The organism is Aliiroseovarius sp. PrR006 (assembly GCF_010500215.1).
In the GTDB taxonomy this organism is placed as follows: Bacteria; Pseudomonadota; Alphaproteobacteria; order Rhodobacterales; family Rhodobacteraceae; genus Aliiroseovarius.
Map to the genome: position 1 here is coordinate 1245222 of NZ_JAAGOY010000004.1, position 114790 is coordinate 1360011.

103 protein-coding genes, 2 tRNA genes and 1 riboswitch are annotated in these 114790 nt (G+C 59.9%); of the genes, 49 read left to right on the forward strand and 56 right to left on the reverse strand.

Annotation, left to right across the window (positions count from 1 at the left end; translation table 11 throughout):
* The first annotated feature begins 150 nt into the window (after positions 1 to 150).
* From G0Q00_RS06140 to arsC, 3 genes are read left to right on the forward strand one after another with little or no spacing between them, the layout of a single operon-like run.
* On the forward strand, positions 151 to 489 hold the full coding sequence (locus G0Q00_RS06140) for a DUF952 domain-containing protein (RefSeq protein WP_163037330.1): 339 nt from the start codon (positions 151 to 153) through the stop codon (positions 487 to 489).
* Positions 486 to 1550 (forward strand): quinone-dependent dihydroorotate dehydrogenase, encoded by a 1065-nt coding sequence (locus G0Q00_RS06145; protein WP_163037332.1) that lies wholly within the window; start codon positions 486 to 488, stop codon positions 1548 to 1550. Before G0Q00_RS06140 ends, G0Q00_RS06145 begins: the two co-directional genes overlap by 4 nt.
* Positions 1547 to 1888: an arsenate reductase (glutaredoxin) gene (arsC, locus tag G0Q00_RS06150; RefSeq protein WP_163038339.1), complete on the forward strand. Its 342-nt coding sequence runs from the start codon at positions 1547 to 1549 to the stop codon at positions 1886 to 1888. Before G0Q00_RS06145 ends, arsC begins: the two co-directional genes overlap by 4 nt.
* A 4-nt stretch (positions 1889 to 1892) precedes the next feature.
* On the opposite strand, the gene G0Q00_RS06155 is transcribed toward arsC, so the two are convergent.
* Genes G0Q00_RS06155 through G0Q00_RS06165 form a run of 3 tightly spaced genes read right to left on the reverse strand, consistent with a single transcriptional unit; the run spans position 1893 to position 4215 of the window.
* Complete coding sequence (locus G0Q00_RS06155; protein WP_370458541.1) at positions 1893 to 3203, reverse strand: MATE family efflux transporter; 1311 nt, start codon at positions 3201 to 3203, stop codon at positions 1893 to 1895.
* Entirely contained in the window at positions 3200 to 3715 is a 516-nt protein-coding gene (locus G0Q00_RS06160) for a PaaI family thioesterase (protein WP_163037335.1), read from the reverse strand. Before G0Q00_RS06160 ends, G0Q00_RS06155 begins: the two co-directional genes overlap by 4 nt.
* Positions 3712 to 4215: a PaaI family thioesterase gene (locus G0Q00_RS06165; protein ID WP_239058333.1), complete on the reverse strand. Its 504-nt coding sequence runs from the start codon at positions 4213 to 4215 to the stop codon at positions 3712 to 3714. Before G0Q00_RS06165 ends, G0Q00_RS06160 begins: the two co-directional genes overlap by 4 nt.
* 103 nt (positions 4216 to 4318) lie before the next feature.
* Here G0Q00_RS06165 and G0Q00_RS06170 point away from each other — a divergent pair, with 103 nt between their 5' ends.
* The 7 genes from G0Q00_RS06170 to G0Q00_RS06200 all read left to right on the forward strand — a co-directional run bounded on the left by G0Q00_RS06170 (position 4319) and on the right by G0Q00_RS06200 (position 12558).
* Entirely contained in the window at positions 4319 to 5443 is a 1125-nt protein-coding gene (locus tag G0Q00_RS06170; protein ID WP_163037337.1) for a putative manganese transporter, read from the forward strand.
* A 130-nt stretch (positions 5444 to 5573) separates the two neighbouring features.
* The gene (locus G0Q00_RS06175; protein ID WP_163037339.1) at positions 5574 to 5942 is read left to right on the forward strand and encodes a MerR family DNA-binding transcriptional regulator; all 369 of its coding nucleotides are present in this window, start codon (positions 5574 to 5576) and stop codon (positions 5940 to 5942) included.
* 271 nt (positions 5943 to 6213) lie between these two features.
* Complete coding sequence (locus G0Q00_RS06180; RefSeq protein ID WP_203564901.1) at positions 6214 to 6603, forward strand: MerR family DNA-binding transcriptional regulator; 390 nt, start codon at positions 6214 to 6216, stop codon at positions 6601 to 6603.
* Positions 6604 to 6621: 18 nt separating this feature from the next.
* Complete coding sequence (locus G0Q00_RS06185; RefSeq protein ID WP_163037343.1) at positions 6622 to 8394, forward strand: acyl-CoA dehydrogenase C-terminal domain-containing protein; 1773 nt, start codon at positions 6622 to 6624, stop codon at positions 8392 to 8394.
* A gap of 88 nt (positions 8395 to 8482) precedes the next feature.
* A complete protein-coding gene (locus tag G0Q00_RS06190) occupies positions 8483 to 9118 on the forward strand; it encodes a glutathione S-transferase family protein (RefSeq protein ID WP_163037345.1) in 636 nt (211 codons plus the stop codon).
* 17 nt (positions 9119 to 9135) lie between these two features.
* Complete coding sequence (locus G0Q00_RS06195; RefSeq protein WP_163037347.1) at positions 9136 to 10341, forward strand: acetyl-CoA C-acetyltransferase; 1206 nt, start codon at positions 9136 to 9138, stop codon at positions 10339 to 10341.
* 12 nt (positions 10342 to 10353) lie between these two features.
* The gene (locus tag G0Q00_RS06200) at positions 10354 to 12558 is read left to right on the forward strand and encodes a 3-hydroxyacyl-CoA dehydrogenase NAD-binding domain-containing protein (protein ID WP_163037349.1); all 2205 of its coding nucleotides are present in this window, start codon (positions 10354 to 10356) and stop codon (positions 12556 to 12558) included.
* Between the two features lie 107 nt (positions 12559 to 12665).
* On the opposite strand, the gene G0Q00_RS06205 is transcribed toward G0Q00_RS06200, so the two are convergent.
* The gene (locus G0Q00_RS06205) at positions 12666 to 13571 is read right to left on the reverse strand and encodes a DMT family transporter (RefSeq protein WP_163037351.1); all 906 of its coding nucleotides are present in this window, start codon (positions 13569 to 13571) and stop codon (positions 12666 to 12668) included.
* A gap of 114 nt (positions 13572 to 13685) precedes the next feature.
* On the opposite strand from G0Q00_RS06205, the gene G0Q00_RS06210 reads away from it, so the two are divergent.
* Both G0Q00_RS06210 and G0Q00_RS06215 read left to right on the forward strand, forming a co-directional pair.
* Entirely contained in the window at positions 13686 to 15326 is a 1641-nt protein-coding gene (locus G0Q00_RS06210; RefSeq protein ID WP_163037353.1) for a long-chain-fatty-acid--CoA ligase, read from the forward strand.
* Between the two features lie 78 nt (positions 15327 to 15404).
* Positions 15405 to 16421, forward strand: a complete 1017-nt coding sequence (locus tag G0Q00_RS06215; protein ID WP_163037355.1) for a hypothetical protein — start codon at positions 15405 to 15407, stop codon at positions 16419 to 16421.
* Positions 16422 to 16476: 55 nt separating this feature from the next.
* Here G0Q00_RS06215 and upp read toward each other — a convergent pair whose 3' ends face one another.
* From upp to G0Q00_RS06235, 4 genes are read right to left on the reverse strand one after another with little or no spacing between them, the layout of a single operon-like run.
* Complete coding sequence (gene upp, locus G0Q00_RS06220) at positions 16477 to 17109, reverse strand: uracil phosphoribosyltransferase (RefSeq protein WP_163037357.1); 633 nt, start codon at positions 17107 to 17109, stop codon at positions 16477 to 16479.
* The gene (locus G0Q00_RS06225) at positions 17102 to 18094 is read right to left on the reverse strand and encodes an adenosine deaminase (RefSeq protein ID WP_163037359.1); all 993 of its coding nucleotides are present in this window, start codon (positions 18092 to 18094) and stop codon (positions 17102 to 17104) included. Before G0Q00_RS06225 ends, upp begins: the two co-directional genes overlap by 8 nt.
* Positions 18091 to 19305 (reverse strand): phosphopentomutase, encoded by a 1215-nt coding sequence (locus tag G0Q00_RS06230; protein ID WP_163037361.1) that lies wholly within the window; start codon positions 19303 to 19305, stop codon positions 18091 to 18093. Before G0Q00_RS06230 ends, G0Q00_RS06225 begins: the two co-directional genes overlap by 4 nt.
* On the reverse strand, positions 19302 to 19694 hold the full coding sequence (locus tag G0Q00_RS06235; protein WP_142853621.1) for a cytidine deaminase: 393 nt from the start codon (positions 19692 to 19694) through the stop codon (positions 19302 to 19304). Before G0Q00_RS06235 ends, G0Q00_RS06230 begins: the two co-directional genes overlap by 4 nt.
* 212 nt (positions 19695 to 19906) lie before the next feature.
* On the opposite strand from G0Q00_RS06235, the gene G0Q00_RS06240 reads away from it, so the two are divergent.
* Positions 19907 to 22180, forward strand: a complete 2274-nt coding sequence (locus G0Q00_RS06240) for an NADP-dependent malic enzyme (protein ID WP_163037363.1) — start codon at positions 19907 to 19909, stop codon at positions 22178 to 22180.
* A gap of 226 nt (positions 22181 to 22406) precedes the next feature.
* Entirely contained in the window at positions 22407 to 24290 is a 1884-nt protein-coding gene (locus tag G0Q00_RS06245; RefSeq protein WP_163037364.1) for a propionyl-CoA synthetase, read from the forward strand.
* Positions 24291 to 24339: 49 nt separating this feature from the next.
* Here G0Q00_RS06245 and G0Q00_RS06250 read toward each other — a convergent pair whose 3' ends face one another.
* Positions 24340 to 25101, reverse strand: coding sequence for an NAD kinase (locus G0Q00_RS06250; protein ID WP_163037366.1), 762 nt, complete (start codon positions 25099 to 25101; stop codon positions 24340 to 24342).
* Between the two features lie 168 nt (positions 25102 to 25269).
* On the opposite strand from G0Q00_RS06250, the gene glyA reads away from it, so the two are divergent.
* Positions 25270 to 26562 carry a serine hydroxymethyltransferase gene (gene glyA / locus G0Q00_RS06255; RefSeq protein ID WP_163037368.1) on the forward strand — a complete coding sequence of 431 codons (1293 nt, stop codon included), beginning with the start codon at positions 25270 to 25272 and terminating at the stop codon, positions 26560 to 26562.
* A gap of 66 nt (positions 26563 to 26628) precedes the next feature.
* Here the strand turns inward: glyA and G0Q00_RS06260 are convergent, their stop codons facing one another.
* Positions 26629 to 26991 carry a hypothetical protein gene (locus G0Q00_RS06260; RefSeq protein WP_163037370.1) on the reverse strand — a complete coding sequence of 121 codons (363 nt, stop codon included), beginning with the start codon at positions 26989 to 26991 and terminating at the stop codon, positions 26629 to 26631.
* 128 nt (positions 26992 to 27119) lie between these two features.
* On the opposite strand from G0Q00_RS06260, the gene G0Q00_RS06265 reads away from it, so the two are divergent.
* Positions 27120 to 27878 (forward strand): alpha/beta fold hydrolase, encoded by a 759-nt coding sequence (locus G0Q00_RS06265; RefSeq protein WP_163037372.1) that lies wholly within the window; start codon positions 27120 to 27122, stop codon positions 27876 to 27878.
* A 57-nt stretch (positions 27879 to 27935) separates the two neighbouring features.
* On the opposite strand, the gene G0Q00_RS06270 is transcribed toward G0Q00_RS06265, so the two are convergent.
* On the reverse strand, positions 27936 to 28247 hold the full coding sequence (locus tag G0Q00_RS06270; protein ID WP_133485975.1) for an ETC complex I subunit: 312 nt from the start codon (positions 28245 to 28247) through the stop codon (positions 27936 to 27938).
* A 564-nt stretch (positions 28248 to 28811) separates the two neighbouring features.
* Here G0Q00_RS06270 and uvrB point away from each other — a divergent pair.
* Positions 28812 to 30998: an excinuclease ABC subunit UvrB gene (gene uvrB, locus G0Q00_RS06275; RefSeq protein ID WP_163037374.1), complete on the forward strand. Its 2187-nt coding sequence runs from the start codon at positions 28812 to 28814 to the stop codon at positions 30996 to 30998.
* Between the two features lie 58 nt (positions 30999 to 31056).
* Here uvrB and G0Q00_RS06280 read toward each other — a convergent pair whose 3' ends face one another.
* Together G0Q00_RS06280 and G0Q00_RS06285 are read right to left on the reverse strand one after the other, a co-directional pair.
* Positions 31057 to 33291 carry a xanthine dehydrogenase family protein molybdopterin-binding subunit gene (locus G0Q00_RS06280; protein ID WP_163037376.1) on the reverse strand — a complete coding sequence of 745 codons (2235 nt, stop codon included), beginning with the start codon at positions 33289 to 33291 and terminating at the stop codon, positions 31057 to 31059.
* Positions 33292 to 33294: 3 nt separating this feature from the next.
* Entirely contained in the window at positions 33295 to 33753 is a 459-nt protein-coding gene (locus G0Q00_RS06285; protein ID WP_163037378.1) for a (2Fe-2S)-binding protein, read from the reverse strand.
* Between the two features lie 307 nt (positions 33754 to 34060).
* Here G0Q00_RS06285 and G0Q00_RS06290 point away from each other — a divergent pair, with 307 nt between their 5' ends.
* Positions 34061 to 34357, forward strand: a complete 297-nt coding sequence (locus tag G0Q00_RS06290) for a hypothetical protein (protein WP_163037380.1) — start codon at positions 34061 to 34063, stop codon at positions 34355 to 34357.
* Positions 34358 to 34814: 457 nt separating this feature from the next.
* Here G0Q00_RS06290 and G0Q00_RS06295 read toward each other — a convergent pair.
* Positions 34815 to 34904: transfer RNA gene (locus G0Q00_RS06295), tRNA-Ser, on the reverse strand.
* A gap of 191 nt (positions 34905 to 35095) precedes the next feature.
* On the opposite strand from G0Q00_RS06295, the gene G0Q00_RS06300 reads away from it, so the two are divergent.
* Together G0Q00_RS06300 and G0Q00_RS06305 are read left to right on the forward strand one after the other, a co-directional pair.
* Positions 35096 to 36985 carry a cation:proton antiporter gene (locus G0Q00_RS06300; protein ID WP_163037382.1) on the forward strand — a complete coding sequence of 630 codons (1890 nt, stop codon included), beginning with the start codon at positions 35096 to 35098 and terminating at the stop codon, positions 36983 to 36985.
* Between the two features lie 202 nt (positions 36986 to 37187).
* Positions 37188 to 39155: a DEAD/DEAH box helicase gene (locus G0Q00_RS06305; RefSeq protein WP_163037383.1), complete on the forward strand. Its 1968-nt coding sequence runs from the start codon at positions 37188 to 37190 to the stop codon at positions 39153 to 39155.
* A 25-nt stretch (positions 39156 to 39180) separates the two neighbouring features.
* On the opposite strand, the gene G0Q00_RS06310 is transcribed toward G0Q00_RS06305, so the two are convergent.
* Positions 39181 to 40065 (reverse strand): PfkB family carbohydrate kinase, encoded by an 885-nt coding sequence (locus tag G0Q00_RS06310; protein ID WP_163037385.1) that lies wholly within the window; start codon positions 40063 to 40065, stop codon positions 39181 to 39183.
* Between the two features lie 394 nt (positions 40066 to 40459).
* On the opposite strand from G0Q00_RS06310, the gene G0Q00_RS06315 reads away from it, so the two are divergent.
* Positions 40460 to 42463 carry a hydantoinase/oxoprolinase family protein gene (locus G0Q00_RS06315; protein WP_163037387.1) on the forward strand — a complete coding sequence of 668 codons (2004 nt, stop codon included), beginning with the start codon at positions 40460 to 40462 and terminating at the stop codon, positions 42461 to 42463.
* Positions 42464 to 42465: 2 nt separating this feature from the next.
* Here G0Q00_RS06315 and G0Q00_RS06320 read toward each other — a convergent pair whose 3' ends face one another.
* From G0Q00_RS06320 to G0Q00_RS06335, 4 genes are all read right to left on the reverse strand, one after another.
* A complete protein-coding gene (locus tag G0Q00_RS06320) occupies positions 42466 to 43689 on the reverse strand; it encodes an efflux RND transporter periplasmic adaptor subunit (RefSeq protein WP_163037389.1) in 1224 nt (407 codons plus the stop codon).
* A gap of 5 nt (positions 43690 to 43694) precedes the next feature.
* The gene (locus G0Q00_RS06325; RefSeq protein WP_370458542.1) at positions 43695 to 46058 is read right to left on the reverse strand and encodes an FtsX-like permease family protein; all 2364 of its coding nucleotides are present in this window, start codon (positions 46056 to 46058) and stop codon (positions 43695 to 43697) included.
* Positions 46055 to 46783, reverse strand: a complete 729-nt coding sequence (locus G0Q00_RS06330) for an ABC transporter ATP-binding protein (RefSeq protein WP_163037391.1) — start codon at positions 46781 to 46783, stop codon at positions 46055 to 46057. Before G0Q00_RS06330 ends, G0Q00_RS06325 begins: the two co-directional genes overlap by 4 nt.
* Positions 46784 to 46894: 111 nt before the next feature.
* A tRNA-Leu gene (locus G0Q00_RS06335) sits at positions 46895 to 46981 on the reverse strand.
* 124 nt (positions 46982 to 47105) lie between these two features.
* Here G0Q00_RS06335 and lipB point away from each other — a divergent pair.
* The 3 genes from lipB to G0Q00_RS06350 all read left to right on the forward strand — a co-directional run bounded on the left by lipB (position 47106) and on the right by G0Q00_RS06350 (position 50247).
* A complete protein-coding gene (gene lipB / locus G0Q00_RS06340) occupies positions 47106 to 47789 on the forward strand; it encodes a lipoyl(octanoyl) transferase LipB (protein WP_163038343.1) in 684 nt (227 codons plus the stop codon).
* A gap of 115 nt (positions 47790 to 47904) precedes the next feature.
* Entirely contained in the window at positions 47905 to 48378 is a 474-nt protein-coding gene (locus tag G0Q00_RS06345; protein WP_163037393.1) for a cytochrome c family protein, read from the forward strand.
* A gap of 195 nt (positions 48379 to 48573) precedes the next feature.
* The gene (locus G0Q00_RS06350) at positions 48574 to 50247 is read left to right on the forward strand and encodes a cytochrome c oxidase subunit 1 (protein ID WP_163037394.1); all 1674 of its coding nucleotides are present in this window, start codon (positions 48574 to 48576) and stop codon (positions 50245 to 50247) included.
* A 60-nt stretch (positions 50248 to 50307) separates the two neighbouring features.
* Here G0Q00_RS06350 and G0Q00_RS06355 read toward each other — a convergent pair whose 3' ends face one another.
* A complete protein-coding gene (locus G0Q00_RS06355) occupies positions 50308 to 50658 on the reverse strand; it encodes a hypothetical protein (RefSeq protein ID WP_163037396.1) in 351 nt (116 codons plus the stop codon).
* A 139-nt stretch (positions 50659 to 50797) separates the two neighbouring features.
* Between G0Q00_RS06355 and G0Q00_RS06360 the strand changes: the two genes are divergently transcribed.
* A complete protein-coding gene (locus G0Q00_RS06360) occupies positions 50798 to 51301 on the forward strand; it encodes a DUF2244 domain-containing protein (protein WP_163037398.1) in 504 nt (167 codons plus the stop codon).
* A gap of 50 nt (positions 51302 to 51351) precedes the next feature.
* Here the strand turns inward: G0Q00_RS06360 and G0Q00_RS06365 are convergent, their stop codons facing one another.
* Positions 51352 to 51810, reverse strand: a complete 459-nt coding sequence (locus tag G0Q00_RS06365; protein ID WP_163038344.1) for a GatB/YqeY domain-containing protein — start codon at positions 51808 to 51810, stop codon at positions 51352 to 51354.
* Positions 51811 to 51998: 188 nt separating this feature from the next.
* On the opposite strand from G0Q00_RS06365, the gene carA reads away from it, so the two are divergent.
* Together carA and G0Q00_RS06375 are read left to right on the forward strand one after the other, a co-directional pair.
* On the forward strand, positions 51999 to 53171 hold the full coding sequence (carA, locus tag G0Q00_RS06370; RefSeq protein ID WP_163037407.1) for a glutamine-hydrolyzing carbamoyl-phosphate synthase small subunit: 1173 nt from the start codon (positions 51999 to 52001) through the stop codon (positions 53169 to 53171).
* Between the two features lie 126 nt (positions 53172 to 53297).
* Positions 53298 to 55298, forward strand: a complete 2001-nt coding sequence (locus tag G0Q00_RS06375; protein WP_163037409.1) for a glycosyltransferase family 2 protein — start codon at positions 53298 to 53300, stop codon at positions 55296 to 55298.
* On the opposite strand, the gene G0Q00_RS06380 is transcribed toward G0Q00_RS06375, so the two are convergent.
* Positions 55270 to 55914 (reverse strand): GntR family transcriptional regulator, encoded by a 645-nt coding sequence (locus G0Q00_RS06380; RefSeq protein WP_370458544.1) that lies wholly within the window; start codon positions 55912 to 55914, stop codon positions 55270 to 55272. The two genes, G0Q00_RS06375 and G0Q00_RS06380, sit on opposite strands and share 29 nt — an antisense overlap.
* Positions 55915 to 56063: 149 nt before the next feature.
* On the opposite strand from G0Q00_RS06380, the gene G0Q00_RS06385 reads away from it, so the two are divergent.
* The 3 genes from G0Q00_RS06385 to G0Q00_RS06395 all read left to right on the forward strand — a co-directional run bounded on the left by G0Q00_RS06385 (position 56064) and on the right by G0Q00_RS06395 (position 58239).
* Positions 56064 to 56711, forward strand: coding sequence for a pyrimidine 5'-nucleotidase (locus G0Q00_RS06385; protein WP_163037413.1), 648 nt, complete (start codon positions 56064 to 56066; stop codon positions 56709 to 56711).
* 14 nt (positions 56712 to 56725) lie between these two features.
* A complete protein-coding gene (locus G0Q00_RS06390; protein ID WP_163037415.1) occupies positions 56726 to 57925 on the forward strand; it encodes an FAD-dependent monooxygenase in 1200 nt (399 codons plus the stop codon).
* Positions 57926 to 58038: 113 nt separating this feature from the next.
* On the forward strand, positions 58039 to 58239 hold the full coding sequence (locus G0Q00_RS06395) for a hypothetical protein (RefSeq protein ID WP_163037417.1): 201 nt from the start codon (positions 58039 to 58041) through the stop codon (positions 58237 to 58239).
* Between the two features lie 58 nt (positions 58240 to 58297).
* On the opposite strand, the gene G0Q00_RS06400 is transcribed toward G0Q00_RS06395, so the two are convergent.
* From G0Q00_RS06400 to G0Q00_RS06410, 3 genes are read right to left on the reverse strand one after another with little or no spacing between them, the layout of a single operon-like run.
* Positions 58298 to 59425, reverse strand: coding sequence for an aminotransferase class V-fold PLP-dependent enzyme (locus G0Q00_RS06400; RefSeq protein ID WP_163037419.1), 1128 nt, complete (start codon positions 59423 to 59425; stop codon positions 58298 to 58300).
* Positions 59426 to 59484: 59 nt separating this feature from the next.
* On the reverse strand, positions 59485 to 59940 hold the full coding sequence (locus tag G0Q00_RS06405) for an Lrp/AsnC family transcriptional regulator (protein ID WP_163037421.1): 456 nt from the start codon (positions 59938 to 59940) through the stop codon (positions 59485 to 59487).
* Positions 59937 to 60392, reverse strand: coding sequence for an Lrp/AsnC family transcriptional regulator (locus G0Q00_RS06410; protein ID WP_163037423.1), 456 nt, complete (start codon positions 60390 to 60392; stop codon positions 59937 to 59939). Before G0Q00_RS06410 ends, G0Q00_RS06405 begins: the two co-directional genes overlap by 4 nt.
* A gap of 139 nt (positions 60393 to 60531) precedes the next feature.
* Here G0Q00_RS06410 and ilvC point away from each other — a divergent pair, with 139 nt between their 5' ends.
* From ilvC to G0Q00_RS06425, 3 genes are all read left to right on the forward strand, one after another.
* The gene (gene ilvC / locus G0Q00_RS06415; protein ID WP_163037425.1) at positions 60532 to 61554 is read left to right on the forward strand and encodes a ketol-acid reductoisomerase; all 1023 of its coding nucleotides are present in this window, start codon (positions 60532 to 60534) and stop codon (positions 61552 to 61554) included.
* A 106-nt stretch (positions 61555 to 61660) separates the two neighbouring features.
* Positions 61661 to 62563 (forward strand): DMT family transporter, encoded by a 903-nt coding sequence (locus G0Q00_RS06420; protein ID WP_163037427.1) that lies wholly within the window; start codon positions 61661 to 61663, stop codon positions 62561 to 62563.
* A gap of 63 nt (positions 62564 to 62626) precedes the next feature.
* Positions 62627 to 63163: a hypothetical protein gene (locus G0Q00_RS06425; protein ID WP_163037429.1), complete on the forward strand. Its 537-nt coding sequence runs from the start codon at positions 62627 to 62629 to the stop codon at positions 63161 to 63163.
* A 9-nt stretch (positions 63164 to 63172) separates the two neighbouring features.
* Here the strand turns inward: G0Q00_RS06425 and glmM are convergent, their stop codons facing one another.
* From glmM to G0Q00_RS06465, 8 genes are all read right to left on the reverse strand, one after another.
* Positions 63173 to 64516: a phosphoglucosamine mutase gene (gene glmM, locus G0Q00_RS06430; RefSeq protein ID WP_163037431.1), complete on the reverse strand. Its 1344-nt coding sequence runs from the start codon at positions 64514 to 64516 to the stop codon at positions 63173 to 63175.
* 15 nt (positions 64517 to 64531) lie between these two features.
* Positions 64532 to 65536 (reverse strand): dihydropteroate synthase, encoded by a 1005-nt coding sequence (gene folP / locus G0Q00_RS06435; RefSeq protein WP_163037433.1) that lies wholly within the window; start codon positions 65534 to 65536, stop codon positions 64532 to 64534.
* Positions 65533 to 66432 (reverse strand): dihydroneopterin aldolase, encoded by a 900-nt coding sequence (locus G0Q00_RS06440; protein ID WP_163037435.1) that lies wholly within the window; start codon positions 66430 to 66432, stop codon positions 65533 to 65535. The genes folP and G0Q00_RS06440 overlap by 4 nt, the downstream gene beginning before the upstream one ends.
* A gap of 90 nt (positions 66433 to 66522) precedes the next feature.
* The gene (locus G0Q00_RS06445) at positions 66523 to 67173 is read right to left on the reverse strand and encodes a cell wall hydrolase (protein WP_163037437.1); all 651 of its coding nucleotides are present in this window, start codon (positions 67171 to 67173) and stop codon (positions 66523 to 66525) included.
* Between the two features lie 73 nt (positions 67174 to 67246).
* Positions 67247 to 69805: a pyruvate, phosphate dikinase gene (ppdK, locus tag G0Q00_RS06450; RefSeq protein ID WP_163037439.1), complete on the reverse strand. Its 2559-nt coding sequence runs from the start codon at positions 69803 to 69805 to the stop codon at positions 67247 to 67249.
* Positions 69806 to 69902: 97 nt separating this feature from the next.
* Positions 69903 to 72128: a glycine--tRNA ligase subunit beta gene (glyS, locus tag G0Q00_RS06455; protein ID WP_163037441.1), complete on the reverse strand. Its 2226-nt coding sequence runs from the start codon at positions 72126 to 72128 to the stop codon at positions 69903 to 69905.
* Between the two features lie 5 nt (positions 72129 to 72133).
* A complete protein-coding gene (locus tag G0Q00_RS06460) occupies positions 72134 to 72601 on the reverse strand; it encodes a DUF6446 family protein (RefSeq protein WP_163037443.1) in 468 nt (155 codons plus the stop codon).
* The gene (locus G0Q00_RS06465) at positions 72598 to 73542 is read right to left on the reverse strand and encodes a glycine--tRNA ligase subunit alpha (RefSeq protein WP_163037445.1); all 945 of its coding nucleotides are present in this window, start codon (positions 73540 to 73542) and stop codon (positions 72598 to 72600) included. The genes G0Q00_RS06460 and G0Q00_RS06465 overlap by 4 nt, the downstream gene beginning before the upstream one ends.
* Before the next feature lie 214 nt (positions 73543 to 73756).
* Here G0Q00_RS06465 and G0Q00_RS06470 point away from each other — a divergent pair, with 214 nt between their 5' ends.
* Positions 73757 to 75589, forward strand: coding sequence for a trypsin-like peptidase domain-containing protein (locus tag G0Q00_RS06470; RefSeq protein WP_163037447.1), 1833 nt, complete (start codon positions 73757 to 73759; stop codon positions 75587 to 75589).
* 70 nt (positions 75590 to 75659) lie between these two features.
* Here the strand turns inward: G0Q00_RS06470 and G0Q00_RS06475 are convergent, their stop codons facing one another.
* The 4 genes from G0Q00_RS06475 to metZ form a co-directional block, all read right to left on the reverse strand.
* Positions 75660 to 77108 (reverse strand): TrkH family potassium uptake protein, encoded by a 1449-nt coding sequence (locus tag G0Q00_RS06475; protein WP_163037449.1) that lies wholly within the window; start codon positions 77106 to 77108, stop codon positions 75660 to 75662.
* Between the two features lie 58 nt (positions 77109 to 77166).
* Positions 77167 to 77394 (reverse strand): DUF1127 domain-containing protein, encoded by a 228-nt coding sequence (locus G0Q00_RS06480; RefSeq protein WP_163037451.1) that lies wholly within the window; start codon positions 77392 to 77394, stop codon positions 77167 to 77169.
* 105 nt (positions 77395 to 77499) lie between these two features.
* On the reverse strand, positions 77500 to 78606 hold the full coding sequence (gene folE2 / locus G0Q00_RS06485; protein WP_163037453.1) for a GTP cyclohydrolase FolE2: 1107 nt from the start codon (positions 78604 to 78606) through the stop codon (positions 77500 to 77502).
* An 86-nt stretch (positions 78607 to 78692) separates the two neighbouring features.
* Positions 78693 to 79871 (reverse strand): O-succinylhomoserine sulfhydrylase, encoded by a 1179-nt coding sequence (gene metZ / locus G0Q00_RS06490; protein ID WP_163037455.1) that lies wholly within the window; start codon positions 79869 to 79871, stop codon positions 78693 to 78695.
* Positions 79872 to 79936: 65 nt separating this feature from the next.
* Positions 79937 to 80015: riboswitch (SAM riboswitch) on the reverse strand.
* Positions 80016 to 80137: 122 nt separating this feature from the next.
* Here metZ and G0Q00_RS06495 point away from each other — a divergent pair.
* Positions 80138 to 80839 carry a glutathione S-transferase N-terminal domain-containing protein gene (locus G0Q00_RS06495; protein ID WP_163037457.1) on the forward strand — a complete coding sequence of 234 codons (702 nt, stop codon included), beginning with the start codon at positions 80138 to 80140 and terminating at the stop codon, positions 80837 to 80839.
* Positions 80840 to 80860: 21 nt separating this feature from the next.
* On the opposite strand, the gene G0Q00_RS06500 is transcribed toward G0Q00_RS06495, so the two are convergent.
* From G0Q00_RS06500 to G0Q00_RS06520, 5 genes are all read right to left on the reverse strand, one after another.
* Positions 80861 to 81463 (reverse strand): inner membrane-spanning protein YciB, encoded by a 603-nt coding sequence (locus G0Q00_RS06500; protein ID WP_163037459.1) that lies wholly within the window; start codon positions 81461 to 81463, stop codon positions 80861 to 80863.
* A 10-nt stretch (positions 81464 to 81473) separates the two neighbouring features.
* Positions 81474 to 82376, reverse strand: a complete 903-nt coding sequence (locus G0Q00_RS06505) for an EamA family transporter (RefSeq protein WP_163037461.1) — start codon at positions 82374 to 82376, stop codon at positions 81474 to 81476.
* 6 nt (positions 82377 to 82382) lie between these two features.
* Positions 82383 to 83582, reverse strand: a complete 1200-nt coding sequence (gene ftsY / locus G0Q00_RS06510; protein WP_163037463.1) for a signal recognition particle-docking protein FtsY — start codon at positions 83580 to 83582, stop codon at positions 82383 to 82385.
* 80 nt (positions 83583 to 83662) lie between these two features.
* On the reverse strand, positions 83663 to 84301 hold the full coding sequence (locus tag G0Q00_RS06515; protein WP_163037465.1) for a lysoplasmalogenase: 639 nt from the start codon (positions 84299 to 84301) through the stop codon (positions 83663 to 83665).
* A gap of 110 nt (positions 84302 to 84411) precedes the next feature.
* Positions 84412 to 86097, reverse strand: coding sequence for an NAD(P)H-dependent oxidoreductase subunit E (locus G0Q00_RS06520; protein ID WP_203564903.1), 1686 nt, complete (start codon positions 86095 to 86097; stop codon positions 84412 to 84414).
* Between the two features lie 450 nt (positions 86098 to 86547).
* Between G0Q00_RS06520 and G0Q00_RS06525 the strand changes: the two genes are divergently transcribed.
* The 7 genes from G0Q00_RS06525 (at position 86548) to dtd (ending at position 93074) form a co-directional block, all read left to right on the forward strand.
* Positions 86548 to 87432, forward strand: coding sequence for a 5-bromo-4-chloroindolyl phosphate hydrolysis family protein (locus tag G0Q00_RS06525; RefSeq protein WP_163037468.1), 885 nt, complete (start codon positions 86548 to 86550; stop codon positions 87430 to 87432).
* Positions 87433 to 87449: 17 nt separating this feature from the next.
* Positions 87450 to 88643 (forward strand): toxic anion resistance protein, encoded by a 1194-nt coding sequence (locus G0Q00_RS06530; RefSeq protein ID WP_163037470.1) that lies wholly within the window; start codon positions 87450 to 87452, stop codon positions 88641 to 88643.
* Between the two features lie 65 nt (positions 88644 to 88708).
* Positions 88709 to 89629 (forward strand): DUF2927 domain-containing protein, encoded by a 921-nt coding sequence (locus tag G0Q00_RS06535; protein ID WP_163037472.1) that lies wholly within the window; start codon positions 88709 to 88711, stop codon positions 89627 to 89629.
* Between the two features lie 28 nt (positions 89630 to 89657).
* A complete protein-coding gene (locus tag G0Q00_RS06540) occupies positions 89658 to 90773 on the forward strand; it encodes an SPFH domain-containing protein (RefSeq protein ID WP_163037474.1) in 1116 nt (371 codons plus the stop codon).
* A 60-nt stretch (positions 90774 to 90833) separates the two neighbouring features.
* Positions 90834 to 91949 carry a TFIIB-type zinc finger domain-containing protein gene (locus tag G0Q00_RS06545; RefSeq protein WP_163037476.1) on the forward strand — a complete coding sequence of 372 codons (1116 nt, stop codon included), beginning with the start codon at positions 90834 to 90836 and terminating at the stop codon, positions 91947 to 91949.
* A 10-nt stretch (positions 91950 to 91959) separates the two neighbouring features.
* The gene (locus G0Q00_RS06550; protein WP_163037478.1) at positions 91960 to 92640 is read left to right on the forward strand and encodes a nitroreductase; all 681 of its coding nucleotides are present in this window, start codon (positions 91960 to 91962) and stop codon (positions 92638 to 92640) included.
* A complete protein-coding gene (gene dtd, locus G0Q00_RS06555) occupies positions 92637 to 93074 on the forward strand; it encodes a D-aminoacyl-tRNA deacylase (protein ID WP_163037480.1) in 438 nt (145 codons plus the stop codon). The genes G0Q00_RS06550 and dtd overlap by 4 nt, the downstream gene beginning before the upstream one ends.
* Before the next feature lie 100 nt (positions 93075 to 93174).
* On the opposite strand, the gene G0Q00_RS06560 is transcribed toward dtd, so the two are convergent.
* The 8 genes from G0Q00_RS06560 to G0Q00_RS06595 form a co-directional block, all read right to left on the reverse strand.
* Positions 93175 to 94107 carry a glyoxylate/hydroxypyruvate reductase A gene (locus G0Q00_RS06560; RefSeq protein WP_163037495.1) on the reverse strand — a complete coding sequence of 311 codons (933 nt, stop codon included), beginning with the start codon at positions 94105 to 94107 and terminating at the stop codon, positions 93175 to 93177.
* Positions 94107 to 95252: a rod shape-determining protein RodA gene (gene rodA / locus G0Q00_RS06565; RefSeq protein WP_163037497.1), complete on the reverse strand. Its 1146-nt coding sequence runs from the start codon at positions 95250 to 95252 to the stop codon at positions 94107 to 94109. The genes G0Q00_RS06560 and rodA overlap by 1 nt, the downstream gene beginning before the upstream one ends.
* Positions 95249 to 97204, reverse strand: coding sequence for a penicillin-binding protein 2 (gene mrdA / locus G0Q00_RS06570; RefSeq protein ID WP_163037499.1), 1956 nt, complete (start codon positions 97202 to 97204; stop codon positions 95249 to 95251). Before mrdA ends, rodA begins: the two co-directional genes overlap by 4 nt.
* Positions 97201 to 97740 (reverse strand): rod shape-determining protein MreD, encoded by a 540-nt coding sequence (locus G0Q00_RS06575; RefSeq protein ID WP_163037501.1) that lies wholly within the window; start codon positions 97738 to 97740, stop codon positions 97201 to 97203. The genes mrdA and G0Q00_RS06575 overlap by 4 nt, the downstream gene beginning before the upstream one ends.
* On the reverse strand, positions 97737 to 98663 hold the full coding sequence (gene mreC / locus G0Q00_RS06580) for a rod shape-determining protein MreC (RefSeq protein ID WP_163037503.1): 927 nt from the start codon (positions 98661 to 98663) through the stop codon (positions 97737 to 97739). Before mreC ends, G0Q00_RS06575 begins: the two co-directional genes overlap by 4 nt.
* A gap of 51 nt (positions 98664 to 98714) precedes the next feature.
* On the reverse strand, positions 98715 to 99752 hold the full coding sequence (locus tag G0Q00_RS06585; RefSeq protein ID WP_163037505.1) for a rod shape-determining protein: 1038 nt from the start codon (positions 99750 to 99752) through the stop codon (positions 98715 to 98717).
* Between the two features lie 247 nt (positions 99753 to 99999).
* The gene (locus tag G0Q00_RS06590; RefSeq protein WP_163037507.1) at positions 100000 to 101538 is read right to left on the reverse strand and encodes a 2-isopropylmalate synthase; all 1539 of its coding nucleotides are present in this window, start codon (positions 101536 to 101538) and stop codon (positions 100000 to 100002) included.
* Positions 101539 to 101799: 261 nt separating this feature from the next.
* Positions 101800 to 103314, reverse strand: coding sequence for an MORN repeat-containing protein (locus tag G0Q00_RS06595; RefSeq protein WP_239058334.1), 1515 nt, complete (start codon positions 103312 to 103314; stop codon positions 101800 to 101802).
* 182 nt (positions 103315 to 103496) lie between these two features.
* Between G0Q00_RS06595 and G0Q00_RS06600 the strand changes: the two genes are divergently transcribed.
* Together G0Q00_RS06600 and G0Q00_RS06605 are read left to right on the forward strand one after the other, a co-directional pair.
* On the forward strand, positions 103497 to 105158 hold the full coding sequence (locus G0Q00_RS06600) for an NAD+ synthase (RefSeq protein WP_163037509.1): 1662 nt from the start codon (positions 103497 to 103499) through the stop codon (positions 105156 to 105158).
* 41 nt (positions 105159 to 105199) lie between these two features.
* Positions 105200 to 105628, forward strand: coding sequence for a DUF1801 domain-containing protein (locus tag G0Q00_RS06605; protein WP_163037511.1), 429 nt, complete (start codon positions 105200 to 105202; stop codon positions 105626 to 105628).
* 5 nt (positions 105629 to 105633) lie between these two features.
* Here the strand turns inward: G0Q00_RS06605 and G0Q00_RS06610 are convergent, their stop codons facing one another.
* Positions 105634 to 106029 (reverse strand): metallopeptidase family protein, encoded by a 396-nt coding sequence (locus G0Q00_RS06610; protein ID WP_163037513.1) that lies wholly within the window; start codon positions 106027 to 106029, stop codon positions 105634 to 105636.
* A gap of 61 nt (positions 106030 to 106090) precedes the next feature.
* Between G0Q00_RS06610 and gltX the strand changes: the two genes are divergently transcribed.
* Together gltX and G0Q00_RS06620 are read left to right on the forward strand one after the other, a co-directional pair.
* The gene (gene gltX / locus G0Q00_RS06615; RefSeq protein ID WP_163037520.1) at positions 106091 to 107416 is read left to right on the forward strand and encodes a glutamate--tRNA ligase; all 1326 of its coding nucleotides are present in this window, start codon (positions 106091 to 106093) and stop codon (positions 107414 to 107416) included.
* A gap of 155 nt (positions 107417 to 107571) precedes the next feature.
* Complete coding sequence (locus G0Q00_RS06620) at positions 107572 to 108972, forward strand: MATE family efflux transporter (RefSeq protein ID WP_163038348.1); 1401 nt, start codon at positions 107572 to 107574, stop codon at positions 108970 to 108972.
* Here the strand turns inward: G0Q00_RS06620 and G0Q00_RS06625 are convergent.
* Complete coding sequence (locus G0Q00_RS06625) at positions 108901 to 109521, reverse strand: gamma-glutamylcyclotransferase family protein (protein WP_203564904.1); 621 nt, start codon at positions 109519 to 109521, stop codon at positions 108901 to 108903. The genes G0Q00_RS06620 and G0Q00_RS06625 overlap by 72 nt on opposite strands.
* A 96-nt stretch (positions 109522 to 109617) precedes the next feature.
* On the opposite strand from G0Q00_RS06625, the gene gcvH reads away from it, so the two are divergent.
* Complete coding sequence (gcvH, locus tag G0Q00_RS06630) at positions 109618 to 109977, forward strand: glycine cleavage system protein GcvH (RefSeq protein ID WP_163037522.1); 360 nt, start codon at positions 109618 to 109620, stop codon at positions 109975 to 109977.
* A 58-nt stretch (positions 109978 to 110035) separates the two neighbouring features.
* Here the strand turns inward: gcvH and G0Q00_RS06635 are convergent, their stop codons facing one another.
* From G0Q00_RS06635 to ctlX, 3 genes are read right to left on the reverse strand one after another with little or no spacing between them, the layout of a single operon-like run.
* On the reverse strand, positions 110036 to 111085 hold the full coding sequence (locus G0Q00_RS06635) for an ornithine cyclodeaminase (protein ID WP_163037524.1): 1050 nt from the start codon (positions 111083 to 111085) through the stop codon (positions 110036 to 110038).
* 11 nt (positions 111086 to 111096) lie between these two features.
* The gene (rocF, locus tag G0Q00_RS06640; protein ID WP_163037526.1) at positions 111097 to 112026 is read right to left on the reverse strand and encodes an arginase; all 930 of its coding nucleotides are present in this window, start codon (positions 112024 to 112026) and stop codon (positions 111097 to 111099) included.
* Entirely contained in the window at positions 112023 to 112979 is a 957-nt protein-coding gene (gene ctlX / locus G0Q00_RS06645) for a citrulline utilization hydrolase CtlX (RefSeq protein ID WP_163037528.1), read from the reverse strand. Before ctlX ends, rocF begins: the two co-directional genes overlap by 4 nt.
* Positions 112980 to 113107: 128 nt before the next feature.
* On the opposite strand from ctlX, the gene G0Q00_RS06650 reads away from it, so the two are divergent.
* A complete protein-coding gene (locus G0Q00_RS06650; protein WP_163037530.1) occupies positions 113108 to 113533 on the forward strand; it encodes an Lrp/AsnC family transcriptional regulator in 426 nt (141 codons plus the stop codon).
* A 60-nt stretch (positions 113534 to 113593) separates the two neighbouring features.
* The gene (trxC, locus tag G0Q00_RS06655) at positions 113594 to 114034 is read left to right on the forward strand and encodes a thioredoxin TrxC (protein ID WP_163037532.1); all 441 of its coding nucleotides are present in this window, start codon (positions 113594 to 113596) and stop codon (positions 114032 to 114034) included.
* Positions 114035 to 114102: 68 nt separating this feature from the next.
* On the opposite strand, the gene G0Q00_RS15845 is transcribed toward trxC, so the two are convergent.
* Positions 114103 to 114252 (reverse strand): DUF5989 family protein, encoded by a 150-nt coding sequence (locus G0Q00_RS15845; protein ID WP_239058335.1) that lies wholly within the window; start codon positions 114250 to 114252, stop codon positions 114103 to 114105.
* Positions 114253 to 114790 lie beyond the last annotated feature (538 nt).

Sequence of the window (114790 nt, forward strand, 5' to 3'; positions counted from 1 at the left end):
TAGCGTGGCGTGAGTCGGCCCGGCTTGTCAAAACTCTCGTGTTTAGGTGGCAAGCTGACGTAACGAGAAGATGACGAAGGCGCCCACGACAAACGCGGCAAATTGCCAACACCGCTTGACGCAAAGACACCAACGCGGCACATGAGAGCCATGCAAATTTACAAGATACTTCGGGCTGCCGAGTGGCAAGCCTTCAAGATGGCCGGAAAGACCACGGGCGCACCGGTTGATGTGCAGGACGGGTTTATCCATTTCTCCACGGCGCAGCAGGTGCGTGAAACCGCCGCCAAACATTTCGCCGAAGAAGAAGGGCTGGTTCTGGTCGCCTTCGAGGCCGACGCCATGGGTACGATGCTAAAATGGGAACCCTCGCGCGGAGGCGCCCTGTTCCCGCATCTCTACCGCGAACTGATGCTGTCCGAAGCCTTGTGGAACCGTGATATTCCGCTTGGCCCGGACGGCCATGACTTTCCAGAGGATCTGGCATGAACGTGATCGAAAAACTTGCCCTGAAAGCGCTGCATAAGGTGGACCCAGAACGTTCGCACACGCTAGCGTTGATGGCGATGAAGGCGGGCGTGGTGCCGATGCCGGGGATTGTGACCTCGGACCGGTTGAAAACCACCTTCTGCGGGATGGAGATGACCAACCCGGTCGGACTGGCCGCTGGCTATGACAAGAACGCCACCGTAGTGGATGCGCTGACTCAAGCGGGTTTTGGTTTTGTGGAAGTCGGCGCCGTCACCCCACGCCCGCAACCGGGCAACCCCAAACCGCGCCTGTTTCGCCTGACCGAAGATCAGGCCGTCATCAACCGCTTTGGCTTCAACAACGAAGGGATGGAGGCCGCCGCCGCCCGCCTGACCCGTCGTTCGCGCAGTCGCCCAGTGCCAGTGGGCCTGAACCTTGGGGCCAACAAGGACAGCGATGATCGCGCGGCTGACTATGTGAAAGTGTTCAACTGCTGCGGGCCATTCGTGGATTTCGTGACAGTCAATGTCAGCTCGCCCAACACCGAAAAGCTGCGTGATCTGCAGGGGGCGGATGCGCTGCGTGGGCTGTTGCAGGGTGTGCTGGATGCGCGCAAGGATCACGACAAATACACCCCCATCTTCCTGAAGATCGCCCCGGATCTGACGGATGAAGAACTGGCCGAGGTGGCCGGTGTCGCGCAGGAAGTCAAAGTGGACGCGGTGATTGCCACCAACACCACCTTGTCGCGCGAAGGTTTGAAAAGTGTGCATAAGGACGAAGCTGGAGGCCTTTCCGGCCCGCCTTTGTTCGAAAAGTCCACGCGCGTGTTGGCGCGTCTGTCGCAACTGACCGATGGGCAGATGCCGTTGATCGGCGTCGGCGGCATCGCCTCTGCCGAGGATGCGTATCAAAAGATCCTCGCGGGCGCGTCGGTGGTGCAGCTCTATTCCTCGCTGGCCTATAAGGGCATCAGCCTTGTGGAAGAGATCGCATGCGGGATTGATAAGCGGTTAGAGCGTGACGGGTTCAGCAGCGTTGCCGACGCCGTCGGCACCGGACACGAGGCATGGCTATGACCGAGATCTGGCACAACCCCCGCTGCTCGAAATCGCGTCAGACGCTGGCGCTGGTTGAAGAGCGCGGCGAAGACGTGACGGTGCGCCGATATCTGGACGATGCACCGAGTGAAGCAGAACTGCAGGCAGTTCTGACCGCGTTGAAGGCGACGCCGATCCAGATCATGCGCAAGGGCGAGAAGGTGTTTAAGGAATTGGGTCTGTCCGCAGACTCGTCCGAGGATGATCTGATTGCCGCCATGTTGGCCCATCCGATCCTGATCGAACGCCCCATCGTCTTGAAAGACGGCAAAGCCCGGATCGGGCGTCCGCCGGAAAGCGTGCTGGAAATCCTCTGACGCGCTACACAGCCGATCGTTCCAGCGCCGGATAGCGCAGGGCCAGTGTCGCCCCGCGTGCAACGAAGGAAATCAACAGCGCGGCCCACAGCCCGTGATTGCCCAGACTTGGCATCAGGGCGTAAACAGCTGCGAAATAGATCGCGGCGGACAGGATCATCATGTTGCGCATGTCTCCTGTCCGGGTGGCCCCGATAAAGATCCCATCCAGCATCCACGCAGGCCAACCCAATAGCGGGGCCAGAATCATATATGGCAGGAAATCCCGCGCGACCTGACGCACATCCGGTGCGGTGGTCATGACGTCGATGCCCCAGCCGCCGACCAACAGAAAGCCCAACGCCAAGGTGCAGGAGATGCCCGCGCCCCACATACTGCTCATCACGGACGCGCGCCTGACGGCAAAGCGGTTTCGAGCGCCTAACGCTTGACCGACGAACGCCTCGGCCCCGAAGGCGAAGCCGTCCATCGCGTAAGCCGTCACGTGCAGGAACTGCATCAGCACCTGATTGGCGGCGAGTTCCATGTCCGACAGGCCCGAGCCATAGAAGGTGAAGCTGGTGAAGATCGCCATGATGAAGAGCGAGCGTAGCAGGATGTCGATGTTCACCACCGCCATGTTCTTCAATGTCGGCCCATCCAACACCCGCGCGCGGTCACGCCACGCAGGATTGCGGAAGATATCGCGGCATAGCCACAGGCCCAGCGCCGCGCCCGAGAATTCAGCCAAGAGGGTGGCAATCGCGACGCCCTCGACCCCCAAGTTCAGGCCGAGCACGAACCACAGGTCCAACCCGATATTCACGCCATTCATGACGACTTGCAGAACCAGCACCGACCGCGCACGTTCCAGCGCGATCAGCCAGCCGGTGAAAGCATAGACCGAGATGGCGAAGGGCGCGCCCCAGATGCGGATGGCGAGGTAATCGCGGGCCAGCGTCTCGACCTCATTCGAGGCCGGGGCCACCTGAAAGGCCGCCCAGAACAGCGGGCCTTGCAGGGTGATTAGCGCCACACCCGCGACGACCGCAATCAGAAGGGCGCGAGTCAACATTGCGGCGACCTCGCCCTGACGTCCAGCACCATGTGCTTGCGCGGTCAGGCCGGTTGTGCCCATGCGTAAAAATCCAAAAACCCAAAAGAATGTCGACAGGATCACCGCTCCGATGCCAACAGCGCCGATGGGAACAGCGTCGCCCAACTGGCCGATCACGCCGGTATCGACCAGCCCCAGAATGGGCACGGTCACGTTGGACAGCACAATAGGTCCGGCGACCGCCAGAACGCGCCGATGGGTCAGCGCGGGGCCGTTCACGAGCCGGGCATCAGGAAGTGGCCTGTCGCCTGCGCATAAAGCTTCTCGCGCCGGTCCTGCCATGCTTCCACATGCACCGACGCATAGCGCCGCCCCTGCCGCACGACACGTGCGCGGGCATAGGCATCGCGCGGCAGGCCCGAGCGCAGATAGTCAATTGATAAATCAATCGTTTTCGGCAGATACGGCATGTGACCTGGCCCCAGCGTCGAGGGATCCAAACTACCGCTTTCCATATCCTCCCACAGGGTTGACCAACTAAGCTGGATCACCGCAGCCGTTTCCAGAAACGCGGCGGTCACACCGCCATGGATCGCCGGCAACATCGGGTTGCCGATCAGCTTGTCATCAAAGGGCAAGATGGCGGTCAACTCGTCCCCATGGCGTTCCACCTGAATACCAAGGAACTGCACATAGGGCACGCCATCCACCAACCCGGACAGGGCCGCGTCGCGGCGTTGCTTTACAACTTCGACCGGCTCGGGACGCTTGTGGTTTGGGGGCAATGTCATGCGGCACCTCCTTCGCTGACATCATCGGTGATGTCATTGGAAATCTCGGTCGAGCGGCGTTTGGGGTCGCCGTCAGCGGTAAACGCGCCCGAGGCCGTGGCAACAGGGCGCCCCTCGTCCTCGTCCAGCGCCACAGCGCGCACAAACGCGACTGAGCGCGTGACGTGGTAACAAGTCGCCTTCGCGGTGATCTTCTGCCCCGGCGTCGCGGGGCGCATATAGTCAATGCGCAGATCAATCGTCGCGGTGATCGCAGGCGCTTTCGGATGGCTCATCACAGCCGAGCCGCAACACGTATCCAGCAGAGCCGACACCGCCCCGCCATGGATTACGCCGGTGCGCGGGTCCCCGATCAGCTTCTCGTCATAAGGCATGGACATGATCGCTTCGCCGTCTTCCAGCTTTTCCAGAACCATCCCCAGTGCCTTGCAATGCGGAATCGCCTCGGTGAATTTCCGCGCCAGTTCGGCCTTCTGTTCGGCCGTCATGCCTTTCATCATTGGCAATATCCTTATGCTTTCACGTCTTTTATTGGCGCTTGCAATTCACGCGTCCAGCCCCTAGTTTCGCAATTAAGAATTATTCTCAATTAAAAGTGCTGATATGACCGACGCCACAACCATAGCCACACCCTTCGGCGTGAGACGCCCCAAACGCCTACTGGTGTTGGCCATCATGCTTGCACTGGCCATTGCGCCTGGCCAACTGGGCGAACTAACCCGCGGACTGATGACCGACGCCTATGTGCAGGTCTCGGTTTTTGTTGCCGCAACGTTACTTCTGTTCTACGGCGCCGAGCGTCTGTTTAACTTCGACATTGGGGAAGTTCTGTCCAACGCCAAGGGTGCACAGGTACCGCTGGCGGCGTTGCTGGGCGCAACCCCAGGCTGCGGTGGCGCTGTGGTCGTGGTTGCAGCATACAGTTCAGGTCATGTGGGATTCGGTGCAGTCGTTGCCACGCTGACAGCGACCATGGGCGACGCGGCATTCCTACTTCTGGCCACACGCCCAGACGCAGCCGCTGTTGTTTTGCCCCTGTCCTTTGCAATCGGCATCCTGTCGGGCTGGATCGTGGACCGCTTCCACACCGTAGAATATCGCGCTTCGACCTTGGCCAGCTGCGAGCTTGCCCCCCTGATCGGCAAGACCCGCCCTCAGGACGTGGCTTACCTGCTTCTGGCAATTCCGGGCCTCTATGTTGGCGCCCTGCAGCTGGCACAGATCGAAGTCAGTCACATATTTGGCCTGCCCATCCTGTGGATCGCCCTTGCTGGCACCTTCCTTGGTCTCAGCATCTGGGCGACGTCCAAAGTGTCGGCCATGACGAATTCCAAAGACAGCCCACTGACCCGCATGGCAGAAGAAACCAGCTTTATCTCGGTCTGGGTGATCGGTGCCTATCTGGCCTATGACTATGTGGCCGAGTTTGGCGGACTGGACCTTGAATTGCTGTTCCAGTCGATCGCACCGCTTCTGCCTTTGATGGGCGTGTTGATTGGTTTGATCCCCGGCTGTGGACCTCAGGTTCTGGTCACCACGCTGTATCTGAACGGCATCATTCCGTTTGCAGCGCTTATGGGCAACGCAGTGTCAAATGATGGCGACGCGCTGTTCCCGGCGATCGCCTTGAACCCGAAGGCAGCAATCGTTGCGACGCTGTATTCGACGATCCCAGCCATGATCATCGCCTATGCATTCTACATAATCGCACCCGGCTTTATGAATTAAGACCTGTTGGGGCCGTGTTTCGGCCCCAACCACAATTCGTAAAATCGCCCGTCAACCGCGTGGTTCTACTGAATTGCACCAATCCGCTCAGTCCTTTACGGTGGACCGAAGTGAAGCCGAGGGGAGCGCTATGTCTGACGACCGCCTGACATTCAAAGAAATGTGCGCAAAGTTCGATGTTACCCCGCGCACTCTGCGCTACTACGAGTATATCGAGCTTCTGAACCCCGAAAAGGAAGGCCGGTCGCGCTTCTACACCCCGCGCGAAGTGGCCCGGATGACGCTGATTCTGCGTGGTCGCCGCTTTGGGTTTTCACTGGAAGAACTGCGCCAGTGGCTTTTGATCTATGATGAAAAAGGCACTGATGCGCAAAACCAGGCTTGGGTCGAGCTGGCGGACCGTCAACTCTCGGCCCTTCGCACCCAGTATGAAGAGCTGTCTGAAAGCATCACCGACCTGCAGAAACTGCGCGATGACGTTGCTGACGGGCTCGGCTGATCACAGCCCAAGAAGCGATTCGGCGCGAAGAGTTGGGCTGTTTACTGCCCTAAGGTAACCTCGCGCTCCAAAACCCGAAAAAAATTACCTGCCCTTAGGGAAACTGATTTTTGGTTGAAAATCAGCCCCTTGTCGATCCCCAGTAAAATCAGGCTTTACGCCACGACAAGAAAAGACGCGACGTCACGTTACATTTACGTAAACGTAAACATATAATGTAGACGGAACTGGTCAGATCCGTGGCCAGTGTCGGAAATGTATGGAGTATCAAATGACCGACGATCTTATGACCATTCGCCAGATGTGCGATGCGTTCGACGTCACCGCGCGGACGCTGCGCTTCTACGAAGCCAAAGAACTGCTTTCCCCGATCCGGGAAGGCCAGAAGCGCCTGTTCACCAAACGTGACCGTGCGCGGCTGAAACTCATCCTGCGCGGCAAGCGCTTTGGCTTTGCACTGGAAGAGATCCGCCAACTTTTGGACCTCTATGACATGGGCGACCAGCAGCAGACGCAGCTGATCCGCACTGTCGACGTGGCCAAAGGGCATCTTGATGACCTCAAGCGTCAGCGCGAGGAACTGGATGAAGCCATTGACGATCTGACCGAACAACTGGAATGGGGCCAAGCGAAAATCGCCTCGTTCGAAGAAAACAGCTGACCGGAAAGGACGCCCGACATGCCCAGCTATATCGCGCCCACCCAAGACATGGCCTTTCTTCTGCACGATGTGCTGAAGGCCGAGCAATCTGACATTCCCGGATATGGGGATCTGGAACGTGACTTCACCAGCGCGGTTCTGGAAGAAGCCGGCAAGGTGGCAAGCGAGGTTCTGACCCCGCTGAATGTAGTGGGCGATCAGGAAGGCTGCCGGCTGGAGAACGGCGTCGTCTACACACCCACCGGCTTCAAGGCTGCGTTTGAGCAGATGAAAGAAGGCGGCTGGACCGGGCTGGACATGCCAGAGGAATTCGGCGGCCAGAACATGCCAGTGCTTCTTGGCACTGCGGTGGGCGAGATGTTCTCGGCTGCCAATCAGGCCTTCACCATGTATCAGGGTCTGACCCACGGCGCGGCCTCGGCCATTCTGGCCCACGGTACAGACGAACAGAAAGCGACCTATCTACCTAAGATGGTCAGCTGCGAGTGGACCGGCACCATGAACCTGACGGAACCGCATTGTGGCACCGACCTGGGCCTGATGCGCACCAAGGCTGAGCCGCAGGACGATGGGTCGTACATGGTTTCGGGCCAGAAGATCTTCATCTCGGCCGGCGACCACGACATGTCGGACAACGTCATTCACCTTGTACTGGCGAAGATCCCGGGTGGCCCCGAGGGCATCAAAGGCGTGTCGCTATTCATCGTGCCGAAATTCAATGTGAACGACGACGGCTCGGTCGGATCGCGCAACGGTGTCTCGGTGGGCAACATCGAGAAAAAGATGGGCATCCACGGCAACTCGACCTGCGTTATGAACTATGACGAGGCAACGGGGTACCTGCTGGGCGATATGCACAAGGGCATGCGCGCCATGTTCACCATGATGAACGAGGCTCGTTTGGGCGTGGCGATGCAGGGTCTGGCGCAGGCCGAGGCCGCGTATCAGAACGCCGTCATCTATGCCAAGGACCGCCTGCAAGGCCGCGACGTAACGGGCGTAAAGAACCCCGATGGCCCCGCCGATCCGCTGATCGTGCATCCGGACATTCGCCGTTCGCTGATGGATCAGAAAAGTTTCGTCGAAGGCGCGCGTGCGTTCCTTCTGTGGGGGGCACAATTGATCGACCAGGCGCATCGTGCAGATGACAAGGATGCCGATGGCCTCATCAGCCTGATGACCCCGGTTCTGAAAGGGTTCCTGACCGATCAGGGCTATGACATGACCGTGCTGGCGCAACAGATCTATGGTGGCCACGGCTATATCGAAGAACACGGCATGAGCCAGTTCACGCGCGATGCCCGTATCACCCAGATCTATGAAGGTGCCAACGGTGTTCAGGCGTTGGACCTTGTCGGCCGTAAGCTGGCCGCAGATGGTGGCAAGCCAATCATGGCGTTCTTTGAGATGGTTAAATCCTATTGCAAAGAACAGGACAGCGACGAGATGAAAGACTTCATCGAACCGCTGAAAACCGCCTCTAAACACCTGCAAGCCTCGGCCATGTATTTCATGCAATCGGCCGCGAAGAACCCCAACAACGCTTTGGCTGGGTCGTATGATTTCATGCACCTCTTCGGACATGTCTGCCTTGGTTTCATGTGGGCCCGTCAGGCCCGCGCAGCCCTTGACGCGCTGGAAAGCGGCGAAGGCGACGCGACGTTCTATGAGACCAAGCTGACCACTGCGCGCTACTATATGGCACGCCGCCTGCCCGCCACGTTGATGCATCTTTCACGGATCGAAAGCGGTGCGGACACGGTGATGGCGCTGGAGGCAGATCAGTTCTGACCCTAGCCCCCTGACACATTTCTGTGCGCCCTTGCAGCATCTCGCGCGGGGCGCACAGTTCACACCGATAACGCGCCGGGAGGACGCCATGACCATCAAACTTTACTGCTTCGGAGAAAGCGGAAACGCCTACAAGGCCGCTTTGGCACTGGAACTGTCCGGGCTGGAGTGGGAACCGGTCTTTGTCGACTTCTTCAAGGGCGAAACCCGCAGCCCGGAATACCGCGAGATCAACCCGATGGGCGAAGTGCCTGTGATGGTGGACGGAAATGTGACTCTATCGCAATCCGGCGCCATTCAGGATTATGTGACGTCAAAATCCGGAAAGTTGGGTGGACGCAGCGCCGAAGAGCGCCGCGAGATCCTGCGCTGGCAGTTCTGGGACAATCACAAGATGTCCTCGATGGCTGGCACGACCCGCTTCCTGATGAACTTCCTGCCCGAAGACAAACGCCCGGCCGAGGTGATTGCCTTCAACCAAGCTCGCCTCAAATCCGCGTACAAGACGCTGGAGGCCGAACTGTCGCGCCGCGACTGGCTGGTCGGAGATCAGATCACGATCGCCGACATCTCGTGCTGCGGCTACCTGTTTTATCCCGAACCCTTCGGCTTCGACCGCGCCGAATGGCCCGCAATTGACGCCTGGCTGACCCGGATTTCGGAAACGCCCGGCTGGAAACACCCCTATGACCTGATGCCCGGATCGCCTGCCGACCGCGCATGATTTCGAAAGGATCAACGATGAACGACGCCTATATTTATGACGCCGTGCGCACCCCGCGCGGCAAGGGCAAGAAAGACGGCACCCTGCACGAAGTGACTTCGGTACGCCTGTCGTCTGTTGCGCTTAACGCGCTGAAAGAGCGCAACAATCTGGACGGTCACGCCGTCGAGGATGTGATCTGGGGCAACGTGACCCAGGTGGGCGAACAAGGTGCCTGTCTGGCCCGTTCCGCCGTGCTCTATTCCGATCTGGACGAGCGCATTCCCGGTGTCTCGATCAACCGTTTCTGTGCATCCGGTCTTGAGGCCGTAAACATGGCCGCCAACCAAGTGCGTGGCGGAGCGGGTGACGCCTATATCGCCGGTGGCGTAGAAAGCATGAGCCGTGTGCCGATGGGCATGGACGGGGGTGCGATTGCCGCCGACCCGCATCTGGCGATGAAAGCTTATTTCGTGCCACAAGGTATTTCGGCAGACATCATCGCGACTGAATACGGTTTCAGCCGCGATGACTGCGACGCCTATGCGGTCGAAAGCCAGAAACGCGCCGCCGCCGCCCGTGCGGAAGGCCGCTTCAAGTCGATCATCCCCGTTATTGATCAGAACGGCCTGACCGTGATGGCCGAAGACGAGATGATCCGCGAAACCACCATGCAGACGCTGGGCGGCCTGAACCCCTCGTTCAAGGCGATGGGCGAGGCAATGCCGGGCTTTGATGCCGTGGCCTTGCTGAAATATCCGCATCTGGAAAAGATCAACCACGTCCACCACGCTGGCAACTCGTCCGGCATCGCGGATGGTTCGGCTGCGATCCTGATCGGCAACAAAGAGTTCGGCGAGCGTCACGGGTTGAAGCCCCGCGCGCGCATCAAGGCGACCTCGAAAGTGGGCACTGATCCGACCATCATGCTGACGGGCCCGGTCCCCGCGACCGAACGCGTTCTGGCCGCGGCCGGCATGTCGATCAGCGACATCGACCTGTTTGAGGTGAACGAAGCCTTCGCATCCGTCGTTCTGCGCTTCATCCAAGCCTTTGACGCCGACACCAACAAGGTGAACGTCAACGGCGGCGCGATTGCCATGGGTCACCCGTTGGGCGGCACCGGCGCGATGATCCTTGGCGCCCTGCTGGATGAAATGGAGCGCGCCGACAAGGAAACCGGTCTGGCCACGCTTTGCATTGGCTCGGGCATGGGTGCCGCCACCATTCTGGAACGCGTGTAAGGAGACGTAATCATGGCTGATTTTCACTATTCCGTGGACGCCGACGGCGTCGCCACCATCGCTTGGGATGTTCCCGGCAAATCGATGAACGTGCTGTCCTATGCCGCGCTTGAAGAGCTGAACGCACATGTCGACACCGTTCTGTCCGATGACAATGTGAAGGGTGCGATCATCACCTCGGCGAAGAAAGACTTCGCGGGGGGAATGGACCTGAATGTGATCGCTCAGATGAAATCCGACGCGGGCGACAACCCGGCGCAGGGTCTGTTCGACGGCATCATGTCGATGCACGGTGCCCTGCGTAAGATCGAGCGCGCAGGCATGGACCCCAAGACCAACAAAGGTGGCAAACCGATTGTCGCCGCCCTGCCCGGCATCGCGCTTGGCATCGGTCTGGAAATCCCGCTGGCCTGTCACCGCATCATCGCGGCGGACAACCCCAAGGCCAAGATCGGCCTGCCGGAAATCATGGTCGGCATCTTCCCGGGCGCAGGCGGCACCACCCGTCTGGTGCGCAAGATGGGCGCGATGGCGGCAGCGCCGTTCCTGCTGGAAGGCAAGACCGTAGCCCCCGCCAAAGCCAAGGCCGCTGGCCTGATTGACGAGGTTGTTCCGGCAGACGAGTTGCAAGCCCGCGCGAAAGAGTGGGTTATGAACGCCACCGACGCCGACATCGTGAAGCCGTGGGATGCCAAGGGTTATAAGATGCCCGGTGGCGCACCCTATCACCCCGCTGGCTTCCAGACCTTCGTTGGGGCCGCCGCGATGATCCACGGCAAGACCAATGGCGTTTATCCCGCCGCAAAGGCTCTTCTGGCAGCTGTCTATGAAGGCGCGATGGTGCCCTTCGACGATGCGCTGCGCGTGGAATGCCGCTGGTTCGTGAACGTGCTGATGAACCCGTCATCGTCCGCCATGATCCGCTCGCTATTCATCAACAAGCAGGCGCTGGAAAAAGGTGCCGTGCGTCCGAAAGATGTCGACGACCAGTCGGTCAAGAAGGTCGGCGTGTTGGGTGCGGGCATGATGGGCGCCGGCATCGCGCTGGTATCCGCCATGGCAGGAATGGAAGTCGTTTTGATCGACCAAACGCAGGAAGCCGCAGATCGCGGCAAGGCCTATTCCGAGGGCTATCTGGACAAGGGCATCGCCCGCAAGAAAGCCACGCCCGAGAAGAAAGAGGCCGTTCTGTCGGCCATCACCGCGACGACCGATCTTGAGGCGCTGAAGGGCGCCGATCTGATCATCGAAGCTGTGTTCGAAGACGTGGGTGTGAAAGCCGAGATGACCAAGAAGGTCGAGGCCGTCGTTGGCCCCGATTGCATCTATGCCACCAACACCTCGACCCTGCCGATCACCGAGCTGGCGAAGGCCTCGGAACGCCCGGATCAGTTCATCGGCATCCACTTCTTCAGCCCCGTTGAGCGCATGATGCTGGTCGAGATCATCAAAGGCAAAGAAACTGGCCCGCGTGCGGTGGCCAAGGCGCTCGACTATGTGCGCCAGATCCGCAAGACGCCAATCGTGGTGAACGACGCACGTTTCTTCTACTGCAACCGCTGCATCATCCCTTACATCAACGAAGGCATGCGCATGGTTGGCGAGGGTGTCTCGCCCGCGCTGGTCGAAGGTGCTGCACGCCTGCTGGGTTTTCCTGTTGGGCCGCTTCAGCTGGTCGACGAGACCTCGATCGAGCTGGGTGTAAAAATCGCCAAGGCCACCAAGGCCGCGATGGGTGCTGACTATCCGGATGACGCGGTTGACGAGATCATCTTCTGGATGGCCGACGAAGGCCGCATGGGCCGCAAGGCAAATGCGGGCTTCTATGACTATGACGAGAAAGGCAAGCGCAGCGGTCTGTGGGAAGGTCTTGGCGACAAGTTCCCGCTGGCAGACGATCAGCCTGATCTGACCGAAGTCAAACATCGCCTGATGATGAGCCAGGTTCTGGAAGCCGTCCGCGCGCTGGAAGAAGGTGTGCTGGAAGACATCCGCGAAGGCGATGTCGGCGCAATCCTGGCTTGGGGCTTCGCCCCGTGGTCGGGCGGTCCCTTCAGCTGGCTGGACATGATCGGCGCGGGCAAAGCGGTCGAGATCTGCGATGGCCTGACCGAAGCGCACGGCACGCGCTTCACAACGCCAGCTCTGCTGCGTGATCTGGCTGACAAGGGCGAGACCTTCTATGGCCGCTTCGACAGCGCCCAAGACGCAGCCTGATCCAAACAAAAAACGGCCCGGATACACTCCGGGCCGTTTTCTTATTTTCTTGCCTGAAATATCCTGGGGTGAATGCGCGCAGCGCAGAGGGGCAAAGCCCCTATCAGTTAACTGTCACGCGACCGCAGCGTGATGACGACGCCCGACACCACGATCAACACCATACCCAACACCGCGCTCGACCCCAATCGGTCGCCATACAAGACAAAGCTCCACGCTGCTGCGAAGCCCAAAAGCGAATACTCATAGATCGCCACCTGCGCCGGATCGCCCAGTTGATAGCCGCGGAACAACAGCCCAACCCCGAGGATCGACCCGAAGGCCTGCAAGAAGGTGATGAACAGCGCCCAGCCACTGGGCCAGACGAAGCCGCGCAGGATGAAGCCATCCGCGCCCAAAGGCACCTCATGTGGCCAGACCGTCATGATGACGGTTCCAATCGCACCAAACACGCCCAAGCACAGGAAGAAGGCCGCCAACATGGACAGCGCCGTTTCCCCTTCGCACCATTGCCGCGTCGCGATGGCCCCCAGTGCATAGAAAAATCCCGCCGCCATCGGCACAACGACCGCCGGGCGAATGCCTTCGCTAAACGGGTCCAGCACGATGACCACGCCGACGAAGCCCACAAGGGCCGCCCCCATCCGTGTGAACCCAATGGGTTTTCCAAAGAACATAGCCGAGATCAGCATTACCCAGATCGGCGCAGTGAACAGGCCCGAGGCCACCTGCCCCACCGGCAAAAAGCCCAGCCCGCCGAAGTAAAACAGCATCGCAAGGGCGGCCAAACCTCCGCGCACCATCACCGCCCAGGTCCGAATAGGGCGCAACCGGACACGATCGGACAGGGACATCAGCGCAAACAGGCCAAAGGCCATCACGGTCCGCATCAGGTGGAACTGCCACAATCCAAGCTCGGGCGCGATCTGGCGCACAAGGTTGTCGAAGAACCCAAGAAAGAACATCGCAGCAAAGATAAATCCCGCCGCTGCCAATGGTCTGTCTGCCGCCATGTCGTTTTCCTTGTTCGAAAAGCCTCTTGAAGCCATTGACCACGGGGCAACACTGGGGTCCACTCGGAAAACGACACAGGTTAAGAAAACACATCGCTTTTGGGAGGAGTGAGAATGGGTTGGATGGCAGACGAACGCGGGTTGGATAAATGTGCGGCAAACTTTGTGCCGTTGACCCCGCTTTCACATCTTCAACGTGCCGCGAAGGTGTTTCCCAACCGCGAGGCCGTCATCGACGGTAATCGCCGCCTGACCTATCGTGAATACCACGGGCGTGTCAGCCGCTTGGCCTCGGCGTTGGCGGCGCGCGGGATCCAGCCCGGTGACGTGGTGGGGACGCTTCTACACAACACGCTGGCCCATGTGGAAGCCAGCTTTGGCATCCCGGCCTGCGGCGCCATTCTGAACACGATCAACACGCGGCTGGATGTGGACACGGTCGCCTACATTTTTGGTCACGGCGCAGCAAAAGCCATTCTGGTCGATAGCGAACTGATCCCCTTGGCCGAAGCTGCTTGCAAGCTGATGTCAGAAGACGGATCAGCGCAGCCCGAGATCATCGAGGTCGCCGCCCCCGACGCGGGCTTCCCGGCTTCGGGCCGCTATCAGGAATACGAAGACCTGCTTGCCAGCGGCGATCCGGATTTCGACTGGATCATGCCGCAGGACGAATGGGAAAGCCTTGCGCTGAACTATACCTCTGGCACCACCGGACGGCCCAAAGGTGTGGTCTATCACCATCGCGGCGCGTACCTGATGACGATGGGCACGCCGATCAGCTGGAACATGCAGCTTTATCCGCGCTACCTGACCATCGTCCCGCTGTTTCACTGCAACAACTGGAACCACACGTGGATGATGCCGGTTCTGGGCGGCACCGTTGTGTGCTGCCGCGCGATCACCGCGAAGGCCGTCTACGATGCCATCGCGGACGAGGGCGTAACCCATTTCGGCGGCGCACCGATCGTCTTGAACATGATCGTAAACGCGCCCGAGGAACACCACCGCAGCTTCGATCACGTGGTCGAGGTGTTCACAGCCGGTGCGCCCCCCGCCGCAGCGACACTCGCCGCCATCGAACCCTTGGGCTTCAACGTCACACAGGTTTACGGCCTAACCGAAACCTATGGTCACGTGACCGAATGCCTGTGGAACGGCCCCGAATGGGACGATCTTCCGCAAGAGGAACGCGCCGCGATCAAAGCCCGCACGGGCGTCGCCTTCCCGCAAATGGAAGACATCACCGTATTGGACGAGACCATGGCGCAGGTGCCGCTGGACGGCGAAACCACCGGCGAGATCATGATCCGCGGAAACTCGGTCATGAAAGGCTATCTGAAGAACCCCGAGGCCACCGCCGAGGCGTTTCAGGGTGGCTATTTCCACTCGGGCGACGTCGCCTATCAAACGCCGGACGGGTACATTAAGATCACCGACCGTTCGAAAGACATCATCATCTCGGGCGGCGAAAATGTCAGCTCGGTCGAGGTCGAGGGCGTGTTGATGCACCATCCCGCCGTCAGCCTGTGTGCCGTTGTCGCAAAGCCGGATGACAAATGGGGCGAAATCCCCTGCGCTTATGTCGAACTGAAGGACGGCAGCGATGTCAGCGAGGCGGACCTGATCGCCTTCGCCCGTGAACGCCTGGCCGGGTTCAAGACGCCAAAGCGGATTGAGTTCTGCGAGCTTCCCAAAACCTCGACGGGAAAAATCCAGAAGTTCCAGCTGCGTGACTGGGCGCGTTCAGGCGACTAAGGCGGTTCCGATTGCCGGGCGGGCGGGGAAGCGCTATTCTGTGCGCAATTAAGAACGAGCAGAAAGCACCGTCCGAACATGACGGCCCTGACCAAATACGAGCGGCTTGAGGCCACGGCCCTTTGGCGTCCTGAAGAAGGCGCGCAGAGGATGGATGTCCTATTGTCCCTTGGGGATGCAACGCTAACGATCTCGGACATGCGCGAGAACGTGTTGAACCATTGGTCCCTGCCCGCGATCCAGCGCGTCAATCCCGGCGAACGTCCCGCCATTTTCCGCCCCGGCGATGATGCCACGGAAGAGCTGGAAACCGAGGATGACGACATGATCCGCGCGCTGGAAAAGGTGCGTAAGCTGATCGAGCGTCGTCGCCCCCATCCCGGTCGACTACGTCACTTGGTGACGGCGGGTGTGCTGGTGTCCTTGCTGCTGCTCGCGGTCTTCTGGTTGCCGGGTGCGCTGCGCAATTACACGGTCTCGGTCGTGCCCGAGCCCACACGTGCCGCCATTGGGCAGCAAATCCTGACGCGGATCGGGCGGATCACCGGACAGGAATGCCGTGGGCGCGAGGGGCGTTCGGTGTTGACCCGGCTGGCCCGGAACACGACCGGAAATCCAAACCTGCGGGTGGTCGTACTGTCGTCCGGCGTGCAAAGCTCCAAGCATTTGCCCGGAAATATCACCCTTCTGAACCGCGCCTTAATTGAAGATTTCGAACATCCCGAGGTGCTGGCAGGCTTCCTTTTGGCCGAAGAGCTGCGTCGCGATAGCACAGATCCGATAATCCCACTTCTGAACCATGTTGGCCTGCGCGGCACAGTGCAGTTGCTGACAACCGGCTATCTGCCCGAGGCTGCAATTGATGAGTATGCAGAAGATCTTCTGACCACGCCGCAAACCGAGGTCCAAACAACAGCGCTTCTGGAACGGTTCAAGACACATGGCGTCAGCGCGACACCCTATGCCTATGCGCTGGACCTGACGGGCGAGACCACGCTGGACCTGATCGAGGCCGACCCGGTGCCCGAAGACATCGCGAAACCCCTTCTGTCTGATGGCGATTGGATCAGGCTGCAGGGCGTTTGCGGCGAATAAAAACGCCCGTCTGACATGCAGACGGGCGCTCGTCACACAGCGATTGCCGTGTATTTTACTTGGTGCCGAACATCCGGTCGCCCGCGTCACCCAGACCCGGAACGATATAGCCTTTTTCGTTCAGTCTCTCATCCAGCGAGGCCGTGATGATCGGAACATCAGGATGGGCCTCTTTCATGCGCGCGACACCTTCCGGGGCCGCCAGCAAGCACAAGAAGCGGATGTTCTTCGCGCCCGATTTTTTCAGCATATCAATCGCCGCAACCGAGCTGTTGCCGGTGGCCAGCATCGGGTCCACCGCGATTACCAGACGTTCGTCCATATGCTCGGGAACCTTGAAGTAATACTCGACCGGCTCCAGCGTTTCTTCGTCACGGTAAAGACCGACAAAACCCACACGCGCCGAGGGGATCAGCTCTAGCACGCCATCCAGCAAGCCATTGCCTGCGCGCAGGATCGACACCAGTGCCAATTTACGTCCCGCTAGGGTCGGTGCCTCCATGTCCTCCATCGGCGTGGTGACGGTTTTCGTGGTCATCGGCAATTCGCGGGTGATCTCATAGGCCAGAAGCTGGCTGATTTCGCGCAGAAGCTGGCGGAACAGGCTGGTGGGCGTGGCTTCGTCCCGCATCAAGGTCAGCTTGTGCTGGATCAGGGGGTGATCAACAACGGTCAGGTGATCATACATCTTGCGTCTCCAATTCTTTGCGGATGCGGGTGCGGGTGGCGTCGTCGCAGAAAGCCGCGTCAATGGCAACCACGTTCAGATCGCGAAAATCTTCGGCTGTCCAGCCGAACTGGCGCGATAGGTCTTCATATTCCTTGTTCATATCCGTCCGGAAGAACGGGGGATCATCCGTCGAAACGGTCACATTCACCCCACGCTCGCGCAGCTTTGCGATCGGGTGCGAGGCGAGGTTGGGATACACGCCAAGAAACACATTCGAGCCGGGGCAGACTTCCAACGTCACACCGTCTTCAGCCAGCCGATCCACCAGCGCCAAGTCCTCGATCGCACGTACGCCGTGGCCGATGCGTTCAACCTTCAAATCGTCCAGCGCAGCGCGGACCTCATCGGGTCCGTTCCATTCGCCTGCATGGGTGGTCAGGCGAAGCCCTGCCTCGCGCGCCATGTCATAGGCATAGGCGAAATCGCCCTGGCTGCCGGACTTTTCGTCCCCGCCCATGCCGAAGCCGGTCAGAAAACCACCGGCCGTTTCCTGCGCACAAAGCGCGGTTTCGCGGGCCATCTCCGGGCCGAAATGGCGGATGCAGGTGGCAATCCCGCGCAGAGTGATGCCCATGTCGCGCTCGGCCTCGTCGGCAGCGTCTTGAATGGCCGCCAGATAGTCCTTCCACGCGGCAACATCACGCCCACCGCAGAAATCCGGCGACAAAAAGGTTTCGGCATAGACCACGCCCTTTTCGGCGCAGGCCTCCAAGACAGCTTTGGTCAGGCGGCGAAATTCCTCGGGGCCCGTGAGGACCGAGGTCGCGGCCTCATACACTTCAAGGAAATGCCAGAAATCGCGATAGGCATAACCGCCATCTTCGGTAAAAATCCCCGACAGATCGACGGATTTTTCCTTGGCCACAGATCGGATGAACGCGGGCGGTGCAGCCCCTTCAATATGCAGGTGTAGTTCGACCTTTTTTAGCTCACTGAAACTCATAAAAACGACCCTCCTGCGCCACGCGTGTCCAGCCTCAGATGGGCCGCGACCGAGGCGCCAATATCAGAAAACCCAACCAAACCGATCTCGCGGCAGCCCATTCCAGCAGCAACGACAGGCACGCGTTCACGGGTGTGATCAGTGCCGACCCAGCTGGGATCGTTGCCATGATCGGCAGTAAACAACACCAAGTCGCCCGCACGCATTTTACCGAGGATGCGCGGCATCTGACTGTCAAACCATTCCAACGCACGGGCATAGCCCGAGATGTCGCGGCGGTGGCCATAGATTGCGTCAAACTCGACAAAATTCGCGAAGACCAGATCGCCATCCCGCGCATCATCGAACGAGGTCACCAGATACTCCATCAGGTCCGAATCCGCCCCTTTCTGGACAGAGGTGATCCCGCGGTGTGCAAAGATATCGCCGATCTTACCAATAGCATGCACCTTGCCGCCCGCATCCGTCACCCAGTCACACAGGGTCGGTTCCGGCGGGGTCATCGCATAGTCGCGGCGGTTGGTGGTGCGGGTGAACCCCTCGGCTTCCGAGCCCACAAAGGGGCGCGCGATGACGCGGCCGACGCGCATGTCATGCACCATCGGCGCAACCGCTTCGCACAGCGCATAGAGGCGCTCTAGACCGAAATGCTCTTCATGTGCGGCGATCTGAACGACACTATCGGCCGAGGTATAGACGATCGGACGCCCGGTGCGGATGTGCTCGGCCCCAAGTTCATCCAGCACCGCCGTGCCCGACGCATGTTTATCACCCAGAATGCCGTCCACATCTGCCGCCGCGCAAATGGCAGCGGTCAGGTCTTCGGGAAAAGTCGGCGTGGCGTCCGGGAAATAGCCCCAGTCCCACGGCAGCGGGACGCCGGCGATCTCCCAATGCCCGGTGGGCGTGTCCTTGCCCGGAGAGACCTCCTGCGCTGCGCCCCACAGCCCGGCGGGCGTGGCATCTAAACCTGGAGTGTCGTCCCCCGAGGCCAAACGGATCGCCGCCCCCAACCCCAGAGCATCCAGATTTGGCAGGGAAAGCGGCCCCGAGCGCCCCTCTACCGCGTGACCTTCCGCACAGGCTTGCGCGATATGGGCCAGCGTGTTGGCACCGGTGTCCGGCACGGTTTTGTCGTTGAAGAACTTATGTGCATCAGGGGCGCCGCCGCAGCCGACGCTGTCCAGCACGATTAGGAAGGCGCGGGTCATGTGTTCTCCATATGCGCGGCCCCAAATGCGCCGGGTAGAAGCTCCGCCATAGTCATGGTCAGGCTTTCGCCCCCCATCGTCATCATAGTGATCTTGACATCCGGCCCCGAGAACTCGGCCAGTTTCTGACGGCACCCGCCACACGGCGTCACCGGCAAAGGCGCGTCCGCGATCACCAGTGCTTCGGCGATCTCGCGTTCGCCCGCCGCGCACATGGCGGCAATTGCGCCGGCTTCGGCACAGGTCCCTTCGGGATAGGCGATGTTTTCGACATTGCACCCGACATGCACAACGCCCGCGCTTGTGCGCAGCGCGGCACCGACCTTGAAATTCGAATACGGGGCATGCGCATTTTCGCGCACGGCTTTGGCAGCTTCCAACAGCGACATGGTCCGCTCCTGCAAAAATTCTATCCAGCAACCCTGAACCTCTGCATACGCGGATGCAAGCGCAATCGGTGCATCAAAGGGCTGGCCGCAAGGTAATGCCATGCTAATGTACACACTGCAGACTTGATTGCCCTTGCATAGCTGGTGTATCGGGGTGATGGAGGATGATGGTTTAAAGTTAAACTATCTGAAAAACACCTTGGGAGGCCTCGATGTCCGAAGACAGCTATTTGCGCAAACGCGCATTGGATTATCACGAATTTCCACAGCCCGGAAAGCTTGAAATCCGCGCGACAAAGCCGATGGCGAACGGGCGTGACCTAAGCCTTGCTTACTCTCCCGGAGTGGCTGAAGCCTGCGTTGAGATCTCAAAAGATCCTTCTGTTGCAAGCCGTTATACTGCGCGCGGCAATCTGGTCGCCGTGGTCTCGAACGGATCTGCGGTACTAGGGCTAGGTAATATCGGAGCACTGGCCTCGAAGCCTGTAATGGAAGGCAAGGCGGTACTCTTTAAGAAGTTCGCCAATATCGACTGCTTCGACATCGAACTGAACGAATCTGATCCCGAAAAGCTGGCCGAGATCGTCTGCGCGATGGAGCCGAGCTTTGGCGCGATCAACCTAGAAGACATCAAGGCACCCGATTGTTTCATCGTTGAACAAATTTGCCGCGAACGGATGAACATCCCCGTTTTTCACGATGATCAGCACGGAACCGCTATCGTGGTCGGGGCCGCAGCCACCAATGCATTGAAAGTGGCGGGCAAGTCCTTCGAAGACATCAAGGTCGTCTCGACCGGCGGCGGGGCTGCCGGCATTGCCTGCCTGAATATGCTTCTGAAGCTGGGCGTGAAGCGCGAGAATGTCTGGCTCTGCGACATCGAAGGCCTGGTTTATGAGGGCCGCGAAAAAGACATGACGCCTCAGAAAGCGAATTACGCACAAGGCGACAGCCCGGCCAGTCTGGATGACGTGATTGAAGGCGCAGACCTGTTCCTTGGCTTGTCGGGCCCCGGCGTTTTGAAGCCCGAGATGGTGGCCAAGATGGCCGATCGTCCGATCGTGTTTGCCCTTGCCAACCCGACACCGGAAATCATGCCTGACGAGGTGCGCAAGGTTGCTCCGAATGCGATCATCGCCACCGGGCGTTCGGATTTTCCAAATCAGGTAAACAACGTTCTGTGCTTCCCTTTCATCTTCCGGGGCGCTCTGGATGTCGGCGCAACCGAGATCAACGACGCCATGCAGCTGGGCTGCATCGAAGGCATCGCAGCATTGGCCCGCGCCACAACGTCTGCTGAGGCCGCCGCCGCCTATAAGGGCGAGCAGCTGACCTTTGGTGAAGACTACCTGATCCCCAAACCGTTCGATCCGCGCCTGATGGGCGTGGTCGCCAGCGCCGTTGCCAAGGCAGCGATGGACAGCGGTGTGGCCACGCGCCCCGTTGACGATCTGGACGCCTACAAGGCGAAACTGGACGGGTCGGTCTTCAAATCTGCGCTGATCATGCGCCCTGTCTTCGAAGCTGCCGGCACCGCCGAACGCCGCATTGTCTTTGCCGAGGGCGAAGACGAACGCGTATTGCGCGCCGCCAACGCGATGATCGAAGAAACCACGGACGCACCGATCCTGATTGGCCGCCCGGACGTGATCGCGCGCCGTGCCGAACGGGCTGGTCTGTCAATTATTCCCGGTCGTGATTTCGAGGTCGTTAATCCCGAACGCGACGACCGCTACCGCGAGTACTGGGGCGCCTATCACGAGCTGATGGCCCGCAAGGGCGTGACGCCTGATCTGGCCAAGGCTATCTTGCGCACAAACACCACAGCCATCGGTGGCATCATGGTGCATTTGGGCCATGCGGACAGTTTGATCGCTGGTACGTTCGGGCAGTATCTGTGGCACCTGAACTATATTCAACAGATTCTGGGCAACACCGAATTGCACCCGGTTGGCGCACTCAGCCTGATGATCCTACAGGATGGCCCTCTGTTCATCGCCGACACCCATGTGCACAACACGCCCAGTGCCGAGCAGATCGCCGAAACCGTTTGCGCCGCCGCGCGCCATGTGCGTCGTTTCGGTGTAGAACCAAAGATCGCAGTCTGCTCGTATTCGCAATTCGGCAACCACGGCGGAGACAGCGGTGCGCGTGCGCGTGGAGCACTTGAAATTCTGGACGCCACCCCGCGTGACTTTGCCTACGAGGGCGAAATGCACGTGGACGCAGCCCTTGATCCCGAGGTGCGTCGCCGCCTGTTCCCCGCCGCGCGTTTTGACGGCCCCGCCAACGTTCTGGTTTTTGCCAACACGGATGCGGCCAGCGCCGTGCGCAATACGCTGAAGGTGAAAGGTGGCGGGCTTGAGGTCGGACCGATCCTGATGGGCATGGGCAACCGTGCGCATATCGTTACGCCCTCTATCACCGCACGCGGGCTTCTGAACATGTCGGCCATCGCCGGGACACCGGTCGCGCATTACGGCTAAACGATTCCCTGCGAAACTTTGCAAGGCAAGGTTTGCAATTTTGCAAATCTCGCCTTTTTCAAACTCAGCCCCCTCAAAACACAGGGGTTTGCAAAAATTTGCAGGTGATTTTCCGCCACCCTGCAAATTTTCCGCGATAATGTGACGCTACGTCCAACACGGTTCTTGCCCGGATAGGTCGTAGGGGCGTAACACATTCTTCAAGGGAAATTGGAGGATGTGCACCATGGCATACAAAGACGTTTACGCAGCGTGGCAGGCGAACCCGGAAGCATTCTGGATGGACGCGGCCCAAGCGATCAGCTGGGACAAGGCCCCCACCAAGGCGCTCTTTGACGGCAACGCCCCGATCTACGAATGGTTCTCGGACGGGATGGTCAACACCTGCTACAACGCAGTGGACCGCCACGTAGAAAACGGACGCGCCGATCAGGTCGCCATCATCTATGACAGCCCCATCACAGGCCGTCAGTCGAAAACCACCTATGCCGAACTGAAATCGCGGGTCGAGAAAGTCGCGGGCGCTCTGGTCGAAAAGGGCGTCACCAAGGGCGACCGCGTCATCATCTATATGCCGATGGTCACCGAAGCCCTGATCGCCATGTTGGCTGTCACCCGTATTGGTGCAGTGCACTCGGTCGTATTTGGCGGCTTTGCCTCGAACGAACTGGCCGTACGTATCGACGACGCCAAACCCAAGGCGATCATCGCCGCCTCTTGCGGGTTGGAGCCGGGCCGCGTCGTGGCTTACAAGCCGCTTCTGGATGGCGCCATTGACCTGTCCGAACACAAACCCGACTTTACCCTGATCCTGCAGCGTGAAGAGCATCCCGCCGAGCTGATCGACGGACGCGACTATGACTGGGCCGAGATGGAAGCGAACGCTACCCCTGCTGCCTGTGTGCCTGTCGAAGGCAACCACCCAGCCTATATCCTCTACACCTCGGGTACCACGGGTCAGCCGAAGGGCGTTATCCGCCACACTGGCGGCCATCTGGTTGCACTGAACTGGACCATGAAGAACCTGTACAACGTCGATCCGGGCGATGTGTTCTGGGCCGCGTCTGACGTGGGTTGGGTCGTTGGTCACTCTTACATCACCTATGGTCCGCTGGTGCACGGCAACACGACCATTGTATTTGAAGGCAAACCCGTTGGCACACCGGACGCAGGCACCTTCTGGCGCGTGATTTCCGAGCACAACGTGAAGTCGTTCTTCACTGCCCCGACCGCCTTCCGCGCCGTGAAGCGCGAGGACCCGAAGGGTGAGTTCGTGAAGAAATACGACCTGTCCTGCCTGAAACAGGTCTATCTGGCTGGTGAGCGTGCCGACCCCGACACCATCGTCTGGGCGCAGGAGCAGCTGAACGTGCCCGTGGTGGACCACTGGTGGCAGACCGAAACCGGCTTCGCCATCGCCGCCAACCCAATTGGCATCGAAGAACTGCCGATCAAACTGGGTTCGCCCTCGGTCCCAATGCCGGGCTTCGATGTGCAGATCCTCGACGAAGGCGGACACCCGATGCCAGCTGGCGAGCTGGGCGCGATCGCCATCAAACTTCCCCTGCCTCCGGGTACGTTGCCGACCCTGTGGAACGCGGAAGAGCGTTACAAGTCGAGCTATCTGAACACCTTCCCTGGCTACTATGAGACCGGTGATGCGGGGTACATTGATGAAGATGGATACGTCTACATCATGGCGCGCACCGATGACGTGATCAACGTGGCCGGTCACCGTCTGTCGACCGGCGGCATGGAAGAGGTTCTGGCCTCGCACCCCGACGTGGCCGAATGTGCCGTGATTGGTGTGACCGACCAACTGAAAGGCCAACTGCCGCTGGGCATGGTCTGTCTGAACGCGGGCACCGACCGCCCGGATGAAGAGATCACCGCCGAATGCGTCAAGCTGGTCCGCGAGAAGATCGGCCCGGTTGCCGCCTTCAAACTTTGCGTGGTGGTGGATCGCCTACCCAAAACGCGCTCGGGCAAGATCCTACGTGCGACCATGGTGTCGATCGCGGACGGCAAGGAATACAAGATGCCTGCAACCATCGACGATCCAGCCATTCTGGACGAAATCAAAGAGGCGCTGGCCTCGCTCGGCTACTAAGCCAGACCAAAGAAACAGAAACGCCCCCAAATGTCGGGGGCGTTTTCTATTAGACGAACTGTTCGCGGATCAACCGTTCTTCAAGCCCGTGACCGGGATCAAAGAGAATGCGGTGCTTAATGTTACTGCACGATCGGATCTCGACCGATACGACATCAGACACCGACCGACTGTCCGCATCTGCCATCACTGGGCGCTTTTCGTGCTGCAACACGTCAAAGCGCACAACCGCGTTCTTTGGCAGAAGCGCGCCGCGCCAGCGACGGGGCCGGAATGCAGCCATCGCGGTCAGCGCTAAAACATCAGACCCGATCGGCAAAATCGGTCCGTGAGCCGAATAGTTATAGGCGGTCGAGCCTGCAGGCGTACACAGAAGCGCGCCATCGCAGACCAGTTCATCCAGACGGACCCGCCCATCGACACTGATCTGAAGCTTCGCGGCCTGTGGACCTGCGCGCAGCAAGCTGACCTCGTTGATTGCCAACGCCTCGTAGACGGCGCCCTTGGCTGTTTCCGCGCGCATGGACAGCGGGTTAATGACCTCTTCTTCCGCGACAATCAGTCGGTCGATCAGCCCCTCGGCCGCGTATTCGTTCATCAGGAAGCCGACCGTGCCACAGTTCATGCCATAAACCGGGGCAGGAAGATGCTGCGTATTGTGGAGCGTGTGCAGCATGAACCCGTCGCCGCCCAAAGCGACAATAATATCGGCCTGGTCCTCGGCGACATTCCCATAGCGCGACACCAACTCGTCAAGTGCTGCCTGCGCGATGGTCGTGTCACTGGCAAGAAACGCGATTTTTCGACTCATGCTAAATGTCCCGATTGACGGCCTTCGTTTCCGAAACAACCACATGTTTCCACAAATCACCAGATAATGCCGCGTCTTTCCGTCGCCGCGTCGCTTTCTGGTCTTTGCGACATGGAATGTTTCCGATAGGAAATCGAGAAATCGGACCTTAATTGAAGGAATACGCGCATGACTGCCACCCGTGACCAAGGTTTCTTTACCGAATCCCTCGCGACCCGCGACCCCGAGCTTTGGGGCTCGATCACCAATGAGCTGGGCCGTCAGCGCGACGAGATCGAGCTGATCGCATCGGAAAATATCGTTTCCGCCGCAGTGATGGAAGCTCAGGGCTCGGTCCTGACCAACAAATATGCCGAAGGCTATCCCGGACGTCGTTACTATGGCGGTTGCCAGTATGTCGACGTGGCCGAGAACCTGGCCATCGACCGCGCCAAGGAACTGTTTGGCTGTGAATTTGCCAACGTTCAGCCGAACTCGGGTTCGCAAGCCAACCAAGGTGTGTTCCAGGCGCTGATCAAACCCGGCGACACCATTCTGGGCATGGACCTGTCGGCTGGTGGTCACCTGACCCACGGCGCACGTCCGAACCAGTCGGGCAAGTGGTTCAACGCCGTGCACTATGGTGTGCGTCGCGAAGACAGCCTGATCGACTATGACCAGATCCAAGAACTGGCCAACGAACACAAGCCCCAGATGATCATCGCCGGTGGTTCCGCCATTCCGCGTCAGATCGATTTCGCCAAGTTCCGCGAAATTGCAGATTCGGTTGGCGCCTATTTGCTGGTCGACATGGCTCACATCGCGGGTCTGATCGCCGCTGGCGAACACCCCTCGCCCTTCCCGCACGCCCACGTGGCCACCACGACCACCCACAAAACCCTGCGCGGTCCGCGCGGTGGTATGATCGTGACCAATGACGCGGATATCGCGAAGAAGGTGAACTCGGCAATTTTCCCCGGCATTCAGGGTGGCCCCTTGATGCACGTGATTGCTGGTAAAGCGGCTGCTTTTGGTGAAGCACTGCGCCCTGAATTCAAAGAGTACCAGAAACAAGTACGCGCGAACGCTGTAGCCTTGGCTGATCAGCTGATCAAAGGTGGTCTGGACATCGTGTCCGGCGGCACCGACACTCACCTGATGCTGGTAGACCTGCGCCCGAAAGGCGTAACCGGCAACATTGTGGACGCAGCCCTTGGTCGTGCGCATATCACTTGCAACAAGAACGGCATCCCGTTTGACCCGGAAAAGCCCATGGTCACATCGGGCATCCGTCTGGGCACACCCGCTGGTACCACCCGCGGCTTCGGTGAAGCCGAGTTCCGCGAAATCGCTGACCTGATCATCGAAGTCGTTGACGGTCTGGCCGCCAACGGTCCGGAGGGTAACGCCGACGCCGAAGCTTCGGTCCGCGAAAAAGTGGCCGCCCTCTGCGCCCGCTTCCCGCTGTACCCGAACCTGTAATCCCACTGGGAACAGAGTTGAGCTGACTAACGCCCCCGGAAACGGGGGCGTTTTTTTATTGCGAGGTCACAACAGACCGCGCCACACCAGGAACCCAAAAACCAGAAGCGCCAAGAGCAGAAGGTTGAACAGCAGCCCCGCGCTGAGGTTCACCGCTATCCCCTTGCGGCGCTCCCACGGGTCGATGCTTAGCAGATAACGTTCCAGATCCGCCGCCGCCAAATCCAGCGCGGCTTCGTCCAGCTGGCGCAGAAGTCGGGGATGATCGGCACGCGCGGTCGCATCAACAAGCATCTGCCCCTTCATGCGCAAATGGCGTGGCAGAAGCCGCCCTGCCCGACGCAGCTTCGTGTCAAACCCTTTGCCACGCACGTCCAGCCGCTCTTCCAGCAACTGTGCAAGCCGATCTGTACGCGCCGCGATGTCCAACTCAATCCCCGATATTTCCGGTCGCTAATATCACAACCATAGCTTCAAGAACGGGGGTTTCGAAAGCCCAAACCGGCCCATCGACAATTCCGGGTTCAATCCAAGCGCCCGTCACGCTATCAGGGCATATGCTTACGATGCAGACATTCGGGGACGATACATCCCGCCCGCCAATCCTGATCGTGCACGGGCTGTTTGGCTCGGGGCGCAACTGGAACGTTATTGCCAAACGCCTGTCGGATGACCGGCGTGTGGTGTCTGTCGACATGCGCAATCACGGCGAAAGCCCGTGGTTTGACACGCAAAATTATCACGACATGGCGGGCGATCTTGCGCGAGTGATCCGAGAGATCGGCGGAGAGGCGGATGTGATCGGGCATTCCATGGGCGGGAAAGCGTCGATGATCCTGGCGCTGCAGGATGCGGCTTTGGTGAACAAGCTTCTGGTCGCTGACATCGCCCCCATCGCCTATCGACACAGCCAGCAATCTATGATCGAGGCCATGCGCACGATTGATCTGGATCTTGTGAACACGCGCGGGGACGCTGACCGCCAACTGGCGGAAGTACTGGACGAAGCCTCGGTCCGGGCGTTTTTGCTGCAATCCCTGAATGTGAAAGAGCGGACGTGGCGGCTTAATCTAGATGTCCTGCAATCCGAGATGGCCAAAATCGTCGGCTTCCCCGAGGTATCGGGATCCTTCGACGGTCCGACCCTGTTTTTGGCAGGCGCGAACTCGGACTATGTCCTGCCGGAGCATCGCCCCACGATCAAAGCGCTGTTCCCGGCAGCCAAACAGGCCAAGATTCCTGGTGCGGGCCACTGGCTTCACGCGGAAAAACCGCGCGAGTTCGAGGCCGCAACGCGAAGCTTCCTGAACCTCTAACCCTAGAAAACCAAAACCCCGCAACGAAGCGGGGTTTTCAGGATTGTCCGGAATGGCTCAGTGCGTCCAGGGGCCGCGGCGGTTGGTGGCGAAGTTTTCGCCGTATCCGCCCGACCGAATATTCGGCTTACGCTTGTGCGGATCGGTCACCGTGGCTTCGATGCCGTGCTCTTTGGCATAGTCCAGCGCGGCCTCTTTGCTTTGGAATTTCAGGCGTACCTGACTTTGCGTGTCCGACGATCCGGTCCAGCCCATCAGAGGGTCAAGTTCACGCGCCGCATCGGCTGCATATTCCAGAACCCAGACCTTGGTTTTTCCCATGCCCGACGACATTGCATTGCGGGCGGGCTGATAGATACGAGCACGCATTCGGTATCTCCTTCCAAAACTAGGACGGTTATCCGTCATGCGGCCCGGCAATTCAAGGCGGAATCAGGGATGTACAGCAGCCGAACGTACACTCTGCAAGGATCTCATTCCGTTAGATGTCCGTGAGTGTGGCAGTGGAGGAGGAGCAGGGAGACTGCCGGTAATCGACGAGGGAGCGAGGGGTGGGGTGGGTGTTTCGTCGACACCGGCAGTCCGTTCTGCTGCTTGCCCATTTACGCTATCGCAGAGAAAGGGGTGCAGCAAGAAAAAAATACACTTTCAATTGCATTATTTTAGAAAAAATCACATCGATTCATTATTTATTTACAAAAACTTAGCGGACTTATGGGTTTTTTTCATATGCTGAAATACAATCAAGAGATACTCTCTCTGATTGTAAATTCGAAATGTGTTTTCGGGCACATTTCGGGTATATGACGAACCTCTCAAAAAGTGCTTAACACTACAACTCACCAATTCTGGGGAGATTCTTGTTCTTCAAGCGTTAAGCCCCCCTTGAAGAAGAACAAAAAGTGACCATTCTTGGGGAACGGAGAGATTCGCATGCCCCATGACCAAACCCCGCACAGCCCGCTGACCAACCCGACGATGGCCCCTGTGGCCCGCCCCAAGCTGGAAGGCGGCAAGCGGTTCGTAATGCATACGCCGTTTCAGCCGGCGGGCGATCAGCCCACGGCGATTGCCGAACTGAAAAGCGGCATTGAAAATGGCGAGCGGGATCAGGTGCTGCTGGGCGCGACTGGCACCGGCAAAACCTTCACGATGGCCAAGATCATCGAGGAAACCCAGCGCCCTGCGATCATCCTTGCCCCGAACAAAACCCTCGCCGCGCAGCTTTACGGCGAGATGAAGGGATTCTTCCCGGAAAACTCGGTCGAGTATTTCGTCAGCTACTACGACTACTACCAGCCCGAAGCCTATGTCGCGCGGTCTGACACCTTCATCGAGAAGGAAAGCCAGATCAACGAACAGATTGACCGAATGCGCCACTCGGCCACGCGCGCGCTTCTGGAACGCGATGACGTGATCATCGTGGCGTCCGTGTCCTGTATCTATGGTATCGGCTCGCCTGAAACCTACACCGCCATGACACAGGACATCACGGTCGGCGAGGAATACGATCAGCGCTCGGTCATGCGCGATCTGGTGGCGCAGCAATACAAGCGCAATGACAACGCGTTCCAGCGCGGCTCGTTCCGGGTGCGTGGCGACAGTCTGGAAATCTGGCCCAGCCACCTTGAAGATCGCGGTTGGCGGCTGTCCTTCTTTGGCGAAGAACTGGAAAGTATCACCGAATTTGACACCCTGACCGGGGCCAAGACCGACACTCTGGAAAAGGTCCGCGTCTATGCGAACTCACACTATGTGACGCCCACGCCGACGCTGAAACAGGCCATTCAAAGCATCAAGCAAGAGCTCGCCGTCCGCCTGAAACAGTTCGAGGATGAAGGAAAGCTTCTGGAGGCCCAGCGACTTGAGCAACGCACCAAGTTCGACCTTGAGATGCTTGAGGCCGCCGGGTTCTGCAGCGGGATCGAAAACTACTCGCGCTATCTGACGGGCCGCGCGCCCGGCGAACCGCCCCCCACGCTGTTCGAATACATCCCAGACAACGCGATTGTCTTTGCCGATGAAAGCCACGTCTCGGTGCCGCAGATCGGCGGCATGTACCGGGGCGACTATCGTCGTAAATTCACGCTGGCCGAACACGGGTTCCGCCTGCCCAGCTGCATGGACAACCGCCCCCTGAAGTTCGAGGAATGGGACGCGATGCGTCCGCAATCGGTCTTTGTGTCCGCGACACCGTCCAACTGGGAACTGGAGCAGACCGGCGGTGTCTTCGCTGAACAGGTCATCCGTCCTACGGGCCTTCTGGACCCCGAGGTCGAAATCCGCCCGGTCGAGATGCAGGTGGACGACCTGCTGGACGAGGTGCGCAAAGTCTCTGCCAATGACATGCGCACGCTGGTCACGACGCTGACCAAACGCATGGCCGAGGACCTGACCGAATACCTGCACGAACAGGGCATCCGCGTGCGGTACATGCACTCGGACATCGACACGATCGAACGGATCGAGATCCTTCGCGACCTGCGTCTGGGCGCGTTCGACGTGTTGGTCGGCATCAACCTTTTGCGTGAAGGCTTGGACATCCCGGAATGCGGGCTGGTCGCCATTCTGGACGCGGATAAAGAGGGCTTCCTGCGCTCGGAAACCTCGCTGATCCAGACCATCGGCCGCGCCGCGCGGAATGCCGAGGGTCGCGTCATCATGTATGCCGACCGCATCACCGGCTCGATGGAGCGGGCACTGAAAGAAACCGAACGGCGGCGCGAGAAACAACATGCCTACAACGTCGAACACGGGATCACACCCGAGACGGTGAAAAAGAATGTCGAGGACGTTCTGGCCGGGCTCTACGACGGCGACACCGACATGTCCCGCGTCACCGCCACCATCGACAAACCCATGGTCGGCGACAACCTTCTGGCGCATCTGGAGGGCCTCAAGGCCGAAATGCGCAAAGCTGCCGAGAACCTCGAGTTCGAAGAAGCCGCCCGCCTGCGGGACGAGGTGCACCGATTGGAAGCCGTGGAACTGGCCGTGGCGGATGATCCGTTGGCACGGCAATCCGCGATTGAGGCGGCTGGCGAGGCTGCACAGAAGGCCAAGGGGCGGTCCACGGCAGGGAAGCCGGGGCAGCGGGCTGGACGAAGAGGTCGGAAATAAGAAATGCACGCGCCACAAGGCGCGTGCATGTGTCTAACATCCGTGTGTGGTAGTATGGTTAGACGAATGTAAAAGCATTCCCAAACGGCATCTCAACCGGCCTTTCCCCCGTCGCCCGGAAAATCGCCTCAGCCAAGGCTGGCGCAGCTGGCGGGACGGGCGGTTCGCCGACGCCGGTGACGTAGTCTCGGTTCTCCATCCCGCGCACGATGATCTCGGGCGTTTGATAGTTCCGCAGCCCTTCGAAATCCCAGAAGTTCTCTTGCTCGGCCATGCCGTCGGCATAGGTGATCTGGCTGTTGATCGCGTGGCCAAGGCCCCAGATCACGCCGCCTGCGACGAGGTTTTCGAAATTCACCGGGTCGACCACTTTGCCCACTTCGGCAGCGACCCAGACCTTGTCCAGTTTGATGCCATCCTCACCATTGGTGATCTCGATGATCTGTGCACATGGGGTGCCGAAGGACAGGCAGAAGGCCACGCCGCGGGCTTTGTTTGCGGCCAGTTCTCCGCCCCAGCCCGACATCTCGGCCACGGCTTCCAGCACCTTGCGGGACGAGTCATCGGTCATCAGGCGCAAGCGTTCCTCGACCGGATCGGCCCCGGCCTCGTGGATCAGCGCATTCAGGAAGTTCTCATGGAAGAACCCGTTTTGCGACGATCCGACTGAACGCCACGAGCTGACCGGGCCGAGCTTCGGCGCGCGATAGCCCGTCACGCGGTAGTTCGGGATCGCATAGGGCTGGTCCCACAGACTTTGGGTGATGGTCGTATCGGGTCCGGGCACAGGGAAGCCCTGACGCTCGGCCATCTGACTATCCATGATCGAAGGCGCGGCGACTTGGATGTCCATCGCGGTCACTTTGCCATCGGCAACAGCCCCACGCCCGCGCATCAGCGCCAACGGACGGGTGAAATCCTGAAGCGTGTCTTCCTCGCGCTTATAGGTCAGTTTGACGGGCGTGCCTTTCATGGCCATCGCCAGTTCGGTCGTGCGTTTGACCGCCTCGTCTTCCAGACGGTGCCCGAAGCTGCCGCCCATCATCAAGATGTGGACGTGTACGTCGTCCAAATCCATGCCGGTCATCTTGGCGACACTGGCTTGCGTCATGCGCGGGATCTGGTTGCCGGTCCAGACGTCGACGCGGTTGTCGGTGACCAGCACGGTGGCATTCATCGGCTCCAACGGCGCGTGGGCCAGATAGGGCGCGCGGAACTCGGCTTCGACTGTGGCGGCAATCCCGTCCACGTCTCCATCATCACGGGGCGTGGCGTCGGCGTCACCGGCCTCAATCGTGTCGACCAACGCCTGCCAATGTTCGGATTGCTCGGCCGGATACGGGGCAGCGCCCCATTCGACGTCGATCGCATCCACAGCCTGAAACGCGCGCCAAGTGTTGTCGGCAATCACGCCCACGCCACCAGTGACCGGGATCACCTTCTGCACGCCACGCATGCCTTCAGCCTCGGAAGCATCAAAGGACAGCATCTCGCCACCCTTGCGCGGGTTCACACGGACCGCAGCATGCACCATGCCTTCCATCCGCAAGTCGATGCCATAGGCCTGCGTCCCGGTAGACTTCGCCACCATGTCGACACGCTGCATGGGCTTGCCAACCAGACGCCACTGGGTCGAGGGGCGCAGAGTTACGTCGGTCACGGGGTCGATCTCGGCGGCTTTCGCGGCGAGTGCCTCGTAAGGAATGCGCTTTCCGTCCGGCAACACAACCGCGCCGCGTTCCGTCTTCAGCTGCGTGACCGAGAGGCCAGATACCTCTGCCGCTGCGGCCTTCAAGGTCTCACGCGCGACAGCACCAGCCACGCGCAGTTTTTCAAACCCGTCCGGCACTGTGGTCGAGCCGCCGGTAATCTGCATCCCCATCAGCTTGATCACCGCGCCCATGAAGCCGCGCATGGTCTCGGCTGCCATGCCCCGGTCGGTCGAGGGGAAGGGCACCCCCTCATCAGCAATCGCGGTGTTCCAATAGGCTGCCGACGGTGGGCCGGGATCGACCTTGATCTGGTCCAGCTCCACGTCCAGTTCCTCGGCAATCAACGCCGCCTGAACCGAGTACGCCCCCTGCCCCTTATCTGCACGCGGAGTAATCAGCGTGACACCATCCGCGTTGATCAAAACATATGGCGTCAGGGCTGCTTCGCCCTGTGCCAGATCGTCGTCCAGCGGATTGTCCACGGGCTGTTTGTATTTGTAGTACCCAAAGGCCACGCCACCCAGAAGGGCCGCCGAGCCGACAAGAAAAGTGCGTCGCGCAATTGTTCCGATACGTCCCATGTCTTAGCTCACCTTCAGGGTTTCAGCGGCAGTTTTCACGGCGTCGCGAATACGGGGATAGGTGCCACAACGGCACAGGTTGCCGGACATCGCATCGTCAATGTCTGCGTCAGTGGGGTTGGGATTGTTCGCCAGCAAATCCGCGGCCTGCATCATCTGCCCGCCCTGGCAGTAACCGCATTGCGCCACCTGATGCTTCAACCAAGCCGCCTGCACCGCGTGCATTTCATCGGGATTGCCTAGACCCTCGATCGTGGTCACCGGTCCATCCACGTCGCCCACCATCGTTTGACACGATCGCACGGCCACGCCGTCCACATGCACCGTACACGCCCCGCAGGCTGCGACCCCGCAACCATATTTCGGGCCGTCCAGTTTCAACTCGTCCCTCAGAACCCACAGAAGCGGCATGTCCTCTTCGACATCCACATCATGGGCAACACCGTTCACAGTAAGCTTCATCGCGTAGGTCCTTTGACTGGTGGCAACTCACGTTACGTCAACCCGACGCGCCTTAATGACCGTCGGTCAGTTATGTAGGCCACAGAAAAATTGCCGGTACAACCCCAAAAACCGCGGCTTTTTTGATCAAGCCTGCCTATGGGCTGAAAATTGGATCCAGAAATGCGCGACAATCGCCTCAGCGGTGCGGTTAAGCTTGAAATGTTCACGTTTCGATAGGCTACGATCCTGATTGAAGTGGTCGAAGGCGACCGATATCATCGAAACGAGATATCCTGACCCTGCCCGCTAGGAAGAGGAGCGTGGGATGGCGGAAGCTGCAGCCATCTTTGAAGGTAAGCCGACAGACGCTGACGATGACGGACAAGAAGCGTCAGAAGGTGCCCCGAATACGCTTCTGCAAATGGTGAAGAAATTTATCAACGTGCGCGAGATCGACGTCGATCTGATTGACAGTGTGAATGCCTTCCAGGAGCGATTCCAAGTCGCTTTATGCGCAGTTGCTGCAGCACGTCCAGTCAGCCAATTGTGCACTCATCAGCTAGCGAACCAATCGAACAATTGGGGCAAAACCTCGTTCTGTCTATATCGCGGAACGTGCTGAAGAGATCGGGATTGGAGGCGAAGAAGTCAGTCGGCGTCTACGATCGCACGCGATACCCGTGGAGGAATTGTCATCTGGTAACTACAGCGAGTTCTTGGACGCGAGGGCGGGGATGATTGAGGGGATCATGCTGAAACTTTGTAATGGTGAAATCGTTAGCATGCATGATGCGTAGGCGATATTTTGAGCCCACTTTCCCAGGTGCATCGTGATTTGGGCATCTTCGCCTCGTTGATCTGAGCGACTTTACTCATGGAGACTATGAACAAACTCCCTCAAATCAACGAGGCGAGAAATCTCAGATCACGAAACGATTGGGAGGGTCGGGTCAAAACACCGCTTACTTTGAGTTTCTCCGTCAGGAGTTTACGGCAGCGCACTGCACTTCATTTTTGTGGGGTATTATGTGGGGCATGCCGCCCAGATTGAATATTAATCCAACAATATCAAAGCCTAGTGGCGGAGACGAAGGGATTCGAACCCTCGAGACGGTTTCCCGCCTACTCCCTTAGCAGGGGAGCGCCTTCGACCACTCGGCCACGTCTCCGTTGACCCGTTTAGCTTTGTCATCCAGCAGGGGCAAGGGTCAAAAGTGCTTTTTCGGTCGGTTTTCCATGCGACCGCCACCTCTGCCGAAACGGCCCTTGCTTGACCTGCCACCCTTGGAACGCTTTTCTAGTGACATCGCCCAACGCGAACAGGGCATATTTTTACGAAGTTACCGATTGCGAGGGCACCATGACCGCTGAATTCATGCTGATTACATTCACTTTGTTTCTGGCCGGGGTGATTGCGGTTCCCATCGCGTCGCGCTTCGGGTTGGGATCTGTGTTGGGCTATCTTGTGGCCGGCATCTCGATCAGTCCAATTTTACATTGGGCCGGGGCAGACGTCATTGCGCTTCAGCATTTTGCTGAGTTCGGTGTGGTGATGATGCTGTTCATTGTCGGGCTCGAAATGAACCCGAAATCCCTGTGGGAGATGCGCAGCCGCATTTTTGTTCTGGGGGGGCTTCAGATTGCCATCACGACCGGTGCCGTGCTGGCCGTATCGCTTGCGTTCGGGCAGCCCATGACGGTCGGGCTGGGGATTGGGCTGGTACTGGCCCTTTCCTCGACCGCGATTGTGAACCAGACTCTGCGGGAAAAAGGACTTTTGCGCTCGGACGGAGGTCAGGCGAGTTTCTCGGTTCTGTTGATGCAGGACATCGCAGTGATTCCCATGCTGGCGCTGATCCCACTGCTGGCAATGCCGGAACTGGTCGACGCTCTGTCACACGGCGGCGGACACGGCGGGGGTCCTGATGACGGGCATGGCGGCGGGCTGAACCTGAGCCTGGTCGATGGGTTGAATGGTTGGCAAACGGGGCTGGTCACGCTGGCAGCGATTGCGGGCGTGATCTTCATTGGCACCTATCTGACCACTCCGATCTTCCGTTTCGTTGCCAAAGCGCGACTGCGTGAGCTGTTCGTCACCACCGCCTTGATGATGGTTCTGGGAATTGCTCTTCTGATGACCATGGTGGGCCTTTCACCTGCGCTGGGGACTTTCCTAGCAGGCGTCGTCATGGCGGGCAGCGAATACCGGCACGAGCTGGAAAGCGACATCGATCCGTTCAAAGGCATCTTCCTTGGTGTCTTTTTCATCACCGTGGGGGCCGGGATCAACTTTGGCCTGCTGGGCAGCAATCTCGGCCTGATCATCGGGCTGACCCTTGGTCTGATCCTGTTGAAAGCAACCATCCTGATGGTGCTGGGACGCGCCTTCAAACTGCAAGGTGGCGACAAATGGTTGTTCGCCCTTGGGCTGGCGCAAGCGGGCGAGTTTGGTTTCGTGCTTCTGTCGTTCACCGTCGCCAACGCGGTGATCCCGCAGGACATCGCAGACCTTCTGCTTCTGGTCGTCGCCCTGTCGATGCTTCTAACCCCTGCCCTGTTCATCCTCTACGACCGTGTGATTGCTCCGAAATACAGCGCGCAGGAAGAACGCGAGGCGGACGAGATCGAGGGCGAAGCCCCCATCATCATCGCAGGCCACGGTCGGTTCGGTGGCATCGTAAACCGTGCGCTGCGAGGGGCTGGGTATGATACGACGGTACTGGACTACTCGTCCGAGCAGCTGGAAATGCTGCGTCGCTTCCACATTAGCGTCCATTTCGGAGACGCCACCCGTCCCGACCTACTTCATGCGGCGGGCATTGATGAAGCCAAGGTGCTGGTCATCGCCATTGATGACAAAGAGGCCATCACGGAACTGGTCCGCTATATGGTCGAACATCACCCGAACGTGCATCTGGTCGCCCGCGCCATCGACCGTAACCATGTCTATGACCTGTGGTCCGTCGGCTGCCGCGACATCATACGCGAGACCTATGACAGCTCGATCCGGGCAAGCCGCTCGGTTTTCGAAGCGCTGGGTCACACACGCACTCAAGCGGAAAAGCTGTTGGGAGAGTTCGAAGCTGCCGACCGTGAGGTGATGCTGGATCTGGCGGGACTATACGACATCAACATCCCTCCATTCGAGAATGAACCCTATATGGACCGCGTCGACGAGATGATGGAGGAATGGCAGGAACAACTGCGTGGACGGATGCAGGACGCCAAGTCCGACCAACCTGCCGAGTAGAGCGGTGGGGTCTTCTTTCAGAACTGTATCTGGGGTATGGTGCCAAGGGTGCCCAAATACCCCTGTCGTCGCGCCCAGAACTGAAACTTCGGCGCGCTACACCTATACAAACCCCTCGTCACCCGATAGAGGGCACCCTTAACCTAGGACAAGGCACAGGCATCCGGCTTGCGCCAGCCAGGACATACAAAGAACCTTACTCGTGAAAAAAACCATCGCAGATGCGCTTGCCCGCAAGGGCTATGACACTTTGACCCCCGTTCAGCAGGCGGTCACCAATCCGGATCTTGAAGGCCGTGACCTGTTGGTGTCGGCCCAAACTGGATCGGGCAAGACGATTGGGTTCGGACTGGCCATTGCTCCGACGGTTCTTGGGGACGAAGACACATTCGGTACATCCGGTGCGCCGCTTGCATTGGTCATCGCTCCGACACGTGAACTGGCCATGCAGGTGAAGCGTGAACTGAGCTGGCTTTATGCTGACGCAGGTGCCTTTCTGGCGTCCTGTGTGGGCGGTATGGATATGCGCGACGAACGCCGCGCCCTGGCGCGTGGAGCACATGTGGTTGTCGCCACACCGGGACGCCTGCGCGACCATATCATGCGCGGCTCGATCGACCTGACCCAGATCCGCGCCGTTGTTCTGGACGAAGCGGACGAGATGCTGGATCTGGGCTTCCGCGAAGACCTCGAGTTCATTCTGGAAGAAACACCGTCTGAACGTCAGACACTGCTGTTCTCGGCCACTGTTCCCAACGCCATTACCAAGCTTGCCAAAAGCTATCAGCGCGACGCCGAACGCGTGTCGACTGTTGGGGAAAAGAAACAGCACAGCGATATTGAATACCGCGCCATGACGGTCGCTGGCCGTGACGGCGAAAACGCGATCATCAACGTGCTGCGCTATTACGAAGCGCCGAACTCGATCGTGTTCTGCAACACCCGCGCAATGGTGTCGCGCCTGACCGCGCGCCTGTCGAACCGGGGCTTCTCGGTTGTGGCCCTGTCGGGCGAACTGACCCAAAGCGAACGCTCCAACGCGCTTCAGGCGATGCGTGACGGACGCGCGCGGGTCTGCGTGGCGACTGATGTGGCCGCACGCGGCATTGACCTGCCCAACCTTGATCTTGTCGTGCATGCCGAACTGCCCAGCAGCCACGAAACACTTTTGCACCGCTCGGGCCGGACAGGCCGGGCTGGACGCAAGGGTGTGAGTGCGCTGGTTGTGGTGCCTGCGTCGCGCAAAAAGGCCGAACGCATTTTGAAGTTCGCCAAACTGAATGCGGAATGGGGCCCTGCCCCTTCGGCCGAGGCTGTGAATGGCCGCGACGAAGAGCGGATGCTGGCCTCGGATGACTGGGCAGTCGAGATCGCTGAAAGCGAGCAGTCCGCCATCACGCAGTTGGTCGAGAACTTCTCGCCCGAGCAACTGGCCGCTGCCTATCTGCGCCAATACAAAACGCGCCACGCGCCCGCTGAAGAATTGCAGGAAGTCACGGATCAGAAGCGGACGCCCAAGGCGCCGTTCGGTCCCAGCGTCTGGTTCTCGGTTTCGGAAGGTCGCAACCAGAACGCTTCGCCGCGTTTCCTGCTGCCGATGATCTGCAAGGCAGGTGATATCACCAAGGACGATATCGGCGCCATTCGCATCGCGGACGAACAGTCGTATATCGAAATTCGCGAACAAGCTGTCGACGGGTTCGTAGCTGCCATCGGTCCAAACATGCGGATCGAGAAAACGAAAGAAATTGTGCGGCTTGAGGGCGCACCTGATGTGCCAGAATTCAAGCGACCAAAGCGTGATCGTGATTTTTCGGGAAAGCCGCGTCACCGCAAGGGCAACACGCCCCCGGTTGATTGGAATGACGATCCCGCGCCCAAGCGTCGCAAGCCCAAGCCCGAAGATCGCAAGCCGTACAACAAGGGCCCCAAGAAACGGGACACCGACGACGGCGCCCATACGGCCGCTGCCCCCCGGCGTTCGTCCGAGAGCACGTATAAGGGTAAACCAAAGAAGGCGTCTGGCGCGCCCGAACGTGGAAAGCCAAAATCCCGCACGGACGGCCCCAAAGGCCCCCCGCCGCCCAAGGGCAAGCCGAGCAGCAAGAAAAACCGCGCCCGCGCCGCGGCGGCGCGCAGTGGCAATGAAGCTCCGAAACGTCGGAAGTAATCACGGCTGAACGGGCTGGGCAGTTCTAGTAACTTTCTAGCCGGCAGCGCTCTAACAGGGCTTCGGCCGCGGCAAGATCACACAGCGCAGTTCCCTCGGTGCTGACGGTCGCAGCAGCGGCCGCCACGCCCCATTGCAACGCTTTCTCGGGCGGATCGCCACGGGAAAGCGACAGCGTGAATGCGCCGACCAACGCATCACCGGCGCCGATCTTGCTGAGTTCTGGAACTTTGGGTGCGTGGCAAAAGAACTTCTTGCCATTGGCCACCATGCAGGACCCTGTCGCGCCATGCCCCGCCACAACAGTTTTTGCGACGCCACGGCGGACAAGCTCTTCGGCGAAAAACAGATTGTCGGCGATTGACTGCAACGATGTGCCGAATGCCGTCTCGATTTCGCTCCGGTCCAGCCGCAATACATCCACCGGTGCGTGCGGGTTGTCGATCATGCGTTGCAGCGGTGCTTTAGAGGTATCGACGATCAGACGCGAGTCGTGGCGTTGAACAACCTTCTGCACCTCTTGCCCGAATTCATCCGCAAGTCCCGCCGCCATTCCACCGCTGAGGACGACAAGACCGTTCGCGGGTGCCACGCGCGCGATCTGGTCGAGCAGCATCTGGCCTTCACCCGCATTCATCAGCGCGCCCGGCAGCGAAAACCGATACTGCTTTTGCGTTTCCTCATCGGTGACGGCCAAGCTGTATCCCGTTTCCCCGGACACGCGGCATTCAAGAACTGGTACGTTCTCTTCCGCAAGCAACTCCAGCAAAAGATCCCCCATGGATCCTCCAGCGGCCACAAACGCCGTCGCGCGCCCCCCCAGCTTGAGGATCGCCCGCGCGACATTTACGCCGCCTCCACCGGGATCAAGTCTCGGCGCCTGACAGTAAAGTTTTGGCCCAGCAATCACGCGCTCGGTCGAGGTTGCGTAGTCGACTGCAGGTTTAAGGGTGATGGTCAGGATTTCGGAGGGAATGGTCTTTCTCCATTTTCGTCGTCATCAAGCGGAAGATGATTAAAGTTATACCAGATGGACCAAAAGTGTATGCGGGTATTACAAACGCGCTCGAAACTTGCCTTCTAACAAGCAGTGTGCGCTGTTTCATGGCACCGTCAAGCAGGCAAAAAAGTCCGAGCCCCCAAAGAAGATTAAACGCGTGATGTTTGCAGAAAGTGGAAGCCATATTCTGAAAACGTCAAAAACGTGCCGCTCTTTCGCTTGAAACCGACGTGGAATAAAGTTCTGTAAGTCCGGCGATGTCCCCGAAGTAGAACGTCGGGGCTTTTTGAGTGAGGGCGCAGAAATGGTATTGTCTTTGGGGGTCGACACGGGCGGAACCTATACCGATGCGGTATTGATCCGGGACGAGGCAAAGGTCATCGCCAGCGCGAAATCGCTGACCACCCGCACGGACCTGGCCATTGGCGTTGGAAAAGCCATTCAGGCGGTTCTTGAAAAGGCCGCTGTCGCGCCAGCAGATGTTGCAATGGCATCGCTATCCACAACCCTCGCGACGAATGCTTTGGTTGAAGGGCAAGGCGGGCGTGTCGCGCTGATTTATATTGGCTTTCGCGAAAGCGACCTTGGCAAGCATGGTTTGCATGACGCGCTGAAGGGCGATCCTGCGCTTGTGATCTCAGGCGGACACAACCATGCGGGCGGTCCAGCGGCGGAACTGGATCTTGATGCGCTTCGCGAGTTTCTGGCAACCCATGAAGGTATCTCGGGCTTTGCAGTCGCTGCACAATTTGCCACCCGCAATCCCGCACATGAGCTTGAAGTCGCGCGGATCATCACCGAGGTCACCGGCGCGCCTGTGACTTGCTCTCACCAGCTATCGTCCAAGCTAAATGGCCCCAAACGCGCCGTGACCGCAGTTCTGAACGCACGGCTGATCGGGATGATCGACAGGTTGATTGGTCGCGCACAGGACGCCTTATGTGACATCGGGATTGATGCGCCCATGATGGTCGTCCGAGGCGACGGCGCATTGATGAGCGCCGAGCAAGCCCGCGAGCGTCCGATTGAAACCATCCTCAGCGGTCCTGCTGCCTCGATCGTCGGAGCGCGCTGGTTGACCAATGTGGACAATGCGCTGGTCTCGGACATTGGGGGGACGACCACGGATATAGCGCTGATCCGCGACGGCAAACCGATGATCGACCCCGCCGGCGCACAGGTCGGGGGCTTCCGCACCATGGTCGAGGCCGTTGCCATGCGCACCCATGGGTTGGGCGGAGACAGTCAGGTTCATCCCGTCAGCGAGGGCCTGACGGGTGGTGTCACCTTGGGTCCGCGCCGCGTTCTACCTGTGTCGTTGATTGCAGCGGAAGCGCCCGAGGCCGTCCACGCTGCGCTGGACGAGCAATTGCGCATGACGGCTCCGGGCGAACATGATGCCCGCTTCGCGCGCCGCGTGCCAAACGTGCCAACCGACGGCATCGACGCGCGGGCGGAAACTTTGCTTGGTCGCCTAGGTGACGCTGTCCTGCCCCTGAACAAACTTCTGCAGTCCCGTCTGGAAAGCAGCGCGCTGACCCGGTTGATTGATCGCGGGATCGTTCAGGTTTCGGGCGTGACGCCATCGGATGCGAGCCACGTACTGGGCCGTTTGGACGCGTGGGACAGCGGGGCCGCGCTGAAAGGGCTCGAGCTATTCTCGCGCAAGCGTAGCGGCAGCGGCGCGCGGTTGGCCACCACGCCGGATGACATGGCGCAGAAGATCATTAATCAAATGACCGAGCAGACCGCGCTGACCCTGCTGGAGACCGCCTTCGCCGAGGAAGCCGAGGATTTCGGACTGCCCCCCCAAACCCTCGCACGCCACGTATTGACCCAGCGCGGGTTGGCCAATCACCGTGGTCTGCTGGCGCTGGACGCGGCGTTGAACGTCGAAGTCGTGGGTCTGGGGGCATCCGCGCCAAGCTATTACCCTGCTGTTGGCGAGCGGTTGCACTGCAAGATGCGGCTGCCCGAACATGCGGGCGTCGCCAATGCCGTGGGGGCCGTTGTTGGCCGCGTGACCTTCCGTCGCTCGGGCACCGTGACCTCGCCCGCCGAGGGGAAATTCCGCGTGCATCTGGAAACTGGACCCGAGGATTATCAGGACGCCGAACTGGCCATGACGGCATTGGAAAAGCATCTACGCGAAGTTTCGCAGGATGCGGCAAGAACTGCGGGCGCAACGGATATCCACTTTGTCACCGAACGCGACGTCCGCTCCGCCCAGATCGAGGGGCAGAACGTGTTTGTCGAAGGCACCATTATGGTCGAGGCGAGCGGTCGACCGCGGGTTGCGGTGGGATAGACCTATTGCCTGCTTTCGACCTTACTGCCGTCTTCCACAAGTGCGGACGGGTACAAGATCACGGTGTCGCCTTCAGCCAACCCTTGGCGCAGTTCCGTGAACACCCCATTGCTGTTGGCGATCTCGACACGGGTCAGCGCGGCCACGCCGTCAGTCACTTTGAACACCGACCAATCCCCATTGGTGCGGAACAGTGCGCTGGTCGGCACCGACAAAACATCCTCGGCCTGCCACACGACAATGGCAGCCTCTAGCCGATAGCCATGCCCCAGCCCCGCGCGATCTTTCGGTGGGCTTTGGATTTCGATCTCGACCCGCACGCGCTGTTCCTCGATCCCCAAGGCCGAGGCTTTGGTGACGCCAAACGGATCCACCCGCGTGACGGCGCCAAACAACTCATTGTCCTGCCCCCAATCGCGCAGGATTACCGTATCGCCGACCGAAACTCGAACCGCGTCTGACGATATCAGGTTCACGATGACCTCAAGATCGGATGCGATGTCGCCAATCTCCATGATCGGTGCACCTGCGGGCAAGACGGTTTCGCTTTCCTGGAACACCTGCAAGATGCGGCCGTCGATGGGGGACAGAAGCGGGATTTCCGGCAGGTTGCTGTTCGCCCCCGTGGATCCAAGATCGTCCTGCCCCACAAGAATGGCCTGCGCATTTGCCAGCTCTGCTTCGCGCATTGCGATCGAGGCCTCTGCCGTCGCGCGGCTTGCCCGGCTGGCCCGCCACGCGCTTTCTGCGCGGTCCAGCGTGGCTTTGCTTGCGATGCCACTATCAAACAGCGCACGCGAGCGTTCGACTTCAGAGTTCGCCAATTCTTCGTTTGCGAGCGCCGCCTCCAGACTGGCACGGGCCAGTTGAACGGCAGCGGACGCGGCTTCGACTGCGGCAACGGCTTGTTCACGCGTGCGACTATCAAGGACGGCCGGGTTGGTGGGTAGCATCCGCGCCACCACCGTTTCACCACTTGCCACCACGTCCCCGGGATGCACGCGCACACGCAACAGCCTGCCTGCAACCGGCGTCGACACGATATAGGTTTCCCGAACGCTAGTGCGCCCTTCTTCGACAATCGTGACCTCCATCGGTCCTTGCTGCACGGTGCCGAAATCCACCGGGATCGGCTTTGGCATGAGCAGCGCAATGATTGCAGCGCCGATAAAGCCGACAACCGCAAAGATCAGGACGCTCCGAGAGAGTTTCGCTTTTTTTTGCATTCCCATTACTCCCTTGTTTTAAGGGCTAGAGTGATATCTGTAGACCGAATTTTGCGCTGCACAAGCCAACCGGACACCCCGGCGGCGCAGACAACGACCGAGATCGAGCTGCCATAGGCTTTCGGCGCGAAGACAACCGGCACTTGGTAAAGATCCGTCGAAAAGCCCTGCGCGATCAGATGGGACAATCCTGTCCCCATCCACAAGCCAAGCGGCAGGGCCACAAGGACGACGACGGCCAGTTCGCCCAGCAGCACAAACGCGGCCTCCGAATGCCTGAAGCCCAACACCCGCAGGCTGGCCAGATCGCGCGCACTTTCGTCCTGCGCGACACGGGCTACGTTGTAGACAATCCCGAATGTGATGGCGAAGGCCATAACCCCCATGATGAAGCGGGCCGAGCCCGCGCCTTCGTCCATGACCCGCTGAAAGGCTTCTTCGGCTTCGCTGCGCAAGCTGATCCCGGCCACTGCGGGCATATCTTTGAGGTCTGCGTAGACCTCAGACTGCGACCCATCCCGCATTGAAATATATGCCGCCGAGAACCGGTTTGGTTCGCCGATTTGACGCCCCAGCGCGTCCAGATCCATATAGGCGGGCGCACCCAACAGACTTTCAGCGATCCCTGCCACTTGTGTCACAACTGTTTGTTGACGCCCCTCGCGGATTTCCAACATCAGGGTATCGCCAACCCCGACGTCTAGAACGTCCGCCAGCGGCGTGGACAGAACGATGCCTCGCTCGGGCAGCGCAATCGGTCGCAGGTCTTTATCCAAGGCGCGGTGAAGTACGGGATCTGGGGTCAATCCTGTGATACTGCCCTTGTAGCTTCGCAAGCCATTGCGGAACACCACGGGCACAAAGCGGACGGGTTCGGCTTGCGATATCCCTTCCATCCCGCTCAGATCATAGATCGTCCGGCTGGGCACATTCTGAACAAAACTGACCGTTGCATCGGAGCGATCCACGACATTGAACGTCCGGTCGATGGCGACGTCAAACCCGTCATAGATGATCAACATCGCGAGGCTTAACGCCATGCCCGAGGCGATCCCAATCACAGCGCCCAGCATCCGCCACGGTTGGCGCATCAGACGCCTAAGAACCATGCGGGTGGGTTGGTCCAGCCGCGCGAATACGCCCTTCTTGAAGGAAATCGAATGCGAGAAGTCCGGCGGTGTCGGTGGGCGCATGGCTTGGGCAGGTGTTAGCCGGAAAATCCCGCGCAAGGCCCAAACCCCGCCCAAGGTGGCAACGGCAATGCTGAGCAGCAGGCCCGATGCGAAGGACGCGAATTCCAGCCGGAACAGCAGGAACGGCAGTTTGTAATAGGTCGTGTAGACCGGCACCATTGCGCGCCCCAAAAGCACGCCAAGAAGGCAGCCCAACGCGGCGCCAGTGACGGCGATGAACAGGGCGAGCTCCAGATAATGCGCCGCGACTTCCCGTTTCGAGTAGCCGAAGGCCCGGACCAGCCCGATCTCTTCCCGTTCGGCGGTGATCATGCGGCTAGTGACGATGTACAGAAGGAACGCTGCGACCATCATGAAAACGGGCGGCACGGTACTGGACGTGACCTCGAGCCCCGAGATTTCCTCGCTTAGGAAACGATCTGAGGCAAAATCCTCGAGCCCATAGGATCCCGGTGCGCCAAACGGATCCAGAACTTGGTCGATCTGGTCCAGCACCGCGTCTTTGTTGGCCCCGCGCAGAAGCGACACCAAGGCCTCGTTGAAGGCGCCTTCAAGGTCGAGCGCCGCAGCAAGGGCAGGCCGCCCCATCCAGATCACGCCAAACCGCGCGTCGTCTGGGATGAATTCGCCGGGGGCAGCAAAATAGATGAACTCGGGCGATTGCGCGGTGCCCACGACGCTGTACCAGCGGCGCACGCCGTGCAGCGTGACCTCAAGTTGCGCGCCCGGCAGAATGCCGTGGGCTGTCGCAAAGCTTTCCAACAGCAGGATTTCATCGGGTCGCTGCGCATCGGGCATCCGCCCCTGCGTCAGGCGCACCTCGTTCAGATGCCGCCGCCCATGCAGCGGCAAAGACAGCACTTGCATGGAAATCGAGAACTCGCGGGTGTCCACCTTGGCGGACGCCATACTGTTCAACCGCGTCTCGACCGTCCGGATGCCGGGAATGTCGGCCAGTCGGCTTTCCACGTAGTTGGGCGCACGCACGACCGGCGCGAAGATATCGGCCAATTGGTGACGTTCGTAATAGGCGTCCCGGGTCAGGGTCAGCGAGGACACGAAACCCGACATCATAATCTGCAAGCCAACGCCGATCGCGATCACCACCATAATCGCAGCAGCCTGCGCTTTGATCCGCCACAGATCGCGCATGAGCTTGGCGTGAAGCGGAGTCACCAGTGGATCTCCTCGGCCGAAACGCGGTTTTTGTTCAGCTCGACCTTCTGGATTTGACCGTCCGCGAAGTGAATCACCCGATCGGCCATCGCCGCCGTCGCCGCGGCATGGGTGATCAGCAGAACGGTCGTGCCCAGCGCCTCGTTCACATCTTGGATAACCCGCAAAACAGCGCGGCCTGTTGCACTATCCAGCGCGCCCGTAGGTTCGTCGCAAAACAACACATCCGGTTGCTTCGCCACGGCGCGCGCGATGGCGACTCGTTGCTGCTCGCCCCCGGACAGTTGCGCCGGAAAGTGGTCAATGCGCTTGGTCAGCCCAACAAGTTCAAGCGCGTGTTCGGCGGTGATGGGATTCTCGGAGATCTCGGTCACCAGCTCGACATTTTCGCGCGCGGTCAAGCTTGGCATCAAGTTATAAAACTGAAAGACAAACCCCACATGGCGCCGCCGATAATTAGTCAGCCCACGGTCATCCAGATCCGTCAGAATCTGGTCGCGAAACTGGACCGTTCCGGACGAGGCGCGATCCAGCCCGCCCAAGATGTTCAAAAGCGTGGACTTTCCGCTGCCGGACGGCCCAAGCAGCACGACAATCTCACCATCGCCAATTTCAAGATCAGCCCCCCGCAGCGCATGCACCGCCGAGTGGCCCTCGCCATATGTCTTGGTCAGGTCCTGAACCTTGAAGGCGTGGTTTATGTCTGTGTCATGCGCCGATGTCATGACTTACAGTAACATGAGCCGCGCGATTGGAATATTGATCAATGTCAACAACTCGGCCCATCTGCAGACCACATGCCAACAGCTTACGCGTCATGAATTTTCGGGGGTAAATGGTGCGGTCGGCGGGACTCGAACCCGCACGAGTGTTACCTCACAGCGACCTCAACGCTGCGCGTCTACCAATTCCGCCACGACCGCATGTCAGGCTAGGTGACGCGCTTCATAGCGAAGGGGCTGGATATTGTGAAGACCAAAACCGACGCGTGAAAAGAATTTCCGCGTGCTTTTTGACAAGCGACCATTCAGGTGCCACATGACGGTCATGGACAACGCTTTGGATATGCCCCCCGTCACATGGGAAGTCGCCTCGGATCTTGTAGAGTACGAGACTGCCGTCGCCCGAATGGAAGCCCATGCCGACGCCATGGCGCGTGGCGAAGCAGGCGAGCTGATCTGGCTTTTGGAACATCCGCCCCTTTATACGGCGGGCACCTCGGCCAATCCGCGCGATCTGGTCGCACCGGATCGCTTCCCTGTCTATGAAAGCAAGCGCGGCGGGCAGTATACCTATCACGGCCCCGGCCAGCGCGTGGCTTATGTCATGCTGGATGTAGGTAAACGCGGGCGGGATGTGCGGGCGTTCGTCGCCGCGCTGGAAGAATGGGTCATCAAAACCCTTGCCGAGTTCAACGTGACCGGCGAACGGCGCGAAGGGCGCGTGGGTGTCTGGGTCGTGCGCGATGACAAGCCACTGACCGCGTTGGGGCAGCCGCCCGAGGACAAGATCGCCGCCATCGGCGTGCGCCTACGCAAGTGGATCAGCTTCCACGGCATCTCGATCAATGTCGAACCGGACCTTGAACATTTCTCGGGTATTGTGCCTTGCGGGATCTCCGAACACGGCGTGACCAGCCTGGTAGATCTGGGTCTTCCGGTCACGATGGATGATCTGGATGTGGCCCTGCGTCGTGTCTTTGACGAGGTATTTGGCCCAGACCAGCGTTAATTTGCAGCTTTTCACACCTGCGACATAGGTACCCCTTCCCTTTGGGGCGAAATTAAAGCAGGTTCCCCCCTGAATTCGCGTCATCTGGCGCATGTGATCAAGCAAGAGGACTACTATGAAAACGATTCTCTCATCCGCAGCCATGATCATCGCACTGTCCGGCACTGCGTTTGCCGAAGGCGATGCCGCAAAAGGCGAAAAAGACTTCAAGAAGTGCAAATCGTGCCACACCATCGTTGATGACGCAGGCGAAGTGATCTTCAAAGGCGGCAAAACCGGCCCGAACCTGTACGGTGTTGTTGGCCGTCAGGCTGGTACCGTGGAAGGCTTCAAATACGGTAACTCGATCGTAGATGCCGGTGCTGCTGGTCTGGTTTGGGACGCAGATTCGCTGGCTTCCTATATCAAAGACCCCAAAGGCTTCATGAAAGAAGTCACCGGCGACAGTTCCGCCAAGTCGAAGATGACTTTCAAATGGGGCAAGCCGGAAAACATCATCGCCTATCTGGCCACCTTCACACCTGAAATGCCGGCAGAAGAAGCCGCTGAAGGCGAGGCAGCCGAAGCCGAATCGACGACCACCAACTAAGAAACTCGACCAACAGGTCGTGTTATTGCGCTAACGGTGCGTCCCGCATGGAATTTATGTCCGCGGGACGCATTTTTTTTGGCAATTCGTTGCAATGCAGCGTTGCCCCTGACCCTTCCTGCATATTAAACACGTTAAAAAGCCGGGCAGGGTGACTCCCTGCCCTGTCCTCGTTAACCCCAAAGGGAGGGATACATGGCGGACGCAGCCATCCACGACCACGACCACCACGACGATCGTGGTTTCTTTACACGGTGGTTCATGTCGACCAACCACAAGGACATCGGTATCCTGTACCTGTTCCTTGCTGGTCTGACCGGCCTCATCTCGGTTACTTTCACTGTCTACATGCGCATGGAGCTTATGGATCCGGGCGTTCAGTACATGTGCCTTGAAGGCGCACGACTGATTGCCGATTCTGCGGCTGAATGTACGCCCAACGGCCACCTCTGGAACGTGATGATCACCTATCACGGCGTCCTGATGATGTTCTTCGTCGTCATTCCCGCCCTGTTTGGTGGTTTCGGCAACTACTTCATGCCGCTGCAGATCGGTGCGCCGGACATGGCGTTCCCACGCATGAACAACCTGTCGTTCTGGCTGTATGCCACGGGTGTTGCACTTGGCGTTGCCTCGCTGCTGGCACCGGGTGGTAACGACCAGCTGGGTTCGGGCGTTGGTTGGGTTCTATACCCGCCGCTGTCCACGACCGAGGGCGGATACTCGATGGATCTGGCGATCTTCGCCGTTCACGTCTCGGGTGCGTCGTCGATCCTGGGTGCGATCAACATCATCACCACCTTCCTGAACATGCGTGCCCCGGGCATGACCCTGTTCAAGGTGCCTCTGTTCGCTTGGTCGATCTTCGTGACTGCATGGCTGATCCTTCTGTCGCTGCCGGTTCTGGCAGGCGCCATCACCATGCTGCTGATCGACCGTAACTTCGGCGGGACCTTCTTTGACCCCGCTGGCGGTGGCGACCCGATCCTGTACCAGCACATCCTGTGGTTCTTCGGCCACCCGGAAGTGTACATCGTGATCCTGCCTGGCTTCGGCCTGATCAGCCACGTCATCGGCACCTTCGCCCGCAAACCGATCTTCGGCTATCTGCCGATGGTCTGGGCGCTGATCGCCATCGGCGTTATCGGCTTCGTCGTGTGGGCACACCACATGTACACCGTTGGCATGTCGCTGCAGCAGCAGTCCTACTTCATGCTGGCCACGATGGTCATCGCGGTTCCGACCGGCGTTAAGATCTTCTCGTGGATCGCAACGATGTGGGGAGGCTCGATCGAGTTCAAAACCCCGATGCTGTTCGCTTTCGGCTTCCTGTTCCTGTTCACCATCGGTGGTGTAACCGGAGTTGTGCTGTCGCAGGCTGGTGTCGACCGTCTGTACCACGACACCTACTATGTTGTGGCGCACTTCCACTACACCATGTCCATGGGCGCGGCCTTCTGTATCTTCGCAGGCATCTATTTCTGGTTTGCCAAGATGTCAGGCCGTCAGTACCCGGAATGGGCGGGTAAGCTTCACTTCTGGATGTTCTTCATCGGTGTGAACGTGACCTTCTTCCCGCAGCACTTCCTGGGCCGTCAGGGCATGCCGCGTCGTTACATCGACTATCCGGAAGCTTTCGCCTACTGGAACAAGATCAGCTCGATCGGCGCTATGATCTCGTTCGCTTCGTTCCTGCTGTTCATCGGCATCGTGTTCTACACTCTGCTGGCTGGTCGCCGTGAAAACCGCGCCAACTACTGGAACGAATATGCGGATACGCTGGAATGGACCCTGCCCAGCCCGCCGCCGGAGCACACCTTTGAAATCCTGCCGAAGCAGGAAGAGTGGGACAAAGGCCACTCGCACTAAGGTGAGACTGAATAAAGAAAAGGCCCGGATCTTCCGGGCCTTTTTTGTTGCGGATGAGGTTCAGGGCAAATCCAACTGGAACCGTTCCTGCCCCCAGCCATCCACACTTGTCCTCGCCCGGATCCAGACAGTGCTTACACCCTCCGGTACATCAACGTCCGACAAGCTGCGGGTAAAGGGCTGTTCGTTCACGTGAGGATGCGCCAGAACGCGGGTGCCCAATACCATGCCCGCCTCGGTCTCGACCCGCCAGCCATCGGCATAGTCATCCCATCCCACTTCGGCATGGGTCAGTGTCACGCTAAAGGACCAGCCAGAACCGTCGCTTCGCGCGGTCGCTCCATCGATCACCGCGTCATGAGCCCACACAGGCCCGGCCATCAGAAGCAGCCCCACTATATATGTGCGCATCGCGCCCTCCTATCGCTGAGACAAGACTGCGCCCATCGCGACAGAAACGCCAATCACATGGCAGCGAGCACGCCCTGCGCCTCTTGCCAAGCCCGCCCGTGATTTGCGAAAATTTCCCTGTTCAGAAAGAGGTTCCCCGATGCCCTATGAATGGGTCCGACCCGATGGGCCAGACGCCCCCAAAGCCGAGCTGCACCTGTGGCCCTACCGGTCCCTGCCCCGGCGTGGCTTTGTCTGGATCATGGGGATGGGATTCGGACTGATGCTGCTGCCCCTGTTGGGCGTGATCGGGACGATTGCCCTGTGGGGCTTGCTTCCCTTCGGGCTCGCCGCCTTGGGCGCGCTGTGGTTCTTCATCGAGAAGAGCTACAAGGACGGTGAAATCCTGGAAGAACTGCGCATCTGGTCCGACCACATGACCCTGACCCGCCACGGCCCACGCGGTGATCTGCAGGAATGGGAGGCCAACCCCCATTGGGTGTCGATCCAGCTTCACAAAACCAGCGGCCCGGTGCCGGATTATGTGACCCTGAAAGGCAATGGGCGCGAGGTCGAGTTGGGCGCCTTCCTGTCCGAGGACGAACGCCCTCTGCTACATGAAGAGTTGTCGCAAAAACTGATGCAGCTAAAGTCGCACCAATAAAAAATGCGAGGCCAAGGCCCCGCATTTCTTCTAATCGGTTTTTGAAGTGTTCAGCCCAGCTTGGCTTTCACCATCGGGCCGACCTTGCCAAAGTCCATCTGGCCGGTGAACTTGGCTTTTAGCTCGCCCATCACCTTACCCATGTCACGGATGCTTTCCGCGCCCACGGCGGCGATGGCCGCAGCAACAGCGGCCTCGGCCTCGTCTTCCGACAGCTGCTTGGGCAGGAAATCCTCGATCACTTTGATCTCGGCCAGTTCCTTCTCGGCCAGTTCCAGACGTCCGCCCTCTTCATAAGCGCGTGCGCTTTCCTGACGCTGTTTGACCATCTTACCAAGAATGGCCAGCACGTCGGCGTCCGACACCTGAGCGTCTTCGCCTTTTCCCCGCAGGGCGATGTCCTGATCCTTGATCGCGGCATTGATCAGCCGCAGCGTCGTCAACCGCTCGGCGTCCTTGTTTTTCATTGCCGTCTTCAGGGCGTCATTCACCCGGCTGCGCATGTCCATGGGTCCATCCATATTCTGTGGCATTCACAAAGACGGGGTTTTACCCAAAAGCCGCAGGGCAATCAACCAATCTGTCAGGCGCTAACAGAGTAAAAATTAACACCCGTGCTTTTTCGGCACATTGCGGCCTTGACCCGCCCCGACCGCGACACTAGGTTCGCGCCAATTTGTCGATCGGGAGTCGCCCAATGTCCGCTGCCACCGCCCCTTCTCAGGAAAATGCCAAACCCACCGCCTGTCTTGTCCTTGCTGACGGCACGATCTTCTACGGTCAGGGGTTCGGAGCCACCGGTATCACCACCGCCGAGCTGTGCTTCAACACCGCCATGACCGGGTATCAAGAGATCATGACCGATCCGTCCTATGCCGGACAGGTTGTCACCTTCACCTTCCCCCATGTTGGGAATGTGGGTGTGAACCCAGAAGATGACGAGACCACAAACCCAGTTGCTGCCGGGATGGTCGTCAAGTGGGATCCAACCGAGCCGTCGAACTGGCGCTCGACCGAACGTCTGGTAGATTGGCTTGCCAAAACCGGCCGCATCGGTATCGGCGGTATTGATACCCGCCGTCTGACCCGCGCGATCCGCCAGCAAGGCGCACCGCATGTGGCGATCGCCCATGATCCGGACGGAAACTTCGATATCGAGCTTCTGATTGCTGAAGCCCGTGGGTTCTCGGGCCTTGAGGGGCTGGATCTGGCGAAGGAAGTCACCTGCGCCCAAAGCTATAAATGGGACGAGATGCGTTGGGCGTGGCCGGATGGCTACCCCAAGCAGGACAAACCGCGCCACAAAGTCGTCGCGCTGGACTTCGGTGCCAAGCGCAACATCCTGCGCTGCCTTGCCTCGGCTGGCTGTGACGTCACCGTCCTTCCCGCCACCGCAACTGCGGAAGAGGTTCTGGCCCACAATCCTGACGGCGTCTTCCTGTCGAACGGCCCCGGCGACCCGGCAGCCACCGGCGAATACGCCGTGCCGATGATCAAGACCATTCTGGACACCACGGATCTGCCCGTCTTCGGGATCTGCCTTGGCCACCAGATGCTGGCTCTGGCCCTTGGTGCACGTACGATCAAGATGAACCACGGCCACCATGGTGCAAACCACCCGGTCAAAGACAACGACACCGGCAAGGTCGAAATCACCTCGATGAACCACGGTTTCGCCGTGGACGCAGCCAGCCTGCCCGAAGGCGTTCTGGAAACCCACGTGTCGCTGTTTGACGGATCGAACTGCGGGATCCGCATGGAAACCCGCCCGGTCTTCTCGGTGCAGTACCACCCCGAAGCCAGCCCGGGCCCGATGGACAGCTACTATCTGTTCGAACGGTTCTCGGACGCGATGGACGCACGCGCCTGATCCACGGCGCTACGCCCCTGAGGCGTGGTTAAATTGCACTTAAGAAACGGAATGGCGGGTTGGTTAACCCGCCATTAACCATTCTGCACCCAAGCTCGTCTGGTCTGACAGTTAAACGAGCATAAAATGCCATCTCCAGATTTACGTATCATCCACACGAATGATGCGGCTTCGGTTCAGGCAGGGATCGAAGAACACCGCGCATTCGGATCGCACACGGCCCGACCGGTCGCCCCGATTCGCCCAACCGCCGCGCCCGCGCGCCGCAAGCCTTTGGGCCAAGTGCTGGTGGAAATGGGCGCGCTGTCCCCCGAAAACTTGTCATTGGCCGTGGCCCTGATGGCCCGCGAAGATGCGCGCTTTGGTGACATCCTTCTGGCCAATGGTTGGGTCAGCCGATCCGACCTCTATTCCGCCTTGGCGCTTCAATATAGATGCGAGATCGCGGACCTGACCGCGCAACGCCCTGATGTGCGCCTGATCGACCAGATAGGGGCCGAGTTCTGCATTCGAAACGGCATCGTCCCGTGGAAACGGGCAGGCGGAGCCACCATCATCATCTGCGCGCGCCCCGACCAGTTCGAAAGTCTCTCTAAAAGTTTTCCGGCCTCGTGGGGCAAATGCTATCTGGCCATCGCCCCCGAGGAAGACATCCACTCGGCCCTCGTAGACCTGCGCCACCGCAGCCTCGCCCAGCGCGCGGAAAGCCGTGTAGCGGCAGAAGACAGCTGCCGGACATGGAGCCAAACCGCCGTGATGCGGTTCGGATTATCCTTGGTACTAGCCGTCAGTGCGGTTTTCGTCGTCTCAAGATTCGCCGGTTTTGCGGTGCTTGTCGGTTGGGCGGTCCTGACACTGATCCTGAATTCGTCCCTCAAAGCCATCGCCGCGTGGCAATTCTGGCGCGCGAAACGAGACGACAGCGGGGCGTTCATTTCATCACGTTCTCCGCAGGGTTTTCTGAAGCTGCCGACCGTATCCATCCTCGTCCCGCTCTACAAAGAACGCGAGATCGCCGGGCGGCTGGTGAAGCGGCTGGAGCGTCTCTCCTATCCGCGCGAGCTGTTGGATATTTGTCTGGTGGTCGAAGAGGACGATACGCTGACCCAGCAAACGCTCGCACGCTCTGACTTGCCCCGCTGGATGCGCCAAATCGTGGTGCCGCGCGGGGTCGTGAAAACCAAACCCCGCGCGATGAATTTCGCGCTGGATTTCTGCAAGGGCGCGATCATCGGCGTCTACGATGCCGAGGACGCCCCCGCCCCCGATCAGATCCACAAGGTCGTACGCCGTTTTTCCGAGCGCGGACCCGAGGTCGCCTGCCTGCAAGGCAAGCTGGATTTCTACAACGCCCGCACCAACTGGCTGAGCCGCTGTTTCACTGTGGAATACGCAACTTGGTGGGGGCTGGTCCTGCCGGGGGTCGAGCGTATGGGCTTTGCCATTCCACTGGGCGGAACCACGCTGTTCTTCCGTCGCAATGCGCTTGAAGCACTCGGTGGCTGGGACGCCCATAACGTGACCGAGGACGCGGATCTTGGCATCCGCCTGGCCCGACGCGGCTATCGCACCGAACTGATCGACACGGTGACCGAGGAAGAAGCCAATTGTCGCGTCTGGCCGTGGATCAAGCAGCGTTCACGCTGGATCAAGGGCTATGCGATGACTTATGGCGTCCACATGCGCAACCCGCGCCAGCTGCGCCGCGAACTTGGCTGGTGGAAATTTACTGGCTTCCAGATTCTATTTCTGGGGGCACTGTCGCAATTCCTGCTCGCCCCGATCCTGTGGACCTTCTGGGCCTTCCCGCTGGGCCTGCCCCACCCCCTGCGAGGTGTTGCACCGCATAATCTTTTGGTCGTGCTTGGCACAGTGTTCATGGCAGCCGAGCTGTTGACGATCACGGTCGGCGTGCAAGCGGTCAGCACCCCAAAACATCGCTGGCTCAGATACTGGGTGCCGACCCTGCATTTCTATTATCCGTTGGCATCACTGGCCGCGATGAAAGGGTTCTTCGAGATCATGACCAAACCGTTTTACTGGGACAAAACCCAGCACGGGAAATTTGATCAGCCGACAGCAAGCGATGACGCGCCGATCAATCCGACAGCGTCGAATCCAGTTTGATCCGAGTCTCGAACGCCAGCGAAATGTGCTTTCTCAGGGCTGTGCGGGCTGCTTCCTGATCGCGAGCCTCGATGGCAGTAACGATCGCGTCATGCTCTGAAATCGCATCCTCGCTACGCCCTTCTGCGGCAAGTGACGTCGTCGCCAAAAGCGCCATTGACCGGTGGACCAAATCCAGTTGCTGCACCAGATAGCGGTTGTGCGACGCCAGATGAAGCTGCTTGTGGAAACGGCGATTGGCGCGGGCCAAAGCAGACGGATTGTCCAACAACTGTCGATCTTCCTCGACCATCTCACGCAGCACGCGGATTTCTTCGGGGGCGGCGTGTTGGGCCGCCAGCGACGCGGCCAGACCTTCCAGTTCCGCGCGCACAACATAAAGCTCGGCCAATTGGCTGTGGTCCAGCGACGCCACGATCAGGCTGCGACCGTCGCGGGTCAGAAGCGACTGCGTCTCGAGCCTCTGAAGTGCCTCGCGGATCGGGGTGCGGGACACGCCAAATCGCTCGGCCAGCTCGTTTTCAACCAGCCGGTCGCCGGGCTTATACGTGCCCGTATCAATCGCATCGAGGATCATCTCATACGCGTCGCGTTGTCCCTGTTTACCCTCAGCCACCATTCTGTCCTTCCGGCCTTTATTGATCCGCTCAGATAAGCATGCTGCCATGAACATGGCAAACAACAACCACGCGTCGCGACGTCGCAGAGTCCGTTTTCGTCGATTAAGACCTTTAACCTGCCCAGTCGGCGGTCTACTTTCCCCCCATGGTCGCCGATCTGTTCTCTCACGTCAGTCACTGGGTTTTTGACTTGGACAACACGCTTTACCCGCCGCGGGTACGGCTGTTTGACCAGATCGAAGTGCGCATGACCAACTGGGTGATGGAAGAGCTTGGCGTTGAGCGGGCCGAGGCGGATCGCCTACGCAACAAGTACTGGCGCGAGCACGGCACCACGCTTGCCGGATTGATGCGCGAGCACGGTGTGGATCCCGACCCCTATCTGCACGACGTACACGACATTTCCTTCGATGCGCTGGAACCAGATCACGATCTGGCCAGCCACATCACCAACCTGCCAGGGCGCAAGATCGTCTACACCAACGGCTCGGCCCCCTATGCCGAACAGGTGCTTGCCGCGCGGGGTTTGTCTGGGCTGTTTGATGCGGTTTATGGCGTGGAACACGCAGATTTCCATCCCAAGCCTGACCGCGCCGCCTTTGACGCCGTGTTTGCCCGCGACGGCGTGAAGCCTGATGTCGCTGCGATGTTCGAAGACGACCCGCGCAATCTGGCCGTGCCGCACGCGTTGGGCATGAAAACCGTCCATGTCGCGCCAACGCCCGAACCCGCCGATCACATTCACCACCACACCGACGACCTGACCGCGTTTCTGGAGCGGCTGGTGAAGTAACCAAAGGACACACCATGACCGAACATCGTGCTGACATTTTCATCTCGGGCGGCGGGATCGCCGGTCAGGTGTCGGCAGCCGCCTTTGCCGCTGCCGGATTCAGCGTGGTCATGGCCGACCCCTTCGTCCCCGTGACCACAGCGAACGAGGAAAAATCCGACCTGCGGTCGACCGCCTTCTTGCGCCCCGCCCGACAGCTGTTTGACCGTATCGGGTTGTGGCCACATCTGAAAGATCATGCCAAACCGCTAGACCAACTGGCGGTGATCGACACAACCGGCTGGCCGCCCGAAGTGCGTGACCGGCGCGTGTTCCGTTCGGACGATATGGGCGACGAGCCTTTTGGCTGGAACCTGATGAACTGGGTCGTTCGGCGTGAAATTTGGGCCTATCTGCAGAATCAACCGCTGATCACGCCGCTTTACGGCACGGGCTTTCGCTCGATGGTCCAACGCACCGGCGAAATCATCGTCACCCTGACCAACGGAGACCGCGTCCGCGCCCGGATGGGCATCGCGGCGGATGGCAAATTCTCGCCCCTGCGCGAAGCCGCGGGGATCACTGTTTCGACCACACGCTATGGACAGAAATCGCTGGCCTTCACGGTCACGCACGACCTGCCGCACGGCAATATCTCGACAGAGATCTATAACGAGGGCGGCCCCTTCACCATCGTACCGCTGCCTGACATGGACGGTAAACATGCCTCTGCCATCGTGTGGATGAACCAAGGCCCGCGTGCAGTTGAGCTGATGAATATGGACGTGACCGAGTTCGAGGATGTGATGTTTCAGCGCTCGACCGGACTGTTGGGTCGGATGCATCTGGAAGGCAACCGCTCGGTCTGGCCGATCATCACACAGACGGCGGATCAGCTGGTCTCGGGCCGTGTGGCCGTGGTGGCTGAAGCCGCCCACGCCCTGCCCCCGATTGGCGCGCAGGGGCTGAACACCTCGCTGAATGACGTGATCGCCCTGCTGGAACTGGCCGAGGCCGATCCAAGCGCCCTTGGCAATCCTGCTATGATGAAGGCCTATGACGCCGCTCGCATGACCGACATCGCACGTCGCGCCCGTGCCATCGACTTGTTCAACCGCGTCACGCGGTCTGGGGATGGCGTGATGCAAACCGTGCGTCTTCTGGGGTTGAAAGCGGTGCATGATGTGGCCCCGATGCGCAAGCGCGTGATGCGTGCTGGGCTCGGACCAAACTGACCCGACGCCTGAATGCTGCACTGCGGCATGGCGCCACATGACAGGATTGTCGCATTCCGCGTCCTGAACACATGCAGGATACCCATCCCGCAACGTGAACAGGAGACCTCATCATGGCAACCGAACTGACCCCGGAACAGAAAGCCAAAGACGCACGCGCCGAAAAAATCGCCTTTATGATCATTGGCGCAGTCATCGCGACCCTTGCCGCCGGCTTTCTTCTAAATGGCATCGTGGGCGTAGGGCTTGTGGCCCTGTCGACCGTCCCGGTGATCTACCTGCTGCTGGTCACTATGGCAGGCGGCAAAGGGTAGTCACACCAGCCTTCGGAATAAAAAATACGGCGCGCAGATTCTGCGCGCCGTTTTGATTTTAAAGAACCTTCTTCAGCACGTCCTCAAGCCGGGCCACGCTGGCATCGACATCATAGAGCTTGTCGAGGCCAAAGAGCCCAAGACGGAAGGACGAATACTCGTCGCCCTCATCCACCATCAACGGCACACCCGCCGCGATCTGAACACCCTCAGCCGCAAAGGCTTTCCCCGCCTTGATGTCGGGATTTGCGGTATAGGACACGACTACACCCGGCGCTTCGAACCCCTCGGCAGCCACGGATTTGATGCCGTTCTCGGCAAGCAATGCACGCACGCGGCGACCTTGTTCCCATTGGGCATCGCGTAGTTTTTCGAACCCGTATTCCTTGGTTTCCAACATGGTATCGCGGAAGGCGCGCAGTGCGTCAGTCGGCATCGTCGCGTGATAGGCATGCCCGCCGCCCTCATAGGCCTCCATGATCGACAGCCACTTGCCCAAATCCACCGCGAACGAGGTCGAGGTCGCGGCTTTCGCCATGTCCCGTGCGGTGTCGTTCATCATCACGATCCCTGCGGACGGCTGGGCCGACCAGCCTTTCTGCGGGGCCGAGATCAGGACATCCACGCCGGTCGCCTTCATGTCGACCCACACACAGCCCGAGGCGATGCAATCCAGAACGAAGATCCCGCCCACGCCATGCACGGCTTCGGCCACGGCAGCGATATAATCATCGGGTAAGATCATACCCGACGCGGTTTCCACATGCGGGGCGAACACGACGTCTGGCTTCTCTTCCCGAATTTTCGCCACAACCTCGTCGATCGGGGCAGGCGCAAACGGCGCATCCGGGGCGTTGCCCACACGGCGCGCTTTCATCACGGTTTCAGCCGATGGGATCGATCCCATCTCGAAAATCTGGCTCCAGCGGAAGGAAAAGAACCCGTTTCGGATCACCATCACCCGCTTACCGGTCGCGAACTGGCGCGCGACGGCCTCCATCCCATAGGTGCCGCCGCCAGGAACAAGGGCCACGGCATCCGCATTATAGACTTCTTTCAATGTGGCCGAGATATCGGTCATCACACTCTGAAAGGCTTTGGACATGTGGTTCAGGGATCGGTCGGTAAACACGACCGAAAACTCGAGCATTCCATCGGGGTCGATATCGGGCAGAAGTGCGGACATTGGGATCTCCTTCGCTGTGCCGGATCAGCCTGACCCAGATTGCACCAACAGGGAAGAGGTCAAATTGGCCCGGGGCGCCGTTCTTCCGACAAAAGCACGTTGGCCTCGACATCCCCGACGCCCGGCATGGTCATAATTCGGCGACGTAGAACACGTTCGAAATCCGAGATATCGCGGGCCACAACGCGCAAGCGGTAGTCGTAGAGGCCAAGCACGTGCTCGACCGTTTGCACCTCTGGGATCGCCGACACCGCGCGCTCGAAATCGTCCAGACTGACACGCCCTTTGGTGGCGAGTTTCACGCCCAGAAACACAGTTACGCCGAACCCCAACGCCTCGCGGTCCAGATCCAGTCGCCGTCCTGCAATCACGCCGTGATCGGTCAACCGCTTGATGCGACGCCACGCGGCAGGTTGGCTTAGCCCGACCTCGCGCCCCAAAGCACCGGCAGATTGGGTGGCGTCGTCGGCCAGCAAGCGCAGCAGAGCCAGATCAATCTCGTCAAATTCGGTCATAGCGGCAAGCTTTCATCCGATTTGATCCGCGCCACGTGCATCAAGGCTTCAATGTCGGCGATATGCGGCAACGCAAGGATTTGGTCGCGGTAGATGCCCTGATAATGCGGCATGTCGCGGGCGATGACGGACAGGCGCACATCGACGCGGCCGACGAAGGTCTGGATCTCGATCACTTCCCGGATGTCGCGGGCGGCGTCAATGAAATCATCAAAGGCACGAGGCTGGGTTTTGTCGAGCGTCACACGCAGGCTGACTTCAACCTCGTATCCTAAGGCACGCCAGTTGATCACCGCACGCGGGCCGCGCAGGATTTTCTGATCGCGTAGCCGTTCGACCCGCCGCGAAAGGCGTGCCGCTGACAAACCCACCCGGTCTGCCAGTTCTGACCCGCCAAGAGTCGGATCCGCCTGCATTTGGCGCAGAATGCGTCTGTCGAGATCATCTAGCATGATTTCCTCGTTATCATATCAATTGACGAATAGTTAACCCCAATTGCCCGCAATAAACACCCAATATACATCTCGAACACCGCAAATTCATGCCTATGATGCGACCTGAAAGAACAACTCATGCAACGGAGCACCCGATATGCGCGTTTACTACGATCGCGATTGCGACATTAACCTGATCAAAGACAAAAAAGTTGCCATTCTGGGCTACGGCTCGCAGGGCCACGCTCACGCGCTGAACCTGCGCGACTCGGGTGCCAAGAACCTTGTTGTTGCCCTGCGCGAAGGCTCGGCCTCGGCCAAGAAAGCCGAAGCTGAAGGTCTGGAAGTCATGGGCATCGCCGAAGCAGCTGCTTGGTGCGACGTCATCATGTTCACCATGCCCGACGAGCTGCAGGCGGAAACCTACAAGAAATACGTTCACGACAACATCAAGCCGGGCGCAGCAATTGCATTCGCTCACGGCCTGAACGTTCACTTCGGCCTGATCGAGCCGAAAGAAGGCGTTGACGTGATCATGATGGCCCCCAAAGGCCCCGGTCACACCGTTCGCGGCGAATACGTCAAAGGCGGCGGCGTTCCCTGCTTGGTGGCTGTTGACACCGACGCAACCGGCAAAGCGCTGGAAATCGGTCTGTCGTACTGCTCGGCCATCGGTGGCGGCCGCTCGGGCATCATCGAAACCAACTTCCGTGAAGAGTGCGAGACCGACCTGTTCGGTGAGCAGGCTGTTCTGTGCGGCGGTATCGTGGAACTGATCCGCTGCGGCTTTGAGACTCTGGTTGAAGCTGGCTACGCGCCGGAAATGGCTTACTTCGAGTGTCTGCACGAAACCAAGCTGATCGTTGACCTGATCTATGAAGGCGGCATCGCGAACATGGACTACTCGATCTCGAACACTGCAGAATACGGCCAGTACGTCACCGGCCCGCGCATCCTGCCTTACGAAGCCACCAAGAAAGCCATGAAAGAATCGCTGGAAGACATCCAGACCGGTAAATTCGTGCGTGACTTCATGCTGGAGAACGCTGTTGGTCAGCCGACCATCAAAGCGTCGCGTCGCCACAATGACGAGCACCAGATCGAGGTTGTCGGCAAGAAACTGCGCGACATGATGCCTTGGATCTCGGCTGGCAAGCTGGTTGACCAGGAAAAGAACTAAGGCCTGAACACGGTCACGCGGTGGGTTGATTTCCATCGCAACAAAAGATCAAGTGGGGCGTCCGACACCGGGCGCCCCTTTTCATTGCGCATCACCGCGAGGTTCCATGACCGACAATCCAACACCCCGTGACTGGGCGGGCGTCATTGCCCTTGGTCTGATCTGGGGCGGCACGTTCATGGTCGTGTCGATTGCGCTGGAAGGCTATGGGCCGGTGACGGTTGCCACGGCACGCACCACGCTTGGGGCAGTGGCCTTGCTGGGGCTTGTGATGGCGACCGGACGCCGCCTGCCGGGGTGGGATCCGCTGCTGTGGCGCTCGATTGTGGTAGGCGGCGCCTTGTCGACCGCGTTTCCCTTCATGCTGCTCAGCTGGGGGCAACAATATGTACCGTCGGCCTTCGCGGGCCTGTCCATGGCGTCGATGCCTCTGGTCATTCTGCCACTCGCGCATTTCTTCTCGGACGAGCCACTGAACCTGCGCAAGTTCACTGGGGTCACGATCGGCTTCATGGGGGCGCTTTTGTTGATTGGACCGGGACTTGCACAGTTGGGACAAGGCACTGAACCGTTGGCCCAACTGGCCTGTATGGCTGCCGTGCTGTGTTATGCGGTGTCCTCGATCGTGACACGTCGCTGCCCTCCGGTCGATCCGGTGGTCCTGTCCGCTCTGATGCTGGTCGTAGGTTCGGCGATCCTACTTCCGATCATGCTCCTCGTCGAAGGCATGCCCGGTTGGCAGGGCACTCGTCCTAGCCTTGCGATCATCACCTTGGGCCTGCTGCCTACGGCCTTTGCGACCCTTCTGCGTGTTGCAATCATCCGCAGCGCAGGCTCGGTTTTCATGACGCTGGTGAATTATCAGGTGCCTGCGTGGGCGATGGTATTCGGTGCTTGGATCCTGTCCGAGGCCTTGCCCCTGCGTTTCTTCGCGGCGCTTGCCCTAATTCTGACGGGTCTGGCGGTTAGCCAGTGGTACAGTCTGCGGAAGATGCTGACCGGGCACTGATTGCCCTCGCAAATTTCGTAGAAATCGCCAATCGTGATACCCTGACGAATGGGGAGGGGTATCATGAAACGTAGATTTCTTATGACACACGCAACCGCAGCGGCAGTTTTCGCGCCCAACTTGGTGCTAGGGTCTGAACGCGAGCGCCGCATTTCCGAGGCCCGCATTCACTTTATTCGCAACGGTTTACGCATCCTGCCAATCGCCTTGCTGGCCTTGACAGCGGCAGGCCCATACGGATGGAACCTGAGAAGAAACTTCCCACAGTTTCCAGTCGCATCCGCCTTGCTTGGGGCGCTTGCGTTGAACAGCTTACGGGCAACACTGCCAGCCCGACTGGTCGGCGCTGTGCCGTGGGGCGATGTCTTTCTGTATGAAAACTTGCTGGCGCTGCGGCCACTCTCAAAAACGCCACTTCCAAGACGGTGCACAGTCACCCATGGCGACATAGAGTGGCAGATCAAGCAACGCGCCAGAAAGCTGGCGATAAAGAACATTCCCGGCCTTGACGCCTTGTTCAGAACGCGGATCGGTCGCGCCTATGCCACACAGTCCGAGCTGATCGTCTTCCTGCGTCCAACGCTTATCAAAGAGCCATAGGGAACGGCCTTAGATGACGGCCTCGACCTCGGTGACGATGCCGTCGACGACTTGCGACAGAAGGGCGTCATCTTCGCACTCTGCCATCACGCGGATCAGCGGCTCTGTGCCGGATTTGCGGATCAAAAGCCGCCCTTTGCCGTTCAGCTTCACCTCAGCATCGGCGATCGCGGCCTTCACGCTGCCTGCCTCAAGCGGGGTTTGCCCCAAGGTGTAGCGCACGTTTTTCAGCATCTGTGGGACGGTGTCAAAGACTTGGCACAGCTCGGAGGCAGGTTTTCCGGTTTCGACCATGCAGGCCAAGAACTGAAGCCCCGCCAGCAGCCCATCACCCGTGGTCGCATAGTCCGTCATCACGATGTGGCCTGACTGTTCGCCGCCCAGATTGTAACCACCCGCACGCATCGCTTCGACCACGTGGCGGTCGCCCACCTTGGTGCGCAGAAGCTCTAGCCCTTGCGCGGCCATGTGACGTTCCAGTCCGAGGTTGGACATCACTGTCGCCACCAGCTTACCGCCGCTCAAGCGACCTTCAGACGCCCAGTGTGTCGCGAAAAGCGCCATGAGCTGATCACCGTCAGCCACCTGACCTTTCTCATCGATGATCATGATGCGATCCGCGTCGCCATCCAGACAGATGCCCAGATCCGCGCCGTGTTCCACCACGGTACGCGCCGCTAACGCCGTGTCGGTCGACCCGCAACCCTTGTTGATGTTGGTGCCGTCGGGCGAAACCCCCACGGGGATGATCTCGGCCCCCAGCTCCCACAATGTGTCGGGTGCTGCGCGATAGGCCGCCCCATTGGCGCAGTCGATAACGACCTTGATCCCGTTCAGACGCTTGTCTTTCGGGAATGTGGTTTTCAGATATTCGGTATAGCGCTGGCGGGCTTCCTCGATCCGTTTGGCGCGCCCGATATTCTGAGGCTGCACCGGGTCGACGCCATCGTGCACCATGCGCTCGATCTCGGCCTCGGCCTCATCTGACAGTTTGAAGCCATCGGGGCCGAAAAACTTGATGCCATTGTCGTGGAACGGGTTGTGCGAAGCCGAGATCATGATGCCCAGATCCGCCCGCATCGAATGGGTCGCCCGCCCCACAGCAGGTGTCGGCACCGGCCCCAGCAGAAGCACATTCATGCCCGTAGAGGTCAGCCCCGCCGTCAGCGCGTTTTCCAGCATGTATCCCGACAGGCGCGTGTCCTTGCCGATCACCACCCGATGTCCGTTGGAGTGATCGCGGCGGAAGTGACGGCCCGCAGCGGCCCCCAGTTTCAACGCCATCTCTGCTGTCATGGGCCAGGAATTTGCTAGTCCACGCACTCCGTCGGTTCCGAAGAGTTTTTCGACCATACTGCCGCCTTGTTCTTACTTTTTCTCGGTCATGGCTGCGTGAAGGCGCAACGCCTGCCGTGTTTCAAATGTATCATGGACCCGCAAAATCTGCATGCCCTGCGCAATGCCGTGCATCGCAACGGCCACGGATCCGGCGACCCTGTCGCGGGCCACTTCTGCCTGCCCGATGGTGCCGATGAAGCGCTTGCGCGACACACCCAGCAGCACTGGAAGACCCAGATCATGTAGCAGCGACAGGTTACGCAGCAAAGTCACATTGTGTTCCAGAGTCTTACCGAATCCGATGCCCGGATCGGTGATAATCCGCTCACGCTTGATGCCTTTACCCTCGGCAAAGCTGATACGCTCTTCCAGATAGTCCATCACGTCGAACAGCACGTCATCATAGCGCGGATCGTTCTGCATGTCCTCGGGGCGGCCTTGCGAATGCATCAGGCAGACCGGCACGTCGCGTTCGGCCACAAGGTCGGCCAGTTCCGGATCGAAGGTAAAGGCAGACACGTCGTTCACAATATCCGCGCCCGCATCCAACGCGGCCTCGGCCACGCGGGCCTTGCGCGTATCGATCGAGATCGGCGTGGTCACACCCGCCGCGCGGATCGCTTCGATCACCGGCGCGGTGCGTTGGATTTCTTCCTGAATATCCACCTCTTCCGCTCCCGGACGAGTGCTTTCCCCGCCAATGTCCAGAATGTCGGTATCCCCGGCCATCTGGCGGGCGCGGGTGACGGCGGCCTCGATCGTGTCCAGCTCGCCGCCGTCCGAGAAACTGTCGGGCGTCACGTTCAGAATGCCCATCAGGCGCGGTTGATCCAGCGTCAGACCACAGAGCGTCGGGCGCGAGGCGCTGAGGCGTTGAATCGTTACGTTATCCAAGTCGGCTAGATCGACCGTCCGCACCTCGTCCCCACGCTGGCGCTCCAAGACCTGATCGAACCACAGGCTGTCGCTGCCGCACAGAGACTGACCTGAGAAGGGACGGCCGGTGCGGGCGATAGGCTGAATGCGTTGGCTCATGACAGATCCTCCAACATGACAGAGTGCGAGTCGATACCCGGCGTGTCAGGCGCGTCACAGCCCACCCAAAGGATCTGGCAGGCCTGCACCTGATCGGCGAACCACAGGGTCAGGTCGGGAAGGTTGATCGCAACCGGTGCATCCACTGCGTCCAGTACCATCTTGGACGGGGCCCAGACGCTGAGCTGTCCGTTTTTCAGCCCCCAATCCAGCTCGGTCCGTGTTCCGACCGGCACCGCGCGGGGGTCAACGGATGCCAGCTGCCACGCGGCCTGATCCGCCTGAAGCAGCACGATGTTCCGGGCAGCCCAACTGTCCTGCATCTGCGGCAGGTCAGCATCGACGATTAGGATGGTCGGCGCACCGTCTTCCTCGAATTGGTCAAGGAAAGTCGGCAGGGCTTCGGTGTTCAGAGCGTCAGAGGACAAGAAGGCCAGAATGGGCGCAGGGGCGTCCTGCGCTTCGATCTCTGCATCACCGCTAGAGCGATCGCGCACGATCTCGACACCCAGCTTGCCGGGGCCGCGGTCCAGCTTTTCAATCCGCACGAAAACGCGTTGGGGCTGCGGGGCCAGCAACAGGCGTTGTGCGATGCGTTCAGCCAGAGTTTCCAGCAGGTTCAGACGCTCGGCGTCCAGCTCGGCCATAATCGCTTCGGTGATCGTATCATAGGACAGGATGTCATCCACATCGTCCGTGTCAGCGCCACCGTGATCCGACACCTCGACCACCACGCTGAAACTGAGCCGCTGGGTCACACCACGCTCGGCCTGAAAGGCGCCGATTTCCACGTCGACCACATGGTCGCGCACGGAAATACGATCGGCAGGCGTGTCCCCTGCCATGGCGCGCGCGCGCGCTTCCAAATCAGAAAATGCCAAGCTTGCCTCGGTCATTGCATGTCCCCTTTAAACTTGGCAGGACCATGCCCCGAACCTACCCCGAAACGCCAGCCCAAAGCGACGGATCAGCGCAACCTGACGCCTTTAGCCGGGCATCTTGTAGAAGCGATGCACGCCGATAGACGCGGTTTTCTGGAACGTGCGCGACCAGCGCGGCGCCACGGCGCTGGTGTGGTAATGTGTGGCGTCCAAAGTCAGGTCTCGCGGCGCACCATCCATCATCGCGCGCGCAATACGCCCCATTCGGTCATAGGCTGCGGGTTCGTGAATGACCTCGGCCCGTCCATCACAGGTATAGGTGAATTGGCAGGCAAATTTCCGGCCAGTGCCTTGATTGACCACTCCGCAGATCGTGTTCGGAAAGCGATGGTGATCAACGCGGTTCAGGATTACCTCGGCCACGGCGAACTGGCCGTAAATGCTTTCACCGCGCGCTTCAAAATACAGCGCTTCCGTCAGGCAGGTCCATTCAGCGTCCTGTTTCGGAACAGGCTGTGCAGACAGCCAAGCGACCGAGCGTTCAAAGCTATCGGGCGCGGATTTGCGCATCTTCGGCAGCACCGAAATCGCGCTCAGCTTCTCGCTTCCCATGGCACCAAGACCCGAATGCTCTTGCAGCAAGGCTGCGCCGAAAGGCGAAGCCGACGGGTCAGAATCCGATGCCAAAGCGGGCACAAGCGCGCCCGCCGCCACCGCGACAACAGCCAAAAGCTGAGATTTCCAAGTGATACGCATAGAACAACACGTCCCTGACAATTTCGCCGGGTCACATAGGGGTTTGTTGTCGTTACGTCTAGTCCCGCGCGATTTACGTTACATTAGATTTCGGAGATGTGATCGCCAAATGCGCCGCGGCCAGACGCGCCACTGGCACCCGGAAAGGCGAACACGAGACATAGTCAAACCCCGCATCGCGACAGAAGCGGATGCTTTCGGGGTTGCCACCATGTTCACCACAGATCGACAGGGTTAGATCAGCGTTTTCTTCCCGACCACGTTCTGCACCCATCTCCAGCAATTCCCCCACACCATCAGCATCCAGCATGTGGAACGGATCTTCTTCGTACACACCCTGAGACACATATTCGCCCATGAAACGCCCCGCATCGTCTCGTGACAGGCCATAAGTCATCTGGGTCAAGTCATTGGTACCAAAGGACATAAACGCTGCGTGCTGCGCAATTTCGCCAGCGCGCAGCGCAGCCCGCGGCGTTTCCACCATCACGCCCAGGCGATAGGTGAAGTCGGCCCCTTGCTCGATCCGCACGGCGGCCGCGACGGCGTCAACACGGGCCTTCACAATCTCGACCTCGCGCTTGGCGGACACCAGCGGGATCATCACCTCGGGCACCACGGGCGCCCCGGATTTCGAGGCCTCGACGGTCGCTTCAAAAATCGCACGCGCCTGCATGTCATAGATTTCGGGCACCGTGACACCAAGCCGCACCCCACGCATACCCAACATCGGGTTGAATTCACGCAATCCGCCCACGCGGCGTTCCACATCCTTCAAAGGTAGGTCCAACGCCTCGGCCAATTCACGCAAGCCTTCCCGGCCATGGGGCAGGAATTCGTGCAGGGGCGGGTCGAACAGACGGATGCAGACTGGCTGACCCTGCATGATCTCGAACAGCTCGGTAAAGTCGGCACGCTGCATGGGCAGCAGACGATCCAGCGCGGCGCGGCGATCCTCGGTGTGATCGGCAAAGATCATCTCGCGCATGGCCAGAAGGCGGTCATCGTCGATGAACATATGCTCGGTCCGGCACAACCCGATCCCTTCCGCCGCAAACATCCGCGCGTTACGCGCATCCGGCGGTGTGTCGGCATTGGCGCGGACGCCGATGTCGCGCAGCTCGTCCGCCCAGGTCATCAAGGTCTGGAAGCTTTCGCCCAGTTCCGGCGGCAGCATGTCGACGGCACCAACCAGCGCCTCGCCTGCACTGCCATCAATTGTGATCACGTCGCCCTCGCGCAGCACCCGGCCATCCGCCGCGCGCAGCTTACCTTTACGCTTGTCCAATGTCAGATCCTGAGCCCCGACAACGCAGGGCAAACCAAGACCACGCGCAATCACCGCAGCGTGGCTGGTGATGCCACCGCGAATGGTCAGGATGCCCTTGGCCGCATGCATCCCGCGAATGTCTTCGGGGCTGGTTTCGCGGCGCACCAGAATGCAGTTCTCACCTTGCGACGCCAGCGTCTGTGCCGCACGCGCATTGAACACAATCTTGCCAGTCGCTGCACCCGGACTCGCCGCGATACCGCTGGCAAAGTGATCACGAGTTCCTTCTGGGTCGATTTGACTGTGGAGAAGCTCGGCCAAGGCACGGGGCGGAATGCGCAAAACGGCCTCGGAGCGGGTGATGATTTCGTCCTTGGCCAACCCCACGGCGATGCGCACGTTGGCCCGTTCGGACCGCGGCACACGCACGGCATCCAGAATAAACAGCGCTTCATTTTCGATGGTGAACTCGATCTCCATCTCTTCGCGCAGACGGGCGCGGCAGAAATCCCCGTAGCGCACGAGGTCCGCAAAGTTCTGCGGCAGCACCTCCTCGATGGACCGTCCACGCGGGTCTTTGGTCAGGTACATGACATCGCGGTCTTCCGCATCCGCCAGCGCATCGCGCCCCTGACTTTTGCACAGGTAACGACCCCGAATTTCGCGGTGCCCGGTGGTACCATTCACAAACTGAATTACGCCAGACCCGCAAATCCCCTGGCCAACACCCAGCACCATCTGCTGCACGACAAGCCCAAGCCCGGCATCCGCAGGCGCACCTTTGGCCTGACGCAGCAGACGCGCCGTCGTGCCTTCCCAGGCACGCGCCATCGAACGCAGGATTTCCGTCAGTTGGACCTTAGGATCTTGCGGGAAGTATTCGTCGGTCTCTTCCTCATAAAGCTCCAAGGCTTCGCGCAGCGTATCCGCAGTCGGAGTCGTCAGCGCGTCAAACTCATCCGGGTCCAGACGCCCGACATGCACCGCATAGGACTGAATAAACCGCAGATACAACGCGTTGGCGGCTGTTTCACCGTGGGTTTCGATGAGATGCGCATGCACTTTGTCGTTCATACCGATGTTTAGAATGGCCCCCGGCCCGCCCCAGTCCGGGTCTTCGGATGACGGTCGAACAGAAACCAAAGGATCGGACCCAAACAGCGACAGCATCGCGCCCAGATCAGGTAGATCCCCGGCCGACACGCCATGCACTGCATCGAAATCAAGCGCCACCGTGCGCGGCACCGGCATATCCAGCCGGATCAGCCGCTGCAGACACTTCGCCCGCCCGCCGTGCCGAGACGTTTCAATCTCGGCCGTTGGGGTGATTTCCGTGAAACCCAAGTCTTGATCTTTCTGCACCGCAGCACCGCCTTTCACCCGTCACCATAGCGCGGATGTTCTGTCACACAAGGGGGACATGCGTGATCGTATGGCGGAAGGGGCATTGCCCCGACACTTAGCCTTCGATGCGGGACAAATCGGCCACGCCACCGCAGATCATGCGAATGCGCGACAACAGGTTCAGGCGATTGCGCCGGATCACCTGATTGTCCGCGTTAATCTGCACGGCCTCAAAGAACGCATCAATCGGCGCGCGCAGGGCAGCCATCGCGGTCATGGCAGCAGCGAAGTCTTCGCCTTCCATCGCCGGGGTGATCGCAGCTTCGGCAGCGTCAAGCGCAGTGAACAGAGCCTTTTCGCTGTCATCCTCGGCGAATTTCACATCCGCACCATAGGAGTATTCGACACCGTCTTTGTCCTCGGCCTGCGCCAAAATGTTCGACGCGCGTTTCACACCTTGGATCAGGTTCTCGCCGTCTTCGGTCGACAGGAACGTGGCCAAGGCCTCGGCCCGTTTAACCAGAAGCGTCAGGTCGTCATTACCTGGCATCGCAAGGCAGGCGTCGATCACGTCATGGCGAATGCCTTTGTCGCGCAAATAAACCTTCAGGCGGTCGTGGAAGAAGGACAGAAGATCGCTTGAGACATCCGGCAGGCTGTCCTTGACCTCGGCCAAGTGCTTGGAGAGGTCGCCATCAAAGTGATCCAGAACGGTGCGGATGGCTGCGCCGAACACGCCGTGATCCGCGATCTCATTGTCCAGATCACGCAGCAGGGCCGCGCGCGATTCTCCGTCTTCGTTCAGGGCGATCTCGTGACGCAGAAGTTGCGCGTCAAAGAGCTTGTCCAACTCAACCCGCAGGTTGTTGTCCAGCACAAGGCGAATAACACCCAGTGCGGCGCGGCGCAGTGCAAACGGGTCTTTCGAGCCAGTGGGTTTTTCGTCAATGGCCCAGAATCCGGTCAGCGTATCCAGCTTATCGGCCATGGCCACGGCAACCGAAACGGGGGCCGAGGGCACATCATCAGACGGACCAAGCGGCGAGTAGTGTTCAAGTGCTGCATCAGCAACTTCAGCCGAATAACCCGCGGGGGCAGCATAGTATTTGCCCATCAGGCCCTGCAATTCGGGGAACTCATAGACCATTTCCGACGATAGATCGGCCTTGGCCCAACGGGCGGCCTTTTCAGTCAGCTTGGCGTCAGCGTTCACCGACGGGGCCAGCGCGCGCGCCATGGCAGCGATCCGGTCGATCCGGTCGGCCTGCGTGCCCAGTTTGTTGTGGAAGGTCACGTTGCCAAGGCTATCCAGCCACGGCTGACCACCAGCTTCGGCCACGCGAATGTCGTTTTCCCAGAAGAACTTGGCATCTGCCAGACGGGCGAACAGCACTTTCTGGTTGCCTGCCAGAATGGTCGCGCCGTGATCCGCGGTTTCGCGGTTGGCGACGGTGATGAATTTCTCGATCCGGTCCGTTTTCGGGTTCTTCACGGAAAAGAACTTCTGGTGCTCTTTCATCGAGGTTTGCAGCACCTCGGGCGGCAGGTGGATGAAGTCCTCTGCGATGTCGCCCATCAGCACGACGGGCCATTCGACCAGACCGGCGACCTCGGCCAGCAGTCCTTTATCTTCGACGATCTCAAGCCCTTGGGCGAAAGCCGCGCTTTGCGCGTCGGCCCAGATGTGATCGGCACGCTCGGCAGGCGATAGGATGACCTTGGCGGCTTTCAGTTTGGCTTCGTAGTCGGCAAAGCCCGTCACGGCGATACGGCCCGGTGCCATGAAGCGGTGACCTTCGGTGGTATCGCCCGAGGCGATGCCGTCCACGTCCAGCGGCACAACGGTGGCGCCCGCCTCGTCCGACAGAATGCAGAGGATCGAGTGCAGCGGACGCACCCAGCGCAGGCTGCCTGAGCCCCAGCGCATGGACTTCGGCCACGGGAAGTTGCGAATGGCGTTTTCCAGAACCTCGGCGATGATCTCGGCCGCGGGGCGACCTTTCTTTTCGATCGCGGCGTAATAGACGGCACCCTTGGGGGTCTCACGCTCTTCCAACTGATCGCGGGTTACGCCTGCACCGCGCAGGAAGCCCTCGATCGCTTTGTCCGGCGCACCCACCTTGGGGCCCTTACGCTCTTCGCACGTATCCGGCGACTGGGCCAGCAGACCTTCGACAGCCAGCGTCAGGCGGCGCGGTGTCGACAGCGCGGCAGCACCGGCATAGGTCAGGCCAGCCTCGACCAGACCGTCCGTCACCAGCTTTTTCAGATCCTCTGCCGCGCGCGTTTGCATACGGGCCGGGATTTCTTCGGAAAAGAGTTCAATCAGCAGGTCAGGCATATCGCTTACTCGCTATATTTTTCGTTCAGCTGATGCCAGGCAAAGCCCCGGCCGTCAGGATAGATGGCGACGACGCGGTCGACCCCATCTTTGATGTTACGTTCGCCCAGAAAGGCCAGGGCGGTGCCCTGTTCGATGTCCGCGCCGATCTGCACCGCATCAAAGCAGTCGAACCAACCGGGTGCGGTCAGGGGCGTGGCCTCTTCATAGGGCTCGAAAGTCTCGGTCAGCATCGCAAGGCTCATCGTGGTGCTGAAGCAGCCACGATAGCGCAGGGGCGAGCTGTCGGCGTCGATGCCTTGGAAGCTGTCATAAAGCACGATTTCAGGCTGGCCGGTGACCAGATTGGTCATGCGGATCCCATCCTCGGCCGAAACCTCGTCATAAAAGGCATACAGCTGGATCCAGTAGATCAAGCCGCCAGAGATCAGGGCCGTAATCACGATGAAGCTCCCAAGCAGGCGACCACTCACGCCGCATCCCCTTCCGGTGTCCAACCAGCAGCAGCGGTCTGCACGAAGGCATCCGCACACAGCTTGGCCAGCGCACGCACACGCCCGATATAGGCCTGGCGTTCCGTGACCGAAATCACGCCACGCGCGTCCAGAAGGTTGAACAGGTGCGAGGCCTTGATGCACTGGTCGTAGGCCGGGTGCGCCATGATGATACGCTTGCCGGTCTTGGGATCGTCATAGGCCTGATCAAGGATCATCCGGCACTCTTCCTCGGCTTCCTCGAAATGGCGCAAAAGCACGTCTGTGTTGGCCGTGTCGAAGTTCCAGCGCGCGTATTCTTCTTCGGTCTGTTTGAACACGTCGCCATAGGTCAGCGCGATCGGCGCGTCCGGCGCGTTGAACGGCATGTCCATCACGTGATCGACGCCCAGCACATACATGGCCAGACGCTCCAGACCATAAGTCAGTTCGCCCGAGACCGGTTTGCAGTCATGGCCGCCAACCTGCTGGAAATAGGTGAACTGGCTGACTTCCATCCCGTCGCACCAGACCTCCCAGCCCAGCCCCCATGCGCCCAGCGTGGGGCTTTCCCAGTCGTCTTCCACAAAGCGGATGTCGTGCAAATCCATGTCGATGCCAATGGCTTCGAGCGAGCCCAGATACAGATCTTGCAGGTTGGGCGGGCTGGGTTTGATCAGCACCTGATACTGATAGTAGTGCTGCAACCGGTTCGGGTTCTCGCCATAGCGGCCATCAGTCGGACGGCGCGATGGCTGCACGTATGCTGCGGCCCAAGGCTGCGAACCCAGCGAGCGCAACGTGGTGGCCGGGTGGAACGTACCAGCGCCCACCTCCATGTCATAAGGCTGCATGACAGCACAGCCCTTTTCAGCCCAATAGTTCTGAAGCCGCAGGATGATTTCCTGAAAGCATTGCGGTTTGGTCTTGGTCTCGGCCATGGCGCTGCCCTGAACTGGTTTGTACAAAGTCTGCCACTCAATAGGCGTTGGTCTGGGTCGGGTCAACGCGGGAAACGGGCACAAGGGTTGGGTTTTCCTGCCCTAGCGCGGCAGAAATTTCCGAAAGGCGGCGCGGCGATATTGACCTTCGCAGGTGCCGATGTGTTACTTGCGCGGAATTCAGCCTAATTTGCCCTTAGGGCGACGAGGATCCATGACCAATAAATTTGCCTTTGCCTTGGCCACCGGCCTTCTTCCTATCGTGACCTCGGTGTCTGCTACCAGCGCCGTTGCACTGCTGTCGGCGGTACCGGCTGCAGCACAGCAAGCCACAAGCGGCCAGACAGTGCGATGGATCCAAGTGGAAGCCCAGCCGACGCTTGGCGAAGCCGAGGCCCGCGCGCGCGCCTATGCAGGTCGTCTGGACGGCGTAAGCGGATTTCGTGTCGGTGGTAATTGGTATGCCATCGTTCTAGGACCGTACACCGAGCGCGCCGCTGAAGTGCAGCTACTCAACCTGAAGAATGCAGGCCTGATCCCGCAGGACAGCTTCATCGCGCTGCCCAACAAGTTCCGTCAGCAATACTGGCCTGTGGGAGCCAGCACGCTGGGCGCCGCGCCGATCGAAGCCCCTGCCGTCGAAACGCCCCCCGCGCCGCAAACCGAAACCGTCGCCGTGGTTCCTACAGCCCCAAGCGAACCGGTGGTCGTCATTCAAGACGAAACCAAACGCGAAGCACAGGCAAGCGAGCGTGCTCTGGATCGCGATGCGCGCAAGGCGTTGCAGGTCGCGCTGCAGTGGGAAGGCTATTACACCTCGGCCATTGACGGCGCGTTTGGCGCAGGCACCCGCCGCTCGATGGCGGCATGGCAGACGGATAAGGGCTATGATCCGACTGGCGTGCTGACCACTCGCCAACGCGCGGTGCTTCTGGACAGCTACCAGTCTGTTCTGGATGCCCTGGGCATGGCCCCGTTCGAGGATCAGAACGCAGGCATTGCGATGGCGATCCCAGCTAGCATGGTTACATTCGACCGCTACGAAGCCCCCTTCCTGCATTTCAAATCCAAAGAGGGTAGTGATGTCCAGTTGGTGATGATCAGCCAGACCGGAGATCAGAATACGCTGTTTGGCCTCTATGACATCCTGCAAACGCTGGAAATCGTCCCCACTGATGGCCCGCGCGCGCGTGGCAAGAGCGGGTTCACCATTGAAGGTGCCGACGACAAGATTTCCTCCTTCACGCAGGCCAAACTGACGGACGGCACCGTGAAGGGCTTCACGCTGGTCTGGCCCAAGGGCGATGAAAAGCGCCGCGATCTGGCCCTGCGTGACATGAAGGCGAGCTTTGCGTCGCTGGGCGCGCAAGCACTGGCCGATGACGCCGGGCTGGATGACGCCACGCAAAGTCTGGACCTGTTGTCCGGGTTGGAAATCCGCACGCCGGAATACTCGCGCTCGGGCTTCTATGTAGATGGCGCCGGTCGCATCCTGACCACGACCGAGGCCGTGCAGTCCTGCACCCGTATCTCGATCAACAACGAATTTGACGCCAATGTGGTCGCCACGGACGACACGATGGGTCTGGCGCTGCTGGAACCCGCCACCGCGCAGGCGCCGATCTCGTTTGCGTCCTTCCTGACCGCCGAGCCGCGCCTGAAATCGGACGTGGCTGTGGCGGGCTTTTCCTACGAGGGTCGCCTGAGCGCGCCCAGCCTGACCTTTGGCACCCTGTCTGAACTGACCGGCCTGAATGGCGAGGCCGAGCTGTCCCGCCTGACCCTTGCCGCCCTGCCCGGCGATGCCGGCGGCCCGGTCCTGGACGCGGGCGGTTCCGTGATGGGGATGTTGCTGCCCGCCGGTGGCTCCACCGGTCGCACCCTGCCCGCCGACACCAGCTTTGCATTGGACGCGGGCACCGTGGCCGCGTTCCTGGCCGCGAACGGCGTGACAACCAGCGCCACGGACAGCGTCACCTCGGTCGATCCGGTCGAGCTGAACACCAAGGCTGCTGATATGACAGTTCTGGTTAGCTGCTGGAACTGATCCTCAGCGCACAGAAAGCAAGAAGGCCCGGGCAGATCGCCTCGGGCCTTTTTTGTTGGCGCGGAGTGCCTTAGCCCCGCCAGAAGGTCACCGTGAACAGGACGAACACGGCCAGAAGCTCCAACCGACCGACCAGCATGGCGGCGATCAGGATCCATTTGGCGGTGTCATTTAGTCCGGCAAAGTTGCCTGAAGGTCCGATCTGATCCCCCAAACCGGGACCAATATTGGCCAAAGCCGCCGCAGCGCCCGACATGGAGGTGGTGAAGTCCAACCCAGTCAGGCCCAGCGCAACCGCCGTCACGCCCAAGGTGACGACGAAGAACACAAAGAACCCCATAACCGAGGACAGGACCTCTTCGTCCACGCGGCGTCCGCCGAACCGCGGCGTGAAGATCCCATGGGGCGAGTGGATCGACTGGATCTGCGCCTTGATCGACGAGAGCAGTAGTTGATAGCGGAAGATCTTGATCGAACACGCGGTCGAGCCAGCGCAGCCGCCGATCAAACCCACGAAAAAGAACACGACCACCGGGAAGCCGCCCCACAGCATATAATCCTGCGAGGCATAGCCCGTGCCCGTCAGGATCGAGGTCAGGTTGAATAGTGTTTTGCGCAACGATTGCTCACTTAGCTGCCCATCCGCCAACCAGCGCCACAGCACCATGATGGCGACGATGACGACCAGCGTCATGAAGAACCCACGTACCTGCGGGTCATGCAGCAGCGGGCGCGCGGTGCCTTGAAGGATCTGCACGTAGCGCACGAAGGGCAGCGCGGCCAGCAGCATAAACACCACGGCGGCGTATTCTGGACCCGCTCCAAACGCCCCGAATGAGGCGTCATAATTCGCATATCCCCCCGTCGCGATGGTGGTCATCGCATGGGTCACCGCGTCGAAAAAGTTCATGCCCAGCGCAAAATAGGCCACCGCACATAGCGCGGTCAGCGTAAAATAGATGACCGAGATACGCGACGAGATCTCAGTCGCGCGGGGCAGGATCTTGCCGAAGGTATCGAACCCCTCGGACCGGAAGATCTGCATGCCGCCGACGCGCAATTCGGGCAGGAACACCATCGCCACAACAATGATGCCGATGCCGCCAAACCACTGCAAAAGCCCGCGCCAGAACAAAAGCCCCTTTGGCAGATCATCGAGCCCCGACAACACGGTTGAGCCGGTGGTGGTCAGACCGGACATAGCCTCGAAAAACGCATCCACGGGGCGGGCGTCAAGCTCGCCCAAGGCAAAAGGCAATGCGCCGAAGATCGGCAGCGCCACCCAAACCCCGGTGGTCAGAAGGAAGGTTTGTTGGATCGTCAGGCCTTTGCCCACGCCATTTGCGGTGGACAGGGCCATTGATCCGCCGATCAGCATCGTCACGACGGCGCTTTGCAAAAACACCTGCCAATCAGGGTTGTTGTCCGCCAAGTCGATCACGACCGGGATCAGCATCGTTGCGCCCAGAACGGCGACAAGAAGCCCGATAACATAGATGACAGGTCGCAGATCCAACATGAGCGCAGGGTTGGCCCCCTACGCCCATAGTGTCAAGCACCGTCAGTGACGTCTTTGCTTAGACGTACATCAAATCCTTAAAAACGTGGCGCACAATCTCGTCGCGTTTCAGGCCGCGTTCCGCCAGTTGTTCGTCCGTCATCGCATTCAGAGCTTCAATCCGCTTCATGCGCGACGAGTTTTCAGCAGCGACGACCAAGCCACGGCCGATTGCCGCAAAAAAAGCGCGGATAGGTGCGAACAGCGAAAATGCTGGTGTGTGGAGATTTGTTGTTTGCGTAGCCATTGGAAACCTCTTGTCAAAGCCGTTGGTTTCCTCCCTGACACCAAGTTAGGTCAGCAATAGTGACGCAACCACTGCCAAATCTGCAATCCTGCTATGCGCTAACAGTTAGCCGACGTGGAACAGGGTCGAGAACAGCTTGGGATCCAGGCTTTCAGCCTCAAACGTGTCGCCTTCGATCAGGATCGACACGGCATCGTGGCTGTGCAGGCTTTCCTGGTGGCTGGCAACGATGCGGAAATCTCCGATCCGGTCGTCTTGCTGCAATTGCTCGCAGAACAGGCGCGCGGCGTCTTCAACGAAGATCGGGTTCGCGGCGTTCAGTTCTGCAAAGGCCTGTTCGTCTTCGCGTTTCACCATCACCTGCGTTTCGGTCGGCACCGCCACGCGGCACAGATCAATCAGATCCTCGAACCACAACGTGCCCGAGGGCTGGTGGATCTTCTCAACCGAAATCCGCGCGACCGAACGCTGCGAATGCGGCGTCGCCAGCTGCCCGCGCATCTGGCGGGCGTGCTCGGACAGTTCCAGCGAACACGGGCAGGTCGAGCTGTAGACATAGTCCAGATGCAGGAACTTGCGCCGCTTGCCGCGATGTTCCACCAGCTCCAGCGCGATGTCGTAGTACTGATAGCCGGACAGGCCCGAGCGCAGGCTTTCCACCCGCGCCGGATAGGAAAAGCGCATCTCAATCCGCGCGTCCAAGCTTTCCAGATCGGTTTTGTAGTCGTCCAGCGCCGCTTCGATCACGTCAAAGCTGAAGGTCTTCTCGGCATGACCATAGAAGCTGCGCATGATGCGCGACATGTTGATGCCCTTCTTGCCAGCCTCAAGGCTGACCGACCCGGTGACCGAGGTTTCCAACGTCACGTCCGAGCCATCGCGGGTGTGATAGCGGATCGGCAGGCGGAAATTGGAAATCCCCACGTGCTGAATATGCCGCTTCGCCCCTTGGATCAGGCTGGCGGGACCGTTTTGCAGATCGGGCATCGACGCCTTGTAATCTGCGTCCGGCGCGAAATCGCTGGGATAGGTACGGCTCAGCTCGGGGTAATTCGGCAACTCGGCCGACGGCAGAAGCCGCGCAATGGCCGGATCAAGCGCAGCGACTTCGACCGGGTCCGCTGAGGCCGCCCAGTTACGCAGAACTTCGAGGGCATCCTGTGCCTGCGCGGTATCCACCGCATCACCGCCCTTGCGCTTCATCTGGTTCATATCGAACCCCCAATCCTGCTATCGCACGCCTTTATCATATTCATTTGGCACATAAACGCCAAACGTGAAGGACGAAATGCGACAGATCAGGCTGCGTCCAAGCCGTTCAGCAGATCCGCGATCAGATCATCGACATCTTCCAATCCGATCGACAAGCGCACCAAACCATCCGAGATGCCCAGCATGTCTTTCTGTTCCTGAGGAAGACGCTGGTGCGTGGTCGTCGCCGGGTGGGTCGCGATGGATTTAGCATCGGCGAAGTTGTTCGAAATCGTAAAGATCTGAAGCGCGTTCAGGAAACGGAAGCACGCCTCTTTGCCACCGTCCACCTCGATTGCTAACACGGTGCCGCCCGAAGGTGCCTGTTGGATCGCAATGTCATACTGCGGGTGCGACGGGTGAGTCGGAAAGCTGATCCGCGACAGCTTCGGATGGCCCTGCAGCGCATCCGCGACTTTCAGCGCAGCATCTGCCTGCGCCCGCACACGCAAATCCAGCGTTTCCAGAGCTTTCAGATGCGTCCATGCGGCGAACGGATTGATCGCCCCGCCCGTGTGCTTGACATAGGTCTCGATCGGACCACGGATCAGCTCGCGCGAGCCGCAGATCGCGCCGCCCAGCATCCGGCCTTGACCATCAACGTGCTTGGTCGTCGAGTAGACCACAAGGTCGGCGCCCAGCTCGGTCGCGTAGGAAAAGATCGGTGTCGGCATCGCGTTGTCCACCACGACCAAAGCACCGTTCGCATGGGCCAGCTTCACCACATGGGCCAAGTCGATCACTTCCAGCGTCGGATTCGAGATCGCTTCGAGGAACACAAGTTTGGTATCCGGACGGATCGCGTCTTCCCACGCTTGGTTATCTGTGCCGTCGACCAGAGTGATTTCCACGCCAAACCGGCCCAGAATATCCTCGAGCACGTAAAGGCAGGACCCAAACAAAGCGCGCGAGGACACAACGTGGTCGCCCGCCTGCGTCAGGGCCATCAACGCGCCGTTCACTGCAGCCATGCCCGAGGCACAGGCGAAGGCGTCTTCCGTGCCCTCCATCGCCGCAATGCGGTCTTCGAACATGCGGTTGGTGGGATTGCCGTACCGCGCATAGATGAACTCGTCCTGGCCACTTTCGATAAAGCGCTGCTCGGCGGCTTCCGCGGTCGGATAGACGAATGCCTGCGTCATGAACATGGCCTCGGACAGCTCGTTATACTGGCTGCGGCGCACGCCACCATGCACGGCTTCAGTCCGTTTACCCCATTTTGTCATCGCGCGTTCCTTTCGCACAAAAAAACCCCCACCGCAGCGAGCGTCGGGGGATTGCAACACGGGATGCCCCGCCTACCCTGACCTCTTTAGCGGAATATTTTACGAGGCCCGCAATCCGGTGGACAAATCGCCTCGAACATCGCCATATCGCCTGTAAACTAAGGCGTCAAGAGCAACGAAAGACTGGCTCGCCATATCGTGAAAGCTGCATACTTGTCATTTCGTGACGGACACCCAAGTTCAATGGGACGCAAAAAGGAAACACGATGCCCAATCCCATTGAACTTTACTATTGGCCTACACCGAACGGCTGGAAAATCTCGATCGCTCTGGAAGAGATGGGCCTGCCTTACGAGGTGAAGCTGATCAATATCGGTGCAGGTGATCAATTCGCGCCCGAGTTTCTTGAGATCGCGCCGAATAACAGGATGCCCGCAATTATTGACCCAGACGGGCCGGATGGCGCACCCATTTCCGTGTTTGAAAGCGGGGCAATCCTGCAATACCTCGCCCGCAAGACCGGGAAGTTCTATGGCGAAACCGAGCGGGATCGGATTGCCGTCGACGAGTGGCTGATGTGGCAAATGGGCGGACTGGGTCCGATGGCCGGGCAGGCACATCACTTCCTGAAATACGCCCCGGCGATGGATCCGCCGCAGGATCTGCCCTATGCCAAGGATCGCTACCGGGCCGAGGTTGCCCGACTTTATGGCGTCATGGATCGGCGTCTGGCCGAGAACCGCTATCTGGCGGGCGACTTCTTCTCTATCGCGGATATGGCCTGCTGGGGCTGGGCGTCGCTTTGGGAAGGTCAGCAGCAGGATCTGGACGACAAACCGCACTTGGCGCGGTGGCTCGAAGAGGTCGGCGCACGCCCCGCCGTTCAGCGCGGGCGCGCAGTGGCCGCGGAACTGCGCAGCAATCTGCAAACAGACCGCAAAGCGCAGGATCTTCTGTTCAGACGATAATTCCCTGCCGTCGGGGCGGACTTAGGACGCTTCTTCGTCCGTCCCGAACCGCTTGAATAAACCCGCCTGAGACATGAAGAACCCGAATGTCGCCGCAGGCAGCCCGAAGGTTTTAAAGTTCACCCAGGCATCGGTGGACATCATGCGCCAGATCGCCTCGTTCGCGACGGCTAGAAGCAGGAAGAAGATGGCAAGCCGCTTGGTCAAAAGCATCCAGCCCTGACGCTCCAGCGGCAGCGCCTTGTCCATCACCGCCTCAAGATAGCTTTCACCGCGCATCAGGCCAAAGCCCAGAAGCCCCGCGAATAGCAGATAGATCATCGTAGGCTTCATCTTGAAGAAGCGTTCGTCGTTGAACCAGATCGACAACCCGCCGAACCCGATCACCAAGACCAGCGTCACAATCTGCATTTTCGACAGGTGCCCAGTCAGCTTCCACATGGCAAGCGTGGCCGCGACCAGCACCGGGATGAACATTGCGGTGACAGCGACAAAGCCGGAATACTCGGTCCCCGCGACCATGAAGCTCTGGTCTTTCAGGAACGTATAGGCGGCGAAAAACAGGATGATCGGTCCATATTCCAGCGCGCCACGCAGGGCGGGATTTACCTGTTTCTCGGTCATGGGAACTCCTTCATCCGCCCATTTCGACTAGCACGGCACCTGCCGCGATCAAAGCCATCATCACCAGCCGTCGCGGTCCGACCTTCTCGCCCAGCACGATCCAGCCGATCAGGGCCGCAAACACGGTCGAGGTTTCACGCAGCACCGCCGCCTCACCCACGCCGCCCAGCCGTGTGGCCAACATGATCGAGCCGAAGCTGAAATACGCCACGAACGCGCCCAAAACACCGCGCCCCATCAAGGGAGCAAGCGCAGGACGCTCGGCCATGTTTTTCCATCTAAGGGCTGCAATCACCGGCATGAAGAACCCGTCGATAAAAAAGAACCACGCAAGAAAGGTAAACGGGTCCGCCGTCGCGCGAATGCCATAGGCGTCATAGGTGGTATAGGCGGCCACGAAACCGCCGGTCAGAACCGCCATGGCAAGTGCCGGTTTCAATTGTGCGCGCCCCAGCGGCCAATGGCGCAGGTTGTACGCGGCCAAGGCAAAGATCCCGGCCACAAGGGTCAGAACGCCCACCCATTGGGCCCCGGTGAAGGTCTCGCCGAACAGGAAGCCAGCGCCGATGACCGTGAACAAAGGCCCGGTCCCGCGCACCACGGGATAAACCACCGTGTACGACCCCAGCACATAGGTATAGCTCTGCGCGAGCTTGTAGCCCACGTGGATCAAGAACACGATGGCGAAGATCGGCCACATATGCGGCTCGGGCCACGGGACCACGAACAGTGCAAAGGGGGCCGCGATTACACCATAGCTGAAATCAATCGCACCGCGCGATAACCACGGATCATGGCGCCCTTTCTGAAGCGCGCCGAACAGCGCATGCAGGAACGCGGCAAACAACGCCAGCGCCAGTGCAAGGTCATGCCCGGCGGGCGTTCCTTCAAGCGAGGTGAGCCAGTCGCTCATCCCGGATCAATCCGTGATGCCGATCAAGGCACGGGCAAATTCTTCGGGGTCGAACGGGGCCAGATCGTCGATCTGCTCGCCCACGCCAATCGCGTGAATGGGCAGGGCGAACTTATCGGCCAGCGCGACCAGTACGCCGCCTTTCGCGGTGCCGTCCAGCTTGGTCATGACAAGGCCCGACACATCGGCCAGATCTTGGAATGTGCCGACCTGAGACAGCGCGTTCTGCCCGGTAGTCGCATCCAGCACCAACAGCGTGTTGTGCGGCGCGGTCTCGTCTTTTTTCTTGATGACCCGAACAATCTTGGCCAGCTCTTCCATCAGGTCGGAACGGTTCTGCAGACGCCCCGCCGTGTCGATCATCAGAAGGTCTGCGCCATCGGCCTCGGCTTGCGTCATGGCGTCAAAAGCCAGCGATGCGGGATCGGATCCTTCGGGCGCGGTCAGGACCGGCACACCAGCGCGATCTCCCCAGACCTGAAGCTGCTCGACCGCTGCTGCGCGGAACGTATCCCCTGCGGCGATCACAACCTTCTTGCCTGCGGCGGTGAACTGGCTGGCCAGCTTACCGATGGTTGTGGTCTTGCCCGCACCGTTGACGCCAACGATCAGCACGACCTGCGGGCGCTTGGGGTAAATCGGCAGCGGAACGGCCACGGGTTCCATAATCCGTGTGACTTCATTGGCCAGCACGGCCTTGATTTCATTCACCGAGAGCTTTTTACCGTAGTGGCTTTCCGAGATGTTGGCCGTCACGCGCATCGCGGTATCGACGCCCATATCAGACGTAATCATCAGGTCTTCAAGGCTTTCCAGCATGTCATCATCAACCGTGCGGCGCACAACTTTCTGCGCTTCGCGACGACCAAACATGCGGCCAAGAAGACCGGGTTTGGCGGCTTCTTCGGGTACGGATTCAACAAGGGCTTCAACGGGTTGCGCAATGGGTTCCGGTTCCGGTTCCGGTTCCGGTGAAGCGTCGGCAGGAGTTTCGGCAACGGCAACAGGCTCGGGCTCGGGCTCGGGCTCGGGCGTTGCTTCCTCGACTGGCGCTTGTACGTCAACGGGTGCAGGTTCCGGTGCCTCAGCCTCAGTGGCCTCGACCAGCTCTTCCTCGCCGCCATCCTCGACGATCGCCTCAAGCCCTTCTTCAAGCTTCGACGACGATTTGAACAACCGGTCCTTCAGTTTCGAGAAGAATGCCATCTAAGCGCCCTCATAGTCCCTTTCCTTTCCAAGTAAGCCACAATCGGGTCGGATGGAAGGGGGGCTTCAAGCCTTACTAACTACAGCGCAGCCAGCCCGCCCAGAAGGATCAGCACCTGCCCGGCAATATAGAAGCCCCAGATCGCATAACCCGCTTTCAGCCGGTGGTGATAGGTATCGGACATCCGAAACAGGCTGATCGCCAAAATGACGTCCGAGATGATGAACAAGCCCGCACCGATGACCGTTAAACCAAAGGGCAGCGCCAGAGCCGTCAGGCCCATCACGCCGATGATGATCACATAGATCCGCACCGGCCATTGCAAGTGTCCTGTGTGTGTCGCCAACCAAACCTCGGTCGAGACCATCAGGCCCACTAGCACAAGCGCAGGGATGGGCGCGGTAGTGAATACTTCATAGATGGGGGCACCCGACAGACCCAGAAAATGCAGAATGTAGAGCAGATGCGCCAAGGCGAAAGCGGACAGACCATAGAGGAACGGGCCATCCCCGTCGCGCGATAGACCGAAATCGCCCAGCGCAGACAGGAACAATCCGGCGACCAAATAGGCAGAGCCTCCGCCAAGATAGGCCGCCAGCGAGAACACCGAAAGCGGGATCGTCTTGATGAGCGAGCGCGGCCACGAGGCCGGGCGCGATGTCAGCGGGAAATAGGCCAGTGAGATCAGAAGGCCTAGGATAAGGGGCAGTTGAGCCATGTCTTTGCGTAATCCAAATGGGTTAACGGCGCATTGACCACCGCCAACACGCGCCCAGCCAACCCGCGCATGACGCGCGGGTCAAGCATGACGTTACCGTACTTGGAAGATCAGACTTCGTCGGGGAAGTGCTTCATGGTCAGACGGATCGGGTTCGGCGCCGCCTGCCCCAGACCACAGATTGATGCGTCAACCATCGTCTGGCTCAGCTCTTCCAGCAGATCCTGATCCCACTTGTCCGCCTGCATCAGCTTCACAGCTTTCTCGCAACCGACACGGCAAGGGGTGCACTGACCGCAGCTTTCATCCTCGAAGAACCGCAGCATGTTCAAAGCGGCTTCCTTGGCGCTGTCTTTGTCGGACAGAACCACGACGGCGGCCGAGCCGATGAAGGTGCCATGCGGCTGCAGCGTGTCGAAGTCCAGCGGGATATCCGCCATCGACGCGGGCAACAGACCCGAGGACGGGCCACCCGGTTGATAGGCTTTGAAGCTGTGACCCTCGGCCATGCCACCGGCAGCCTCGATGATGTCGGTGATGGTCGAGCCCGCGGGCAGCAGATGCACACCCGGTTTGGCAACGCGACCCGAAACGGAATACGAACGCAGCCCCTTGCGGCCATTCTTCTCGACCGAGGTCAGGATCTCTGGGCCTTCGCGCATGATGCGGGCGACCCACAGCAGGGTCTCGACGTTGTGGACCAAGGTCGGGCGGTTAAAGATGCCGACTTGAGCCACGAAGGGCGGGCGGTGACGTGGTTCGCCACGTTTGCCCTCGATCGACTCGATCATCGCGCTTTCTTCACCGCAGATATACGCACCTGCACCGCGGCGCAGGTCGATAAAGCCGGGGGCGACGATGCCCGCGACTTCCAGCGCTGCAATCTCACGTCGCAGGATGTCCAGCACTGCGGGGTATTCATCGCGCATGTAGATAAAGCAGGTCTCAGCCTCGACCGCCCAAGCGGCGATCAGCATGCCTTCCAGCATAAGATGTGGGGTGCGTTCCAGATAATAGCGGTCTTTGAACGTGCCAGGCTCGCCCTCGTCGCCATTCACGGCCAGATAGCGCGGACCTTCGTTGGCGCGCACGAAGCCCCATTTGGTGCCCGAGGGGAAGCCCGCGCCACCAAGGCCGCGCAGGCCGGCGTTCAGAACGGTTTCCTGAACGTCCTTCCAGTCACCACCGTCGCGTAGCTCGGCCAGCTTGGCATAGCCACCCTCGGCCTGATACGCGGCCAGATCTTGATAGTCGGGGATGTGGGCGTGGGTGTCATCGGCCTGCAGCGCTGCCAGCGTTTTGTCAAACGTGGCGTGGTCAATGTGGTTGTGGCCCAGCTCCAGCACCGGCGCGGTATCGCAACGACCCATGCACGGCGCACGCACGACGCGCACTTCCGAGGCATCCAACCCGTCTTCAAGCGCCTTTTGCAGCGCTTCGGCGCCAGCCAGTTCGCAGGACAGGGAATCACAAACGCGGATGGTCAAAGCGGGCGGAGGCGTCTCACCTTCTTTCACCACGTCGAAATGGGCATAGAAGCTGGCGACCTCGTAAATCTCGGCCTGTCCGGTGCCCATTTCCTGCGCCAGCGCGCGGATGTGGTCAGCCGACAAATGGCCGTATTCGTCCTGAATCAGGTGCAAAAACTCGATCAGCAGATCGCGGCGACGCGGACGGTCGCCAAGCAAAGCCTGCACACGCTCCAGCGCATCCATATTCAGCTGACGGCCCTTCGGCGTCCGACGCCCTTTGCCTTTGCCCGATTTCCAGATGCCTTTTTTGTCGTCCAGCGCCATGATGATCCCCTTGAAGCACCCATATATCATAACGGTCCCGCAGCACCGCACGCCATTCAAAAACGACATACGCATGGCGGATTGCGTAGAACGACACATTCACGTTGACGCGTGCGCCCAGACATTCGCCATATTAATCCCAAAGCAGCATGTCTTGGCCGAACAGATTGCGCCGCCCATTGCGGTGCGTAATTTCCCGCCAAGGGGGAGCCTGTAAAACCATTCCCCCTTGTTTATCACCCCACCGGGCTTATTCTTCTTCCTGATACAAAACACATGGAACGTGTTGATCTGAAAGGCCGCACGCGCGTGTTCGCGTCCCGGCCTTATAGGCTTTAGACGCGCCGTTTTTGGAAGGGACCTGAACGTGTCGGAAAATGGATTGCAGAAAACTGCATTCTTTATGCTTCTCGCGCTGATCCTCTATGTTTCGATCATGGGAGGCGCGTAATGGCACAGCGATATGGGGGCGACTTCAGCCCCGGTGGACAGCCCAAAACGCCGCCGCCCACTCGCCGTCCGTTCGACGGACAAGAACCGGCCCGCAGTGCCGGGCGGGTGAACTTTCTGTTTCTTGCCCCCCTGCCCCTTGCGATCCGTGCGTTTTTTCAACCACCGACCGAGATGGCCCTGACCCTTATGGCGTTCGGCATTCTGATCGCGTCAGCGTGGCTGACCCGCGATGGCGTGATGGCCCATCAGGCCTATGACGCCCGTAAAATTGCGCGCCGCCCCGCGATCCCGCGCAAACTGTTCGGTGCGGCCCTGATGGGGGCTGGTCTGGCGCTGGTGGGTTTTGCGGGGGGCTCGGTCCTGAATGCCGCGATCTTTGGTGTGCTCGGGTCGGGTCTGCATCTGGCCGCGTTTGGCCCCGACCCCCTGCGCAACAAAGGCGCCGAGGGCGTGGACGAGTTCCAAACTGACCGCGTTGCTCGTGCCGTGGGTGAGGCTGAAAAGCATCTGAACGCTATGCGCGAGGCCATTTCTCGCATCCGCGACCGCCGCGTCGAAGCGCGCCTTGATCAGTTCATCGCCACCGCCCGCGACATGTTCCGCACGGTCGAAGACGACCCCCGCGACCTGACATCGGCCCGGAAATATCTGGGCGTCTACCTGCTGGGCGCGCGTGACGCGACGACCAAATTTGTCGACATCCACCTGCGCGACCCGCATGGCGGCGCGTTGGCCGACTACGAAATCCTGCTGGATGATTTGGAAGCAAATTTCGCAGCCAAAACGAAGCAATTCCTAAAAGATGATCGCAGCGATCTTGATGTCGAAATCGAGGTGCTGCGGGAGAGATTGGCACGCGAAGGCGTGCGCAGCGAAGATTAAGTGACGAGGATAATGTGATGACCCAGACGACCCGCGAACAGGCGCAAGCCGCCCTGAAAGAGATTGAGGACACCACCGCTGTGATCCTGCCCGAACCCTCGACCGCTCTGGTCCCTCTGGCGGAGGCAGATGAGCCCACCAGCGCCGAAATCCAGAAGCGCATGGACGAAATCGACATGACGAACACGCAGTCGATCATCGAATTCGGCTCGGCCGCGCAGTCGGAATTGCAGGTGATCAGCCAAGACATGCTGCAGGGCGTGCGCAACAAGGATGTTGGCCCGGCGGGCGACAGCCTACGCAATATCGTGACCACGATCCGCGGCTTCTCGATCAGCGAATTGGACATGCGCCGCAAGCGCAGCTGGTGGGAAAAACTGCTGGGCCGCATGGCGCCTGCAGCCAAGTTCATGGCGCGTTACGAGGATGTTCAGGGTCAGATCGACAAGATCACCGACAACCTGCTGAACCACGAACATGTGCTTCTGAAAGACATCAAATCGCTCGACAAGCTCTATGAGAAAACACTCGATTTCTATGATGAGCTGGCTCTGTACATCGCCGCCGGTGAAGCCAAACTGGCCGAGCTGGACGACACCGTAGTCCCCGCAAAAGAGGCCGAGGTCGCCGCCGCCCCCGAAGAGGATGGCGTGATCAAGGCACAGGAACTGCGCGACCTGCGCGCCGCGCGTGACGATCTGGAACGCCGGGTGCATGACCTGAAGCTGACCCGTCAGGTGACGATGCAGTCGCTGCCCTCGATCCGTCTTGTTCAGGAAAACGACAAGTCACTGGTGACCAAGATCAACTCGACCTTGGTGAACACAGTACCGCTTTGGGAAACCCAGCTGGCGCAAGCCGTGACCATCCAGCGCTCGTCCGAGGCTGCTGCCGCCGTGAAAGACGCCACTGACCTGACCAACGAGCTTTTGACCGCCAATGCCGAAAACCTGCAAGAGGCCAACCGCATGGTCCGTCAGGAAATGGAGCGCGGTGTCTTCGACATCGAAGCGGTGAAATCGGCCAACGCCACCCTGATCGCCACGATCGAGGAAAGCCTGGCCATCGCAGACGAGGGCAAAGCCAAACGCGCCGCTGCCGAAGAAGAACTGGTGAAAATGGAAGCCGAGCTGAAAGAGACTTTGGCAGCCGCGAAGGCACGCGGCACCGCATCAGGTCACAATCTGGCCGAAAGCGTGTCGGACAGCTAAGAAGGGCGAGAGGCAAGCAGGTGAGCAGAACCGCGTTTCACAAAATCACAGGGGCCGTTATTGCGATGACAGCCCTGACTGCTATGGCGGGCTGCACGTTGCAGACGCCTGCCTCGGCGCCGCCTCAGCCTGTCGAAACCCTTCCGCATCTGACGATTAACCCCGCGAAAGACAACAGTGCCTATCTTCGGAACTACTACGCCAAGATACAGGCCAGCCGTCTGGTGCATGATCAGTTGCGTAGGGATGGCGGTGGTCCCGACACGCCCTTCACCGACGCAATGCTGGCGCGGAATTTTGAACGCATCGCCTTCAACAGCGAATACACTCGTGTGGGCAATCGCCGGATCACACAGGAACACGCCGTCAAGTTGACCCGGTGGACCCGGCCTGTGCGTTTCGGGCTGAACTTCGGGGACGCGGTACCCGAGGAACAGCGCGAGGTCGACCGGCAGGTCTTTGCGCCCTATGTCGCCCGACTGGCCCGCTTGACGGGCCACCAGATCAGCGCCGCCTCGGGTGCCGTTCCGATTGGTGTGAACTTCACCGTCTTCATCCTGACCGAGAGCGAGCGCCGCGCGAGTGCGACGGCACTCCGTCGTGCGGTGCCAGGCATAAGTGACGCCGATCTCTATCAAATCGCTAATCTGAATCGCGACACACAATGCGTTGTCTTCGCCGGAGACCGCGATGACGATAACCGTATCGAGCGCGCCGTCGCCGTGATCCGCGCCGAGCTGCCCGACCTGATGCGCACGGCCTGCATCCACGAGGAACTGGCGCAAGGCCTTGGCCTACCCAATGACAGCCCCTTGGCGCGTCCCTCGATCTTTAACGATTCCGACGAATTCGGGCTTCTTACCTCGCATGACGAGCTGTTGTTGCAGATGCTCTATGACAAGCGTCTGCAGCCCGGTATGACCGCCGACGAGGCGCGCCCGATCTTTACCAAAATTGCAGCCGAACTTATGGGCGGCTCTGCGTGACCCCATTGCCCCCTAGGAGGATTTAACCATGGGTATTCTTGATTTTCTGACCGGAGAATTCATCGACGTCATTCATTGGGTGGATGACACGCGCGACACGATGGTCTGGCGCTTTGAGCGCGAAGATCACGAGATCAAGTACGGCGCGAAGCTGACCGTGCGCGAAGGTCAGGCCGCCGTGTTCGTGCATGAAGGCCAGCTGGCGGATGTGTTCACGCCCGGCCTTTACATGCTTGAAACCAACAACATGCCGATCCTGACGACGCTGAACCACTGGGATCACGGCTTCAAGTCGCCTTTCAAGTCCGAGGTTTATTACGTCAACACGACCCGTTTCAACGATCTGAAATGGGGCACCAAGAACCCGATCATGCTGCGCGATCCGGAATTCGGCCCGACCCGCATCCGCGCCTATGGCACTTACTCGGTCCGCGTGACGGACCCAGCGAAGTTTCTTGTGGAAATCGTCGGCACTGATGGCGAATTCACGATGGACGAGATCAGCTTCCAGATCCGCAACATCATCGTGCAGGCCTTCAGCCGCGTGATCGCAGGCGCGGGCATTCCGGTTCTGGACATGGCCGCCAACACTGCTGATCTGGGCAAAATTGTCGCCGCCGAGATCACCGGCATTGTCGCCGATTACGGCCTGTCGATCCCTGAATTCTATATCGAAAACATCTCGCTTCCCCCCGCGGTCGAGGCGGTGATGGACAAGCGCACCTCGATGGGCATCGCTGGCAATCTAGACAACTACATGAAGTTCAACGCGGCCGAGGCGATGGGGGCCGAGAACTCGGCCATGGCATCGTCGATGGGCGCTGGTATGGGTGCTGCGATGGGTATGGGCATGGCCGGTCAGATGCAGTCCGGCCCGTGGGGCGCCGCCCCTGCTGCCCCGGCGGCACCGCGCGCACAAACACCGCCTCCTCCGCCGCTGGAACGCGTCTGGCACGTGGCCGAGAACGGCAATACCAAAGGTCCGTTTTCCAAGGCCGCAATCGGGCGCATGGCCGCTGCAGGCAGTCTGACCCGCGACAGCCACGTCTGGACCCCCGGCCAAGACGGCTGGATGCGCGCCGAGGATGTGGCCGAGCTGGCACAGCTCTTCACCATCTTGCCGCCGCCCCCGCCCGGTGCCTAAGTCGTCGGGCGATCCGACCGGGTCGCCCTTCCCCTTTCCTCGAGACAAGGTTTCCTCCGGATGACCTATCCGCGCGAAGACACCCAATCGCCCGTCGAAGAACATCGCTTTCCCTGCGACCAATGCGGGGCAGATCTGCGGTTCGATCCCGAGCACAACCAGCTGACCTGTGACCATTGTGGCTTCAAGGCTCCGATCGAGGATCGCCAACCGCCACAGGCCGTCATCCGCGAGCTGGACCTGAAACGCGCCCTGTCCGCTGATCTGCCGGATCACGAACTGGAAGAAACCCGTGTGGTCGCCTGCCCGAACTGCGCCGCTCAGTTCGAATTTGACGCGGCCACCCATGCTGCAGAATGCCCCTTCTGCGCCACACCAGTTGTGACTGACACCGGCACGCATCGGCATATCAAGCCCAAAGGGCTCGCCCCGTTTGAATTAGAGGAACGCGAGGCTCACAAAGCCATGAGCGACTGGCTGGGTCGACTCTGGTTTGCGCCGAACGGGTTGCAGGAGTACGCCCGCAAGGGGCGCAAGATGACGGGCATTTATGTGCCCTATTGGACCTTCGATGCGGACACCAAAACGCGATATACCGGCCAGCGCGGGACCGAGCACCAACGCACACGCACCGTCATGGTAAATGGCAAACGCGAAACGCGCACGACGACACATGTCCGCTGGACCTCGGTCTCGGGCCGGGTGGCGCGGTTCTTTGATGACGTGCTGGTGCTGGCCTCTCGTGGTCTTCCCAAGAAATACACCGACGCGCTGGAGCCGTGGGATCTGTCGCGATTGGAGCCCTATCGCCCCGAGTTTCTGGCAGGCTTCCGCGCCGAGGGCTACACCGTCGATCTGGACGAGGGCTTTGACGAAGCGCGCGAGTATATGAACCGCGTCATCCTGCGCGATGTGAAATTTGACATTGGCGGGGACCGTCAGCGCGTCAGTTCGATGGACACGGAAATGTCCGATCTGACCTTCAAGCACATCCTGCTGCCGGTTTGGCTGGCCGCCTACAAGTATCGCGGCAAGACCTATCGGTTTGTGGTGAACGGGCAGAATGGTCGTGTACAAGGGGAACGCCCCTACTCGGTCTGGAAAATCGCCTTTGCTGTGATTTTGGGACTGATCGTGGCCGGTGTGATCGGCTATCTGTCGGCGCAAAGCCAATAGAGGGCAGCCGATGACTCCCGACCAATTCGACACGCTTCTGAGCGCCCGCCATTCCTGCCGTGCCTTCCGCCCGGATCCGATCCCCACGCCGGTGATCGAACAAATCTTGCGCTCGGCCCAAAAGGTGCCAAGCTGGTGTAACGCGCAGCCGTGGCAGGTTGAAGTGACCACCGCGTCCGAAACCGACCGCCTGCGCGATGCCTTCTATGCCCACGCGATGCAATCCGCGCAGACGCCGGATATAGACTGGCCCAGCGCCTATACCGGGCTGCATCAACGCCGCCGCAAGACCTGTGGCTTGCAACTTTACAAAAGCGTGGGTGTAGCGCCGGGGGATCGCGCCGCATCCGGTCAGCAGATGCTGGAAAACTTCCGCTTCTTCGGCGCCCCGCATATCGCCCTGATCACCGCTCCCGCCGAGCTTGGCCCCTATGCCTATCTGGATTGCGGGGGCTTCGTGACCGGGTTCTGTCTGGCTGCCACCGCCCAAGGTGTCGCAACAATCCCACAAGCCGCCGTGGCCGCGTTCGCGCCCTTCCTGCGCGACTGGTTTAATCTGCCAGACGATCGCGTGATCCTGTGTGGCATTGCCTTTGGTTTGAGCGACGAGGAGCACCCCGCCAACAGGTTCCGCACCGAACGGGCGGATTTGGACGAGTGGGTGCATTGGCACGGAAAGGACAGTAAATGAGAGCTTTGATCCAACGCGTTAGCGAGGCTGCGGTTCGTGTCGACGGCGAGGTTATTGGCGAGATCGGCCCCGGCCTTCTGGTTCTGGTCTGCGCGATGGAAGGCGACGCCGAGGCGAATGCCGACACGCTGGCGGCCAAAATCTCGAAACTGCGGATCTTCAAGGATGACGCGGACAAGATGAACCGGTCCTTGCTGGATACGGGCGGGACGGCGCTTGTGGTCAGCCAGTTCACGCTGGCCGCCGACACCTCGCGCGGGAACCGTCCGGGGTTTTCTACAGCAGCCCGCCCGGACGAGGGCGAGCGGCTTTATGAATACTTCGCAGACCAGCTACGCGGTCACGGGATTGAAGTGGCGCAGGGGCGTTTCGGCGCGGACATGAAAGTGTCGCTGGTGAATGACGGTCCAGTCACGATCTGGATGGAGTTCTAAGGCCAAGGGGGCTCACTTCGTGAGCCTGTAGGGGCTTTGCCCCAGAGGGAAAGCAAGCTTACCCTCTTCCCCAGGATATTTTCAGCAAGAAAATGAGGGGTTAGTAGCCCGCTTTTTTATCGACCAGATGCAGGAAGGGTTCCTTGGCCTCGCCGCGACGGATGTTTTCGGCAATGACCTTTGCCGCCGTGTCGGGGCGCGTATCTGACGCGATATGCGGCGTGACCGTCACTTTCGAGTGGGCCCAAAAGGGATCGTCAGCGGGCAGAGGTTCGACGCGGAACACGTCCAGCGTCGCGTGACCGATATGGCCGCGATCCAGCGCGCCCAGCAGGGCGGAATCGTCAATCAGCGGGCCACGGCCCGGATTGATGATCACAGCGCCTTCGGGCATCATTGCGATCCGTTCGGCGTCCAGCACGTTTTCGGTCGCTTTGGTAGCGGGCAGCAGCAGGACCAGAATGTCAGAATTGCGCAGCACCTGTTCCAACCCTTCATCGCCGTGCAGACAGGTGACGCCGTCGATCGACTTGGCACCGCGGCTCCAGCCAGACACGGGGAAGTTCAGATCGGTCAGCGCCTTAGCACAGACGCGGCCCAGCTCTCCTAGCCCCAGAATGCCAACGCGGCGGTCGCGGGCCAAGGGCGGGGCGAGACGGCCCCACGCGGGGCTGGTGTTGTGAATGTCCTGATCCATTTCCAGATGGTGGCGTAGCACGTGGCCCACGACCCATTCGGTCATGCCTTCGCTTAGCCCCTGATCCACCATACGCGCATAGGGCTGGGTCAGCGTGGGGTTATAGACGATCCGTTCGACCCCGGCCCACAGGCCCAGCACCGCCTTGGCACGTGTAAAGGGGGTGAAATCCTGAAGCGCGCTGTTTGGGTCGTAGACGATGTAATCCACCTGATCGGCGGGCAGGTCGCAGGATAGCGCCGCCTCGATCTCGATCTCGTCAAGCGCCTTGCTGATCTCGCGTTGATAGACATCCCAGCGTTTGGGGTTGCCGGCATAAAGGACGTTGATGGGCATCACTTTTGTCTCGCTCTGTGCACATGTGCGCTTTGGACCAAACCGAATCCGACCAGCAATATCAACATGGCTGATCCGCCATAACTGACCATCGGCAACGGCACCCCGACCACCGGGGCAAGGCCCATCACCATGGACATGTTCACAGCAAAGAACAAGAAGAAGGTGACGGAAATCCCAAGGATCAGAAGCGAGCTGAAACGGTCCTTGTTTTGGAAGGCTGACACGGCGCAGAAGATCAGGATCAGCACATAGAGCGTCAAAAGCGAGGCGCCCCCAAGAAAGCCGAACTCTTCTGCCAATGTGGTGAAAATGAAATCAGTGTGCTTTTCCGGCAGAAAGTTCAGGCGTGACTGCGTGCCCTGCATAAAGCCCCGCCCGGTCCAGCCCCCGGACCCTAGCGCGATCTTGGATTGGGTGATGTGATAGCCCGCCCCCAGCGGGTCCGAAGATGGGTCTAGAAACGTATCGATCCGACGGTACTGATAGTTTTTCAGTAGCTGCCATTCCGTCCCGCGCGACATGAATACAGACGCAACCAGCCCCACGCCCGAGGCGATAACCGCCCCGAAATACCACAAGCTGACACCTGCCAGAAACATGATCACGCCGCCCCCCGTGACCAGCAGGATCGAGGTTCCGAGGTCGGGCTGACGCAGCACCAGAAAGGTCGGCAGCATGATCAGGATCACCGGGATCAGCACCCAAAGCGGACGCGAGACCTTCTTGATATCGAGCCAGTCATAATAAGCTGCCAGCATCATCACCAAAGTGATCTTCATCAGCTCGGACGGTTGCAGACGCATGAAGCCAAGGTCGATCCAACGCTGCGCGCCCATCCCGACGGATCCGATCACCTCGACCAGAACCAGCAGGACCAGAGAGATCAGATAACCTAGCCCGGCCATGTTGCGCCAGAACCAGATGGGCACCATGGCGATGACAAACATCAGGAACATACCCAACGCAAAGCGCTTCATCTGCGCCATCGCCCACGGGTCCATCTTGCCGCCCGCAACCGAGAACAGCATCAGGAAACCCACGCTGGCCACCGCGATCAGAAGCAGCACAAGCGACCAGTTCAGATAGAGCACCTTACGCAGCCCTGACGGAACGGTTTTGACGTTATACTCAAGATAACTCATGCCCGGCCCTCGGCGGCTTTCACACGCTCGTCATGCGGCATGTCCAACATCTCTTCGATGTCGCGTTGGCGGGTCTGGATGGTGCCGCGCTGGTTCGCTGGATAGGCCTCAAGCGGGGGCTTACCTTTGTAAAACGCCTGCAGCATCACATCGCGCGCGATAGGCGCCGCCGCCGTCGATCCGCCACCCCCATGTTCGACCACGACGGTCACCGCATAGCGCGGGTTGTCATGGGGTGCGTAGCAGACGAACAGCGCGTGGTCGCGACGCTCCCACGGCAGATCCTCGTTGCGGAATACTCCGCGCGCGCGTTCGGCGGCGGTGATGTTGCGCACCTGACTGGTGCCAGTTTTGCCTGCCATGCGCAGGTCATCGCCGACAATTTTCGAGCGTCCAGCCGTGCCACGCCGCGCGTTCACGACCTCGTACATGCCCTCGCGAATTGCGTTCAGATTGCTAGTGCCGATCTGAAGCGGGCCGTCATTGCGGACCGGTGTTTCGACCCCGTTGACCGAGCGGACTAGTCGCGGAGAAATCGCCTGTCCGGTCGCCAGTCTTGCGGTCATCACTGTCAACTGGAGGGGCGAGGCCAAGACGAAACCCTGACCGATGCCTGCGTTCAGACTGTCTCCAATTACCCAGTCAGCACCCCGTTGCTCGCGCTTCCACGCCTTGGTGGGGATCAGACCCTGCGCAATTGCCGAGAGGGGAAGGTCGTGACGCTCCCCCAGTCCCAACTTGCGCGCCATCGCGGCGATCTTCTCGATCCCAACGCGTTGGGCGATGTCGTAATAGTAGATGTCACAGCTTTCGCGCAGGCTTTTCGCCAGATCGACCGGCCCATGTCCCCCGCGTTTCCAACAGTGGAACCTGCGTTTGTGGACTTCGACATGACCCCAGCATTTGATGGATTCGCCGGGTTCGATCACACCCTCTTCCAGCGCGGCCAAGGCCGTAACCATCTTGAATGTCGATCCGGGCGGGTAAGTGCCCTGCGCCGGTTTTGCCGCCAGCGGACGGTATTTGTCGTTCAGAAGCCCGCTGTAGTCCTTGCTGGAGATCCCGCGCACGAACTTGTTGGGATCAAACGTAGGCGCCGAGCCGATGGCCAGCACGTCCCCCGTCTGAGTGTCCATCACCACCGCAGCAGCACTTTCACCCGCAAGGCGCGCTTGCACATAGGCTTGCAGGTCGGCGTCCACAGTCAGCTGGATGTTGTCGCCTGCGCGGCCTTCCTCGCGGTCCAGCTCGCGCATCTCGCGGCCCACGGCGTTTACTTCAACCTCGCGCGTGCCGGCGGATCCGCGCAGATCCAGCTCCATCTTCGCTTCAACACCGCTTTTGCCGATCTGGAAACGCGGGATTTGCAAAAGCGGATCTGGATCTTCCAGCTTTGACAGATCATAATCCGACACCGGTCCCACATAGCCAATCACATGGGCGAAATCGTCGGCGCGTGGATAGCTGCGCGACAGGCCCACTTCGGCGGTGATGCCGGGCAGCGCGGGGGCGTTCACGGCAACCTCGGCCACGTCTTCCCACGCAACGCGGTCGGCGACGGTGACGGGCACGAAAGGGCTGCGACGGCGCATTTCGTCCAAGATGCGTTTCACCTCTGCGTCATCGATCCAGACGATCTTGCGCAGGCGGTTCAGCACCGCTTCGGGATCGTCTGCATCCTCACGCACGATGACGATGCGATAGTTCTGTTCGTTGCCCGCGATCAGCACGCCATTGCGGTCATAGATCAACCCGCGCGCGGGCGGTAGCAACGAGAACTTCACCCGGTTTTCTTCGGCCAGATCGCGGTATTCGTCGGCCTGCTCGACCTGCATATAGCGCATCCGCCCCACCAGCATTGCCGCGAACGAAACCTGAAGACCGCCAAGAAACAATCCCCGACGGGTGATCTTGCGGGCGCTGGCATCGGTATCTTGGGGGGATCGCTTCATGCTGCCTGGCTCCGCACCGGATCGTCACCGGGTTGAAGCTTTTCAACGCCCAACACGAAGACTGACACGAAGACCACCGCCGGGTAGATCGCAACGGTTGCCATAAACTGCAACAAAGCGCGGCCAACGGGAATCTGGTCAACAAAGAAGACCGTAAGGAAGATCCGCTCGGCCAACAGCATCGCCAGCAGAACGGCGGCGACAACGCCCCATTCGATCATGAAGGGCTGCTCGCGCAAGCCGACCTCGCGCCGCCTTAGCATCTCGAGCCCGATCACCGCCATCAGCGCGCCGACGGCGGGAATGTCCTGATACAGAAGATCGTTCAGGAAAATCAGGGCGACGACCAGAAGGATGGGCACATAGTCCGGGCGGCGCAGCATCCAAGCCACCACGACGGCCATGAAGATGTCGGGGCCGGGGAAGCGTCCGGCGCTAAGGTCTAGTGGCAGGAGCCTCACAAACAGAAGGCCCGCCGAGATCGCAATCAACAGCCCCCAGAAGCCCCAGCGCAGAAGCGTCACGCGATCTGTCATTCGCCCTGCCCTCCGTCCGCGCTGGCGGCATCCTCCGCGTCGACCGGTTCGGGTGGCACGGCAGGGCTGGCAACGATCAGGCTACCCTCGCCCTCGACCATTTCGCCGGGGTGGCTGCGCAGGACGCGTAGGAACTGAAGCCGTTCATAGTCCGCGGCCAGCCGGACGCGCAGACGCCGGTCGGTGCCCAGCGCCACATGCCCGACAAGCAGCCCCGCGGGGAACACGCCGCCATCACCGGACGACACCACGCGATCGCCGGGCCGGACCTTTTCGGGGCTTTCTAGAAACTCGATCGGCGGGACGGCCGAGTTGTCGCCCACCAGAAGCGCATCCTGCCCCGAGGGCTGAACAGTGATCGGAATGCGGCTGTTGCTGTCCGTCAGCAGGATCACACGACTGGTGCTTTTCCCCACGCCCGCGATCCGCCCTGCAAGCCCAAGGCCATCAGTCGTCGCCCAGCCATCCACCAGCCCGTCGCGGGTGCCGATGTTCAGCAGCACTGACTGTCGGAAGGGCGAGCCGCTATCAGCCAGCACAACGCCGGTCACATAGCTGAGCTGCGCATCCAGTCGCACATTATTCAGGTTCAGAAGCTGGGCGTTTTCCTGTTCCAACTGAAGGGCTGCTTCCTTCCACGCCTTCATCTGTTGAAGCTCGCGGCGCAGTTCCTGGTTCTGTTCGTAGATCCGTTGGTAGGACTGGAAGTCCTCGACCATGCCGACCAACTTGGTCACGGGCACCAAGGCCCAGTCGAAGCTGGGCACCACAGTGTCGATCAGATTTGCGCGGAAGCGTTCAACCCGAGGGCTATCGATCCGCCAGACCAGAAAGACCAGAAACAGGCACAGCATAAGCAGGCCGACAAAAAGCCTGCGCAGCGGACGGCCGTATTCCTCGGTCTGGTTCGGTTTGCGTGCCAATCTGGCCTCCGGTTACCCGACGGGCGCGCCCCACCGGCGGGGCAGACCCGATCAGCTGTCGTAGTCGATGACGTGGCGCAGCTGCTTTTCAAACTCCAGCGCTTTGCCGGTGCCCAGCGCCACGCAGTTCAGGCTTTCATCCGCGACAGAGATCGACAAGCCGGTCTGCTCGCGCAGGGCAAGATCCAGCTCACCCAACAGCGCGCCGCCACCGGTCAGCATAACGCCACGGTCCACGATATCCGCCGCCAGATCGGGCGGCGTGGCTTCCAGAGCGGTCATCACGGCTTCGCAGATTTGCTGTACCGGTTCGGCCAAGGCCTCGGCGACCTGCGCCTGATTGATCTCGGTCTCTTTCGGAACACCATTCAGCAAGTCACGCCCACGAATCGTAAGCGAGGTCCCGCGACCGTCATCAGGCATCCGTGCGGTGCCGATGGTGGTTTTGATGCGTTCCGCGGTGGCTTCCCCCACCAGTATATTCTGCTGGCGGCGCAGATAGCTGATGATCGCATCATCCATCCGGTCCCCCCCGACGCGCACCGAGCGCGCGTATACTATGTCGCCCAGCGACAGAACTGCCACTTCGGTCGTCCCGCCGCCGATGTCCACAACCATGTTGCCGGTCGGGTCGGTGATCGGCATACCGGCCCCGATGGCGGCAGCGATGGGTTCGGCCACAAGCCCAGCGCGACGGGCGCCTGCCGACAGAACCGACTGACGAATAGCGCGCTTTTCGACCGGCGTTGCGCCATGCGGCACGCAGACGATGATTTTCGGCTTCGAGAAAGTCGTGCGGCGGTGCACCTTGCGGATGAAATTCTTGATCATCTCTTCCGCGCTGTCGAAATCGGCAATCACACCTTCTCGCATCGGGCGGATCGCCTCGATCGAGCCGGGCGTCCGGCCCAGCATCAACTTGGCGTCTTCGCCGACGGCCAGCACTTTCTTCACACCGTCCTTGACGTGATAGGCGACCACCGAGGGTTCGTTCAGAATGACGCCCTTGCCCTTTACGTAGACCAGCGTATTCGCGGTCCCAAGGTCAATCGCCATGTCCGACGAAAACAATCTCGAAAACCCTGCCATTTGGATGCCTATCCCGTTCCTATCCCTTTTGTGCCCGCGACTCCCGTAGGGTGCAGACCGGTGGATATATAAGCCTCTAAGCTCTGCGGCGAAAGCCCTAATACAAACGGGCGAGCGGCTTATCGCCAAGGACAGGGGAAATCGAACAATTGGTGAGCGAGAGCCCAGAAATCTGGCTCTGAAATTTCACTTTTCGAACTAAACGTAAAAATGCGGGCAAATTGCTTTGCCCGCATCTTGTTTCAGATCAGACGCCCTCGGGCTTGGTCTTCTCGCGGCGCGTGATCAGGTTGTTCAGCGCGTTCACGTAAGCCCGAACCGAGGCCAGGATCGTATCGGTGTGCGAAGACTGGCCGGTCACGATCTTGCCGTTCTCTTCCATCCGAACCGAGACCGTCGCCTGTGCGTCGGTGCCTTCGGTCACAGCGTGGACTTGGTACAGCTGCAGACGTGCTTCGTGCGGGAAGATCATCTTCACACAGTTGAATGCTGCGTCGACCGGCCCGTCACCTTCCGAACTGACCTTATGCTCGACCCCGTTCACGGTCATGGTCAGATCGGCGGTATTCTTCTCTTCGGTGCCCGCAACCACGCGCAGCGATTTCACCTGCAGCTGGTCATTGGCATCGTCGGTACCGTCGGTCATCAACGCGACGATGTCCTCGTCGAACACCTCTTTCTTGGTGTCGGCCAGTTCCTTGAAGCGCACGAAGACGTCCTTCAACTGATTGTCGCCCACATCAAAGCCCAGATCATTCAGCTTGGCCTTCAATGCCGCCCGGCCCGAGTGCTTGCCCAAGGGCAGCGAGGTTCCAGCCAGACCGATGTCTTCGGGGCGCATGATCTCGAAGTTTTCCGGGTTCTTCAGCATGCCGTCCTGATGGATCCCGCTTTCATGGGCGAAAGCGTTCTTGCCGACGATGGCCTTGTTGTACTGCACCGCAAAACCCGACACCTGCGCCACGCGACGCGAGATGTTCATGATCTTGGTGGTGTCGATCCCGGTTTGATACGGCATAATGTCGTTGCGCACTTTCAAGGCCATCACGACCTCTTCCAGCGCAGTGTTGCCGGCCCGCTCGCCCAAACCGTTGATGGTACATTCGATCTGGCGCGCGCCTGCTTCAACAGCGGCCAAGGCGTTGGCGGTCGCCATGCCCAGATCGTTGTGACAGTGGGTGGCAAACACGATTTCGTCCGCGCCCGGCACACGTTCGATCAGCATGCGGATCAGGTCCGCACTTTCACGCGGGGCGGTATAGCCCACCGTGTCGGGAATGTTGATCGTGGTCGCACCCGCTTTGATCGCAATCTCGATCACGCGGCACAGATAGTCATGTTCCGTCCGGGTCGCGTCCATCGGCGACCACTGCACATTGTCCACCAAGTTGCGCGCATGGCTGACGGTCTCGTGGATCAGGTCGGCCATTTCATCCTGCGACAGGTTCGGAATGGCACGGTGCAGGGGCGAGGTGCCGATGAAAGTGTGAATGCGCGGCTTAGCTGCCTTGCGCACCGCTTCGGCACAGCGGTCGATGTCTTTGAAATTCGCGCGGCTCAGGCCACAGATCACCGAGTTCTTCGAACGCTCGGCGATCTCGGACACAGCGGCAAAGTCGCCTTCCGACGCAATCGGGAAGCCCGCCTCGATGATGTCCACGCCCATCTCGTCCAGCATCTCGGCGATCTCGAGCTTTTCGTCATGAGTCATGGTCGCGCCGGGGCTTTGTTCACCGTCACGCAAAGTGGTGTCGAAAATCAACACGTGATCCGAGGGATTGGTCATTGTCTTGGTCTCTTTAGATATAAGTTCTTAGCCTTTGTGGCCCATAAAGTTCGGGCCGGTTCGTGGCGCGGCTGGCGTGTCCCCTGAGCGGTCGCGCCAAAACGGCACGCTCAGAGGCGGCTAAGTAGTAGCAGAAGGCCCTGTGCGGGGCGGAAAGTGATATGGGTCTGCGTGTTCATGGGCGCAAATATACGTCGGTTTCCGTCGAGTTAAAGCCCTTTTTTACGGAATATCGCCCAAAGAGGGTCAACCAAGCGGGTGTCACTCGCTATCAGTCTGATCCTCGGTGGGCTCAGCAATTGTCCCCGCGGTCGAGGCACCCCCTGCCGCTTCAGCCGCCGCCGCGGCCGCGTCGCTGTCCAGCGCAGGGGCCGGGGCGGCTTCGATCGCACCCGCGATCAAGCCGTTTTCCCAAGCGCCTTCTTCCTGGCTGCCATCCGCACGCGTGACCACACCTTGACCGTGGCGCTTACCGTCCTTGAAGCCGCCTTCATAGCGGTCGCCGCCGGGGTAGATCGCGATGCCCTGCCCGTGGAACACGCCTGCGGCCCATTCGCCGTCATAGCTGAACCCGTCAGCTGTCTTGTAGGTGCCGCGCCCTTCACGGTTGCCGCCCACGAAACCGCCCTCATAGACCGATCCATCCGCCAGTTTCGAGACACCCAGACCGTGGAACATCCCCAACTGCCATCCGCCGGTATAGCTGGCGCCATCGGCGGTTTCCAACGTGCCCTCGCCGTCAAATAATGCGTCTTTGAACGCCCCTTCGTAGCGCGCACCATCAGCAAGCAGCGCGATGCCGCTGCCCTCAATCACGCCCCCAGTCCAGTCGCCTTCAAAGCTGCCGCCATCAGGATAGGTAATCATGCCCACACCATCGGGAAGACCCGCGCGGAACTGGCCCTTGTAGACCGAGCCATCGGGATAGGTCACGCTCCCATCGCCTTCGATCACACCGGCCACCCAGCTGCCCTGATACCGATAGCCATCGGCTCCGACAAAGATGCCCTGACCATGCCGCTGATCGACGTCAAAGCCGCCCTCATAGCGGTCACCATTGGCGTAATCGACCGTCCCGGCCCCTTGACGAGCCCCAGCCTGAAACTGGCCCGAATACACATCCCCGTTGGCCTGCGTCAGCACGCCGTCGCCATTCATCTGACCCTGCGCCCAGTTGCCCTCGTACATCATGCCATCCGATTGCGTTAGCTTGCCCGTACCGTCGCGTTCTCCGCCACGCATACCGCCTTCGTAAACCGAGCCGTCCGGATAGGACGACGTGCCCCGGCCTTCCTTCACGCCGGAAACCCAATCGCCTTCATAGATATAACCCGAGGGGCTTTGCAGCCGCCCCTGCCCGTGGTGCATCGCGTTGCGAAAACCGCCTTCGTACTGAAGACCATTGGCATAGAGCGCCAGACCCGAGCCATTGATCTTGCCATCGACCCAGTCCCCTTCGAAGCTAGCACCATCGGCAAAGGTGATCTTCCCGAAGCCCTCGGGTTTGCCCTTCACGAAACTACCTTCATAGAGCGATCCATTGGGGAAGCGCGCAACGCCCTGCCCGACGATCTCGCCTTCCATAAACTCGCCAGTATATTCATAGCCCGACGGCAGGGTCAGCGTGCCCATGCCATGCTGCAAGCCACCCTTGAACGTCCCCTCATAGACCGATCCGTCTTCGTATTGTTTGGTATCAACCTGCGCCAGCGCCACCGTGGGCAACACAAGCGCCAAAGCGACCATGCTGCGAATTCCGATCAGGGGGCTTTGCATCTCGAAACCTCGTTCAATTTCTTTGACTTGTTCTTGGACGGCCGAAGCCCATTCCGGCACAGACTATGCCGTCCAAAAAGCGTAGACAACGCTTTTCCCGTTCAGCCTCTTTATCCTGCGGGCAAACCTGCTACATCTGTGCCGAACCATCCCCCGCAAAGCCGGGAAGAAGGACAAGCGCGATGAGTGATAATTTCCGCCTGACACTGGCACAACTGAACCCAACCGTGGGCGCAATTGCGGGCAACTGCGACAAGGCGCGTGATGCGTGGAATGTGGCGAAAGAGGCTGGCAGCGACATGTTGGCCCTGCCCGAGGCGTTCGTGACCGGCTATCAGACGCAGGATCTAGTGATGCGCCCGCAATTCTTCCGCGACGCGATGGACGCGGTCGAGGCACTGGCGAAGGACTGCGCCGACGGCCCGGCGATCGGCATCGGCGCGCCGTATCACGATGGCAAGGACCTCTATAACGCCTATTACATCCTGAAGGGCGGCAAGATCGCCACGCGGATCCTGAAGCAACGTCTGCCCAACGAAACCGTTTTTGACGAGGAACGTCATTTCACCTCGGCCGACCCGCAAGGCCCGTATTCCATGGGCCCGATCCGCATCGGGACGCCCATCTGTGAAGACGCATGGCATGCCGAAGACGTCTGCGAAACGCTTGCCGAAAGCGGCGCCGAGTTTCTGCTGATCCCGAACGGCTCGCCCTACTACCGCAACAAATTCGACGTGCGCTTGAACCACATGGTGGGCCGCGTGGTCGAAACCGGTCTGCCGCTGGTCTATCTGAACATGGTCGGCGGGCAGGATGATCAAGTGTTCGACGGCGGCACCTTCGCGCTGAACCCCGGCGGCGAGATGGCCCTAAAAATGAGCGCCTTTGACGAGGAGATTCAGCACATCGACCTGACCCGCACGGATGACGGCTGGCGCATCACGCCGGGCCTCATCGCCACGCATGGCGATGAGTGGGAACAGGACTACCGCGCGATGGTCGAAAGCCTGCGCGACTACATGGGCAAGACCGGCTTCAAACAGGTGCTGCTGGGTCTGTCCGGCGGGATCGACAGTGCCATTGTCGCCACCATCGCAGCGGATGCCTTGGGGCCGGAAAACGTGCGTTGCGTGATGCTGCCGTCCGAATACACGTCGCAAGGATCGCTGGACGACGCCAAGGACATCGCGACCCGTCTTGGCTGCACCTATGACTTCGTGCCGATCAAGGAAGGCCGCGACGCGATCACCAACACGCTCGCACCGTTCTTTGAAGGCTTGGAACCCGACATCACCGAGGAAAACATCCAGTCCCGTCTGCGCGGCTTGCTGTTGATGGCGCTGTCCAACAAGACCGGCGCGATGCTTTTGACCACCGGCAACAAGTCCGAGGTCGCGGTGGGCTATGCCACGATCTATGGCGACATGTCGGGCGGCTATAACCCGATCAAGGACCTCTATAAGACCCGCGTCTTCGAACAATGCCGCTGGCGCAACGCCAATCACCACGACTGGATGAAAGGCCCCGAGGGCGAGGTCATCCCGGTCTCGATCATCGACAAGCCCCCATCCGCCGAACTGCGCCCGGACCAGAAGGATGAAGACAGCCTGCCGCCCTATGACGTGCTGGACACGATCCTAGAAGGGATCATTGATGACGAGAAATCGGTGGCCGAGCTGGTCGCGGAAGGATTCGACAAGGCGACCGTCAAGAAGGTCGAGCACCTGATTTACATCAGCGAATACAAACGCTTCCAGTCCGCGCCCGGCACCCGTCTGACCATGCGCAGTTTCTGGCTTGATCGCCGCTATCCGATCGTGAACCGCTGGCGGGACATGAGCTGACAGGCTGGACGACTGCGCCCAGCCTGCCCTACTCTGCCCTCATGGCCCAGAACAAAACCCAGCCAACCGACCTCTCACCCGGCGAATTCATCGCCGCCATTGAACCGACCTCAAGACGCGAAGACGCACTAGCGCTCGACCGTCTGTTTCGCGCGGTCACAGGGTTTCAGCCCGTGATGTGGGGGCCGTCGATCATTGGCTATGGGCAGTATCACTATGTCTATGACAGCGGACGGCAGGGTGATTTTCTGGCCACCGGATTTTCACCGCGCAAGGCACGCCATTCGATCTATATCATGCCGGGCTATGCGGACTTCGGGGACATTCTGGCGCGTCTGGGCAAGCACAAGATGGGCAAGTCCTGCCTTTATGTGAACAAGTTGGCGGATATTGATCTGGAGGCGCTGGCCGAGCTGATCCGTGCGGGATTGGCAGACCTAAACCAGAAATGGCCGGTCCAGCCGACCTAAGCGCACTATTCCCACCACTGATCAATCATGGCGATGTCTTCGTCTGACCAGCCGAAGTGATGCGCGAATTCGTGCACCACTATATGGTTCACCAGCTCAGCCAAGGTGACATCTGGGCGGATTGCCAACTCGTTCAAAATCGCGCGCCGAAACAGCCAGATCGCATCCATCGCAAGCGGCTGATCGCTGACAGATTTCTCGGTCATTGGCACACCGACATACAGCCCCGTCAGCGTATAGGGATCCCCAATATCGTGATCAGCCAGAATGCTGGCATCCGGCATCTCGGCCACGTGGACCCCGACATCCAAGGCTGGCTCGGCAAACGGGTCAGGCAGATGGGCACGCGCTTCAAGCGCCATTTGCTCGATCTGCATCAAACTGGGTGCAGACGTTTCCATAGGGAATATTATGGACAAATCCGGGCCAATATGAAAGAGGGACCGCCAAGGAGATCAACCCATGACCACCACCCGTTTCGCCCCCTCGCCCACCGGCTACATCCATGTGGGCAACCTGCGCACCGCGCTGTTCAACTATCTGATCGCCGCCAAATCGGGTGGCCAGTTCATCCTGCGTTTGGATGACACGGACCCGGAACGCTCGAAACAGGAATATGCCGACGCGATCATGGAAGATCTGGAATGGCTGGGCCTGACCTGGGACCGCGTTGAAAAACAGTCGGACCGTCTGGACCGCTACGAGGCCGCCGCGCAGGAGCTGCGCGACATGGGCCGTTTCTATGAGTGTTTCGAGACCCCGACCGAGCTGGACCTGAAGCGTAAGAAGCAACTGAACATGGGCAAGCCGCCGGTCTATGACCGCTCGGCGCTGGCCCTGTCGGAGGACGAGAAAGCCGCCCTGCGCGCCGAGCGTGGTCAGGGCCATTGGCGTTTCAAGCTGGATCACGCGCGGATCAACTGGACCGACGGCATTCTGGGCGACATCTCGATCGACGCGGCATCCGTGTCGGACCCGGTGTTGATCCGTGGTGACGGGCAGTTCCTGTATACGCTTGCCTCGGTTTGTGACGACATCGACTTCGGCATCACCGACGTGGTGCGCGGTTCGGATCACGTGACCAACACCGGCACGCAGATTCAGATCATCGAAGCCCTCGGCGGCGCGGTGCCCAGCTTTGCCCACCACTCGCTTCTGACCGGCCCGCAGGGCGAGGCGCTATCCAAGCGTCTTGGCACGCTGGCCATCCGCGACCTGCGCGAGCAAGGCGTGCAGCCGATGGCGCTACTCAGCCTTCTGGCGCGTCTGGGATCATCGCAACCGGTCGAGCTGCGCAGCTCGCTGGATGAGATCATCGAAGGCTTCGATCTGTCGACCTTCGGCGCAGCACCGACCAAGTTCGACGTGCAGGACTTGTTCCCGCTGACCGCCCGCCATCTGGCTTCGCTGCCCGTAGATGCGGTGGCTGACAAGCTGGACGCCATCGGCGTGCCCGCTGATATGACCGAGGCCTTCTGGTCCGTCGCCCGCGAAAACATCACCACGCTGGGTGATCTGGAAGGCTGGTGGATCCTGTGCCGCGACGGCGCCGAGCCGCTGATCGATGACGAGGACCGCGACTTCATCGCCGAAGCCATGACCCTTCTGCCCGATGCGCCCTACGACGCCGACAGCTGGTCGAACTGGACGTCTGCCGTAAAAGAGGCCACCGGTCGCAAAGGCAAAACCCTGTTCATGCCGCTGCGCAAAGCCGTCACCGGCATGGAGCGCGGCCCGGACATGTCGTCGCTGATGCCGCTGTTGCAGGTTGTGCGGGCGAAGGGGTAAGCCCCCAGCAGCATTGAATTTGAAAAGGCCGTGCAGTTTTGCGCGGCCTTTTCATTTCATCCGCATCCCCGCACAGACCCTGTGCGCCCGACCCACTGGCGCTGTGTGCCGTTCTGCGTCATGCTGAGCGATAGCGAACAGGTAAGGTGACGATTATGGCCGAGGCGCAGGCGAAGTTTCTAGAAGGCAATCTGCTTCGGCACATCACGGTGATGTCGCTGACATCCTCAATCGGTTTGATGGCCATTTTCCTTGTCGATCTGGTCGACATGATTTTCATCTCGATGCTGGGCCGGGACGAACTGGCCGCGGCGGTCGGCTATGCGGGTGCGCTGTTGTTTTTCACCTCGTCTTTCGGGATCGGCATGTCCATCGCAGCCGGGGCGCTGGTCGCACGGGCTTTGGGGGAAGGCGAGCCGCATACCGCGCGCCGCCGAGCAGCCACAGCGCTGTTCTATGGCATGATCATCGGGGCCGTTTTCGCAGCCGTTGTCTGGTATTACACCCCCACTCTGGTCGCCCTTCTGGGTGCGTCGGGGGACACGCTAGCGCTTGCCACATCTTATCTACGGATCATCCTGCCCAGTCTGCCCATCCTGATCGCAGGCATGGTCGGCGGCGCGATCCTGCGCGCACACGGAGACGCCCGCCGGGCCATGATGGCAACCATCGGCGCTGGCGTGGTGAATGCGATCCTCGACCCGATCTTGATCTTCGGCTTGGGTCTGGACCTGACCGGCGCGGCGCTGGCATCTGTCGCGGCCCGCCTAACTGTGGCCGTCATGTCGATCTATCCGATCTTCAAGTACTATGGCGGCTTGGATCGCCCAACGCGGGCCGAGTTCCGCGTGGACTTCCCCGCCATCGCCACCATCGCCCTGCCCGCCATCCTGACCCAGTTCGCCACCCCCGTAGGGCAGGCCTATGTCACACGTTCCATGGCAGAATTTGGCGAGGACGCCGTCGCGGGCATGGCCATCATCGGTCGCCTGACGCCGGTCGCCTTCGGGACCATCTTTGCGCTGTCCGGGGCCATCGGACCTATCGTGGGGCAAAACTTCGGGGCAGGTAAAATGGATCGTGTGCGCGGATCGATCCGCGACGGACTGTTGTTCGTACTGGTCGTAGTGCTGGTCGTCACCGGCATCCTGTATCTGGCACGCGGCGCGATCGCGGATCTGTTCAGCGCCGAGGGTCTGAGCCGCGAGTTGGTCTTCCTCTTTTGCGGTCCACTGGCGCTCGCGTGGTATTTCAACGGCGTGATCTTTGTGACCAATGCCAGTTTCAACAATCTGGGCCACCCGTTCTATTCCACATGGGTGAACTGGGGCCGCCAGACGCTGGGCACCATCCCATTGGTCATTATCGGAGCCGCCTATTGGGGCGCCCCCGGCGTGCTGATCGGACAAGCGATTGGCGGTGTGGTGTTTGCAGGTATCGCGATGTTCTTGTCCGCACGCGTGCTGAACAAAGCCGAAGCCGGGCTATGCCCCGGTGCCGCGCATCCTTACCAGCGACAGACCCGTCTCATCTCGCTCTTTCACAACCGCCGATAAGCGGGACAGGCCTTCGTCGACCAGTGCGGTCTCTTCTGCGCTCAGCACCTGTGCGCGGGGATATTTGGGATCCGCGCGGTCGTTCAGAATGGGCGCATTCCAGCCCTCGGTCGTCTCGAAGAAATGGGTGACACCGTCCAGCCCAAACTCGCGGAAATAGCCCTGCACAACCACATCCAGATAGCTAAGCAGAACCGGATTGTCGTCCGTCGGCGCGTGGTGCTCGCCGGGCGCGATCGCATAGATCGCCACGTCCAGATCACCACCATCATGGCGGATTTCTGAACCCAACTGCACCCGCGCATAGGCGCGCTCGCGTTCATCCAACGCCGCCCAATCCGCGCCGGGAACCGAGGCGATTAGCCCCTCGATATAATCGGAACTATCCGGCACCGCTGTCAGGTAACACAGCGCCCGATGCGGAGACCGCCGCCACGCCCGATGCCAGCCCGACACACGTGCCGCACGCGGGTTGTCATAGCTGTGGGTCTGGCGGTTCACCAAGGAACCGTAGCCAAAGAAATGCGGATCATTCACTGGGGTCGTCATGGGGCGCAGCCTGCACCGGCATGCGGCGGGATACAAGCTCTTGCCGCCACGCGCGGGCGGCGATACGGTCAGGGAAATACCAGCAGGAGACACCGAATGTATTACACCGAAGAACACGAATGGCTGCGCGAAGAGGATGGCGTTTACGTGGTCGGCATCACCACCCACGCAGCCGAGCAGCTGGGCGACGTGGTTTTTCTGGAACTGCCCGAAGCCGGCGACACGGTCTCGAAAGATGATGAAATCGTCGTGATCGAAAGCGTCAAAGCTGCATCCGATATTCTTAGCCCGCTGGATGGCGAGATCACGGAAGTGAACGAAACCATGGTAGACGAGCCGGGCAAGGTCAACGACGACCCCGAAGGCGACGCGTGGCTGTTCAAGATCAAAGCGTCCGACACCAGCCCGCTGGACGACTATATGGACGAAGCGGCGTATAAAGACTTCATCGCCTGATCGCTTCGCATTGAAAAAGAAGGGGCGCGGACCATTCCGGTGCGCGCCCTTTTTTATGTCAGTCCTTCGACCGTTCCAGCATCCCGAACAGATCGCGCGGATCATCCGGGTCTGCCAGCATATCCAGCCGGGTGAAATAGGCCGTGCCCTCGATCGCTTTCGAGATATAGCGCAGCGCCGAGAAGTCCTCGATCGCGAAGCCCACGCTGTCAAACAGTGTGATCTGCTTGTCTGATGTCCGCCCCTTGGCCTGACCGGTGATGACCTGCCACATCTCGGTGATTGGGTGGTCTTGGTCGAGCTGCTGGATCTCGCCCTCGACCCAAGTCTGTTCCGGGTATTCCACGAAAATGTCCGAGCGCAGCAAGATGTCCTTGTGCAGTTCAGTTTTGCCCGGGCAGTCGCCACCGATGGCGTTGATATGCACGCCCTCGCCGATCATGTTGTCGGTCAGGATCGTCGCATATTGCTTGTCGGCTGTGCAGGTCGTGACGATCTGCGCACCTTCCATGCTTTCCTCACCGGTCTTGCAGGACACGACATTCAGCCCATGCCCCGTCAGGTTCCGCGCAGCTTTCGCCGTCGCCGCCGGATCGATGTCGTAAAGCCGCACAGTGTCGATGCCGCAGATCGCCTTGAAGGCCAGACACTGGAATTCCGACTGCGCGCCATTGCCAATCATCGCCATCGTGGTCGAGCCTTTGGGCGCCAGATGCTTGGCGACCATCGCACTGGTTGCAGCGGTCCGCAGGGCGGTCAGCACGGTCATCTCGGTCAGAAGCTTCGGATAGCCGGTGTCCACATCCGCCAGAAGGCCAAAGGCGGTGACGGTCTGCAGCCCCTCCTTCGTGTTCTTCGGGTGTCCGTTCACATATTTGAACCCATACATCTCGCCGTCCGAGGTCGGCATCAGCTCGATCACACCCACATCCGAGTGGCTGGCCACGCGGGGCGTCTTGTCAAACAGCTCCCACCGTTTGAAATCGGCTTCAATCTCGTCGGCCAGCTCGCGCAGGACGGTCTCGATCCCGATGTGATGAACCAAGCCCATCATATGCTCAACCGAGACGAAGGGGACGTAGGCAAGTTCGGAAGGAAGAGGCGGCATGGGGGCGCTCCTTAATAGCTGGTGGTGAAACGGTCGAGCACACGGCGGCCAAACAGGCTTGCCGTCAGGTCGACCATCAGACGGGCGGTACGGCCACGTTCGTCAAGGAAAGGGTTCAGCTCGACCAGATCGAGCGAGGTAACAAGGCCGCTGTCATGCAGCATCTCCATGATCAAATGCGCCTCACGGAAGGTGGCGCCGCCGGGGACGGTGGTGCCAACGGCAGGGGCAATGCCGGGCTCGATAAAGTCCACGTCGAGGCTGACGTGAAGTAGCCCGTTCGCCTGTGCGACTTCGTCCAAAAACGGGCGCAGGATCCGCGCCACGCCATGTTCGTCAATCGCGCGCATATCATGGGCCTGTACGCCCGAGCTTTGCAGAAGGTCACGCTCCTCGCGGTCGACCGAGCGCAGCCCCATCATGCACAACTTTGTCGGGTCCAGTTTCGCGGGCAACGGTTTACCCAGCAGATCCGGGAACCCGTCCAGCCCGCAGGCAAACGCCATCGGCATCCCGTGGATATTCCCACTGGGCGAGCTTGCAGGCGTGTTGAAATCAGAATGCGCATCCAGCCACAACACGTATTGCGGGCGCCCCATGTCGGCCGCCGCAGCCACGTGGCCCGTTACGGTTCCGAGTGCTAGCGCGTGGTCGCCGCCCATGTAGATCGGCAGCGCATCCTCTTGCGCCTGTTCGAACGCATGGGTGTGCAGGCTACGCGTCCAACCGGCCACTTCAGGCAGGAATTTCAGGTGGGTGTGTTCGGTCTCGACCGCGTCGACGTCTTCGCGCTGCGCGTCGCCCAGATCGGTCACGTCATGACCCAGCGCCGCCAGTTCTTCAGCCAGACCTGCGGTGCGATAGGCTGCAGGGCCCATGATGCAACCGCGACGGCCTGCGCCTTCCTCCATCGGAACGCCCAGAAGGTGGATATTGGTCATGCGGCGGCTCCTTCGGGTTTTGCTGTAGGACGGGGGCTCAGGTGAATCCCGGCGATGGTGCAGCGCACCGACCCCCCCGCCATCTCAAGAGTCGGAATTTCCAAAGGCAGAATTTTCAAATGCGCTTCGATCCGCCATTTCTGTTCGGGCTCTAGAGCTTCGAAAGCCCGGCGCGACATCGCGAGAATACGCCCTTCGCGTCCTTGCAGCTCGATGGCGTTGCCCGCAAAACTGGCGATTTGACCTTGGCTCAGTGCAATCACGTCGCGCCCACCGCGCGCCAGACGTTCGCGCACCTCGTCCCGGCGGTTCGTGTCCAAAATGGTGTCCAGTCCAATCAGCGCCATATCCGTCCCGATGCACATCAGCACGTTGGTGTGATAGATCGGCAGCCCGTCCGCATCATGGGCGTCAAACACCATCGGTTCATAGTTGAAATGGGTGCAGAAGCGTTCCAACAGCACCTCACTGGTGCGTTTCGAGCGCGCGGCATAGGCGACACGTTCCACGTGATCCAGCACCATCGCGCCGGTGCCTTCCAGAAATAGGCCGTCCTGCTCAAGCCCTGAATAGTCGATGATGTCCTGCACACGGTAGCGCATCTTGAGCATCTCAAGCACGTCCTGACGACGCTCGATCCGGCGGTTTTTCGAATACATCGGATAGACCGCCACATGGCCGCCGGGATGGGTCGAGAACCAGTTATTGGGGAAGACCGCATCGGGGCGATCAGCGCGCGGGTCTTCGAACAGGTTCACCTCGATCCCTTCGCTGCGCAGAGCGTCAACCATACCCGTCACCTCGTCCTGAGCGCGCTTGGCCAGCTCTGGCCCCGCGCCATCGACGGGCGCGGTTTGGAACCCATTATCCTGCGCCGTTTCCGCGTTGGGCTGGAAATGGTGCGGGCGGATCATGATGACGGCATCTGGGGCTTGAAGCGATGTCTGTGGCATTGTCGGTCTTGTTCGCGGTGGAGGATATTTACAGGTTAACAACGCCACTATTTCAAAAAATAGGTCACTAATGCGTAACTCGTTCATCTATTTTTGACATTTCGCTATATCTAATATAGCAAATTGCTATGCATACCTTTGATGACCTCGACCGAGAGCTGATTGCCATCCTGCGCGAAGACGGGCGAGCGCCGATCTCGAAACTCGCCACGATCCTTGGCGTGTCGCGCGCCACGGTGCAGTCCCGACTGGACCGCCTTCAGGACAGCGGTGCGGTGCTGGGCTTCACCATCCGTGCGCGGCAAGATCACGGGCCGGACGGCGTACACGCGATCATGATGATCGAGGTATCGGGGCGCTCGACCACTGCCGTCATCAAACGCTTGCGCGGGTTGCCGCAGCTACGGTCGCTGCATTCGACCAACGGCAAATGGGATTTGGTTGCGCAACTTACCGCTGACAGTCTGACCGATTTCGACCGTGTCCTGCGCGAGGTCCGCGTGGTCGAGGGCATCACCAACAGCGAAACCAGCATTCTTCTCAGCACGGTTTGATCTTGACCTGCGTGCAGGCAGAACACATATGCACTTTACCGAATGCGAATGGAGCCCGTCATGTCGAACGCCCTGAAAATGACCTGTCTGGAATGCAGCGCGGTGAACCGCGTGCCGAAAGACAAATTGTCAGCGGGACCGAAATGCGGCACCTGCGGGACCAAGCTGAATGACGGCAAGGTCCGCCAACTGGATCCAGCCACGCTGGCCAAGGCCCAGCGCAATGACGACACGCCGCTTCTGGTGGATTTCTGGGCGCCGTGGTGCGGGCCTTGCCGGATGATGGCCCCGGCGTTTGAGCAGGCCGCCCGTTCGATTGCACCACACGCCCGTTTTGCCAAGATCAACACGGAAGATCACCCGAATGTCTCGCGCAAGTTTGGCATTCGTGGCATTCCCGCGCTGATCCTGTTTCAAGGTGGTAAGGAAATTGCCCGACAGGCCGGCGCCGTTCCCGCCCCCGCAATCGAGCAATTCGTTCGGTCGAAAGCGCGGTTTTAACGCGTTACTTTCCCAGATGTGCCAGCACCGCGTCAGCCGGCCCAAGGATCGTCTCGTCTCAGGTCGCGTTAGAAATCTGGGAATTGAAACAGCGTGATTTCAGAGCCCTGAGCTAAGACAATCATCCCGCCGAAAACCACGAGGATCAGAAAAACTTGCGCCAGCCACGTCTTCTTTCTACGCCGAAGGAACACCCACAGCTCTCGTAGGAATGACATATTCACTCTCCACACATTAAAACCCGTTACTCATACTGCCGGACATGCTTTCCGGTTTGGTCACCCGCGGCATCCAGTATGCCCGCGCACCGCCGCCAAGCTTGCGCCCCAGAAAATCGGCACCCTTCAACAGGAAATCAGTTCGGTCACACCGCCAAAGCGTCTATCGGAGCCCATGGTCACGTCAGTCTTCGAAATATGTTCAGACATAAAAAATTGCCTCGTAAACTAAAGTCAACGTAACTCATTTCCATGAAATCACAAAATTCCACCCGAAGATGTGCTTGTCGCATACGACACGCCTTAATTCTGAGTGTTTTTATCAACCAGCTTTGCCTCGCTACGATAGCATCCTAGAACGCCGCTGGAATAGGAGCAGACTCGATGTGCAAAACGGCTTTTCTGGCGGGGATGATGGCAATAGCCACGCCGGGGTCTCGGCCCATGGGGCGAACCGTATCTGTTCCCTACACCGCGCTCTGACACCGAACGTGCGCGTATCCGAACCGCCCTTTTGCCGCCCATCGTTTTCTCGGCC

Coding starts and splice junctions, on each gene's coding strand:
- G0Q00_RS06140 (WP_163037330.1), top strand. CDS start 151: ATGCAAATTTACAAGATACTTCGGGCTGCCGAGTGGCAAGCCTTCAAG.
- G0Q00_RS06145 (WP_163037332.1), top strand. CDS start 486: ATGAACGTGATCGAAAAACTTGCCCTGAAAGCGCTGCATAAGGTGGAC.
- arsC (WP_163038339.1), top strand. CDS start 1,547: ATGACCGAGATCTGGCACAACCCCCGCTGCTCGAAATCGCGTCAGACG.
- G0Q00_RS06160 (WP_163037335.1), bottom strand. CDS start 3,715: ATGACATTGCCCCCAAACCACAAGCGTCCCGAGCCGGTCGAAGTTGTA.
- G0Q00_RS06165 (WP_239058333.1), bottom strand. CDS start 4,215: ATGATGAAAGGCATGACGGCCGAACAGAAGGCCGAACTGGCGCGGAAA.
- G0Q00_RS06170 (WP_163037337.1), top strand. CDS start 4,319: ATGACCGACGCCACAACCATAGCCACACCCTTCGGCGTGAGACGCCCC.
- G0Q00_RS06175 (WP_163037339.1), top strand. CDS start 5,574: ATGTCTGACGACCGCCTGACATTCAAAGAAATGTGCGCAAAGTTCGAT.
- G0Q00_RS06180 (WP_203564901.1), top strand. CDS start 6,214: ATGACCGACGATCTTATGACCATTCGCCAGATGTGCGATGCGTTCGAC.
- G0Q00_RS06185 (WP_163037343.1), top strand. CDS start 6,622: ATGCCCAGCTATATCGCGCCCACCCAAGACATGGCCTTTCTTCTGCAC.
- G0Q00_RS06190 (WP_163037345.1), top strand. CDS start 8,483: ATGACCATCAAACTTTACTGCTTCGGAGAAAGCGGAAACGCCTACAAG.
- G0Q00_RS06195 (WP_163037347.1), top strand. CDS start 9,136: ATGAACGACGCCTATATTTATGACGCCGTGCGCACCCCGCGCGGCAAG.
- G0Q00_RS06200 (WP_163037349.1), top strand. CDS start 10,354: ATGGCTGATTTTCACTATTCCGTGGACGCCGACGGCGTCGCCACCATC.
- G0Q00_RS06205 (WP_163037351.1), bottom strand. CDS start 13,571: ATGGCGGCAGACAGACCATTGGCAGCGGCGGGATTTATCTTTGCTGCG.
- G0Q00_RS06210 (WP_163037353.1), top strand. CDS start 13,686: ATGGGTTGGATGGCAGACGAACGCGGGTTGGATAAATGTGCGGCAAAC.
- G0Q00_RS06215 (WP_163037355.1), top strand. CDS start 15,405: ATGACGGCCCTGACCAAATACGAGCGGCTTGAGGCCACGGCCCTTTGG.
- upp (WP_163037357.1), bottom strand. CDS start 17,109: ATGTATGATCACCTGACCGTTGTTGATCACCCCCTGATCCAGCACAAG.
- G0Q00_RS06225 (WP_163037359.1), bottom strand. CDS start 18,094: ATGAGTTTCAGTGAGCTAAAAAAGGTCGAACTACACCTGCATATTGAA.
- G0Q00_RS06230 (WP_163037361.1), bottom strand. CDS start 19,305: ATGACCCGCGCCTTCCTAATCGTGCTGGACAGCGTCGGCTGCGGCGGC.
- G0Q00_RS06235 (WP_142853621.1), bottom strand. CDS start 19,694: ATGTCGCTGTTGGAAGCTGCCAAAGCCGTGCGCGAAAATGCGCATGCC.
- G0Q00_RS06240 (WP_163037363.1), top strand. CDS start 19,907: ATGTCCGAAGACAGCTATTTGCGCAAACGCGCATTGGATTATCACGAA.
- G0Q00_RS06245 (WP_163037364.1), top strand. CDS start 22,407: ATGGCATACAAAGACGTTTACGCAGCGTGGCAGGCGAACCCGGAAGCA.
- G0Q00_RS06250 (WP_163037366.1), bottom strand. CDS start 25,101: ATGAGTCGAAAAATCGCGTTTCTTGCCAGTGACACGACCATCGCGCAG.
- glyA (WP_163037368.1), top strand. CDS start 25,270: ATGACTGCCACCCGTGACCAAGGTTTCTTTACCGAATCCCTCGCGACC.
- G0Q00_RS06265 (WP_163037372.1), top strand. CDS start 27,120: ATGCTTACGATGCAGACATTCGGGGACGATACATCCCGCCCGCCAATC.
- G0Q00_RS06270 (WP_133485975.1), bottom strand. CDS start 28,247: ATGCGTGCTCGTATCTATCAGCCCGCCCGCAATGCAATGTCGTCGGGC.
- uvrB (WP_163037374.1), top strand. CDS start 28,812: ATGCCCCATGACCAAACCCCGCACAGCCCGCTGACCAACCCGACGATG.
- G0Q00_RS06280 (WP_163037376.1), bottom strand. CDS start 33,291: ATGGGACGTATCGGAACAATTGCGCGACGCACTTTTCTTGTCGGCTCG.
- G0Q00_RS06285 (WP_163037378.1), bottom strand. CDS start 33,753: ATGAAGCTTACTGTGAACGGTGTTGCCCATGATGTGGATGTCGAAGAG.
- G0Q00_RS06290 (WP_163037380.1), top strand. CDS start 34,061: ATGGCGGAAGCTGCAGCCATCTTTGAAGGTAAGCCGACAGACGCTGAC.
- G0Q00_RS06300 (WP_163037382.1), top strand. CDS start 35,096: ATGACCGCTGAATTCATGCTGATTACATTCACTTTGTTTCTGGCCGGG.
- G0Q00_RS06315 (WP_163037387.1), top strand. CDS start 40,460: ATGGTATTGTCTTTGGGGGTCGACACGGGCGGAACCTATACCGATGCG.
- G0Q00_RS06320 (WP_163037389.1), bottom strand. CDS start 43,689: ATGCAAAAAAAAGCGAAACTCTCTCGGAGCGTCCTGATCTTTGCGGTT.
- G0Q00_RS06330 (WP_163037391.1), bottom strand. CDS start 46,783: ATGACATCGGCGCATGACACAGACATAAACCACGCCTTCAAGGTTCAG.
- lipB (WP_163038343.1), top strand. CDS start 47,106: ATGGACAACGCTTTGGATATGCCCCCCGTCACATGGGAAGTCGCCTCG.
- G0Q00_RS06345 (WP_163037393.1), top strand. CDS start 47,905: ATGAAAACGATTCTCTCATCCGCAGCCATGATCATCGCACTGTCCGGC.
- G0Q00_RS06350 (WP_163037394.1), top strand. CDS start 48,574: ATGGCGGACGCAGCCATCCACGACCACGACCACCACGACGATCGTGGT.
- G0Q00_RS06355 (WP_163037396.1), bottom strand. CDS start 50,658: ATGCGCACATATATAGTGGGGCTGCTTCTGATGGCCGGGCCTGTGTGG.
- G0Q00_RS06360 (WP_163037398.1), top strand. CDS start 50,798: ATGCCCTATGAATGGGTCCGACCCGATGGGCCAGACGCCCCCAAAGCC.
- G0Q00_RS06365 (WP_163038344.1), bottom strand. CDS start 51,810: ATGGACATGCGCAGCCGGGTGAATGACGCCCTGAAGACGGCAATGAAA.
- carA (WP_163037407.1), top strand. CDS start 51,999: ATGTCCGCTGCCACCGCCCCTTCTCAGGAAAATGCCAAACCCACCGCC.
- G0Q00_RS06375 (WP_163037409.1), top strand. CDS start 53,298: ATGCCATCTCCAGATTTACGTATCATCCACACGAATGATGCGGCTTCG.
- G0Q00_RS06385 (WP_163037413.1), top strand. CDS start 56,064: ATGGTCGCCGATCTGTTCTCTCACGTCAGTCACTGGGTTTTTGACTTG.
- G0Q00_RS06390 (WP_163037415.1), top strand. CDS start 56,726: ATGACCGAACATCGTGCTGACATTTTCATCTCGGGCGGCGGGATCGCC.
- G0Q00_RS06395 (WP_163037417.1), top strand. CDS start 58,039: ATGGCAACCGAACTGACCCCGGAACAGAAAGCCAAAGACGCACGCGCC.
- G0Q00_RS06400 (WP_163037419.1), bottom strand. CDS start 59,425: ATGTCCGCACTTCTGCCCGATATCGACCCCGATGGAATGCTCGAGTTT.
- G0Q00_RS06405 (WP_163037421.1), bottom strand. CDS start 59,940: ATGACCGAATTTGACGAGATTGATCTGGCTCTGCTGCGCTTGCTGGCC.
- G0Q00_RS06410 (WP_163037423.1), bottom strand. CDS start 60,392: ATGCTAGATGATCTCGACAGACGCATTCTGCGCCAAATGCAGGCGGAT.
- ilvC (WP_163037425.1), top strand. CDS start 60,532: ATGCGCGTTTACTACGATCGCGATTGCGACATTAACCTGATCAAAGAC.
- G0Q00_RS06420 (WP_163037427.1), top strand. CDS start 61,661: ATGACCGACAATCCAACACCCCGTGACTGGGCGGGCGTCATTGCCCTT.
- G0Q00_RS06425 (WP_163037429.1), top strand. CDS start 62,627: ATGAAACGTAGATTTCTTATGACACACGCAACCGCAGCGGCAGTTTTC.
- glmM (WP_163037431.1), bottom strand. CDS start 64,516: ATGGTCGAAAAACTCTTCGGAACCGACGGAGTGCGTGGACTAGCAAAT.
- folP (WP_163037433.1), bottom strand. CDS start 65,536: ATGAGCCAACGCATTCAGCCTATCGCCCGCACCGGCCGTCCCTTCTCA.
- G0Q00_RS06440 (WP_163037435.1), bottom strand. CDS start 66,432: ATGACCGAGGCAAGCTTGGCATTTTCTGATTTGGAAGCGCGCGCGCGC.
- G0Q00_RS06445 (WP_163037437.1), bottom strand. CDS start 67,173: ATGCGTATCACTTGGAAATCTCAGCTTTTGGCTGTTGTCGCGGTGGCG.
- glyS (WP_163037441.1), bottom strand. CDS start 72,128: ATGCCTGACCTGCTGATTGAACTCTTTTCCGAAGAAATCCCGGCCCGT.
- G0Q00_RS06465 (WP_163037445.1), bottom strand. CDS start 73,542: ATGGCCGAGACCAAGACCAAACCGCAATGCTTTCAGGAAATCATCCTG.
- G0Q00_RS06470 (WP_163037447.1), top strand. CDS start 73,757: ATGACCAATAAATTTGCCTTTGCCTTGGCCACCGGCCTTCTTCCTATC.
- G0Q00_RS06475 (WP_163037449.1), bottom strand. CDS start 77,108: ATGTTGGATCTGCGACCTGTCATCTATGTTATCGGGCTTCTTGTCGCC.
- G0Q00_RS06480 (WP_163037451.1), bottom strand. CDS start 77,394: ATGGCTACGCAAACAACAAATCTCCACACACCAGCATTTTCGCTGTTC.
- folE2 (WP_163037453.1), bottom strand. CDS start 78,606: ATGAACCAGATGAAGCGCAAGGGCGGTGATGCGGTGGATACCGCGCAG.
- metZ (WP_163037455.1), bottom strand. CDS start 79,871: ATGACAAAATGGGGTAAACGGACTGAAGCCGTGCATGGTGGCGTGCGC.
- G0Q00_RS06495 (WP_163037457.1), top strand. CDS start 80,138: ATGCCCAATCCCATTGAACTTTACTATTGGCCTACACCGAACGGCTGG.
- G0Q00_RS06500 (WP_163037459.1), bottom strand. CDS start 81,463: ATGACCGAGAAACAGGTAAATCCCGCCCTGCGTGGCGCGCTGGAATAT.
- G0Q00_RS06505 (WP_163037461.1), bottom strand. CDS start 82,376: ATGAGCGACTGGCTCACCTCGCTTGAAGGAACGCCCGCCGGGCATGAC.
- ftsY (WP_163037463.1), bottom strand. CDS start 83,582: ATGGCATTCTTCTCGAAACTGAAGGACCGGTTGTTCAAATCGTCGTCG.
- G0Q00_RS06515 (WP_163037465.1), bottom strand. CDS start 84,301: ATGGCTCAACTGCCCCTTATCCTAGGCCTTCTGATCTCACTGGCCTAT.
- G0Q00_RS06520 (WP_203564903.1), bottom strand. CDS start 86,097: ATGGCGCTGGACGACAAAAAAGGCATCTGGAAATCGGGCAAAGGCAAA.
- G0Q00_RS06525 (WP_163037468.1), top strand. CDS start 86,548: ATGGCACAGCGATATGGGGGCGACTTCAGCCCCGGTGGACAGCCCAAA.
- G0Q00_RS06530 (WP_163037470.1), top strand. CDS start 87,450: ATGACCCAGACGACCCGCGAACAGGCGCAAGCCGCCCTGAAAGAGATT.
- G0Q00_RS06535 (WP_163037472.1), top strand. CDS start 88,709: ATGACAGCCCTGACTGCTATGGCGGGCTGCACGTTGCAGACGCCTGCC.
- G0Q00_RS06540 (WP_163037474.1), top strand. CDS start 89,658: ATGGGTATTCTTGATTTTCTGACCGGAGAATTCATCGACGTCATTCAT.
- G0Q00_RS06545 (WP_163037476.1), top strand. CDS start 90,834: ATGACCTATCCGCGCGAAGACACCCAATCGCCCGTCGAAGAACATCGC.
- G0Q00_RS06550 (WP_163037478.1), top strand. CDS start 91,960: ATGACTCCCGACCAATTCGACACGCTTCTGAGCGCCCGCCATTCCTGC.
- dtd (WP_163037480.1), top strand. CDS start 92,637: ATGAGAGCTTTGATCCAACGCGTTAGCGAGGCTGCGGTTCGTGTCGAC.
- G0Q00_RS06560 (WP_163037495.1), bottom strand. CDS start 94,107: ATGCCCATCAACGTCCTTTATGCCGGCAACCCCAAACGCTGGGATGTC.
- rodA (WP_163037497.1), bottom strand. CDS start 95,252: ATGAGTTATCTTGAGTATAACGTCAAAACCGTTCCGTCAGGGCTGCGT.
- mrdA (WP_163037499.1), bottom strand. CDS start 97,204: ATGAAGCGATCCCCCCAAGATACCGATGCCAGCGCCCGCAAGATCACC.
- G0Q00_RS06575 (WP_163037501.1), bottom strand. CDS start 97,740: ATGACAGATCGCGTGACGCTTCTGCGCTGGGGCTTCTGGGGGCTGTTG.
- G0Q00_RS06585 (WP_163037505.1), bottom strand. CDS start 99,752: ATGGCAGGGTTTTCGAGATTGTTTTCGTCGGACATGGCGATTGACCTT.
- G0Q00_RS06590 (WP_163037507.1), bottom strand. CDS start 101,538: ATGACCAATCCCTCGGATCACGTGTTGATTTTCGACACCACTTTGCGT.
- G0Q00_RS06595 (WP_239058334.1), bottom strand. CDS start 103,314: ATGCAAAGCCCCCTGATCGGAATTCGCAGCATGGTCGCTTTGGCGCTT.
- G0Q00_RS06600 (WP_163037509.1), top strand. CDS start 103,497: ATGAGTGATAATTTCCGCCTGACACTGGCACAACTGAACCCAACCGTG.
- G0Q00_RS06605 (WP_163037511.1), top strand. CDS start 105,200: ATGGCCCAGAACAAAACCCAGCCAACCGACCTCTCACCCGGCGAATTC.
- G0Q00_RS06610 (WP_163037513.1), bottom strand. CDS start 106,029: ATGGAAACGTCTGCACCCAGTTTGATGCAGATCGAGCAAATGGCGCTT.
- gltX (WP_163037520.1), top strand. CDS start 106,091: ATGACCACCACCCGTTTCGCCCCCTCGCCCACCGGCTACATCCATGTG.
- G0Q00_RS06620 (WP_163038348.1), top strand. CDS start 107,572: ATGGCCGAGGCGCAGGCGAAGTTTCTAGAAGGCAATCTGCTTCGGCAC.
- G0Q00_RS06625 (WP_203564904.1), bottom strand. CDS start 109,521: ATGACGACCCCAGTGAATGATCCGCATTTCTTTGGCTACGGTTCCTTG.
- gcvH (WP_163037522.1), top strand. CDS start 109,618: ATGTATTACACCGAAGAACACGAATGGCTGCGCGAAGAGGATGGCGTT.
- G0Q00_RS06635 (WP_163037524.1), bottom strand. CDS start 111,085: ATGCCGCCTCTTCCTTCCGAACTTGCCTACGTCCCCTTCGTCTCGGTT.
- rocF (WP_163037526.1), bottom strand. CDS start 112,026: ATGACCAATATCCACCTTCTGGGCGTTCCGATGGAGGAAGGCGCAGGC.
- ctlX (WP_163037528.1), bottom strand. CDS start 112,979: ATGCCACAGACATCGCTTCAAGCCCCAGATGCCGTCATCATGATCCGC.
- G0Q00_RS06650 (WP_163037530.1), top strand. CDS start 113,108: ATGCATACCTTTGATGACCTCGACCGAGAGCTGATTGCCATCCTGCGC.
- trxC (WP_163037532.1), top strand. CDS start 113,594: ATGTCGAACGCCCTGAAAATGACCTGTCTGGAATGCAGCGCGGTGAAC.
- G0Q00_RS15845 (WP_239058335.1), bottom strand. CDS start 114,252: ATGTCATTCCTACGAGAGCTGTGGGTGTTCCTTCGGCGTAGAAAGAAG.